Annotated in this window: 100 protein-coding genes, 1 other RNA gene and 2 pseudogenes (2 of these 103 cut by a window edge); 60 read left to right on the plus strand and 43 right to left on the minus strand. The window is 72.2% G+C overall.

Annotated features, from left to right (window positions below; translation table 11 throughout):
• Positions 1–684, plus strand: the 3' portion of a protein-coding gene (locus AB0H37_RS10545; protein ID WP_179837438.1) for an N-acetylmuramic acid 6-phosphate etherase. Its footprint begins 213 nt before the window's first position; the window shows 684 of its 897 coding nt (coding positions 214–897); the start codon falls outside the window, past its left edge; the stop codon is at positions 682–684.
• Between the two features lie 234 nt (positions 685–918).
• On the opposite strand, the gene AB0H37_RS10550 is transcribed toward AB0H37_RS10545, so the two are convergent.
• Positions 919–2,115 (minus strand): acyl-CoA dehydrogenase family protein, encoded by a 1,197-nt coding sequence (locus AB0H37_RS10550; RefSeq protein ID WP_179837437.1) that lies wholly within the window; start codon positions 2,113–2,115, stop codon positions 919–921.
• A gap of 60 nt (positions 2,116–2,175) precedes the next feature.
• Here AB0H37_RS10550 and AB0H37_RS10555 point away from each other — a divergent pair, with 60 nt between their 5' ends.
• The 6 genes from AB0H37_RS10555 to AB0H37_RS10580 all read left to right on the plus strand — a co-directional run bounded on the left by AB0H37_RS10555 (position 2,176) and on the right by AB0H37_RS10580 (position 8,556).
• Positions 2,176–2,811, plus strand: a complete 636-nt coding sequence (locus tag AB0H37_RS10555) for an HAD family phosphatase (protein ID WP_329085827.1) — start codon at positions 2,176–2,178, stop codon at positions 2,809–2,811.
• 25 nt (positions 2,812–2,836) lie between these two features.
• Complete coding sequence (locus AB0H37_RS10560; RefSeq protein WP_329098556.1) at positions 2,837–3,346, plus strand: hypothetical protein; 510 nt, start codon at positions 2,837–2,839, stop codon at positions 3,344–3,346.
• Between the two features lie 66 nt (positions 3,347–3,412).
• Positions 3,413–5,041: an L-glutamate gamma-semialdehyde dehydrogenase gene (gene pruA / locus AB0H37_RS10565; protein WP_360612214.1), complete on the plus strand. Its 1,629-nt coding sequence runs from the start codon at positions 3,413–3,415 to the stop codon at positions 5,039–5,041.
• A gap of 151 nt (positions 5,042–5,192) precedes the next feature.
• On the plus strand, positions 5,193–5,903 hold the full coding sequence (locus AB0H37_RS10570; protein WP_360612215.1) for a haloacid dehalogenase-like hydrolase: 711 nt from the start codon (positions 5,193–5,195) through the stop codon (positions 5,901–5,903).
• A gap of 103 nt (positions 5,904–6,006) precedes the next feature.
• Positions 6,007–6,321, plus strand: coding sequence for a hypothetical protein (locus AB0H37_RS10575; protein WP_329085835.1), 315 nt, complete (start codon positions 6,007–6,009; stop codon positions 6,319–6,321).
• 279 nt (positions 6,322–6,600) lie between these two features.
• A complete protein-coding gene (locus AB0H37_RS10580; RefSeq protein ID WP_360612216.1) occupies positions 6,601–8,556 on the plus strand; it encodes an acetoacetate--CoA ligase in 1,956 nt (651 codons plus the stop codon).
• Here the strand turns inward: AB0H37_RS10580 and AB0H37_RS10585 are convergent.
• Positions 8,546–9,139: a hypothetical protein gene (locus AB0H37_RS10585; RefSeq protein WP_329085839.1), complete on the minus strand. Its 594-nt coding sequence runs from the start codon at positions 9,137–9,139 to the stop codon at positions 8,546–8,548. The genes AB0H37_RS10580 and AB0H37_RS10585 overlap by 11 nt on opposite strands.
• 319 nt (positions 9,140–9,458) lie before the next feature.
• Here AB0H37_RS10585 and AB0H37_RS10590 point away from each other — a divergent pair, with 319 nt between their 5' ends.
• Together AB0H37_RS10590 and AB0H37_RS10595 are read left to right on the plus strand one after the other, a co-directional pair.
• The gene (locus AB0H37_RS10590; protein ID WP_329085842.1) at positions 9,459–11,036 is read left to right on the plus strand and encodes a serine/threonine-protein kinase; all 1,578 of its coding nucleotides are present in this window, start codon (positions 9,459–9,461) and stop codon (positions 11,034–11,036) included.
• 179 nt (positions 11,037–11,215) lie between these two features.
• Positions 11,216–16,048: an NAD-glutamate dehydrogenase gene (locus AB0H37_RS10595; RefSeq protein WP_360612217.1), complete on the plus strand. Its 4,833-nt coding sequence runs from the start codon at positions 11,216–11,218 to the stop codon at positions 16,046–16,048.
• A gap of 785 nt (positions 16,049–16,833) precedes the next feature.
• Here AB0H37_RS10595 and AB0H37_RS10600 read toward each other — a convergent pair.
• Both AB0H37_RS10600 and prfB read right to left on the minus strand, forming a co-directional pair.
• Positions 16,834–17,814: a hypothetical protein gene (locus tag AB0H37_RS10600; protein ID WP_360612218.1), complete on the minus strand. Its 981-nt coding sequence runs from the start codon at positions 17,812–17,814 to the stop codon at positions 16,834–16,836.
• A gap of 126 nt (positions 17,815–17,940) precedes the next feature.
• Positions 17,941–19,050, minus strand: coding sequence for a peptide chain release factor 2 (prfB, locus tag AB0H37_RS10605; RefSeq protein WP_179837427.1), 1,110 nt, complete (start codon positions 19,048–19,050; stop codon positions 17,941–17,943).
• 150 nt (positions 19,051–19,200) lie between these two features.
• On the opposite strand from prfB, the gene AB0H37_RS10610 reads away from it, so the two are divergent.
• Positions 19,201–20,256 (plus strand): hypothetical protein, encoded by a 1,056-nt coding sequence (locus tag AB0H37_RS10610; RefSeq protein WP_360612219.1) that lies wholly within the window; start codon positions 19,201–19,203, stop codon positions 20,254–20,256.
• A 23-nt stretch (positions 20,257–20,279) separates the two neighbouring features.
• Here AB0H37_RS10610 and AB0H37_RS10615 read toward each other — a convergent pair whose 3' ends face one another.
• A complete protein-coding gene (locus tag AB0H37_RS10615; protein WP_089315961.1) occupies positions 20,280–20,465 on the minus strand; it encodes a hypothetical protein in 186 nt (61 codons plus the stop codon).
• 409 nt (positions 20,466–20,874) lie between these two features.
• Here AB0H37_RS10615 and ftsE point away from each other — a divergent pair, with 409 nt between their 5' ends.
• The 6 genes from ftsE to ssrA all read left to right on the plus strand — a co-directional run bounded on the left by ftsE (position 20,875) and on the right by ssrA (position 27,061).
• A complete protein-coding gene (gene ftsE, locus AB0H37_RS10620) occupies positions 20,875–21,564 on the plus strand; it encodes a cell division ATP-binding protein FtsE (RefSeq protein ID WP_067453578.1) in 690 nt (229 codons plus the stop codon).
• Positions 21,565–21,733: 169 nt separating this feature from the next.
• Positions 21,734–22,639, plus strand: a complete 906-nt coding sequence (ftsX, locus tag AB0H37_RS10625; protein ID WP_179837425.1) for a permease-like cell division protein FtsX — start codon at positions 21,734–21,736, stop codon at positions 22,637–22,639.
• Positions 22,640–22,732: 93 nt separating this feature from the next.
• Positions 22,733–23,911 carry a S41 family peptidase gene (locus tag AB0H37_RS10630; protein ID WP_329085857.1) on the plus strand — a complete coding sequence of 393 codons (1,179 nt, stop codon included), beginning with the start codon at positions 22,733–22,735 and terminating at the stop codon, positions 23,909–23,911.
• Between the two features lie 30 nt (positions 23,912–23,941).
• Positions 23,942–24,433 (plus strand): SsrA-binding protein SmpB, encoded by a 492-nt coding sequence (smpB, locus tag AB0H37_RS10635; protein WP_179837424.1) that lies wholly within the window; start codon positions 23,942–23,944, stop codon positions 24,431–24,433.
• A 9-nt stretch (positions 24,434–24,442) separates the two neighbouring features.
• Complete coding sequence (locus AB0H37_RS10640; protein WP_329085860.1) at positions 24,443–26,380, plus strand: penicillin-binding transpeptidase domain-containing protein; 1,938 nt, start codon at positions 24,443–24,445, stop codon at positions 26,378–26,380.
• 308 nt (positions 26,381–26,688) lie between these two features.
• Positions 26,689–27,061, plus strand: a transfer-messenger RNA (tmRNA) gene (gene ssrA, locus AB0H37_RS10645).
• A gap of 560 nt (positions 27,062–27,621) precedes the next feature.
• Here the strand turns inward: ssrA and AB0H37_RS10650 are convergent.
• Both AB0H37_RS10650 and AB0H37_RS10655 read right to left on the minus strand, forming a co-directional pair.
• Positions 27,622–27,891: a hypothetical protein gene (locus tag AB0H37_RS10650; RefSeq protein WP_360612220.1), complete on the minus strand. Its 270-nt coding sequence runs from the start codon at positions 27,889–27,891 to the stop codon at positions 27,622–27,624.
• Positions 27,892–28,396: 505 nt separating this feature from the next.
• The gene (locus AB0H37_RS10655; RefSeq protein WP_360612221.1) at positions 28,397–29,353 is read right to left on the minus strand and encodes a hypothetical protein; all 957 of its coding nucleotides are present in this window, start codon (positions 29,351–29,353) and stop codon (positions 28,397–28,399) included.
• A gap of 109 nt (positions 29,354–29,462) precedes the next feature.
• Between AB0H37_RS10655 and AB0H37_RS10660 the strand changes: the two are divergent.
• The 4 genes and pseudogenes from AB0H37_RS10660 to AB0H37_RS10675 all read left to right on the plus strand — a co-directional run.
• A pseudogene (locus AB0H37_RS10660) lies at positions 29,463–29,711 on the plus strand (transposase); the annotation flags it as partial.
• Between the two features lie 240 nt (positions 29,712–29,951).
• Entirely contained in the window at positions 29,952–30,674 is a 723-nt protein-coding gene (locus AB0H37_RS10665) for a hypothetical protein (protein ID WP_360612222.1), read from the plus strand.
• Between the two features lie 219 nt (positions 30,675–30,893).
• Positions 30,894–31,322 (plus strand): NUDIX hydrolase, encoded by a 429-nt coding sequence (locus tag AB0H37_RS10670; protein ID WP_360612223.1) that lies wholly within the window; start codon positions 30,894–30,896, stop codon positions 31,320–31,322.
• A 54-nt stretch (positions 31,323–31,376) separates the two neighbouring features.
• Positions 31,377–31,556: a hypothetical protein gene (locus AB0H37_RS10675; protein ID WP_360612224.1), complete on the plus strand. Its 180-nt coding sequence runs from the start codon at positions 31,377–31,379 to the stop codon at positions 31,554–31,556.
• Here the strand turns inward: AB0H37_RS10675 and AB0H37_RS10680 are convergent.
• Both AB0H37_RS10680 and AB0H37_RS10685 read right to left on the minus strand, forming a co-directional pair.
• The gene (locus tag AB0H37_RS10680; RefSeq protein WP_360612225.1) at positions 31,553–32,164 is read right to left on the minus strand and encodes a dihydrofolate reductase family protein; all 612 of its coding nucleotides are present in this window, start codon (positions 32,162–32,164) and stop codon (positions 31,553–31,555) included. The two genes, AB0H37_RS10675 and AB0H37_RS10680, sit on opposite strands and share 4 nt — an antisense overlap.
• A 74-nt stretch (positions 32,165–32,238) precedes the next feature.
• Positions 32,239–33,081: a helix-turn-helix domain-containing protein gene (locus tag AB0H37_RS10685; RefSeq protein ID WP_360612226.1), complete on the minus strand. Its 843-nt coding sequence runs from the start codon at positions 33,079–33,081 to the stop codon at positions 32,239–32,241.
• 198 nt (positions 33,082–33,279) lie between these two features.
• On the opposite strand from AB0H37_RS10685, the gene AB0H37_RS10690 reads away from it, so the two are divergent.
• Positions 33,280–34,395: a glycoside hydrolase family 25 protein gene (locus AB0H37_RS10690; protein WP_329085874.1), complete on the plus strand. Its 1,116-nt coding sequence runs from the start codon at positions 33,280–33,282 to the stop codon at positions 34,393–34,395.
• 12 nt (positions 34,396–34,407) lie between these two features.
• On the opposite strand, the gene AB0H37_RS10695 is transcribed toward AB0H37_RS10690, so the two are convergent.
• From AB0H37_RS10695 to AB0H37_RS10715, 5 genes are all read right to left on the minus strand, one after another.
• Entirely contained in the window at positions 34,408–34,968 is a 561-nt protein-coding gene (locus AB0H37_RS10695) for a GNAT family protein (RefSeq protein ID WP_360612290.1), read from the minus strand.
• Positions 34,969–35,073: 105 nt separating this feature from the next.
• Positions 35,074–35,487, minus strand: a complete 414-nt coding sequence (locus AB0H37_RS10700) for a VOC family protein (protein ID WP_179837417.1) — start codon at positions 35,485–35,487, stop codon at positions 35,074–35,076.
• Positions 35,484–35,981, minus strand: coding sequence for an SRPBCC family protein (locus AB0H37_RS10705; RefSeq protein WP_360612227.1), 498 nt, complete (start codon positions 35,979–35,981; stop codon positions 35,484–35,486). Before AB0H37_RS10705 ends, AB0H37_RS10700 begins: the two co-directional genes overlap by 4 nt.
• A complete protein-coding gene (locus AB0H37_RS10710) occupies positions 35,978–36,313 on the minus strand; it encodes a metalloregulator ArsR/SmtB family transcription factor (protein ID WP_360612228.1) in 336 nt (111 codons plus the stop codon). The genes AB0H37_RS10705 and AB0H37_RS10710 overlap by 4 nt, the downstream gene beginning before the upstream one ends.
• 139 nt (positions 36,314–36,452) lie before the next feature.
• Complete coding sequence (locus AB0H37_RS10715) at positions 36,453–38,204, minus strand: phospholipase D-like domain-containing protein (RefSeq protein WP_360612229.1); 1,752 nt, start codon at positions 38,202–38,204, stop codon at positions 36,453–36,455.
• A gap of 194 nt (positions 38,205–38,398) precedes the next feature.
• On the opposite strand from AB0H37_RS10715, the gene AB0H37_RS10720 reads away from it, so the two are divergent.
• The gene (locus AB0H37_RS10720; RefSeq protein WP_360612230.1) at positions 38,399–39,196 is read left to right on the plus strand and encodes a nuclease-related domain-containing protein; all 798 of its coding nucleotides are present in this window, start codon (positions 38,399–38,401) and stop codon (positions 39,194–39,196) included.
• A 15-nt stretch (positions 39,197–39,211) separates the two neighbouring features.
• Here AB0H37_RS10720 and AB0H37_RS10725 read toward each other — a convergent pair whose 3' ends face one another.
• Entirely contained in the window at positions 39,212–39,649 is a 438-nt protein-coding gene (locus AB0H37_RS10725; protein WP_360612231.1) for a nuclear transport factor 2 family protein, read from the minus strand.
• Between the two features lie 23 nt (positions 39,650–39,672).
• A complete protein-coding gene (locus AB0H37_RS10730) occupies positions 39,673–40,542 on the minus strand; it encodes a TIGR03619 family F420-dependent LLM class oxidoreductase (RefSeq protein ID WP_329085891.1) in 870 nt (289 codons plus the stop codon).
• 84 nt (positions 40,543–40,626) lie between these two features.
• Here AB0H37_RS10730 and AB0H37_RS10735 point away from each other — a divergent pair, with 84 nt between their 5' ends.
• The 9 genes and pseudogenes from AB0H37_RS10735 to AB0H37_RS10775 form a co-directional block, all read left to right on the plus strand.
• Positions 40,627–41,496: an SDR family NAD(P)-dependent oxidoreductase gene (locus AB0H37_RS10735; RefSeq protein WP_360612232.1), complete on the plus strand. Its 870-nt coding sequence runs from the start codon at positions 40,627–40,629 to the stop codon at positions 41,494–41,496.
• An 11-nt stretch (positions 41,497–41,507) separates the two neighbouring features.
• Positions 41,508–42,443 carry an EI24 domain-containing protein gene (locus AB0H37_RS10740; protein WP_360612233.1) on the plus strand — a complete coding sequence of 312 codons (936 nt, stop codon included), beginning with the start codon at positions 41,508–41,510 and terminating at the stop codon, positions 42,441–42,443.
• 98 nt (positions 42,444–42,541) lie between these two features.
• Positions 42,542–43,795, plus strand: a complete 1,254-nt coding sequence (locus AB0H37_RS10745) for a hypothetical protein (protein WP_360612234.1) — start codon at positions 42,542–42,544, stop codon at positions 43,793–43,795.
• Positions 43,796–43,876: 81 nt separating this feature from the next.
• Positions 43,877–46,009, plus strand: coding sequence for an acyl-CoA dehydrogenase (locus AB0H37_RS10750; RefSeq protein ID WP_329085898.1), 2,133 nt, complete (start codon positions 43,877–43,879; stop codon positions 46,007–46,009).
• Positions 46,010–46,039: 30 nt separating this feature from the next.
• The gene (locus AB0H37_RS10755) at positions 46,040–47,752 is read left to right on the plus strand and encodes a hypothetical protein (RefSeq protein ID WP_329085900.1); all 1,713 of its coding nucleotides are present in this window, start codon (positions 46,040–46,042) and stop codon (positions 47,750–47,752) included.
• On the plus strand, positions 47,752–47,883 hold the full coding sequence (locus tag AB0H37_RS10760; protein ID WP_258942032.1) for a hypothetical protein: 132 nt from the start codon (positions 47,752–47,754) through the stop codon (positions 47,881–47,883). The genes AB0H37_RS10755 and AB0H37_RS10760 overlap by 1 nt, the downstream gene beginning before the upstream one ends.
• 13 nt (positions 47,884–47,896) lie before the next feature.
• Entirely contained in the window at positions 47,897–48,799 is a 903-nt protein-coding gene (locus AB0H37_RS10765; RefSeq protein ID WP_360612235.1) for a glycosyltransferase, read from the plus strand.
• Positions 48,796–49,980, plus strand: a complete 1,185-nt coding sequence (locus tag AB0H37_RS10770) for a glycosyltransferase family 4 protein (RefSeq protein WP_360612236.1) — start codon at positions 48,796–48,798, stop codon at positions 49,978–49,980. Before AB0H37_RS10765 ends, AB0H37_RS10770 begins: the two co-directional genes overlap by 4 nt.
• 54 nt (positions 49,981–50,034) lie before the next feature.
• Positions 50,035–52,137 (plus strand): annotated as a pseudogene (locus tag AB0H37_RS10775) (alpha-(1->3)-arabinofuranosyltransferase family protein); the annotation flags it as partial.
• 2,107 nt (positions 52,138–54,244) lie between these two features.
• On the opposite strand, the gene AB0H37_RS10780 reads toward AB0H37_RS10775, so the two are convergent.
• Entirely contained in the window at positions 54,245–55,489 is a 1,245-nt protein-coding gene (locus AB0H37_RS10780; protein WP_360612237.1) for an acyltransferase, read from the minus strand.
• Entirely contained in the window at positions 55,486–56,277 is a 792-nt protein-coding gene (locus AB0H37_RS10785) for a methyltransferase domain-containing protein (protein ID WP_360612238.1), read from the minus strand. The genes AB0H37_RS10780 and AB0H37_RS10785 overlap by 4 nt, the downstream gene beginning before the upstream one ends.
• 110 nt (positions 56,278–56,387) lie before the next feature.
• On the opposite strand from AB0H37_RS10785, the gene AB0H37_RS10790 reads away from it, so the two are divergent.
• From AB0H37_RS10790 to AB0H37_RS10800, 3 genes are all read left to right on the plus strand, one after another.
• Positions 56,388–57,623: a DUF3068 domain-containing protein gene (locus tag AB0H37_RS10790; protein ID WP_229809992.1), complete on the plus strand. Its 1,236-nt coding sequence runs from the start codon at positions 56,388–56,390 to the stop codon at positions 57,621–57,623.
• A 328-nt stretch (positions 57,624–57,951) separates the two neighbouring features.
• Positions 57,952–59,061 (plus strand): nitronate monooxygenase, encoded by a 1,110-nt coding sequence (locus tag AB0H37_RS10795; protein WP_179837403.1) that lies wholly within the window; start codon positions 57,952–57,954, stop codon positions 59,059–59,061.
• A 176-nt stretch (positions 59,062–59,237) separates the two neighbouring features.
• Positions 59,238–60,353: a hypothetical protein gene (locus AB0H37_RS10800; RefSeq protein WP_360612239.1), complete on the plus strand. Its 1,116-nt coding sequence runs from the start codon at positions 59,238–59,240 to the stop codon at positions 60,351–60,353.
• Positions 60,354–60,491: 138 nt separating this feature from the next.
• Here AB0H37_RS10800 and AB0H37_RS10805 read toward each other — a convergent pair whose 3' ends face one another.
• On the minus strand, positions 60,492–60,890 hold the full coding sequence (locus AB0H37_RS10805; protein WP_179837401.1) for a hypothetical protein: 399 nt from the start codon (positions 60,888–60,890) through the stop codon (positions 60,492–60,494).
• A gap of 134 nt (positions 60,891–61,024) precedes the next feature.
• Positions 61,025–61,837 (minus strand): crotonase/enoyl-CoA hydratase family protein, encoded by an 813-nt coding sequence (locus tag AB0H37_RS10810; RefSeq protein ID WP_329085921.1) that lies wholly within the window; start codon positions 61,835–61,837, stop codon positions 61,025–61,027.
• Between the two features lie 156 nt (positions 61,838–61,993).
• Here AB0H37_RS10810 and AB0H37_RS10815 point away from each other — a divergent pair, with 156 nt between their 5' ends.
• The 8 genes from AB0H37_RS10815 (at position 61,994) to AB0H37_RS10850 (ending at position 70,657) form a co-directional block, all read left to right on the plus strand.
• Complete coding sequence (locus tag AB0H37_RS10815; RefSeq protein WP_360612240.1) at positions 61,994–63,553, plus strand: acyl-CoA synthetase; 1,560 nt, start codon at positions 61,994–61,996, stop codon at positions 63,551–63,553.
• The gene (locus tag AB0H37_RS10820; RefSeq protein WP_329085925.1) at positions 63,543–64,502 is read left to right on the plus strand and encodes an OB-fold domain-containing protein; all 960 of its coding nucleotides are present in this window, start codon (positions 63,543–63,545) and stop codon (positions 64,500–64,502) included. Before AB0H37_RS10815 ends, AB0H37_RS10820 begins: the two co-directional genes overlap by 11 nt.
• Entirely contained in the window at positions 64,502–65,542 is a 1,041-nt protein-coding gene (locus AB0H37_RS10825) for a thiolase domain-containing protein (protein ID WP_360612241.1), read from the plus strand. Before AB0H37_RS10820 ends, AB0H37_RS10825 begins: the two co-directional genes overlap by 1 nt.
• Positions 65,535–66,692: a thiolase domain-containing protein gene (locus AB0H37_RS10830; protein WP_360612242.1), complete on the plus strand. Its 1,158-nt coding sequence runs from the start codon at positions 65,535–65,537 to the stop codon at positions 66,690–66,692. Before AB0H37_RS10825 ends, AB0H37_RS10830 begins: the two co-directional genes overlap by 8 nt.
• A gap of 18 nt (positions 66,693–66,710) precedes the next feature.
• Positions 66,711–68,279: an acyl-CoA synthetase gene (locus AB0H37_RS10835; RefSeq protein WP_360612243.1), complete on the plus strand. Its 1,569-nt coding sequence runs from the start codon at positions 66,711–66,713 to the stop codon at positions 68,277–68,279.
• Between the two features lie 239 nt (positions 68,280–68,518).
• Positions 68,519–68,989, plus strand: a complete 471-nt coding sequence (locus tag AB0H37_RS10840) for a MarR family transcriptional regulator (protein ID WP_329085933.1) — start codon at positions 68,519–68,521, stop codon at positions 68,987–68,989.
• A gap of 181 nt (positions 68,990–69,170) precedes the next feature.
• Positions 69,171–70,388, plus strand: coding sequence for a hypothetical protein (locus AB0H37_RS10845; RefSeq protein WP_360612244.1), 1,218 nt, complete (start codon positions 69,171–69,173; stop codon positions 70,386–70,388).
• Positions 70,385–70,657, plus strand: a complete 273-nt coding sequence (locus tag AB0H37_RS10850; RefSeq protein WP_179837394.1) for a DUF6406 domain-containing protein — start codon at positions 70,385–70,387, stop codon at positions 70,655–70,657. The genes AB0H37_RS10845 and AB0H37_RS10850 overlap by 4 nt, the downstream gene beginning before the upstream one ends.
• 93 nt (positions 70,658–70,750) lie before the next feature.
• On the opposite strand, the gene AB0H37_RS10855 is transcribed toward AB0H37_RS10850, so the two are convergent.
• The gene (locus AB0H37_RS10855; protein ID WP_329085938.1) at positions 70,751–71,245 is read right to left on the minus strand and encodes a hypothetical protein; all 495 of its coding nucleotides are present in this window, start codon (positions 71,243–71,245) and stop codon (positions 70,751–70,753) included.
• Between the two features lie 373 nt (positions 71,246–71,618).
• Between AB0H37_RS10855 and AB0H37_RS10860 the strand changes: the two genes are divergently transcribed.
• Positions 71,619–72,149 carry a pyridoxamine 5'-phosphate oxidase family protein gene (locus tag AB0H37_RS10860; protein WP_360612245.1) on the plus strand — a complete coding sequence of 177 codons (531 nt, stop codon included), beginning with the start codon at positions 71,619–71,621 and terminating at the stop codon, positions 72,147–72,149.
• Positions 72,150–72,352: 203 nt separating this feature from the next.
• The gene (locus AB0H37_RS10865) at positions 72,353–73,078 is read left to right on the plus strand and encodes an SDR family oxidoreductase (protein ID WP_360612246.1); all 726 of its coding nucleotides are present in this window, start codon (positions 72,353–72,355) and stop codon (positions 73,076–73,078) included.
• Positions 73,079–73,081: 3 nt separating this feature from the next.
• Here the strand turns inward: AB0H37_RS10865 and AB0H37_RS10870 are convergent, their stop codons facing one another.
• Genes AB0H37_RS10870 through AB0H37_RS10880 form a run of 3 tightly spaced genes read right to left on the minus strand, consistent with a single transcriptional unit; the run spans position 73,082 to position 76,429 of the window.
• Positions 73,082–73,657, minus strand: a complete 576-nt coding sequence (locus AB0H37_RS10870) for a TetR/AcrR family transcriptional regulator (protein WP_360612247.1) — start codon at positions 73,655–73,657, stop codon at positions 73,082–73,084.
• A gap of 16 nt (positions 73,658–73,673) precedes the next feature.
• Complete coding sequence (locus tag AB0H37_RS10875) at positions 73,674–75,791, minus strand: YhgE/Pip domain-containing protein (RefSeq protein ID WP_360612248.1); 2,118 nt, start codon at positions 75,789–75,791, stop codon at positions 73,674–73,676.
• Positions 75,792–75,808: 17 nt separating this feature from the next.
• The gene (locus tag AB0H37_RS10880) at positions 75,809–76,429 is read right to left on the minus strand and encodes an ATP-binding cassette domain-containing protein (RefSeq protein ID WP_329085948.1); all 621 of its coding nucleotides are present in this window, start codon (positions 76,427–76,429) and stop codon (positions 75,809–75,811) included.
• 357 nt (positions 76,430–76,786) lie between these two features.
• On the opposite strand from AB0H37_RS10880, the gene AB0H37_RS10885 reads away from it, so the two are divergent.
• Both AB0H37_RS10885 and AB0H37_RS10890 read left to right on the plus strand, forming a co-directional pair.
• Positions 76,787–77,158: a hypothetical protein gene (locus AB0H37_RS10885; RefSeq protein ID WP_329085951.1), complete on the plus strand. Its 372-nt coding sequence runs from the start codon at positions 76,787–76,789 to the stop codon at positions 77,156–77,158.
• A gap of 74 nt (positions 77,159–77,232) precedes the next feature.
• On the plus strand, positions 77,233–78,846 hold the full coding sequence (locus tag AB0H37_RS10890) for a serine/threonine-protein kinase (protein ID WP_360612249.1): 1,614 nt from the start codon (positions 77,233–77,235) through the stop codon (positions 78,844–78,846).
• A 9-nt stretch (positions 78,847–78,855) separates the two neighbouring features.
• Here AB0H37_RS10890 and AB0H37_RS10895 read toward each other — a convergent pair whose 3' ends face one another.
• On the minus strand, positions 78,856–80,046 hold the full coding sequence (locus AB0H37_RS10895) for a lipid-transfer protein (protein WP_329085955.1): 1,191 nt from the start codon (positions 80,044–80,046) through the stop codon (positions 78,856–78,858).
• Positions 80,043–80,492, minus strand: a complete 450-nt coding sequence (locus tag AB0H37_RS10900) for an OB-fold domain-containing protein (protein ID WP_229809989.1) — start codon at positions 80,490–80,492, stop codon at positions 80,043–80,045. The genes AB0H37_RS10895 and AB0H37_RS10900 overlap by 4 nt, the downstream gene beginning before the upstream one ends.
• Positions 80,493–80,718: 226 nt before the next feature.
• Here AB0H37_RS10900 and AB0H37_RS10905 point away from each other — a divergent pair, with 226 nt between their 5' ends.
• From AB0H37_RS10905 to AB0H37_RS10915, 3 genes are all read left to right on the plus strand, one after another.
• Positions 80,719–81,486, plus strand: coding sequence for an SDR family oxidoreductase (locus AB0H37_RS10905; protein WP_179837383.1), 768 nt, complete (start codon positions 80,719–80,721; stop codon positions 81,484–81,486).
• A 37-nt stretch (positions 81,487–81,523) separates the two neighbouring features.
• Positions 81,524–82,483, plus strand: coding sequence for an LLM class F420-dependent oxidoreductase (locus tag AB0H37_RS10910; protein WP_360612250.1), 960 nt, complete (start codon positions 81,524–81,526; stop codon positions 82,481–82,483).
• 94 nt (positions 82,484–82,577) lie between these two features.
• On the plus strand, positions 82,578–82,877 hold the full coding sequence (locus AB0H37_RS10915; RefSeq protein ID WP_089310191.1) for a Fe-S cluster assembly protein HesB: 300 nt from the start codon (positions 82,578–82,580) through the stop codon (positions 82,875–82,877).
• A gap of 62 nt (positions 82,878–82,939) precedes the next feature.
• On the opposite strand, the gene AB0H37_RS10920 is transcribed toward AB0H37_RS10915, so the two are convergent.
• The 3 genes from AB0H37_RS10920 to AB0H37_RS10930 form a co-directional block, all read right to left on the minus strand.
• Positions 82,940–83,140: a hypothetical protein gene (locus tag AB0H37_RS10920; protein WP_329085964.1), complete on the minus strand. Its 201-nt coding sequence runs from the start codon at positions 83,138–83,140 to the stop codon at positions 82,940–82,942.
• A 98-nt stretch (positions 83,141–83,238) separates the two neighbouring features.
• Positions 83,239–84,339, minus strand: coding sequence for a hypothetical protein (locus AB0H37_RS10925; protein WP_329085966.1), 1,101 nt, complete (start codon positions 84,337–84,339; stop codon positions 83,239–83,241).
• The gene (locus AB0H37_RS10930; RefSeq protein ID WP_329085968.1) at positions 84,336–85,403 is read right to left on the minus strand and encodes a phosphotransferase family protein; all 1,068 of its coding nucleotides are present in this window, start codon (positions 85,401–85,403) and stop codon (positions 84,336–84,338) included. The genes AB0H37_RS10925 and AB0H37_RS10930 overlap by 4 nt, the downstream gene beginning before the upstream one ends.
• A 117-nt stretch (positions 85,404–85,520) precedes the next feature.
• Here AB0H37_RS10930 and AB0H37_RS10935 point away from each other — a divergent pair, with 117 nt between their 5' ends.
• The 4 genes from AB0H37_RS10935 to AB0H37_RS10950 all read left to right on the plus strand — a co-directional run bounded on the left by AB0H37_RS10935 (position 85,521) and on the right by AB0H37_RS10950 (position 91,618).
• The gene (locus AB0H37_RS10935) at positions 85,521–86,171 is read left to right on the plus strand and encodes an MBL fold metallo-hydrolase (RefSeq protein ID WP_179837378.1); all 651 of its coding nucleotides are present in this window, start codon (positions 85,521–85,523) and stop codon (positions 86,169–86,171) included.
• Positions 86,168–86,938: an HAD family hydrolase gene (locus AB0H37_RS10940; RefSeq protein ID WP_360612251.1), complete on the plus strand. Its 771-nt coding sequence runs from the start codon at positions 86,168–86,170 to the stop codon at positions 86,936–86,938. Before AB0H37_RS10935 ends, AB0H37_RS10940 begins: the two co-directional genes overlap by 4 nt.
• Before the next feature lie 145 nt (positions 86,939–87,083).
• A complete protein-coding gene (locus tag AB0H37_RS10945; RefSeq protein WP_179837376.1) occupies positions 87,084–87,287 on the plus strand; it encodes a PspC domain-containing protein in 204 nt (67 codons plus the stop codon).
• Between the two features lie 83 nt (positions 87,288–87,370).
• Positions 87,371–91,618, plus strand: coding sequence for a hypothetical protein (locus tag AB0H37_RS10950; RefSeq protein WP_360612252.1), 4,248 nt, complete (start codon positions 87,371–87,373; stop codon positions 91,616–91,618).
• 46 nt (positions 91,619–91,664) lie between these two features.
• Here AB0H37_RS10950 and AB0H37_RS10955 read toward each other — a convergent pair whose 3' ends face one another.
• A complete protein-coding gene (locus AB0H37_RS10955; protein WP_360612253.1) occupies positions 91,665–93,107 on the minus strand; it encodes an alpha/beta fold hydrolase in 1,443 nt (480 codons plus the stop codon).
• Positions 93,108–93,269: 162 nt separating this feature from the next.
• Between AB0H37_RS10955 and AB0H37_RS10960 the strand changes: the two genes are divergently transcribed.
• Together AB0H37_RS10960 and AB0H37_RS10965 are read left to right on the plus strand one after the other, a co-directional pair.
• On the plus strand, positions 93,270–93,650 hold the full coding sequence (locus AB0H37_RS10960) for a hypothetical protein (RefSeq protein WP_360612254.1): 381 nt from the start codon (positions 93,270–93,272) through the stop codon (positions 93,648–93,650).
• 39 nt (positions 93,651–93,689) lie between these two features.
• Positions 93,690–94,175 carry a hypothetical protein gene (locus AB0H37_RS10965; protein WP_360612255.1) on the plus strand — a complete coding sequence of 162 codons (486 nt, stop codon included), beginning with the start codon at positions 93,690–93,692 and terminating at the stop codon, positions 94,173–94,175.
• On the opposite strand, the gene lysX is transcribed toward AB0H37_RS10965, so the two are convergent.
• The gene (gene lysX, locus AB0H37_RS10970; RefSeq protein WP_360612256.1) at positions 94,172–97,471 is read right to left on the minus strand and encodes a bifunctional lysylphosphatidylglycerol synthetase/lysine--tRNA ligase LysX; all 3,300 of its coding nucleotides are present in this window, start codon (positions 97,469–97,471) and stop codon (positions 94,172–94,174) included. The genes AB0H37_RS10965 and lysX overlap by 4 nt on opposite strands.
• 158 nt (positions 97,472–97,629) lie before the next feature.
• Between lysX and AB0H37_RS10975 the strand changes: the two genes are divergently transcribed.
• The 3 genes from AB0H37_RS10975 to AB0H37_RS10985 are packed head-to-tail and all read left to right on the plus strand — an operon-like array spanning position 97,630 to position 102,672.
• Complete coding sequence (locus AB0H37_RS10975; protein ID WP_360612257.1) at positions 97,630–99,471, plus strand: protein kinase; 1,842 nt, start codon at positions 97,630–97,632, stop codon at positions 99,469–99,471.
• Entirely contained in the window at positions 99,471–101,168 is a 1,698-nt protein-coding gene (locus tag AB0H37_RS10980; RefSeq protein ID WP_360612258.1) for a serine/threonine-protein kinase, read from the plus strand. Before AB0H37_RS10975 ends, AB0H37_RS10980 begins: the two co-directional genes overlap by 1 nt.
• A 22-nt stretch (positions 101,169–101,190) precedes the next feature.
• The gene (locus AB0H37_RS10985) at positions 101,191–102,672 is read left to right on the plus strand and encodes a serine/threonine-protein kinase (protein ID WP_360612259.1); all 1,482 of its coding nucleotides are present in this window, start codon (positions 101,191–101,193) and stop codon (positions 102,670–102,672) included.
• On the opposite strand, the gene AB0H37_RS10990 is transcribed toward AB0H37_RS10985, so the two are convergent.
• The 10 genes from AB0H37_RS10990 to AB0H37_RS11035 form a co-directional block, all read right to left on the minus strand.
• Positions 102,585–103,685, minus strand: coding sequence for a DUF6114 domain-containing protein (locus AB0H37_RS10990; protein WP_360612260.1), 1,101 nt, complete (start codon positions 103,683–103,685; stop codon positions 102,585–102,587). The two genes, AB0H37_RS10985 and AB0H37_RS10990, sit on opposite strands and share 88 nt — an antisense overlap.
• A 4-nt stretch (positions 103,686–103,689) precedes the next feature.
• Positions 103,690–104,283: a DUF6230 family protein gene (locus AB0H37_RS10995; protein WP_329085989.1), complete on the minus strand. Its 594-nt coding sequence runs from the start codon at positions 104,281–104,283 to the stop codon at positions 103,690–103,692.
• Positions 104,284–104,547: 264 nt separating this feature from the next.
• Positions 104,548–105,162 carry a response regulator gene (locus tag AB0H37_RS11000; RefSeq protein ID WP_329085990.1) on the minus strand — a complete coding sequence of 205 codons (615 nt, stop codon included), beginning with the start codon at positions 105,160–105,162 and terminating at the stop codon, positions 104,548–104,550.
• 88 nt (positions 105,163–105,250) lie between these two features.
• A complete protein-coding gene (locus AB0H37_RS11005) occupies positions 105,251–105,916 on the minus strand; it encodes a response regulator transcription factor (RefSeq protein WP_179837366.1) in 666 nt (221 codons plus the stop codon).
• Complete coding sequence (locus AB0H37_RS11010; RefSeq protein WP_360612261.1) at positions 105,913–107,196, minus strand: sensor histidine kinase; 1,284 nt, start codon at positions 107,194–107,196, stop codon at positions 105,913–105,915. Before AB0H37_RS11010 ends, AB0H37_RS11005 begins: the two co-directional genes overlap by 4 nt.
• Positions 107,197–107,254: 58 nt before the next feature.
• Positions 107,255–108,307: a hypothetical protein gene (locus AB0H37_RS11015; RefSeq protein WP_360612262.1), complete on the minus strand. Its 1,053-nt coding sequence runs from the start codon at positions 108,305–108,307 to the stop codon at positions 107,255–107,257.
• 10 nt (positions 108,308–108,317) lie between these two features.
• Entirely contained in the window at positions 108,318–109,469 is a 1,152-nt protein-coding gene (locus AB0H37_RS11020) for an alpha/beta hydrolase-fold protein (RefSeq protein WP_360612263.1), read from the minus strand.
• A 31-nt stretch (positions 109,470–109,500) separates the two neighbouring features.
• Positions 109,501–110,373 carry a cytochrome P450 gene (locus AB0H37_RS11025; protein WP_329085999.1) on the minus strand — a complete coding sequence of 291 codons (873 nt, stop codon included), beginning with the start codon at positions 110,371–110,373 and terminating at the stop codon, positions 109,501–109,503.
• Positions 110,374–110,475: 102 nt separating this feature from the next.
• Positions 110,476–111,123, minus strand: a complete 648-nt coding sequence (locus AB0H37_RS11030; protein ID WP_360612264.1) for a response regulator transcription factor — start codon at positions 111,121–111,123, stop codon at positions 110,476–110,478.
• Positions 111,120–111,929 carry a HAMP domain-containing sensor histidine kinase gene (locus AB0H37_RS11035; RefSeq protein ID WP_360612265.1) on the minus strand — a complete coding sequence of 270 codons (810 nt, stop codon included), beginning with the start codon at positions 111,927–111,929 and terminating at the stop codon, positions 111,120–111,122. Before AB0H37_RS11035 ends, AB0H37_RS11030 begins: the two co-directional genes overlap by 4 nt.
• 297 nt (positions 111,930–112,226) lie before the next feature.
• On the opposite strand from AB0H37_RS11035, the gene AB0H37_RS11040 reads away from it, so the two are divergent.
• Together AB0H37_RS11040 and AB0H37_RS11045 are read left to right on the plus strand one after the other, a co-directional pair.
• The gene (locus AB0H37_RS11040) at positions 112,227–113,789 is read left to right on the plus strand and encodes a Rieske 2Fe-2S domain-containing protein (RefSeq protein ID WP_360612266.1); all 1,563 of its coding nucleotides are present in this window, start codon (positions 112,227–112,229) and stop codon (positions 113,787–113,789) included.
• Between the two features lie 132 nt (positions 113,790–113,921).
• Entirely contained in the window at positions 113,922–114,074 is a 153-nt protein-coding gene (locus AB0H37_RS11045) for a hypothetical protein (RefSeq protein ID WP_329086008.1), read from the plus strand.
• Between the two features lie 4 nt (positions 114,075–114,078).
• Here the strand turns inward: AB0H37_RS11045 and AB0H37_RS11050 are convergent, their stop codons facing one another.
• Both AB0H37_RS11050 and AB0H37_RS11055 read right to left on the minus strand, forming a co-directional pair.
• The gene (locus tag AB0H37_RS11050; protein ID WP_329086011.1) at positions 114,079–114,999 is read right to left on the minus strand and encodes a hypothetical protein; all 921 of its coding nucleotides are present in this window, start codon (positions 114,997–114,999) and stop codon (positions 114,079–114,081) included.
• Between the two features lie 26 nt (positions 115,000–115,025).
• On the minus strand, positions 115,026–115,343 hold the 3' portion of the coding sequence (locus AB0H37_RS11055; protein WP_329086012.1) for a sugar transferase. Its footprint extends 432 nt past the window's final position; only the last 318 of its 750 coding nucleotides appear in the window; its start codon lies beyond the right edge, outside the window — the gene reads right to left on this strand; its stop codon occupies positions 115,026–115,028.

Consider the following 115,343-nt stretch of genomic DNA (forward strand, 5'->3'; position numbering starts at 1 on the left):
ACGTCCGGCCGGCTCGCGGTGCTCGACGCGGCCGAGCTTCCCCCCACGTTCGGCATCTGGGGCCGGGTCGTGGCCCACAACGCCGGCGGGCCCGGCGCGCTGTCGCAGGCCATCTCCGGCGTGGAGGACGACGTCGAGCTCGGCCGCCGGGACGCCCTCGACGTCCGGCCGGGCGACGTCGCGGTCGGCATCGCGGCGAGCGGCCGCACCCCGTACGTGGTGGGGGCGCTGCGCGCCGCCGCCGCGGTCGGGGCGCGCACGGCCCTGATCAGCTGCAACCCGCACACGCCGTACGGGGACGAGGTGGAGGTGCACATCGGGCTCGCCACCGGGCCCGAGGTGATCAGCGGTTCCACCCGGATGAAGGCGGGCACCGCGACCAAGCTGGTGCTCAACTCCTTCTCCACCACCCTGATGATCAGGATGGGGCGCACCTACTCCAACCTGATGGTCAGCGTGAACGCGCTGAACTCCAAGCTGCGCGCCCGGCTGGTGCGCATCCTCACCGAGGCGACCGGGATGGATGCCCGCACCTGCGAGAACGCGCTGTCCGAGGCGGGTGGCAACACCCGCGTCGCCCTGGTCTCGCTCCTCGGCGAGGTCCCCGCGGCACGCGCGACGATGGTGCTGGAGGAAACGGACGGCGGCGTCCGCGAGGCGCTGCAACGCCTCAGATCCGCCTAGCACTGCAAGGGAACCGTTGCCCCTCACCTCAGCCCGCGATCCCGACAACACCAGCCACCACAGCAACCCGCAACAACCTGAGTGGCCGCGATCGCGTCCGGAGGCAGATTCGAGCGAAGCAAGAATCTGATCGCGCAGCGAGCCGCCAGGCGAGCCGGAGCGATGCCGGCGATCGCCCGCGTTTATCGACGATGGAGGGCCGCTAGGCCCGAAGGAGGAGAGAAATGCAATAAATCAGTTCTCGTGGCGGCGGAGTTCCTGGCGGGCCACGGTGCGGACGTGGACCTCGTCGGGGCCGTCGAAGATGCGCATCGCGCGGACCCACGAGTACATCGCCGCGAGCGGGGTGTCGTCGGAGACGCCGGCGGCGCCGTGCACCTGGATCGCGCGGTCGAGCACCTCGTGGGCGATGCGCGGCACGACCACCTTGATCGCGGCGATCTCCGTCCGCGCGCCCTTCGCGCCGTGCCGGTCGATCAGCCAGGCGGTCTTGAGGGTCAGCAGCCGTGCCTGCTCGATCGCCATCCGCGACTCGGCGATCTGCTCCCGGACGACCCCCTGCCGGGCCAGCGGCCCGCCGAAGGCCTCGCGGGACAGGGCGCGCCGGCACATCAGCTCCAGCGCCCGCTCCGCCATGCCGAGCGCCCGCATGCAGTGGTGGATGCGGCCGGGCCCGAGCCGCGCCTGCGCGATCATGAACCCGTCGCCCTCGGCCGCGACCAGGTTCGACGCCGGCACCCGGACGTCCTCGAAGAGGATCTCCGAGTGGCCGTGCTGGTCCTGGTAGCCGAACACGGGCAGGTGCCGGACGACCGTCACGCCCGGGGTGTCGCGCGGCACGAGCACCTGCGACTGCTGCCGGTGCGGCGGCGCGCCGGGATCGGTCTTGCCCATCACGATGAAGATCTTGCAGCGCTCGTCGGCGGCGCCGGTGATGAACCACTTGCGGCCGTTGACCACGTACTCGTCGCCGTCCCGGACGATCGAGGTGGTGATGTTGGTGGCGTCGGAGGAGGCGACCTCGGGCTCGGTCATCGCGAACGCGCTGCGGATCTCGCCGTCCAGCAGGGGCCTGAGCCAGCGCTCCTTCTGCTCGTCCGTGCCGAACATGTGCAGGACTTCCATGTTCCCCGTGTCGGGCGCCGCGCAGTTGACCGCCTCCGGGGCGAGGTCGGGCGACCTTCCGGTCAGCTCGGCGAGCGTCGCGTACTCCAGGTTGGACAGCCCGGACACGTCCGGCAGGAACAGGTTCCACAGCCCCCGCTCGCGCGCCTCGGCCTTCAGTTCCCCGACGACCGGCGGCAGCGCGTGCGGGTCGTTCTCCGCCCGCCAGGCGGCGTAGACGGGCTCGGCCGGGTAGACGCGCGCCTCCATGAACTCCTGGAGCCGGTCCCGGTGGTCGCGTGCCTTCGGGCTGAGTTCGAAGTCCATGGCCGCATTCTGGCAGAACGGGATTCGGTCGAATCGCCGGGGATCGCCTACCATCGCCCCGTGAGCGTCAAAGCTGTGATCACCGACTGGGGCGGCGTCCTCACCTCCCCCCTCGCCGAGGCCATCGAGGTCTGGCTCACCGCCGACCGCATCGACGTCGAGCGCTACAAGACCGTCATGCGCGCCTGGGTGAAGCAGGCCTACGACGGGGCCGGGACGAACCCCATCCACGGCCTGGAGGACGGCACCCTGCCCACCTCCGAGTTCGAGCGGCTCCTCGCGGCCGAGCTGCTCACCGTCGACGGCGCCCCCGTGGAGGCCGCCGGGCTCATCGCCCGGATGTTCGGCGCGTTCGCGCCGGTCGAGCCGATGTACGAGGCGCTGCGCGCGGTCCGCGCCGGGGGCGCCCGCACCGCCCTGCTGTCGAACTCCTGGGGCAACGAGTACCCCCACGACCTGTTCGCCGAGCTCTTCGACGCGATCGTCATCTCCTGCGAGGTCGGGATGCGCAAGCCCGACGAGCGGATCTTCCGGCACGCCCTGGACCTGCTCGGCCTGGCCGCCGCCGAGTGCGTCTTCATCGACGACATCGAGCACAACGTCCGCGCCGCGCAGGCCCTCGGAATCCGCGGCATCCTGCACACCGCCCCCGACGCCACGATCGCCGAACTGCGCGGGATGGACCTGCTGCCCTGACCGTCTGGCAGACTTGCTGACCGTCATGCGCGTCTACCTGCCGTCCACGCTCACGCTGCTCGCCGGCGTCCACGCCGCGCGCGAGATCGCTCCCGCGCCGCTCGCCGCCCACGCCGTCACGCCCGCGCTGCGCGAGTGGTACGCGGGCGGCGACCAGGAGGAGCTGGAGTACGCGGCGATGTCCGCCGCCGCCCGCGCCTCGCTGCGCCTGCTCGCCGCCGACCCGTCCGTCCCGCGCCGCCGGGTCGTGCTGGCCGCCGAGGTCCCCGACGACCAGGTCTCCTGGGCGCGCGGCGACATCGCCCTCGGCAACGGCGACCGCGCCCTCGTCCAGATCGCGGCCCCCGTCCCGTGGAAGCGGATCGCCTCCGGCCACGTCGACGACTCCGACGCCGTCCCCGACGTCGCCGCCGCCGCGCAGGCCCTCGCCGCCGCCGACGCCGGAGACGAGGACGCCCGCTTCACCGTGGACGGCGCCGAGGGCCACGAGCTCCTCTGGTACGCCACCCAGGAACTCGTCCACCTCCTCGACTAGCGGCCCGGGCGCGGGGTAGGTCCCTCGGCACGTCGACAATGCCGTCGGATCGCAGGGAGACGTCAGATGGACGCCGTCACCGCCGTGCCGGTTCCAGTGAACGAACCGGCCAGGACGTACGCGCCGGGAAGCGCCGAGCGGGCCGCGCTGGAAGCCAGGATCAAGGAGCTGGGCGGCGCGCAGACCGAGCTGACCATGGCGATCGGGGGCGAGCGGCGCATGGGCGCGGGCACGCCCGTCGACGTCGTGGAGCCGCACGACCACGGGCACGTGCTCGGCCGGATGGGCGAGGCGACCGAGGCGGACGTGACCGAGGCCATCGCCTCGGCGCGGGAGGCGGCGCCCGCCTGGCGGTCCATGTCCTTCGACGACCGCGCCGCGATCTTCCTGCGCGCCGCCGAGCTGCTCGCCGGGCCGTGGCGGTCCACGGTGAACGCCGCCACGATCCTCGGCCAGTCCAAGTCGGTGCAGCAGGCCGAGATCGACGCCGCCTGCGAGCTGATCGACTTCTGGCGGTTCAACGCCCGGTACGCGCAGCAGATCCACGAGCAGCAGCCGCTGTCGCCGCCGGGGGTGTGGAACAGGCTGGAGTACCGGCCGCTGGAGGGCTTCGTCCTCGCCATCACCCCGTTCAACTTCACCGCGATCGCCGGGAACCTGCCGACCTCGCCCGCCCTGATGGGCAACGTCGTGGTGTGGAAGCCGTCCCCGACGCAGCAGCTCGCCGCCCACCACACGATGCGCCTGCTGGAGGCCGCCGGCCTCCCGCCCGGCGTGATCAACATGGTCACCGGCAACGGCCGCGCCGTCTCCGCGGTGGCCCTGCGCCACCCCGAGCTCGCCGGCCTGCACTTCACCGGCTCGGCCGCCACGTTCCAGAACCTCTGGCGGACGATCGGCGAGAACATCTCCGGCTACCGGGGCTACCCGCGCATCGTCGGCGAGACCGGCGGCAAGGACTTCGTCGTCGCCCACCCGTCCGCCGACCCGGCCGTCCTGAAGACGGCGCTCGTCCGCGGGGCCTTCGAGTACCAGGGCCAGAAGTGCTCCGCCGCGTCCCGCGCCTACATCCCGCGCTCTCTCTGGACCGCCATGCGCGACGAGTTCTGCGCCGAAGTGGACGCCCTCACCGTGGGCGACGTCGCCGAGGACCTGTCGGCCTTCATGGGCGCCGTGATCGACGAACGGGCCTTCGCCAAGCACCGCCGAGCCATCGACCGCGCCCGCGGGACCGACGGCGTGCGCATCCTCGCCGGCGGCGAGCTGGACGACTCGCGCGGCTACTTCGTCCGCCCCACGGTCCTGGAGTCGTCCGACCCGACCGACGAGATCTTCACCACCGAGTACTTCGGCCCGATCCTCGGCGTCCACGTCTACGAGGACGCCGACTACGCCGGCGTCCTCACCCAGATGGAGGGCGTCTCGGACTACGGCCTGACCGGCGCGGTCGTCGCCGACGACCGCGCCGCCATCGCCGAGGCCACCGAGCGGCTCCGCTTCGCCGCCGGGAACTTCTACATCAACGACAAGCCGACCGGCTCGATCGTCGGCCAGCAGCCGTTCGGCGGCGCCCGCGCGTCCGGCACCAACGACAAGGCCGGTTCGATCTTCAACCTCACCCGCTGGACGAGCGCCCGCTCCATCAAGGAGACCTTCGTCCCGCCGACCGACCACCGCTACCCGCACATGGGCTGAGGCCCCCGCCGGGTCGTTCCGGGGGCCGACCGCCAGATCCCCGGGCACCCTTCACCATCGGTCGAAGGGGTGGGAGGCTTGACGATAGGCTCGCCTCGCCGTCCGGTGGACGGCGCCCGAGCACACCCCCTGGAGCCGTCATGGGAACGGGATGTCGACGCTGAACCGTCTCGTGCTGTGGAACATCGACCACACCCTGGTCGACGTCGGACGGATCACTCGGGACGCCTATGCCGAGGCGTTCCAGCGGACCATCGGGCGTCCGCTCGTGCGCCTGCCGCCCACCCCCGGCCGCACCGAATCCGAGATCATCTTCGAGACCCTCGCGTTCAACGACGTCGTCACCACCGACGACCACCTCCCCGCCTTCTTCGACGCGCTGGCCGAGGCGTTCGCGAACCGCCGCGCCGACCTGCGCGCGCACGGCCGCGTCCTGGCCGGCGCCGGGGAGGCCGTCGAGGCGCTCGCCCACGTGCCCGGCGTCGTCCAGTCGGTGCTGACGGGATCGCTCCAGCCGAACGCGGTGCTGAAGGTGACCGAGCTCGGTCTCGCCGCCCGCCTGGACCTGGAGGCCGGCGGCTACGAGAACGGCGTCTACAGCAAGGCCGCCCTCCTGGAAGTCGCCCGCGCCCGAGCCGGCGAGCGCCACGGCGCCCGCTACCCCGAGTCCGCGACCGTCTACGTCGCCGACTCGCCCCGCGACGTCCAGGCCGCGCACATCGCCGGCTCGCCGATCATCGCCGTCGCCACGGGGAGCGCCACCGAGGCCGAGCTCCGCTCGGCCGGCGCGGACAGGGTCCTGGCGACGCTCGCGGACACGCACGCCGTGGTGAGCGCGGTCGCCGACCTGACCCGCATGTGAGCCGAGCCCGCATCTGAGACAAGGTTGTCACCTTGGAAAGGCGGCGCCGCCCGCACACTGTCGATAACTTTGAGTAATCACTTGACGTCAAGGAGTGATTACCGTGCCGTGTCGTGCCGTCGCCCTCTCCGCCATCCTCGCCGCGGCCCTCGGCGCCGCGGCGTTCCTCCTCACCACACCCCCGGCCGATCCCGTCCGAGCCTCCGCGGAACGCGCCGGAGAGATGTTCGTGTGCGAGCAGGTGGAGTCGCGATATCCCCAGGTCTTCGGCCGGAACTGCAACCCCGGCCGATGGGGGCCGCTCTCGGACTTCACCGTCATCGACCGCCGCAACGACAACACCTACCACTGCCGGACCGGCTGGGCCGAGGGTTCGCTCTGGGCCAACGGCCAGGACTGCCGGCCCCAGCGGGGCTGATCCTTCCGGCAGGGCGCGTCCTCGGTGCGGCGGCCGACACAACGCCGCGCCTGGCGGTGTGCCCTCGCCACGCTGCCCGTTCTTCCGGAGGTGTGGGGCCGGGGGATGTCCGGGGCCGATTCTGTGTGGGGGCGCGGGGTTGTCCGAGGACGGGTTTTGACCTGCGATAGGACCGGTTTCGGGGCTTGGCGGCGGGCGTGCCGGGCAAGTTGCGCGGTGTGCCGGGCGGGGCCGATGCTGGGATGGCCGCGCGGCGTGGCGCGGCGGGGAGGGAGAGAGATGGCCCGGGAGGTATCCGAGGGTTCGGCGCTGTGGGAGCCGTCGGAGGAGGTGGTCGCGAACGCGCGGGTGACGCGGTTCGCCCACTGGCTGGGGGACCGGGGCGTCCTCAAGGAGTCCTACGACGAACTCTGGCAGTGGTCGGTCACGGAGGTCGACGCGTTCTGGGACGCGATCTGGTCGTACTTCGAGGTCGTCGGCGAGCGCGGTGACGGGCCCGTCCGGACGGGCGGACCCATGCCGGTCGACGGGCTGAAGTGGTTCCCGGGCGCGACCCTCAACTACGCGGCGAACGCGCTGCGCCGGGCACGGGAGACGCCCGAGGAGACGGCGGTCGTCTTCCGGTCGGAGGCGGGCGGGCACCGGCTGCTGTCGTACCGGGAGCTGGCGATGCACGTCGCGGAGGTGCGCGCGGGCCTGGCCGAGCTGGGCGTGGGCAAGGGCGACCGGGTCGCCGCCTACATCCCGAACATCCCCGAGGCGTTGATCTGCTTCCTGGCCACGGCGTCGCTGGGGGCGGTCTGGTCGTCGTGCTCCCCCGACTTCGGGTCCTCCTCGGTGATCGACCGGTTCGCGCAGATCGAGCCGAAGGTCCTGATCGCCGTGGACGGCTACGCCTACAACGGCAAGAGCTTCGACCGCCGCGGGGTCGTCGCGGAGATCGAGGCCGCGCTGCCGACCCTCGCCGCCACCGTGCTCGTCCCGTACCTGGACCCGGCCGCGACGCCGGAGGGCCTGCGCGTCGGCATGCACTACGGCGCGCTGCCCCGCGCGGGCCACGACACCCTGGAGTTCGAGGACGTCCCGTTCGACCATCCGCTGTGGGTCGTGTACTCGTCCGGGACGACCGGGTTGCCGAAGCCGCTCGTCCACGGTCACGGCGGCGTGGTCCTGGAGCACCTCAAGGCGCTGTCCTTCCACCAGGACCTCGGGCCTGAGGACGTGTTCTTCTGGTACACCACCACCGGCTGGATGATGTGGAACTACCTCATCGGCGGTCTGCTGGTGGGGTCCACCATCGTCATGTACGACGGCGCCCCCCTCGACCTGTGGTCGCTCGCCGCCGAGAACGGCGTCACCTACATGGGGGTCGGGGCGCCCTACATCTCCGCCTCGGCGAAGGAGGGGCGCCGCCCCGGCGAGGAGTTCGACCTGTCCGGCCTGCGCGGCATCGGCTCCACCGGCTCGCCGCTCCCGCCCGAGGGCTTCGCCTGGGTGTACGAGGCGGTCGGCCGCGACCTGCTGCTCGGCTCGTTCTCCGGCGGAACCGACCTGTGCACCGGCTTCGTCGGCCCCTCGCCGCTCCTGCCGCTGCGCGCCGGCGTCATCCAGTGCCGCGGCCTCGGCGCCAAGGTGGAGGCGTTCGGCGAGGACGGCAAGCCGGTGATCGACGAGGTCGGGGAGCTGGTCATCACCGAGCCCATGCCGTCCATGCCCGTCTTCTTCTGGAAGGACGAGGGCGGCGGGCGCTACCGCGACTCCTACTTCGACATGTACCCGGGCGTGTGGCGGCACGGTGACTGGATCAAGGTCCTGCCGGACGGCGGGTGCGTGATCTACGGCCGGTCCGACTCCACCCTCAACCGCGGCGGCGTCCGCATGGGCACCTCCGACTTCTACCGCGTCGTCGAGGCGTTCGAGGAGATCAGCGACAGCCTCGTCATCGACACCGGGCGGCTCGGCCAGGAGGGCCGACTGCTCCTGTACGTCCAGCTCGCGGAGGGCGCGTCGCTCACCGACGAGCTGGCTGCGGACCTGCGCAGGCGGATCCGGGCCGCGCTGTCGCCCCGGCACGTCCCGGACGAGATCACCGCCGTGCCCGGCATCCCGCGCACGCTGTCCGGCAAGAAGCTGGAGGTCCCCGTCCGCAAGATCCTCCAGGGCACCCCGGTCGACCAGGCCGCCAACCGCGACTCCATGGCCAATCCCGAGGTGCTCACCCACTTCACCCCCTAGCCGCGGCGTAGGCGAGGACGTCGCGGCGGCGGTACAGCCGCCGCACGCGGCCTCCTCCCAGCGGCTCCACCCGGGCGGGCTCCGGCCAGCCCGCGGGCGGGCGCCTGGCGTAGACGGTGACGCTCGTCTGCGCCAGGCCGAGGATGCGGGCTGCCTCCGCCAGGGTGACCAGATCGTCCGGCCCCTCCTCGGCGGGGCGCTCCTCCAGGGCGCGATACCAGGCCGTCCAGGCGGCCTCGTCCCAGTACAGGGCCTTGCCGGCGCGGTGCGCGACGTCGGGGTGGCCGTTGGACGCGCGGTCCGCCCAGAGCTGCTTGAGGCGGTGGCGGCTGAGGCCGTGGCGTTCCGCCAGCTCGTCGCGGGTGGCGAGGCCGGGCGGGACGCCCCGGCTCCGGCGCGCCGCGTACCAGCGGTCCCACTCGGCGGCGTCCCACGCGAGCTGGGAGCCGACCGTCCCCACCGGCTCGGGGTGGCCGTTGGCGGCGCGCTCGCGGTACCACTTCTCCAGGGTGCTGCGGCCGAGCCCGTGGTCGTCCATGAGTTCGGCGCGCGTGCGAACGCGGCGGCCGTCGAGTGTCGCCATGCGCTCAGTGTTCCGTGTGTGGCAGCGTTCCGCTTGTACGTCCCCGCTCTGGCGACGAGACTGCTTGGCCGGTGCCCCTGTCCACTGGGGAACACCACTTCCGTAGTGACAGCGGGCGCGCCCCCGGCGCTGGGGGAAGTAACGCCATTAGGGTGGTCTACGACCCAAAGCCGGCCCGCGGAGATGATCGTCCATATCGCTCCGAATGGTCGCGGGATCGGGTGAACTTGCCTCCGGTCTCGCGCGTCTCACAGTCGGAGGGGTGATCCGGGTCGGGGCCCGCTCGATTCGCCGATCAAGGAGAGGGACGGTTCCACGCATGGAGGTTGGGGCGCTGCGGTCCGGAGACCCGGACCGGCTGGGGACCTACGCCCTGATCGGCCGGGTGGGCGAGGGCGGCCAGGGCACGGTGTTCCTCGGCGTGGCCGAGGACGGCCGGCAGGTCGCGATCAAGCTGCTGCACGCCGAGCTGGCGTCCGACGACAAGGCGCTCGCCCGCTTCCTGCGCGAGCTGGAGGTCGCCAAGCAGGTGGCGCCGTTCTGCACGGCGCAGGTGATCGACGCCGACGCGACCGGCGACCGGCCCTACATCGTCAGCGAGTACGTGCCGGGCCCGTCGCTGAACCAGCAGGTGCTGGAGGACGGCCCGCTCGCCGGCGCCGCGCTCGACCGGCTCGCCGTCGGCACCGCCACGGCCCTCGCCGCGATCCACCAGGCCGACATCGTGCACCGCGACTTCAAGCCGCACAACGTGCTGATCGGCCCCGACGGCCCGCGCGTCATCGACTTCGGCGTCGCCCGCGCGCTCAGCGGCGGCACCACCCTGACCAGCCGGGTGATCGGCACCCCGTCCTACATGGCGCCCGAGCAGATCAGCGGCGACGAGGTCGGGACGCCCGCGGACGTCTTCTGCTGGGCGGCGACGCTGGCGTTCGCCGCGACCGGGGAGCCGCCCTTCGGGCAGGACACCATCCCCGCCGTGATCAACCGGATCCTGCACGAGGAGCCGGAGCTCGGCGACCTCGACGGGCCGCTGCGCGACCTGGTGCTCGACTGCCTGGAGAAGGACCCGTCCCACCGTCCGGGCGCCCGGCAGGTGCTGATGCGGCTGCTCGGGCACGAGGAGGCCGCGGTGCGCCCGGCCGCCCGCCCGTCCGGCGACACCGACGAGACCGCGATGCTGGCCGCCGGGTCCGTCCTCGCGGCCGAGGGCGGCGACGAGGACGAGGCGTTCGAGCCCGCCGCCGCGTTCGCCGACGACTCCCTCCCCGCCGAGAGCCCGATCTTCGACGACGCCTCCTTCGACGACGCCTCCTTCGCCGCCCCGGCGGAGGCCGCCGCCGTCCCGGACGCGTACGAGGCCGGCCCGCTGGGCACGCCCGGCGCATGGGCCGCCGACGAAACCCTGCCCGGCGCCGGCGGGAAGGGCGGCGGTCTGCGGCGCTCGCTCGCCGGCTCGGGACGCTCCGCCGTGCTCGCCGGGGCCGCCGCCCTGGTCGTCGCGGTCATCGTGGTCTCCTCCGTCCTGCTGCTCGGCTCCGGCGACAGCGGCAAGGCGGGCCGCAAGGTCAGCGACCCGAGCGCGCCGCCCGCCTCGACCGACGTCGTGCCCACCACCGCGGCGCCGACGAGCCGCCGGCCCGTGGAGGAGGAGCCGCCGACGTCCTACGAGCCGACGCCCACCGGCAGCCCCACACCGACCGGTAGCCCCACGCCGACCGGGTCCCCGACCCCGTCCGACTCGCCGACCGGCCCGGTTCCGAGCGACACCCCCACCGGCCCGGGCGAACCGTCCACCGGCCCCAGCGACCCGCCGACCGAGAGCCCCACGCCGACCGACCCTGGAGACGGCGGTACCGGCACCGGGACGGGCACCGGCGGGCAGGCCGCGGGCTGACACCCCGGCAGCACCGATTTTCATGATCACCCCGAGCCGCCCCGGGCGCCCTGGCAGGGTGGGGTAGGCCACGTCGGCCATCCACGCGACCAGGTCGGCTTTGGGGCGATTCCTGGTTACGCTCGTGCAGTGAGCGGCGCCACAACGAGGTGGCGATGGGTCTCTAGGGGAGATAGTCGATGAGCGGCATGCTCGATCAAGCGAAGGACGACCTGCTCCGGCGGGCCGCCGAGACGTGCGCGCGGCGTCCGGACGCGCGCGGGGACGTGGAGGAGGTTCTCGCCTACCTCCGCCTCTACTACCGCCAGGTCGCACGCGAGGACCTGCTGGAGCGGGACCCGGCCGACATCTGCGGGCGCGCGATGGCGCACCGCGCGCTCGGCGAGGAGCGGCCGCAGGGACGCGCGAAGGTGCGCGTCTTCACGCCGACGCTGGAGGAGGACGGCTGGAACCCCGGCTGCACCGTCGTCCAGGTCGTCACGGACGACATGCCGTTCCTGGTCGACTCGGTGACGATGGAGCTGAGCCGGCACCAGCTCGCGACCCAGCTGATCGTCCACCCGCTGCTGGGCGTGGACCGCGACGTCGCGGGCCACCTCAGGGCGTTCCGCGGCAAGCACGACAGCGACATCGACGTCGACGAGTCGTGGATGCACATCGAGGTCGACCGCACCACCGACCAGGCCGTCCTGGACGTGCTGGAGAAGGACCTGATCCGCGTCCTGCACGACGTGCGGGTCGCCGTCGAGGACGAGCCCAAGATGCGCGCCCGCGCCCACGAGATCGCGACCGCGATCCAGGAGATCCCGCCGCCGCTGTCCGACAAGGAGCTCGGCGAAGGCGTCGAGCTGCTCGACTGGCTGGCCGACGGGCACTTCACGTTCCTCGGCTACCGCGACTACACGCTCAACGACGGCGGCACGGCGCTTCGCCCCGAGCCCGGCTCGGGCCTCGGCGTCCTGCGCAACGACAAGCGCGAGTCCGCGGGCTTCGCCGCGCTGCCGCCGGAGGTCCGCGAGAAGGCGACGGAGAAGAGCCTGCTCGTCCTCACCAAGGCGAACTCGCGTTCCACCGTCCACCGCCCCCTGTACCTGGACTACATCGGGGTGAAGAAGTTCGACGAGGCCGGCGAGGTGATCGGGGAGCGCCGCTTCCTCGGCCTGTTCACGCACGTCGCCTACAGCGAGTCGATCCGGCACGTCCCCGTCCTGCGGCCCAAGCTCGACGAGGTGCTGGAGCGCGCCGGCTTCACCCCCGACAGCTACGACGGCCAGGACCTCATCGAGATCCTGGAGAGCTACCCGCGCGACGAGCTGTTCCAGATCTCGGTGGACGACCTGCTGAAGATCTCCCTCGGCGTGCTGCGGCTGCGCGAGCGCCGCCAGCTGAAGCTGTTCCTGCGCAAGGACCTGTACGGCCGCTTCATGTCCTGCATGGTCTACCTGCCGCGCGACCGCTACACCACCAAGGTCCGGCTGCGCATCCAGGACCTGCTCAAGGAGGCGTTCGAGGGCGTCAGCGTCGACTACAGCGCGAACGTGACCGAGTCGAACCTGGCCCGGCTGCACGTCGTGGTCCGCGGCGAGCGCGGCCGCCCGCTGCCGGACGTGAACGTGGCGGCGCTGGAGGAGAGCCTCGCCGACGCCACCCGCTCCTGGGAGGACGACCTCGCCGACGCGATCGTCCAGCAGTGCGGGGAGGAGCGTTCCGGAACGCTCGGCCGCTCGTACGGCGAGGCGTTCCCCGAGGGCTACAAGGCCGACTTCCCGGCCCGCACCGCCGTCGCCGACCTGCGCCGCCTCGACGCGCTCGACGAGGCGGTCGACACCTCGATCGACCTGTACGAGCCGGTCGGCGCCGGGCCCGGCGAGCGGCGGCTGAAGATCTACCGGCTGGGCGAGCCGATCTCGCTGTCGCGGGTGCTGCCGCTGCTGCAGAACATGGGCGTCGAGGTGATCGACGAGCGCCCGTACGAGATCAACACCTCCGACGGCCGCCGGTTCTGGATCTACGACCTCGGGCTGCGGTACGTGCCGCCCGCCGACGTCCCGGAAGACGCCGTCAAGGACCTGTTCCAGGACGCGTTCACGGTGCTGTGGCGCGGCGACATCGAGAACGACGGCTTCAACGCGCTCGTCCTGCACGTCGGCCTGACCTGGTGGCAGGCGATGGTCCTGCGGGCCTACGCCCTGTACCTGCGGCAGGCGGGCGCCGCGTTCTCCAAGCGCTACTTCGAGGAGGTGCTGCTGCGCAACGCCTCCATCACCCGGCTGATCATCCGGCTGTGGGAGAGCAGGCTCGACCCGACGCTGCAGGGCGGCGAGGAGGAGCGCAGCGACGGCATCACCGAGGAGATCCGCGGCAAGCTGGACGACGTCGCGAGCCTCGACGAGGACCGCATCCTGCGCTCCTACCTGGCCCTCGTCCAGGCGACCCTGCGCACGAACCACTACCAGAACAAGCCGTACCTGGCGATGAAGTTCGACCCCGCGGGCATCCCGGACCTGCCCCAGCCCCGCCCCACGTACGAGATCTTCGTGTACTCGCCGAAGGTCGAGGGCGTGCACCTGCGGTTCGGGTCGGTCGCGCGCGGCGGGCTGCGCTGGTCGGACCGGCGCGAGGACTTCCGCACCGAGATCCTCGGCCTGGCCAAGGCGCAGGCGGTGAAGAACACCGTCATCGTCCCGGCGGGCGCCAAGGGCGGCTTCGTCGGCAAGCAGCTGCCCGACCCGTCCGTGGACCGGGAGGCGTGGCAGAAGGCCGGCATCGACTGCTACAAGGACTTCATCTCCGGCCTGCTCGACCTCACCGACAACCTCGTGGACGGCAAGGTCGTCCCGCCGCCGAACGTCGTCCGCCACGACGGCGAGGACACCTACATGGTCGTCGCCGCCGACAAGGGCACCGCGACGTTCTCCGACATCGCCAACGGCGTCGCCGCCGACTACGGGTACTGGCTCGGCGACGCGTTCGCCTCGGGCGGCTCGGTCGGCTACGACCACAAGGGGATGGGCATCACCGCCCGCGGCGCCTGGGAGTCGGTGAAGTACCACTTCCGGGCCCTCGGCAAGGACATCCAGAACGAGGACTTCACCGTCGTCGGCATCGGCGACATGTCCGGGGACGTGTTCGGCAACGGGATGCTGCTGTCGGAGCACATCCGCCTGGTCGCCGCGTTCGACCACCGGCACATCTTCCTCGACCCCGACCCGGACGCCGCCGCCTCGTTCGCCGAGCGCCGGCGCCTGTTCGAGCTGCCGCGCAGCAGCTGGGCCGACTACGACACCTCCCTGATCTCCAAGGGCGGCGGCGTGTTCCCCCGCACCCTCAAGTCGATCCAGATCACCCCGCAGGTGCGGGCGATGCTCGGGCTCGGCGACGGGGTGAAGACCCTTCCCCCCTTCGAGCTGATCCGGGCCATCCTGCGGGCGCCGGTCGACCTCCTGTGGAACGGCGGCATCGGCACCTACGTCAAGTCGTCCGCCGAGAACAACGCCGATGTCGGCGACAAGGCCAACGACCCCGTCCGGGTGGACGGCGCCGAACTGCACTGCAAGGTCGTCGGCGAGGGCGGCAACCTCGGCGTGACCCAGCTCGGCCGCATCGAGTTCGCGCGCGGCGGCGGCCTGATCAACACCGACTTCATCGACAACTCCGCGGGCGTCGACACCTCCGACCACGAGGTCAACATCAAGATCCTGCTCGACCAGGCCGTGCGGGACGGCGAGCTGGCCGGCAAGCAGCGCGACGGCCTGCTCTACGAGATGACCGACGAGGTGGGACGGCTCGTCCTGCGCGACAACTACGCGCAGAACGTGGTGCTCGCCGCGGCCCGCGCGCAGGCGCCCGCGATGCTGCACGTCCACGCCCGGTACATGCGCAAGCTGGAGCGCGACGGCCGCCTGAAGCGGCGCCTGGAGGCGCTGCCGGACGACAAGGCCCTCGCCGAGCGGCGCCAGTCGGGGCACGGGCTGACCAGCCCCGAGTTCTCGGTGCTGCTCGCCTACGCCAAGCTCGCCCTGGACGCCGACCTCGTCGCCTCCGACCTCGCCGACGACCCCTACCTGGAGTCGTGGCTGGTCGACTACTTCCCGACGCCGCTGCGCGAGCGGTTCCGCCCCCACATGGACCGGCACCCGCTGCGCCGCGAGATCATCACGACCGCCGTGGTGAACGACGTGGTCAACGCGAGCGGCTCCACGTTCGTGTTCCGCATGAACGAGGAGACGGGCGCCTCCTCGTCCGACATCGCCCGCGCCTACCTCGTCGCCCGCGACGTGTTCCAGATGCCGCGGTTCTGGCGGTCGGTGGAGAGCCTGTCGCACCACGTCGAGGAGACGACGCAGGTCGCGATGCTGCTGGAGGCCCGCAAGCTCACCGAGCGCGGCGCCCGCTGGCTGCTGCACAACCGGCGGCCCCCGTTCGACATCCAGGAGACGATCGACTTCTTCTGCGGCGGCGCGGCCACCCTGAGCGCGCACCTGTCGAAGCTGCTGGTCGGGCTGGACCTCGCCGCCTTCGAGCAGCGCCGTGACGGCTTCGCCGAACTGGGCGTCCCGGACGAGCTGGCCGAGCAGTGCGCCACGTTCGTCCCCGCCTACTCCACCTTCGACGTGGTCGGCATCGCGCACGACACGGAACGTCCGGTGGAGGAGGTCGCCGAGATCTACTTCGACCTCGCGGACCGGCTCCAGCTGTCCCGCCTGCGCGAGCGCATCATCGCGCTCCCGCGCGACGACAAGTGGCGCTCGATGGCCCGCTCCGCCCTCCGCGACGACCTGTACGCCGCGCACTCCGCCCTCACCCGCGACGTCCTCGTCACCAGCGAGCCGGGCGGCAACCCCGAGGAGCGGATGATCCACTGGGCGGACAAGAACAAGCCGGCCGTCCAGCGCGCCCAGCAGACGCTGAGCGAGATCTGGGAGAGCGACAGCTTCGACCTGGCAACCCTGTCGGTCGCCCTGGGCGCCATCCGCACCCTGGTGACCTCCAGCAGCCTGCCCGCTGAGTAGATTGCTTTTTTCTCCTCCTTCGGGCCTGGCGGCCCTCCATCGTCGATAAAAGCGGGCGATCGCTGGCATCGCTTCGACTCGCCTAGCGGCTCGCTGCGCGATCAGGTTCTCGCTTCGCTTGAACCTGCCTTCGGACGCGATCGCGACCACTGAGGTCGCCGCGTGGTTCACCCGGACCACGCGGCGGCCTCACGCGGTCGAAGTCAGCGAAACCGATTCGCCCCGCACGCGCCCTTTGCCGGAGACAGGTGCTAGCCGATGACAAGCCATTCCCAGGAGAGGTGCAGCGTCTCAGCGGCCTCACCATCACGCTTGGCGTACCCCTCCCGGTCGTAGGCGAGCTGAGGCGGCTTCCCCCGAAAGGTCGGCCAGTGGGCCGCACGCCATTCGGCCTGGGCGCCCGTCCTGACGGAAATCCAGCGCCCCACACCAGGCTGGGCCCCGCGATCGAGGTTCGAGCGAAGCGAGAATCTGATCGCGTAGCGAGCCGCTAGGCGAGCCGGAGCGATGCCAGCAAATCCAGGAACACAGACCCCGGCCACCGCAGAACCACCCAACAAGCTGGGGTCCCGCGATCGCGTCCGAAGGCAGATTCGAGCGAAGCAAGAATCTGATCGCGAAGCGAGCCGCAAGGCGAGCCGGAGCGATGCCAGCGATCGCCCGCTTTTATCGACGATGGAGGGCCGCCAGGCCCGAAGGAGGAGAAAAAAGCAAGAGACCATCGAGTGCCGGCCGGTTCCGCTGCAGCGGTCAGGAGGAGCGGGCCGGCCGGCACCCGACGGGGTTCAGGAGCCCTGGGCGGTGACGGCCTTGCGGTACATGCCGCTGATGGTGGCGCGGCCCTTGGGCGGGACGGTGGCCAGGTACTGCACGAGGACGGTGGTGTCCAGGCGCGTCCGGGCGGTGGTGGACGGGGCGAGTCCGATGAGGTCGCCGCTCACGGCCAGCCTGCCCCGCTGGGCCGACGAGTATGCCTCGTTCTGCTTCAGGACGTACCAGACGACGGCCCCGCGGTCCTTGGTGCGCAGCCCGTAGACCTTGTACTCGGCGGGGGAGAAGCGGGACGAGAGCGTGACGCCGCGCCCGGCGAGGGTCTTCTCGCCCGCCTTGAGCGCTTTGTAGGTCTCGCTGGTCTTCGCCCCGTCCGCCAGGAGGGACGCTCCGGAGGCGCGGGGCCCGTCCGTGAGCAGCGCCGCATGGGCCTTGGGGAGCTTCGCGGGGGCGACCGCGAGGTCCTTGACGTCGGGGGCGACCGGGGTGGCGTACCCCTGCGGGTCGAGCGCGACGCGGCCGAGGGCGAGTTCGGACGGGTACGGGTCGGAGGCCAGCAGCCACGGCGCGTTCTGCCCGGCCTGCGTGAACAGGAGCGCGTGCCGCAGGGCCTGCTTGCCCTTGCCGCTGACGGCGTCGGCCGCGAACCAGTGCGGGTAGCCGGTCAGGCGCGGGATGTAGAAGGTCGTGTGGGTGAAGGACACCTTGGGCGGGCGCTGACGGACGGCGCGGCGGAGCTTGAGCGCGGCGACGTCCATGGTGAGCTGCGGGTCGGTCTCGACCGTGCGCAGCGCCCTGCCGTTGAATCTGAACCCGGCCTGGTTCATGCCGGTGGCGAAGGACGCGAGTACCTGCTGTGCCTGCTCCTTGGTGAGGGCGGGCGCCCCCTGCGGCTTCCCCGGAGCCGCGGAGGAGGTGTTGTCGGAGCAACCGGTGCTCACGGCGGCGGCCATCAGGCCGGATAGAAGGATCGGAACGAGAGTGCGTGCGGCCATGAGGCCCCCCGAATGGCGACGTTGGTCCGGACCACCCGGCATCCTCGCAGAGTGATCATGTGATCACTCTGCGAACACGAAAGTCGGCGGGAAAAGGTGGGGGACCGCTCGGGGCGCGATCTCGGGTCAGGCGCTCTCCTGCTGGCGCAGCCAGCGGATCTCGGCCTCGATGAACTCGTCGATGTCGCCGTCCAGGACCCCGGAGGTGTTGCCGACCTCGACGCCGGTGCGCAGGTCCTTGACGATCTTGAACGGGTGCAGCACGTAGTTGCGGATCTGCGTACCCCAGCTCGTGGTGCCCTCGCCGCGCAGCTCGGAGAGCTCCTCCGCCTCCTCCTTGCGCTTGCGCTCCAGCAGCTTGGCCTGCAGGACGTTCATCGCCGTGGCCTTGTTCTGGAGCTGGCTGCGCTCGTTCTGGCAGGAGACGACGATGCCGCTCGGGATGTGGGTGATCCGCACGGCCGAGTCGGTCGTGTTGACGCCCTGGCCGCCGGGCCCCGACGAGCGGTACACGTCGATCCGCAGTTCGCTCTCGTCGATCTCGACGTGGTCGCTCTGCTCCACCACCGGCACGACGTCCAGGCCCGCGAACGACGTCTGCCGCCGGCCCTGGTTGTCGAACGGGGAGATCCGGATGAGCCGGTGGGTGCCGTGCTCGCCGCGCAGCGTCCCGTAGGCGTAGGGCGCCTTCACGGCGAACGTGGTCGACTTGATCCCGGCCTCTTCGGCGTAGGACGTGTCGTAGATCTCCGTCGGGTAGCCGTGCCGCTCGGCCCAGCGCAGGTACATCCGCTGGAGCTGCTGGGCCCAGTCGGCCGCGTCGACCCCGCCGGCCTGCGCGTTGATGGTGACCAGCGCCTCGCGGGCGTCGTAGGCGCCCGACATGAGGGTGCGCACCTCGAGCTGCTGGACGGCCTTGTGCAGCGCCGCCAGCTCCTCGTCGGCCTCCGTGCGCGTGTCGGCGTCGTCCATCTCCCGGGCCATCTCGTACAGCGTGGCGGCGTCGTCCAGCCGCTGCCGCAGGCCCTCGACCCGGTTCAGCTCGCTCTCCAGGTACGACAGGCGGCGCGTCACCGCCTGGGCGCGTTCCTGGTCGCTCCACAGGTCGGGGTCGGCCGACTGCTCGCGCAGTTCGGCGATGTCGCGGCGCATGGCGTCGAGGTCCAGCACCTGTTCGATGCTGGACAGGGTCGAGCCGAGCTCCTTGAGCTGTTCTTCGGGTTCGATGCCTGCCACGGTCCGAGCTTATCGCCGTCCCGGCACTGCTTATCGCCTCGTGGCGGGCGACCGGAGGTCCGGTCAATACCATGCGGATGGCAGAATCACGGGCCGAGGAGGTCGGCCGAGGGCGGCCGGCCCTGGATTCTGGGTCCGGGGGACGGGTCTTTGCACAGCTTCCTGCGGGTGGTCGCGGCCGGGGCGCTGCTCACCCTGCTCACCGCCGCGGGCTGCGCCGAGGGCAGGACGGAGGCGCGGCCGACCGTCACCATGCCCGAGACGTCCCCGCCCGCGCCGGTGGCGCTCACCCCGCAGGTCGCCGACCGGGCGTTCCGCTCCTACGTCACCGACGAGGACGTGGCCAGGGCCGCCGGCGACGAGCGCCTCGCGCTGACGTGGACGTCCGACGGCCAGTCCCAGCTGACCGCGGCGGAGTTCCGCAAGGCCGCCTACGACGGCGACCCGGTGCGGCGCTTCGTCTACGGCAAGCCCAAGGTGTACGTGCCGAAGCTGAAGGACGCCGCCTACCCGCAGTGGTTCGTGGTGTCGGTCGACCGCTCGGTCGTGGACCAGCCCAAGAGCAGGCGCAGGGCGCTGATGGGCTTCATCCTGCGCGGGCCGTCCGACCACTGGAAGCTCACGCTCGCGACCCTCCTGCAGGAGAAGGCCAAGGAGCCGGAGATCGCGGTCGATGCCGCCGGGTACGCGACCGCCATGAGCGCGGAGGACCCCTCCGTGCTGATCCGTCCCCGCGACGTCGGAGGGATCCAGGCGACGATCGCCGCCGAGGGACCGCGCAGCGTGGCCGCGAAGGTGATGCGGTCCAATCCCGTCACCACCGGCTTCTACCAGGAGGCCAAGCGCGCGAAGAAGAAGGCCAAGAAGAAGGACATCACCTACACCGCCGTCTACACCGCGACGCCGTTCCCCTACTTCGGGCTGCGGACCGAACACGGCGGCGGCCTGGTGATCTACTCGCTGTTCCGCAACACCTCGCTGATCGCCAAGGACCCCGGCACGCCGAAGCCGGAGATCCCGCAGGAGGCCGAGCACCTGCTCGACGGGACGGTGGAGGGCAACGAGGTCGACACCACGGCCACCCTGCACTTCGCCGCGTACGACCCGCCGAAGGGCAAGAAGGGCGCCGCGCGGCCGAAGGCGCACATGGTCGCCGACGACGGCGCCGTGACGAAGGCGGGCACGCCGCCGATCAAGAAGCCGTGACGCCCGTGGGGCGCCGGGCCCCGTCAGCCGTAGACGCGCTGCAGGACGAGCGCCGCGAACAGCAGCGCGACGAGGACCGCCAGGACGACGGCGGGCGGCACGGACGGGCCGTGGTCGTGCAGCTCCGAGCGGGCCTCCCGGCAGGTGGGGCAGCGTCCCTCCACCACCGGGTTCGAGCACCGAGCGCAGATGAGATGTTCGCAGCTCATGTCGTGGGCCCCAATCTTCGGCAACGGCATGTGGTCCGTACGGGAAGCGTCGGCCTGTCTGGTCGTTCGTCCACCTATTAGGTATCTTTCGCCAGCATCCAGCGTAGCCGGACTGTATGGTCGTTCCGGCAAGTCCGGGGGCTAGACGGTATAAAACGGCCGGACGTCGGGAGACGGTTCACATGGCACTGATCGGACGTCACGCACTGATCGGACGCGGTGCCGGCCCCGGACGCCCGTACCACTGCGAGTGGGACGAGGTGGTCGCCTCTCCCCTCTACACTGCTCGAAGGCTCCGCGTCCCACCTGGCCGTGAAGCCGGGCGGCGCAGGCAAGGGGCCACGGACGCTTCCGTGGCCGCGGGCCGGCCCGCTCCCCAACCCCTACAGCGAACCGCCGTGATGCAGCCGTGATCCATTTCGACAACGTCACCAAGGTCTACCCGAGCCAGAACCGGCCCGCCCTGCAGCATGTGAACGTCGCCATCGAGAAGGGCGAGTTCCTGTTCCTGGTGGGGCCGTCCGGCTCCGGTAAGTCGACCTTCCTGCGCCTCGTCCTGAAGGAGGAGCGTCCTTCCCAGGGTCACGTGCACGTGGCGGGCAAGGACCTGAGCAGGCTGAGCAACTGGAAGGTGCCGCACCTGCGCCGCAGGATCGGCTGCGTCTTCCAGGACTTCCGGCTCCTGCCCAACAAGAACGTCTTCGAGAACGTCGCGTTCGCCCTAGAGGTGATCGGCAAGCCGCGGCGCTTCATCGGCAAGGTCGTCCCCGAGGTCATCGACCTGGTCGGCCTGGAGGGCAAGGCCCACCGGATGCCGGACGAGCTGTCCGGCGGCGAGCAGCAGCGCGTCGCCATCGCGCGGGCCTTCGTCAACCGCCCGATGATCCTGCTCGCCGACGAGCCGACGGGGAACATCGACCCCGCGACCTCGATCGGCATCATGAAGGTGCTGGACCGCATCAACCGGACCGGTACGACCGTCGTCATGGCCACCCACGACGCCGCCATCGTCGACGCCTTCCGCAAGCGCGTCGTCGAGCTGGAGGACGGCCGCGTCGTCCGCGACCAGTCGCGCGGCGTGTACGGCCAGGCGTACTGACACGGGCGTACTGACACAGGCGTGCCGACACGGGCGCACTGACATCTGAACCATCGATTCCCGCCGGGTCGTAGGAAACCCAGAGGGGTGCCCGAAAGGAAGCCGCCCACGCCGCATCCCGCGGCCGCCCGGCTCCCGGCCCAGCAACGGCGATCAAGGACAGCGAGGCATGCGCGTACAGTTCGTTCTCCAGGAGATCTGGATCGGTCTCCGCAGGAACATGACGATGACGATCTCCCTCGTCATCACCGTCGCCATCGCCATGGCGCTCTTCGGCACCGGGCTGCTCCTGCGGCAGCAGGTCTCCGCGTCCAAGAGCTACTGGTACGACAAGATCGAGGTCTCGATCTTCCTGTGCGCGAAGACGAGCTCCAACCCCGTCTGCCAGAAGCAGGACGTCACCGACCAGCAGCGGCAGACGCTCAAGTCGCAGCTGGAGAAGATGCCGCAGGTCTCGCAGGTCCAGTACGAGAACAAGCAGCAGGCCTACACCCGCTTCAAGGACCGCTTCGCCGGCTCGCCCGGGTTCGTGGAGAGCACCCGCGAGGGCGACATCCCCGACTCGTTCCGGGTGAAGCTGAAGAACCCGGAGGAGTACAAGGCGGTCGCGCAGGCGATGCTCAACCAGCCCGGCGTCGACTCGGTCATCAACGAGCAGGAGATCCTGAAGCGGTTCTTCCGGATCCTGAACGGCCTGCAGGTCGCCGCGTTGACGATCGCCTTGATCCAGGTGATAGCGGCGGTGATGCTGGTCGGCAACACCGTCCGGCTGTCGGCGTTCAACCGGCGCCGGGAGACAGGGATCATGCGGTTGGTCGGGGCGTCCAACACCTATATCCAGCTGCCGTTCATCCTGGAGGGCGCGATCGCCGGGCTGATCGGCGGGTTGTTCGCGTCGGTGCTGCTGATCTTCAGTAAGAAACTCCTGGTCGACAGACTCGCGGGGGACGTCCAGCTCGTCAGCCAGCTCGGCTGGAGCGTGGTGATCCTCGTCATCATCGTGTCGATCTGCTTCGGCGTCCTGCTGTGCGCCGTCTCCTCGTTCCTGACCCTGCGCAGATACCTGCGAATCTGACGTGACGGCCGGATCCGGCCCAACCGCCGGATCCGGGCCGCGGCGCCGCCCTACACTTGGCCGCATGACCCCCTCCGCGCCTCCGTCGCGCCCGTGTCCCCGCTGAGCAGGCGACCGGGCGGTGTGCTGCGCGGCGCCGCCATCGCGGCGGCGATCGTCTGCGCCTACGGCGCGGGCGTCGTGAGCGGTTCGGGCTCCGAGCGGCACGCGGCCGTCGCCGGGGGCGGCTCCGTCCTGGACGAGGCCGCCACGAAGATCGGCGGCCGGTCCGCGCGGCCCGTCGACCGCGGCGCGCTCGACCGCGCCGCCATCGAGGGCATGCTGCGCGGGCTCGGCGACCGGTGGGCGCACTACTACTCCGCCCGCGAGTACGACGACGTCGAGGGCCGCCTCACCGGCCGCTACAGCGGCGTCGGACTGTGGCTCGGCAGCGAGGACGGCGACTCCCGCGTGCTGGTGGCGAGCGTCCAGCCCGGCACCCCCGCCGCCCGCGCCGGCGTCCAGGCCGGCGACGTCGTCACCCGCGTCGGTGACGCCGCCGTGACCGGCTGGGACATCTCGCGCGTCGCCGAGGCGCTGCGCGGGCGTCCGGACGAGACGGTCGAACTCACCGTGGAGCGCGAGCGTCGAACCAGGAGATTCCACCTCGTCCGCACGAAGGTCTCTGGAGGGGACGTCACCGTGACCGAGCTTTCCGAGCGCGCGCGGATGATCCGGGTCGGCGCCTTCACCCGCGGGACGGGCCGGCAGGTCCGCGCGGCCGTGACCGGGCGCTCGCCCGCGGGCCGTCCCGACGGCGGCGTGCTGCTCGACCTGCGCGGCAACCCCGGCGGGCTGGTGGACGAGGCGGTCGAGACGGCGTCGGCGTTCCTGGCCGGGGGCCCGGTCGTGACCTACGAGCCGCGCGGCAGGCCCGTCCAGCGGCGCACCGTCACCGCCCCCGGCGACGCCCGGACCCCGCTCGTCGTGCTCGTCGACGCGGGCACCGCGAGCGCCGCGGAGATCGTCGCGGGATCCCTGCGCGACCGCGACCGCGCGGTGATCGTAGGATCGCGTACGTACGGGAAGGGCTCGGTGCAGGAACCCCTCCGGCTCGCCGACGGGTCGGTCATCGAGCTGACCGTCGGTCGCTACCGCACCCCGAGCGGCCGTAACCTCGACGGGGTCGGTATCGAACCCGACGTGGAGGTCTCCGCCGACCGCCCCGCCAAGGCGGCCGAGCGGCGCGCCCGGACGGTACTGCGCGGCCTCCACGCGACGATGCCGGGCTGAAGACGACGACGCGGGACGAGGACTGAGGACGTGGCACGGGACACCGGGCGGAAGAACGACACCGGGCGCAAGCTCATCGCCCAGAACAAGCGGGCCCGGTACGACTACCACGTCGACGACACGTGGGAAGCGGGCATGGTGCTCATGGGCACCGAGGTGAAGGCCCTGCGCGCCGGCCGGGCCTCCCTGGCCGACGGCTTCGCGCACGTGCGCGACGGCGAGGTGTGGCTGGAGAACGTCCACATCCCCGAGTACACGCAGGGCACCTGGACCAACCACGCGCCCCGCAGGCGCCGCAAGCTGCTGCTGCACCGCCGCGAGATCCAGAAAATCATCGCGAAGTCGGAGGAGCCGGGCTGGACGCTGATCCCGCTCTCGCTGTACTTCAAGGACGGGAAGGCCAAGGTCGAGATCGGCCTGGCCCGTGGTAAGAAGTCCTACGACAAACGCCAGGCCATCGCCAAGCGGGAAGCCGAGCGGGAGATGCAGAAGGCTGCGGCGGCCCGGTTCAGGAGACGGTGAAGGGTGTCGATGACGAACCGAGGCCGGAGGCGGGCCCGTGCCGGGGCCCGGACGCCGCTTCTCTCGCCCGCGCGGCGCCGGGCGGTCGCGCTGGCGGCCTGCGGCGCCCTGGTCGGGACGATGACGACCGGGTGCTGGGCCGAGCCGTCGGCGATGCCCGCCGTCCGCGACTTCCTCATCGCCTGGCAGGTCGGCAACTACGAGGCCGCGGCCGGCCGGACGGTCGGCGCCGACCGCAAGCAGGTCGAGGACGCGCTCGGCCGCGTCCGGCAGCAGCTGGACGCGGCGTCCCTGCGCCTGTCGCTCGGCACCGAGGTCGAGGGCTCCGGCGTCGACCAGATCGTCAAGAAGGGCGACGAGGCCGACGCCCGCTTCACCGTGAAGATCGACCTGGGTGAGAACGGGCAGCCGTGGGAGTACCCCGGCCTGATGCACCTGCGCCGCGTCGGCGGCATCTGGAAGGTCGTCTGGGACTCGTCCATCATCAACACCAAGCTGAAGCCGGGGCAGCGCCTCGCCGTGGTGACGCAGGTGCCCAAGCGCTCCCCGATCACCGACACCCAGGGCCGCTCCGCGCTGCGCGAGATCGGGGCGTACCAGGTCGGGGTGTTCCCCGGGCAGCTCGCCGACCCGCAGAAGACCATCGACCAGCTCGCCAAGCAGACCAAGATCGACGGCGGCCGGCGGCTGGACTCCGAGCGCCTCCTCGGCCGCGTCCGGTCCGCCCCGCCGCAGACGTACCTGCCGCTGCTGACCCTGCAGGTCCCCACGCACAACGCGCTGATCCAGCGGCTCACCCACATCCCGGGGCTGCGGTTCCAGGGCGTCCGCGCGCCGATCGCGCCCGCGTACGCGCCCGAGCTGATCGGCAACCTCGGCCCCGCCACCGCCGACCGGCTCCAGCAGGTCGGCGCCCCCTACCAGCCGGGCGACACGATCGGCGTCAGCGGCATCCAGCTGCTCCAGCAGCGCCGCCTCGCCGGGACGCCCACCGTCAGCGTCGTCGCGCAGGACGAGACCGGCAAGAGCACCGAGCAGCTGCGCTCCTGGCCCGGCCAGGAACCGCAGCAGGTCCAGACGACCCTCGACCCCGGCTACCAGCGCCACGCCGACGAGGCGCTGGCGGGCCTGCAGTTCCCGGCGTCCATGGTCGCCGTCCGGCCGAGCACCGGCGAGGTGCTCGCCGTCGCCAACCGCGGCACGGGCGGCCAGAACTTCGCCTTCGAGGGCCACTACCCGCCCGGCCTGACCTTCGGGATCGTGTCCGCGGAGGCGCTGTTCTCCCAGGCCGGCATGAAGCAGTCCACCGAGACCACCTGCCCCGGCACCCTCACCGTCGGCGGCAAGGCCTTCACCAACAAGGCCCGCCCCGACAGCAGCTTCGCCAACCACTTCGCCGCGTCCTGCAAGACGACCCTCGCGCAGCTCAGCAGCAAGGTGGACGCGCAGACCCTCCTCCGGGAGGCGTCCCAGCTCGGCCTGGGCAAGAACTGGGGCCTCGGCGTCCCCGCGTTCACCGGCTCCGTCCCGGCCCCCGCGAACGACGGCGAGAAGGCCGCGGCCATGGTCGGCGAAGGCGCCGTCCAGGTCAGCCCCCTGGCGATGGCCATGGTGGCCGCCGCCGCCTACAGCGGCACCTGGCGGCCGCCCTACGTCCTCAAGGACCCGTCCACGACGGCCCAGGCGCCGCAGGCCCAGAGCCTGCCGCCCGAGTCCATCTCCAACCTCAAGAAGGTCCTGAGCCGCACCGCGTCCCGCGGCAACGCCCGCGGCGCCCGCGTCTCCGGTGACGTCGTCGGCGTCGCCGCCCTCACCACCTACAACGAGGGCGGCCGTACCAAGACCGTCTCCTGGTTCGTCGGCTCCAGCGGCGACCGCGCCTTCGCCATCGCCGTCGAGGGCGTCGTCAACACCCCGGCGCTGGCCGCGAAGTTCCTGGGCGGCTAGGTCCTTTGTCGGCTCTTTACGGACGGGACGCAACCAACCCGCCCCCTGCGTGCGTCTTTACGGGTGACTGAGCCACCGCTTGGGGGGTTGCGGACTCAGTCGCCGTGATGAGACCAGAGCCTCGTCTCGGGGGAGGCTCTGCCGTCCGGACCGGCCCGACCCTGCCGGTCGACCCCGGTGGACGCGACACCGATCGCGTCCACCGGGGTTCACGTGTGTCCGGAGGGAATCACGTTGCCCCCGCACGCGTTATCCTTGTAGCGTCATCGTGTGGACGTCCTCGGACGGACGCTTTGACAACTGAACATGGGGGTGACCGGCTTCGACTTCGGTCGTTAGAGCCAGGGGAAGCGGGTCGAGGGTTGCTGTCGTGACCTCGTTAATCCTGTGACAGCAAACCAATAACTGCCAACAAGAAGCAGTCCGAGTTCGCCCTCGCCGCCTGAGCGAGGAGTGAACTCTGTCAGCCCGGGAGCGTCTCCGTCCCGGGGTCTGGCATCGTAAGGAGACTTCACCTGCCGGTCCGGTCGCGGGCCCGGTAGGGACACCCAACAGCGACTGAGCCCGTCGGCGACACGCCTGCGTGAGCGCCGGGACTGAGAAAACGCTAAGCAGGCTGCACCCGGAGAAGCCCTGACCCATCACCGAAGGACGCGGGTTCGATTCCCGCCACCTCCACCAGCTATAACGGCCCGACCGAAACTTGTGTTTCGGTCGGGCCGTTGTGCGTCCAGTTGCTGTGGCGGCCGCTGCCGTCTGCTCGGCCTTGTCGGCGACCACATCCCGCTCAGGCCGGTGCTGAACGGGTACCGGGGTGGAGTCACGGCGGCGTCATCCCACTTGGCCCACGTCGCCTCGGCCAGCCCGGCCATGGCGTCGTCTGGATTGATCGCCAGTGCACGTTCAGCGGCCACGGCCAGATTGATGCATCGGGGAATCTTGTCGTCCGGTCGAACTGAGGCGCGTCAGTAACCGCCATCATGTCCTGTGGCAGCCGACCATGATCGTCGGGCTCGGTGTCTACGATGCGCTCATGCCTGGACTCCGAGCCGTCGTGTCCAGCAGAGCGCCCTCTGACAGTCCCCTCCTCGATTTCGACCTCGTCGACCGTGACGGTCACTTGCTCGTCATCGGTACCGACCAACACCGCGCCTTCTTCTGGGACCCGACGACTGATCAATGGGCCGAGCATCGGCTTGACGTCCCGCCCCGAGAGTTCCCCTTCGTTGAGCTCAGTCAGATCAGCGCAGCCGTCGTCGGTGGTCGGCGGTGGCGGGGAGCACCAGGACTTCGCGCAGTGGGATCTGGAAACCGGTGCGGTGCTGGAGGGAGCGGACGGCGGAGGTGTGAGCTGGGCTCGCGCGGCAACGCTCGGCGGACGAACCCTCTTCGTCATCGGTGGGACCGGTCCGGCTGTGGAGGTCCAGGGTCCGGCATACAAGGAAGACGCCCCCGATGCCGGCGACCTCGACGGGGACGAGCCTGGTGAGTACGTGGACGAAGACGATCACTATCGGCTGGTGACGGAACTGGAATGTGCCGGGGGCGTTGCGGCGGGCACGCTGTGGGGCAGGGCGGTCATCGCGTCCATCGGTGTGGACGGAGGGACGTTGAGGTAGCCGATGGGCGCTTTCCCGACCGAGCCGCCGCGCGCGGTCCCTGCCGAGCAGCCAGGCGGGCGGATACACCCGGAGCACCTCGTGGACGAGGCCCATGGGTGTATAGGGCAGGGCCCGGTCCGGACGACCGCCGGGAGTGTCAATCCCCGCAGACGGCCTCTTCCGGGCCGTGAGGCACGGGCACGGAAGACCGTGCCGACTGTGTTCAGAGCGGCGACGAGAAGCGTCCCGGCGATGACGGCAAAATGCCGGTCGCTGGGACGCGGGGTTCCTCCCGCCGTTCGCGGCGAAGGAGGCGAGAGGACCGCCCAGGCGGACCGCCATGCGACCGGTCCGCCCGAGCAGCGGGTGTTCCACCCCAAGTGGGTGACCACAGGGGTGGAGCTGGGACGAAGGGTCACGCCAATTCGACGACATCCCCTCGTGCCGCCTTCGACCAGACGTCGAATAGGCGACCCGCCGATCCGCCGACCGGCCCGATGCCCTCCCGCAGCGTCTCAGACGCCGGAAGTCGGGCATTGTTCACCGCGGATACCGCGAGCGCGGCATCATCGATGGTGGACGAACAGACCGTGAGCAGATAGTCGGGAACCCTCAGCGCGGGATCGGTGCACCCCACGAGAGGTGTGCCCACGGCGGCGATCAGGGGGAACACCGTTCCCGGAATCCCGATCGTCGCCTCAGCACGTGCCGCGGCAGTCTGCGACGAGACCTGGCTGATCTCATGGCGGGCCCACAACGCGGGGTCCTCCCTCGGGTGCAGACCCACCATGATCCGCTTGCCGGCCGTCCGCAGTTCCTCCGCGGCCGCCAGCAGGAGATCTGTGCCGGGCGCCGCTTCACCTGTCGAGTCGGGGTGGGTGACGCTCGTCAGGACCAGTACCAGCCCCGGCTCGGGCACCCGCTTCGGCAGATCATCGGTCCGCGGGGAACCGACGACGGTTATCGTCCGCCGAGTGCCGAGATGGCCTGCGAACGCAAGGGCCGCCCCCTGCGACGCGGCGGTGATCGCCCGCAGCCGCGGGCGCAGCCGCCCGGCGTCGGCGGCTTCCCGCGGCCCCAGATAGGCGAGCCCGCTGGCGGCCAGGGGTAGCCTCGGAAATCGACCGGCGACCTCCACCGGCCAGTCACCGGCCCCGGCGACCACGAGCAGATCGGCCGGCGGTGCCGTTCGCGGTGTCGCGGTCGGCACCGGATCCCCGGGCTTGATCCGCGACACGTCGGGCACCACCTGAATGAGCTCCCAGCCGCGCCGCGCGGCCTCGTCGAGCAGTGGCTGCACGTGGTAGGTGCCCCAGGGCTCATTCGTCGTTATCAATACCCGAAGCCCGGGAGGCGGGTGGCCCTGATTCATGTTAATCACCCTCTTATTTGCGCGAGAAACCGACACGCTTTTCGTGTCGGACATAAGAGACTGTACAGGGCAAGGGCGAGCTGGACTTCAGCCGAGTGCTTGAGACCTGAAGGGCAGCAAGTTCCACGTCCTGTCCGATGCCGGGGGCCTGCCGCTGGTCGTGGGCGTCTCGGCCGCCAACGTCGCCGATGTCGAGCCGTTCAAGCCGCTGTTCATGGCCATCCCGCCGATCCGCTCCCGCCGCGGTCCACGCCGACGGCGACCGGCCAAGGCCCGGGCCGACAAAGCCTACGATTCCGCCGACCTGCGGCGATGGCTCCGCCGGCGGGGCGTCGTCCCGCGTATCGCACGCCGCGGCGTGCCGTGCAGAACCACTTCGTCTACGCCGCCGTCTGGGCTTCTGCGCGGTCGTTGGAGTCGGTGAGCCGCGCGTCGTCGACTGCGATCGCCTGTCCTGCGGTGCGGGAGCGGACGCCGGATTAGGGCCGGGTCAGACGAGTTCTTGGGCCCCGAGGCCCTAACGTCCCGAATTTTCGCTGGTTAGCGTACTGAACCGTCAACCAGTGAATCCGGGACTGCTCGGAAAGGTGAACGGCAAATGCAGAGGATCGCGAAGATCGTGGTGGCGGGGACCGTCGGATCGGTGGTCGCCGCCGGTGGCGTATACGCCGGTGGCTTGGCCTTGGACGACGGGCCCGCCGTACAGGCGGGCCGGGTCGCCGGCGACTCCGTGGTGACGCCCGCGGGAGGGCCCGAACAGCACGGCGGGTCCGCGGGCGGGACGGGTACGGGCGGGATGGGCGCGGGTCAGGCGGGGGCCGGCCGCAAGGCCGGCCAGCCTTGCGCGGTGACCAGCAGGGTCAAGAAGGGGCAGTACGTCGGCACCCACTACTACAAGCCGAACAAGCACCCGTGGCGGGCCACGGGCGAGGGCCCGGGCAACAAGCTCACGTACTCGGGGGAAGACAAGGTCACGACCAAGGCCACCGCCACACTCGGGGCGACGTACGAGCAGATCTCCTCCGGCGCCGCGTTCGAAGTGGGCCAGGAGAAGTCGGTCCGGATCACCTACGACGTCGCCCTGACCAAGAAGGCCTTCTACACCATCCAGGTGAATCAGGTGTTCAAGGGCTGGAAGTTCCACGTCTGGCAGGACACGGGGGTACTGGGCATGGGGTCGCCTCATTCGGGAACCGGTCTCCGATGCGACATACAGAAGAAGAACGTGTACAAGGGTGAGGCGATCGCCTACGATTTCTGGACCCTCTATTACAAGTGCACCTATCGGGTAAAGGGCAAGCTTCGGAATTGCTCCGCCTGACCGGGGGCCCACCAGAGGCCCTTCGGCCGGGATCGTGAGGGGGCACGGTGTCGACGTGGCGAGGCTGCGGAATGCGCGATCGCGTTCCAAGATCAGCTCGGCGACGCCGCCCGTCCATGAGACCACCGCCTCGGTCACCATGGACTACGCGTGGTCGGCGCTTCCCTCGCCTTCCCGGTGGCCCGTCGTGTTCTCCGTGCGGCCCGGTAGGTTGCTGGCGTGGACGTACGGGTCACCGGCGTGGTCATCGAGGACGACCGGGTTCTGCTGCTGGACCAGGACACCGACACCGGGCGGTCGTGGTCCTTGCCGGGCGGCAAGGTGGAAGAGGCCGAGCCGCTGGCCGAGGCGCTGGTCAGGGAGATGCGGGAGGAGACCGGTATCGACGTCGAGGTCGGCCGGCTGCTGTACGTCTGCGATCACATTCGCGGTGATGTGCACGTCCTGCACATCACCTTCGAGGCGCGTCGGGTAGGCGGCACGGTCGTGGCCGGGGCGGCGGACTCCCGGCCGATCCGCGGGGTCGAGTTCCTGCGCCTCGCCGACCTGGTGTCGCTCGGCTTCGGCGAGCGGTTCGTCGGCCTTGCGAAGGCCGGATTCCCCGGCGCCGGTTCCTACATGGGCGCCAAGAGCAACATCGGCCTGTGAGACCAGGGTTGGGCCGTCCAGGGCCGGCGAGCCGACGCCACGATCGGTGACTGCGTGTACCAGGCCGACGACTCCGACTTCGGGTACGGCGCGAAGCAGGCGGACTGGTACCGGATGCCGTGCGGCCTGCGGCCGGCCAGTGGAACGGCCTACAAGGTCGCCGGCCAGACCGCCGACGATCCCGATGACACCGCGCCGCACGGCGCCCGGACGGGACCGGCGGCCAGAGGCTAGCGGCGCACCCTGTACCTCAGATGCAGGACGCGCTCGCCTTGGATGACCACGTGGGGGTCCTCCAGCAGGTGCTGCCGATCGACGCCGCCGAAGAAGCGTTTGCCCGCCCCGAACACCACCGGCACCACGTCCATCGCCACCTCGTCCACGAGGCCGGCCGCGAGGATCTGGCCGCCCACGTCGCCGGCGTTCACGGCGACGGTGCGCTCCCCGGCGAGTTCCCGGGCCTTGTCGATCGCGGCCGTCACGTCGTCGACGAAGTGGTACGACGCCTCCGGGTGCCAGCCCTCGGGCTTGGGCCGGTGGGACACCACGACCACGTGGTCGCCCGCGGGCGGCCGGCCCTCCCAGCCGTTCACCAGGTCGAACAGGGTGCGGCCCATCACGATCGTGCCGATCGTGTCCCACGTCGACCGGACGTACTCCGCCGATGCCTTCGAGACCTTGATGCCGCTTGCGGTTCCGGAATGGTCGTACTCCTCGTCGCCGCCTCCGACGATCGGGATGTCCCCGTCGAAGTACCAGTCGTGGAGCGTTCCGACCTCGTCGTTCTCGTCGGCGATGAAGCCGTCGACCGACATGACGCTGTGCATGATCACTGTGCCCACAGGTCCCCCTCAGGTCTCCTTGCGTCGTTGCCTCCGATCTTGTCGTCTCCGGGGGCGACGGGGCATGTAAGAAATCAATCGGCGGGCATCGGGCCGCTGTCCGGTGGGAACCCCGGCTCGGAGGGGAACCGGCGCCGCAGGGCCAGGTACTCCGTCGGGGTGTGGCCGGTGAAGTCCTTGAACTCCCGGCTGAAGTGGGCCCGGTCGAAGTAGCCCGCCGTATGGGCGAGGTCCGACCAGTCGACCGGGCGCAGGGCGTCCACGGACAGGATCAGCCGAGCGAAGCGGTAGATCCGCGCCACTCGCTTCGGGGTGACCCCGACATGTGACTTGAACTGCGCGGCCAGGTGATTGCCGCTCACCCCGGCGGCATCGGCCAGCGCGCCGACGGGGACCGCGCCGTGGGAGGACTCCAGGCGCCCGCCGGTGTGCTGGACCAGGCCGAGACCTCGCGAGGGCGCTTCGGCGAGTCGCGATCGCAGCTCCTCCTCCACGACCCGCAGCGCTTCGGTGGCCGAGGCGATCTCGCCGACCTGGTTGCGGATCCGGTCCAATGACCGCCGCCAGACGGCGTCGACAGGCACCCACCGGTCCCGCAGCTCGGTCACCGGCATGTCGACGAACGGCGAAAGCCCCCAAGGCTTGAAGTGCACTCCGACCAGCCGTACCCGCGTGGGGTGCTCGATGAGGAAACGCCGGGTCCATACGCCCATGAACCACCCGTCGGCGAACACCGCCGGGGGCACCGAAGGGTCGGAGTCCCACAGGCGGGCAGGCTCGCCCAGGTTGACGAACAGGTGCGCGGACGGCATCGGCGGCACGTTCACCCGGCGGTGGCGCGGCCTCCCGGACAGGCAGTAGATGTCGTCGATGAAGCGGTCGAGCGGCGGGGCGGGCACCCGGCCGACATATTCCATGGGCTCAGTGTGGCCGAAGGGGGGCAGGGCGCCGAAGGATGTCGGCAGCTGCGGGGCGGCCACGGCAAGGATATTTACGACCTGTTTCGTAACGGTCGCCTAGCGTATCGGAGAGTGTGACCGTATGGTCGCTCACCGTAGCGTCTCCTTAGGGCGTGGTCCCACAGCAACACCACGTGCCCCAGGAGGGAGACGGCCGTGCTCTACGGGGTCGATGTGGCGAGTTATCAGGGCAGGCCGAACTGGCGGCGCGTCCAGGGCTCGGGGGTCCGGTTCGCGTTCTCCAAGGTCAGTGAATCGACCGACTACGTGAATCCGGCCTGGAGCCACAACCGCTCCGGGATGCTCGGGCTCGGCGGCGACTTCGTGCCGGGCGCCTACCACTTCCTGCACGGCGGTGACGGTGCCGCGCAGGCCCGCTACTTCCTGGCCAAGGCCGGTGACGTGTCCCGTCTCGCCGTCGCGCTCGACGTCGAGGCGTCCGGCGCCGACGCGTCCACCGCCAGGGCCTGGGTGGCCGAGCTGAAGAGCCGCACCGGCGGCCATCCCGTCATCGGCTACTTCCCGCGCTGGTACTGGGAGGAGCACGGCCGGCCCGATCTCGGCTTCTTCGACACGCTCTGGCAGTCCCGGTACGTCTCCGGCTCCGGCTCCGCGGCCGATCTCTACCAGAAGGTCCCCGCCTCGTGGTGGACGCCGTACGGCGGGGAGCCGATCTCGATCCTGCAGTACTCGTCCAGCGGTTCGGTTCCGGGCATCACGGGCCACTGCGACGTCAACGCCTTCCGCGGCTCGCTCGCGGAGCTGAAGGCGCTGGCCCTCGGGTCACGCGAGGAGGACGAAGTGCCCATCCGCAGCAGTTACGGCAAGTCCAGGTCCCAGGCTCTGGCATGGGGACGGTTCACCGTCCTCAACTGGGACATCACCCACGCCGACCCTGCCGACTCCCACTCCGAACCGGACAAGGGCCGCCCCGACGGCTATCCCGGTTACGTGGCTCCGCTCTCGACATGGGCGGACATCACCGCCATCGTCGGCGTCGAGGGGATGAGCCTCGGCGACGAGTACCAGATGCGGTTCGAGGTCCACGACTGGGAGGACGGTCGGTCGGCCGGGGTGTGGACCGAAACCCGTGCCGACGCCCTGGCCACCAGTGGCGCCCAGTTCGTCACCGGCGCCATGCCCAAGGGCCTCGGCAAGGGTCAGCACGTGTACGTCGCGATCGCCGTGTTCCCCTCCGGAGGCGACCCCGGAACCCGCCCGGCACCCCGCGCGACGTCCGGCCGCTGGACCATAGCCCAAGACCGCAGCTGACCGGGAGCGGCTCTAGGACGCCTGCCTGGTCGCCCGCCACTCTGGGGCGAGCACTGACCAGACCTCGGTGTCCTGCCGTTCTCCGCGGTAGAGGTAGCTTTCTCGCAGGGTGCCGTCTTTCGTCATCCCCAGCCGCTCGGCGACGGAGATGCTGGGCTGGTTGGCGGTCGAGACCCGCCATTCCACGCGGTGGATGCCGCGCTCCTCGATGGCCCAGTCGATGATGGTGCGCACCGCTCTGGTCACCAGGCCCTTGCCCGCGGCCGACGGTTCCAGCCAGCAGCCGGCCTCGGCGGTGCCCTGCTCGACGTCCATCGTGACGAAGAGCACCCCGCCCACCAGCCGGCCGCCGGCCCAGATGCCGTAGATGCGCCCTCGGTCGGCCGCGGCCTTGTCGGCGTACGCCTGCAGATGCGCGCGGCTGGATCTCAGGTCCGTGACGCGGTCCGGAAGCCCGACGTACTGGCCGATGAAGTCTCGTCCTCGGTCGATGTGGGCCAGGAACTCGTCGGCCTGCCATGGTTCGAGCGGTCGCAGCTCCGCGCCGTCGCCGCCGAGGGACACCGCGTACATCCTCGCCTCCAGGGTCAGTACCAGCACAGACTGCGCTGGATCTTCTCACGGAGGCGGTGCGCCAGGCCTCGGTGCCCGCGAGCCCAGTCGGCCGTCGTCGCGGGGTCAGGGGCGCCAGGGCATGTGCTGGAGGGTCCAGGTGTTCCCGTCCGGGTCGGCGAATCGGGCGTAGAAGACGCCGCCCATGTCCTCCACCGGGTCCACGTCGGCGCCGCGCTTGACGAGGTCGGACCTGGCCTGCTCGATGTCGCTGACGACCAGGTGCAGGCCGCGCTGCGTCCCGACCGGCATGTCCATTCCCGGTAGGCCCTCCGTCAGCGCGATCGAGCAGGCCGAGCCCGGCGGTGTGAGCTGGACGTACCGGACGCCGTCCGCGGGTCGCACGTCGACGTCGGCGTTGAAGCCGAGAGCGGTGTAGAACTCCTTGGCCCGGTCGATGTCGGCGACGGGCACCGGGACGAGTTCGAGCAGGAGCATCCCGGGGCGCACGGGCGTTACCGGGGTTTGCGGCTCGGTCATGGGTGGTGTCCTTTCGAGAGAAGGTCGTCGAGTCGGTCGTAGGACTGGCCCGCGCCGCGCCGCATCGGGCTGCGGAGCACGCTGTCGCGTATCTCGCGGGTGGGGTAGCGAACGGTGATGTTCATGGCGGTGCGGCCGTCCCGCTCGTCGAAGACGGTGGTGACCAGGGCCTCGCCGGCCTCCCAGCCGTCGCGGATCTCGCTCTGCACCAGCCTCGCGGGCGCGTCCACCTCGAGGAAGACGCCGCCGTAGCCCATCTCGGCGCCGCCCGGGCCGTGGGAGACGAAACGCCAGGTGCCGCCGGGACGCAGGTCGATCTCGCAGACGACGAGTGTCCAGCCGCGGGCGCCGTGCCACTGCTTGAGCAGTGCCGGACGGGTGAACGCGTCGAACACCCGCCGGCGGGGCGCGTCGAACGTCCTGCTGAGCAGGATCTCGGTGCCCGACGGCGCGCTGACCACGAGGCCCGCCCCGCGGGGCGGCCACGCCGTCACGAGTCCTCCTGCTCTTCGAGCCTTGCGAGCAGTTCGTCGAGCCGCTGGTAGCTCTCCTCCCAGTACTGGCGGAAGTCCGCGAGCCAGTCCAGCGCCTCCCGGAGGGGACGGGCCTCAAGCCGGCACGGCCGCCGCTGCGCGTCCCGGCCGCGCGAGACCAGGCCGGCACGTTCCAGGACGCGCAGGTGCTTGGACACGGCGGGCTGGCTCATGGCGAAGGGCGCGGACAACTCGCCCACCGAGGCGTCGCCCCGGGTGAGCCGGGTCAGGATCGCGCGCCTGGTCGGGTCGGCCAGGGCGGCGAACGTCGTGTCCAGAGTGCTGGTGTTCACTAGGTCAACCTTCCGGTTCTATAACCAGATGGTTTTGTACCCGTGGACGTCCCGACCTGTCAAGCGAGGGGTGGGACAAGGGCGCGCCCGGCCGGGGACGTCCGCAGTCCGGACGCCCCCGGTACCGGCGCGGCGAGGCTCAGAAGGTCATGCGCGAGTCGGTGTCCTTGCGGTCGTGCTCCTGCGGCGAGTACGGCACGGTCACCGGCATCGGCAGGTGGAAGCCCTTGAGCCCGGGCAGCAGCCTGACGTGGGACGGGAGCGCGCCGCCCCATGTCGGGGACCACAGGGACAGCGAGTCGTGAAGGTCGAGCAGCTCGTCGTAGCCCGGCTGCGTGGCGCCCACCAGCAGCATCTCCGACGGCAGGGTCATCCCGCAGTACTTGGCCCACAGGTCGCGGCGCAGGCGGCGGACGAGGCCGGTGTCCGTGGCGTCCAGGACCGCGACGGACAGTTCGGTGTCGGTGTAGAGGCTGCGCCGCATCGCGTTGGCCGAGCCCACGACGCAGAAGACATCGTCGATGATCGTCACCTTGCAGTGCACGGTCGTGCCGGGCCAGCCGTAGATCTCCACGCCCCGCAGGCCGCTGGGCCCGCCGAAGAGGACCGTGGGCACGTGCGGGATCAGGTGCCCGTTGACCGCCTCCGGCATGTCGCCGCTCGGAGGGTCGGCGGGGTCTCCGCCGTGCAGCAGGATCACCTTGAGATCCGGTTTCGCCAGCATCCGGGCGTTGATCCAGCCCATGATCTCTTCGCTGCTGAACGCCTGGTCCGCGATGAAGATGTACTTCTCGGCCTGGCCGATCGCCTTCTCCAGCGCCACCTTGAACTCGAAGAGACCGTCCTGCGCGAAACTGATGGGTTCCTTTCTGAAGCCGACGCCGGCGGTGATGAGTGCCCGCACCACCGAGCTCTTGTCGTAGAGCCACTCCGGGCCGGACGAGGAGAACCGCATCTGCGGAACGGTCCGCAGCACCTGGACGTGGGCTCCGGTGCCGTCCCCGCGCGGTGGTTCCGGCGGGTCGGGGACCGGCACGGCCGTCTTGAGCCGCGATGCGATCGGGTGGTGGTCGACCAGGAAGTCCTCGGCCGGCAGCTTGAGGTTCTCGGCCCACAGCTGCTGGAAGAAGCGGTGGACCGCCGTGGCAGCGGGCCCGGTGACCCGCACCGCGAGGTCGTGCCAGGTCGGGGCCGTCCGGTCCATGACCGGGTCGATGCCGCCTGTGAAGGCGCGCGTGGACTTGTGGTCGCCGGCCACCACCAGCTTGCAGTGGACCGCGCCCAGCGGGTGCGCGGTCATGTTGACCATCACCTTGCCGGCGTCCTGCTCGCCGAAGCGGCTGCGCATCTCGGCGACGCTGAGCAGCGTCTGCGCGTTGACGATGCGGATCCCGCCGAGATCGGGGACGGCGTACCGGGCGGCGAACGGCGACACCCAGGCGAGGATCCGCACATCGGCGCCGGACTTGTGCAGTTCTTCCAGGCGCCTGGAGAGAAGCGCGCCGCTCGGGAGCGTCAGCGGCGGGTATTCCGCGCCGACCCGCACCGGTCGCGTCAGATCCTTCAGTACCGGGAATTGCTGGACGACGGTGCTGCCGAACTCACCGAAGGCCTGGATCTCGGTGTCGGCGGGCAGTTTGGCCAGGCCGAGCCACCACGCGGTCAAGTACAGGTACCGGCCCTTGGCGTTGGACGCGCACAGGGCCTCGATCTCGCCTTCGAGCGCCTTGAAGTACGCCACTCCGTTGACGAAGTGGTCGACCGTGTTCCCGGACAGGTCGCCAAGGAAGTTCTGTTGCGGCGCGTACTCGCCGTCGCCCCATTTCGTCCGATCGGTCTCGCGTGCCAGGTACTTGCCGATCAGAGTCTGCGGCTTGGTCGAAGGATTCATCCCAACCCCCTTCTCCCCGGTCTCCCGCCGGGGACGAGCCCCGACGATAAGGTCGCGGAACCGCCCGCCAGAATGAACGAAAAGGTGACATCCAACGCCCATAACTGGCCGAAATGGGACAAGATTGTTCTGCAACGGCCGGTGAGTTTCTTCGGAAGTCGGGCCTACTTCGCAGTTCGCAGTATCTTTGGTCAATGCGGATCGAAGTGCTGTCAGACCATCCGGGGGCTCAACTTCAGGAGACCGACGCGGCGCTGGCCCGCCGGCGAGACCACATCGCCGATCATGCCCGGGCCGTGGACGCCCTGCGCCGCCGGCAGCAGGCCGCACGCCGATGGTGGCAGTTGGGCAGGTGGCTCAGGGACGCCCGTGAACTGCAGGCCCTGCAGCGGACCGCGCCGGTGGCCGACCCGACGGTCATGCACCGGCGCGCGCAGCAGCAGGCCGGCGTCGACGCCGAGGATCGGGTGGCGGCCGAACTCGAACGCTCCCTGCGCGGGGACTGGACGCTGTTCCGCGGTTATGCCAACCGGCGCGGCGAGGTCGACCATCTGCTGGTCGGGCCCGGCGGCGTCTGGGCGGTCGAGGTGAAGGGCCGCGGCGTCCGGGTGCACGTCACCGGCGACGACTGGCGGTTCGAGAAGTTCGACCGCTACGGAAACCGGGTGGAGTCGGGCGTGCTGGCCGACCGCCGGGGGCGCAGCTGGGGACGGCAGGTCGGCGAGGTCGCCGGAGCGCTGGAGGAGTTCCTGCGTTCCCGCGGCACGCCCGTCCCGGTGCGTACCGCGGTCGTCGTCATGCACGATCGAGCGGAACTCGGCACGTGCCGGCAGCCGGGGGTCGACGTCGTCAGCATCGGAATCCGGTCCCTGCTGGACCAGGTCTCCCGGACGGCCGGCACCCTCGATCACCAAGCCCAGCACAGGATCGGTGACCTGGTCCGGCGCGACCATCGCTTCCATGCGCAACGACGGTCCGGGGGCCGCCGCTGACCGGTGCCGGCAGGATCACGGCGTGGTGAGGGTGGCCATGGCTCGGTCGGGCTCCCAGTGGGCGCGCAGGGACGTGATCTTGCCGGCGTCGTCCACCGTGTAGATGAGGACGCAGTCGATGGTCATCGTGGCGCCGTCGGGCGTCGTGGTCGTGATCGTCGCGACGTTGGCGCAGCAGGGGCCGTTGGCGAAGGAGTCGGCGATGCGGAAGCGGAAGCCGGCGATCGTGGAGATGAAGGAGCTCCAGAAGTTCTCGATGCCGTCCGGGCCTCGGTGCCCCGCGCCCTCCGGGTCGAGGAAGGACGGGCCGACCGGGTCCTCGATGAGGGCGTCCGGGGCGAACAGGGCCAGCCACTCGTCCTTGCGGCCCTCGGCGACGGCGGTCATGGAGGCGCGGGCGGCGCGGCGGGCCGGGTGGTCGGAGTCGGGCGCGTCCCAGGCGATGGCATCCACTGTAACGTGTTCTCGTTTCGGGGTCAGGAGGCGGTCTTGGCGATGACGGTCTCGGCGAACCGTTCGAGGTGCTCGATCTTCTTGTCCAGCGGCTCGGTGTCGGGACCCTTGGCGTAGGGCGTCCGGAAGCCGACGATCACGTCGGTGACGCCCCTGTCCTCCAGCCGCCGCACGCCGTCGGGCGTGTAGGCGTCCATCGAGATCACGTGCACCTCGAAGGGGTCGCCGGCCTTGCCCTCCGCCTCGCGGATCCGGTCCAGCCGGGCCAGCAGGTCGTCCAGGTCGTCGCCGCCGCCCGCGTGCATCCAGCCGTCCCCGCGCACGACGGCGCGGCGCAGCGCGGCCTCGCTGTGCCCGCCGACCAGGATCGGGAAGGGCCGCGCCGGGCAGATCTTGATCGCCGGGACGTCGAAGTGCTCGCCGTGGTACTCGAAGTACTCGCCGCCGCTCAGCCCCCGGACGATGTCGATGGCCTCGTCCATCCGCCTGCCGCGCCGCTCCCACGGGACGCCCATCACCTCGAAGTCCTCGCGCCAGGGGCTGAGCCCGACGCCGAGGCCGAGCCGCCCGCCGGTCAGGCACGCGATCGACGTCGCCTGCTTCGCCACCAGGACGGGGGGACGCACCGGCAGTTTGAGCACGAACGGCGTGAACCGCAGCCGGGTGGTCACCGCCCCCATGGCCGCGATCAGTGTGAACGTCTCGATGAAGGGCTTGTCCTCCAGGAACTCCCGGTTCCCGTCCGCGGTGTACGGATACACCGAGTCCGACTCCTTCGGGTACACCAGCGAGTCGGCGACCGACATGCTCGTGTACCCGGCCTCCTCGGCGGCCTTGGCCAGCGGGAGGTAGAACGACGGATCCGTCATGGCCTCGGCGTAGGTGAACCTCATGGCGGAATAGTAGAACGTGTTCCACTTCGGTGCCAGGGGCGCCGCGTTGTTGCCCGGGGGTGCGGGGGGTGGTTCGGTGGGGGGATGGAGCGCAGGATCGCGATCGTCACCGGGGGGACGTCCGGGATCGGAAAGGAGATCGCGCGGGGGCTGGCCCGGGCGGGGATGCTGGTGGGGATCGTCTGCCGGAACGAGCTGCGCGCCGCGGCGACCGTGGAGGAGCTGACGGCGGACGTGCCGGGCGCGCGGGTCGAGACGTTCATCGGGGACCTGTCGGTGCAGATGGACGTCCGGCGGGTGGCGGCGTCGCTGGAGGAGCGGTTCGACCGGCTGGACGTGCTGGTCGACAACGCGGGCGTGTACCTGCTGCGGGCCAAGGTCAGCGCGGACGGGTACGACCGCGTGATCGCGACGAACCACCTGGGGCCGTTCCTGCTGACGAATCTGCTGCTGGGGCTGCTGGAGAAGGGCGCGCCGTCGCGGGTGGTCGTCGTGGGGTCGGAGGCGCACCGGTTCTCGGACCGGCTCGACGTCGAGCGGATGGCCGAGCCCGGATCGTACGGCCCGGCCGGGGCGCTGCGCGTGTACGGGCGGTCGAAGCTGCTCAACATCCTGTTCGCGCAGGAACTGGCCAGGCGGATGGAGGGCAGCGGCGTCACGGCGAACGCGGTCTGCCCGGGCTTCGTCGCGACGAGTCTGGGCAGGGACGTCCGCGGGACCGAGCGCGTGATGGCCCTGTTCTCGCACACCCCGGTGATGCGGACCCCGGCGCAGGGGGCGCGGATGGCGTTGCGGCTCGCGCTGGACGAGGAGTTCGAGGGGCGCAGCGGCGGCTACTACACCTCGGCGCCGGGCGCGGGGATGCTGCCGACGGTCGAGGCCTTGAAGGATCCGGAGCTGCGGCGGGCGGTGTGGGACCGTTCTGTCCGCCTTGTGGGGCTGCCTGCCCTATAGGGTCAGGGTGCGTGAGCCAACCGTACGGACCGCCCGACCGGCCGGGTGCCTGGACCGGCCCGCCGCAGCCGGGCCCGCCGCCCAGTCCCCAGCCGGCCCCCCGGCAGCCCAGCCCCGCGCAGCAGTCGGGCCCCGCGCAGCCGGCCCCGCAGCCGCGGCAGCGGCCGTCCGCGTTCAAGGACTTCTTCAACGGCGTGGGCTACCTGCTGCGCGGCATCGGATGGGTGGCGCGGCACCCGGCCCAGTGGCTCTTCGGGCTGATCCCCGCGCTGATCGTCCTGGCGGTGTACGTCGCGGCGCTGGTCTTCCTGGCGTACCGGATCGACGACCTGGCCGGATGGGTGACGGGGTTCGCCGACGGCTGGTCGGACGCGGCGCGGACCTCGGTGCGGGTCGTGGCCGGGATCGCGCTGTACGGGTCGGCCCTGTTCTTCGCGATCATCACGTTCACGGCGATGACGCTGCTGGTGGGCGACCCGTTCTACGAGTCCATCGCGGTCCGGGTGGAGGAGTCGCAGGGCGGCGCGCCGCCGGAGCCGGACGTCCCGCTGCTGGTCCAGATCGGGCGGGCGGTCAAGGACGCGCTGATCCTCGGGGCCGTGGCGCTGGTGTTCGCGATCGTGTTCTTCGCCTGCGGCTTCCTGCCGGTGGTGGGGCAGACGGTCGTGCCGGTGGTCGCGGCGCTGGTGTCGGGCTACTTCCTCGCGGGCGAGCTGACGTCGATCGCGCTGGAGCGGCGCGGGCTGCGGCGCCGGGACCGGTTCGCGCGGCTGAAGGCGCACCGCCCGCTCGCCGTCGGGTTCGGCGCGGCGACCTTTGTGGTGTTTCTCATCCCGCTGGGCGCGGTGCTCGCGATGCCCGGCGCGGTGGCCGGCGGGACGCTGCTGGCACGGGAACGCCTGGCCGACGACCCGTCGGCCGAGGCGGGCCTGACGAGTCCCGGGTGAGGCGGTGGGGACGCCGCCACCGAGGCGATGAGAAGATGTGTCCTGAGCGTGATGACCGGCCGGAACGGCATGAGTGATCTTGGCGTAACGTGTGCCGCATGTCCGATCAGGGGGAGCGCAGTGTGCGCTGGACCGAAATGAGCGAGAGCGAGCCGCGGGACGGCGCGGACGGTGCGACCGGGCCGCAGGCGGCCTTCCCCGAGCCGAAGGTGCCGGAGGTGCCGGTGCCCCCGCCGACGGGCCGCACCGACTTCTCCGCGTCCGGCGAGGGCGCCGGGACGCACGACGTCTGGGGCAAGGTCGAGACCGGGCGCCGGGAGACCGCGGCGGGCGAGGAGCCGGACCCCGAGGACGTCAAGGTGGCGCCTGTGGCCGAGGAGGCGCCCCAGTGGGAGGGGTCGCTCTTCGACGAGGGCGCCGACGACGGTGACGCCGACGACAGGTACGTCCCGGCCGTCCCCACCGGGTCCGGGCAGCCGGCGAAGCCCGGCAAGCCGAGCAGCGGCAACTGGCAGATGCCCGACTGGATGGCCGACGAGGACGCCGCGGACGCCAAGCTCGGCGGCTCGCCGAAGCCGCAGCGCGACGTCCTGGACGAGCGCGGCGGACGCTCCCGGCTCGTGCTGTTCGGCGGGGTCGGCCTGCTGGTGGTCGCGCTCCTCGCGGCCGGCGGCGTCTACTTCATGAAGAGCGGCGACGACGAGCCCGCCGACACCTCCGACACGTCCGGCAACGCCGACCGGCGGGCCGCGGCGGAGCAGTCCGAGGCGGCGCAGGCGGAGATGCCGCCGGACAAGCGCCTCGCGACGTTCGCCGGGAAGCCGAGCCGGATGCTCGGGCGGGTCAACGACGCCCACTCCGGGCTGTCGTATCCGCGGCTGGCCGCCCCCTGGCAGGTGCCCACCAAGAAGAACAAGCTGGGCACGCCGGGATGGTCGGGGCAGCAGATCCTCCTGACCGAGCGGCACGCGGGACGGTTCTGGTACGGGCAGCTCCTCACCGGCACGCTGATCCCGAGCCTGCAGAGCGCCTACCAGGGGCCGGACAGCGTGAAGACCGTGGCCGGCATGGCCGCGAAGGGCTACGAGGCGCAGTACTACGCGTTCCCCCACAAGTCGGCGCCCCTGGCGTCGCAGGCGCTGAACGTGGACGGGCACAAGGGCTGGCTGGTCGCCTCGTACCTCACCTACAAGCGGTCCGGGGTGCGCGCGACGGGTGAGATCGTCGTCATGGCGGTCGTCGACACCGGCCGGAAGGCGCCGGCGGTGGTGTTCGCGTCGATGCCGAACACGCACCGCAAGCAGTGGCCGGACGTCAACCGGTTCCTCGGGCAGCTCAAGATCGCCTCCTGACCGACGGCCTCCCGGCCGACCGCCTCCTGACAACCGAATCCCGTTCTCATACGCTGGGCCACCCCTGAGAAAGGTGTGGCCATGGCCATCGGGCTGACCGAGGAACACGAGGCGCTGGCGGCGTCGGTGCGCGGCTTCGCCGAGCGGGCCGTCACGCGGGAGGCCGTCCGGGACGCGGACGCGGGCTTCTGGCCCGCGCTCGCCGAACAGGGGCTCCTCGGCCTGCACCTGCCCGAGGACGTGGGCGGCGAGGGCTTCGGGATCCTGGAACAGGCCGTTGCACTGGAGGAACTGGGACGGGTGCTCGCTCCCGGCCCGTATGCGCCGACCGTGCTCGCCTCCGCGATCCTGCACGCGGCCGGGGCGGACGTGCGCGGGCTCGTCGCGGGAGCCCGGAAAGCGGCGGTCGGGCTTTCCGGCGGCCTCGCCACGAACGGCTCCAGCGTCTCCGGGACGGTGCAGCCGGTGCTGGGCGCCCCGCTCGCCGACCTCTTCGTCCTCCCGGCCGGTGACCGGTGGGTCGTCCTCGGGCGGGACGATGTCACCGTCGAGCCGTTGGAGTCCCTCGACATCACCCGTCCGGTGGGATCGGTCACGGTCGAGGGCGTGTCCCTTCCGGACGAGTGCTTCGTCAGCGGCGTGGACGTGCACGCTCTCGCGGCCGTCCTCCTCGGGGCCGAGGCATGCGGCGTGGCAGGACGTGCCCTGGACGACGCCGTCGCGTACGCGAAGCTGCGCGAGCAGTTCGGCCGTCCGATCGGCCAGTTCCAAGGCGTCAAGCACAAGTGCGCGCGGATGCTCATCGCCGTTGAGCGCGCCAGGGCGGCGGTGTGGGACGCCGCGCGCGCTCTGGACGAGCCAGAAGACCAGCGCGCCTACGCCGTCGGAGTGACGGCCGTTCTGGCGGCGGACGCCGCCGTCACCTGCGCCGAAGGCAGCATCCAGATCCATGGGGGCGTCGGTTACACCTACGAGCACGATGCCCACCTTCTCTACCGGCGGGCCCTCACCCTTCGCGCGCTCCTGGGACGGGCCGGCACGCACCGCGCGGAGGTCGCCGCGCTCGCGGTCAGGGGCGTCCGGCGCCCGATGAGCATCGAACTGGCCGAGGAGGCCGCGCCGGTCCGCGAGGACATCCGCGCCCGCGTCGCCGAACTGGCAGCGATGGAACCGCTCGAACAGCGCGCCGCGATGGCCGAGGGCGGCTGGGTGACGCCGCACCTGCCGGAGCCCTGGGGACGGGACGCCGGTCCCCTCGAACAGATCGTGATCCAGCAGGAGCTCGGCGCGGCGAAGGTGCGGCCGGTGCCGCTGATGATCGCGGCATGGGTCGTGCCCTCGCTGGTCCAGTACGGGACGGCCGGGCAGCAGGGGCGGTTCCTGCCGCCGACGCTGCGCGGCGAGATCATCTGGTGTCAGCTGTTCTCCGAGCCGGGCGCGGGCTCCGACCTCGCCGGGCTGCGGACCCGCGCCGAGCGCGCCGAGGGCGGCTGGACGATCACCGGGCAGAAGATCTGGACGTCGCTGGCCCGCGAGGCGCAGTGGGGGATCTGCGTCGCGCGCACCGATCCGGACCGTCCCAAGCACGAGGGGATCACCTACTTCCTCGTCGACATGGCCTCGCCCGGCATCGAGGTCCGCCCGCTGCGCGAGTGCACGGGCGACGCCGTGTTCAACGAGGTCTTCCTCGACGGGGTGTTCGTGCCGGACGACCTCGTCGTCGGCCCGGTCAACGAGGGCTGGCGCGTGGCCCGCACGACGCTGGCGAACGAGCGGGTCGGCCTGACGAGCAGCTTCCAGCTCGGCGGCGACCTGCCCAAGCTGCTCGACCTCGCGGCCGAACTCGGCCTGGACGGGGACCCCGTCGTCCGCGACGGGATCGGGCGCCTCGCCTGCGACGAGCACGCGTTCAACCTGCTCGGGCTGCGCGCCACGCTCAAGCGGCTGTCGGGCACCGACCCGGGCGCGACGGCGAACGTCCGCAAGCTGGTGGCGATGGAGCACGGTCAGCAGGCCACCGAGTTCGGGTTCACGCTGCTCGGCGAGGAGGGCGCCCTGACCGGCGGGCGCCGCGATCCCCTGCGCGCCCGCTGGACCCGCTACCTGCTCGCCTCCCGGGCGATGACGATCGGCGGCGGCACCACCGAGGTCAACCTGAACGTGATCGGCGAGCGGATCCTCGGCCTGCCCCGCGACCCCGAGCCGGTCGGGTAGCGTCCAGGCTCACATGCGGGAGCGGACTGCTTGACCGACCGGACGCGGCACCTGGTGGCCGTCCTCACCGGCCTCGGGCTCGGGCTCGCGGCACTGGGGCCGGGGCTCGCGCCCGGCTTCGTGCTGTCCTACGACATGGTGTTCGTGCCCGACCCTGCGTTCACACGCCTGACGTTCGGGCTGACCGGGGTCGTGCCCCGGCACGTGCCGAGCGACGCGTTCGTCACCGCGCTCGCCGCGGTCGTCCCGGCGGACGCGGTGCAGAAGCTCGTCCTGCTGGCGGTCTTCGTGATGGCGTGCACGTCGGCGGCGTCGCTGGTCCCGTCGCCCCGGCTGCTGCCGCGCCTGGCCGCCGGCGTCTGCTACGCCTGGAACCCGTTCGTCGCCGAACGCCTGCTGCTCGGGCAGTGGGCGCTCCTCCTCGGCTACGCGGCCCTGCCCTGGGTGGTGGCCGCGGCCGCGCGGACGGACGGGCCCGGCGGAGGGCGCCGTCTCGTCCGCGCCCTCCTCCCCGCCGCGATCGGCGGTTTCGCGGCCCTGGCGGTCTCCGCCATGACGGCCCTCGCCGTCGCCCTCGTGACCCCGCCGGGGGCCGAGCGTCTCCGCGCCGGCCTGCGGGTCGTGGCCGCCGCGGGCGTGCTCAGCCTGCCCTGGCTGATCCCCGGGGCCCTGCGCCCGGCGGGCCTGCCGGGGGACGGGACGGCCGTCGACCTGTTCGCGGCCAGGGCGGACACTCCGTTCGGAACGCTCGGCAGCCTGCTCCTGCTCGGCGGGGTGTGGAACGGCGAGACGGTGCCGAGGGGCTACGGGGCACCGGTCATCGCGACGATCTGGCTGGTCGTGGTGGTGGTCGCACTGGCCGCCTACTGGGGATGGTGCCGGGAGCCCGGCTGGCGGCGGGGCGCGGCCGTCGCGGCGGCGGCCGGGTTCGTCGTGGCGGCGCTGGGAGCGGTGGCGGCGCCCGTCCTCGAAGGCGTCATCGACCTCTGGCCCGGGTTCGCCGTCCTCCGGGACGGGCAGCAGTTCGCGGCCCCGCTCTCCGTCGTGGTCGCCGTGGGGCTGGGGGTGGCCGCCGACCGGGCGGCCCAGGCCCGGTGGCCGGGAGTGGCCGTCGCCGCGGTGGCGGTCCCGGTCCTCCTGCTGCCGACGCTGGCGTGGGGTGCGGCGGGCGATTTGCGGTCCGTCCGATACCCGGACGACTGGGCGCGCGCACGGCGGATCATCGACGGCGACCCCGCCCCCGGGGACGTGCTGGTCCTGCCCTGGGCGTCCTACCGGAGCTTCCCCTGGAACCACGGGCGCCGGGTGCTCGACCCGATGCCCCGCTACCTGCACCGCCGCGTCATCGTGGACGACGCCGTCACCGTGGGCGGAACGACGGTCGCGCCCGAGGACCCGAGGGCGGTCGCGCTCGCGCCCTCGGCGCGGACCGGAACACCGCCCGCGGCGACGCTGCGTGACGAGGGCGTACGGTACGTCGTCGTGGACGCGGAGCCGGGGGCCAACCGTCCCTCTGGCGCGGCCATGGAGGTACTGCGCGGCCCTGACCTGGTCGTATACCGGATCGAGGGAGCCGCGGGCGGAGCCCGGGACGCGGTGCCGGTCGCGCCCGTGGTGGCCGCGTGGGTGCTGACGAGTCTCGCCGTTTTCTGGTCAATCACGGCCTCAAGGACTACTCTGAGCTTCCCGTTACTCGGCGGTATCACGCCCCGCAGACCCCGCCCCCGACGAAGGACCCCCTGATGCGCATCGCCATCGCCGCAATCGTCGGCGTCCTGCTGGCCTCCGGAGCCTCGTTCGGCGCGGTCCAGCTCGCAAGCGCCTCCCAGAAGGACCCCGTCATCAAGCCGCTGTACAACTACGGCTCCCGGTGACGTGTAGGCCCTGATGGGGATCAGGCGTGACCGGCCCGCACTTCTGGAGATCGTCGTTCCCGCCTTCAACGAGGCCGACCGGCTTCCGGCGGGACTGGATCTGCTGTGCGACAAGCTCGCGGGCCTTGCGGCGCGGGCCGAGGTCATCGTCGTCGACAACGCCAGCACCGACGGGACGGCCCGCATCGTCGAGTCCTGGGACGGGCCGGTCCCCGTCCGGCTGGTGCGCTGCGAGCGCCGGGGAAAGGGAGCGGCGGTCCGCGCCGGACTGCTCGCGACACGGGCCCCTTACGTGGGCTTCATGGACGCCGATATGGCAACAGACCTCGCCGCGCTGGACGAAGCCATCGTCCTGCTGCGCGAGGGCCGCCCGGTCGTGGTCGGGTCAAGGCGCCACGGTCGGTCGGTCGTCCAGGGGTACGCGCTGCCCGTCAGGCGCCTCGGCGCCATCATCTTCAACCGGATCGTCCGCGACCTCGTGGGCGGCATCCCCGACACCCAGTGCGGGTTCAAGTTCTTCTACGGCCCGCTGGGACGGGCCGCGGCGGCGGACCTGCGCACGTCGGGCTTCTCGTTCGACGTCGAACTCCTCGCCCACTGCGTGCGGCGCGGAGCGTCCGTGACGGACATCCCGGTGATCTGGCGTGACCGTCCGGGATCGACGTTCTCGGTCCGGCGGCATTCGTTGCGGTGCCTGCTCGACCTGGCCCGGATCCGCGCGCGCGCCGGAGTCAGGTTGCCCGTCATTCCGGTGAGGCCGAACATCCCGGTCGTGCCGCTGCGGGCGGTGTTCGGTGAGCCGGGTCCGGTGCAGGTCGCCCTGTCGGAGCCCATCGCCCTGTCGAATCCGGTCGCCCTGTCGAACGCGGTCGCACTGGCAGAGAACGTTCCCACGTCGCGCGCGAAGACGGGATGAGCGAGAACCTGCGGCTGGCGGTCGTCAACTGGCGGGATCCATGGCATCCCTCTGCGGGCGGCGCCGAACGCTACGCCTGGGAACTGGCGCGCCGGTTCGCCGGTGAAGGAGCCCGCGTCCATTACGTGACGAGCAGGGCGCCGGGCCAGAAACGCCGGGAACGGATCGAGGACGTGGAGTTCGTGCGTCTCGGCGGCCGTTTCACCGTCTACCCGCTCGTCCTGCTGTGGATGCTGGGTTTCCGCCTCGGGCGGCGGCGCTTCGACGCGGTCGTCGACTGCCAGAACGGCATCCCCTTCTTCACGCCATGGGTCGTGCCGCGCCGTGTCCCGGTGTTCTGCGTCATCCACCATGTGCACGACGCTCAGTTCGGCCTGTACTTCCCCGGATGGCTCGCATGGGTCGGCCAAGTCCTGGAGGGGCCGGTGAGCCGCTGGACGTACCGGCGCCATGCGCTCGTGGTCGTCTCGCCGTCCACGGAGCGCGCCGTGAGGGAGCGACTGGGCTGGACTGGGCCGACCCACGTCGTCCCCAACGGAACGGTGGTCGCCGATCCCGACGGCGCGGTCTCGGAGCCGGCCGGGGACCCCGATCTGGTCTGCGTGACCCGGCTCGTCCCGCACAAGCGACTCCCTCTGCTCCTCGATCTCGCGGGGGCCCTTCGCGAGACGCATCCCGGACTGAGGCTCCACATCGTCGGGGACGGCCCCGAGGCGGGCGCTCTCACGGCCGGGATCAGAGCCCGCGGCTTGGAGAAGGTCGTCATCGCGCACGGCTACGTCCCCGAGAACGTGAAGGCGGCCCTGGTCGCCCGTGCCGATCTGCACCTCAGCACATCCCAGGGCGAGGGCTGGGGCCTCAGCGTCATCGAGGCCGCGGCGCTCGGCGTCCCGACCGTCGCGCACGACGTCGACGGCCTGCGCGACGCCGTCCGCGACGGGGCCACCGGATGGCTCGTCCGCGAGGGCGACGACCAGGCCGACGTCGTCCGACGCGCCCTCGAGGACCTGGGCGATCGCACGGAACGCGATCGTGTCGCCACGGAATGTCAGAGGTGGGCGGCAGAGTTCGACTGGGCGCGCACCACCGCCCGGATGCGGGGCCTCATCACCTCCGCCGTCCGGGCCGATCCGGCCGGCGCGCGGGGCGACCGAAGGTACGGTGACGGACACCCTGGCTGACGCCCGGGGGAGCACAGAGACCCGGGGAAGGGCAGAGAGGGGCAGGGGGCGAGCATGGCCGTGGGAGAGGCGAATCCGCCTCGCGCCGGCGCGTCCCGCCGACCCGTGCCGGACGGCCCGGACGTCGCGGGCCGGGTGCGGGAGCGGCTGCGCGTCCTCGCGTGCTGCCTCGCGCTGACCGCGCTCGCGTTCGGCACCCGGCCCGGCGCGATCCTGGCCGACACCAAGATCGACATGGCGGTGAACCCGCTCGGGTTCCTCGGCCGCGCCCTGCACCTGTGGGACCCCGAGCAGTTCGGCCAGCTCCAGAACCAGGCCGTCGGCTACCTGTTCCCGATGGGTCCGTTCTTCGCGCTCGGCGACGTCGTCGGGATGCCGGCGTGGATCACCCAGCGGTTCTGGCTGGCGCTGCTGATGTGCCTGGCGTTCGTCGGCACCTGGCGGCTCGCGGGGCGTCTCGGCTTCGGCGCCGGCGAAGGCGCCGGCGGGGACGGGCAGGGCGCCCGCCTGTTCGCGGCGATGGCCTATGCGCTGGCCCCGAACGGGCTGGCCACGCTCGGGCAGATCTCCTCGGAGTACCTGCCGGTCGCGATGCTTCCCTGGATCGTCCTGCCGCTGGTCGGCGCCGCGTCCGGGGAGACCGGGCGGCTCAAGGCGGCGGCGAGGTCGGGCCTGGCGATCGCCTGCTGCGGCGGCATCAACGCGACCGCGACCGTCGCCGTGCTGGTCGTCCCCGTCGTGTACGTGGTGACGCGGCCGCGCGGGTCGTTCCGGGCGCGGATGCTCGCGTGGTGGTCGGTGGCGGCGGGCGCGGCGGTCGCCTGGTGGCTGGCCCCCCTCCTGCTCACCGGGACGTACGGGTTCTCCTGGCTGACCTACACCGAGAAGGCGCGGACGACGGCCGGGCCGACCGGCCTGATCAACGTGCTGCGCGGCGCGGAGCGCTGGGTCAACTACCTCATCGTGGACGGGCAGGTCTGGTGGCCGGTCGGGCACGGCCTCTCGCTCGGCCCGGTGGCGATCGTCTGCACGGGCCTCGCCGCCGCGCTCGGGCTCGCCGGGCTGCTGAGCCGGCTGCTGCCCGAACGGACGTTCCTGCTGCTCACGCTGCTCGCCGGGCTGGCGATCCTGTCGATGGGGCACCTCGGCGACCTGCCGGGCCCGTTCGCCGGGCAGCTCCGCGACCTGCTGGACGGCCCGCTCGCCCCGCTGCGCAACCTGCACAAGTTCGACGCGGTCGTCCGGCTGCCGCTCGCGCTCGGCCTCGCCCACGCGCTCGTCGCGGCCGCCCGCCGATCGGCGGGCGGTGCGCGGAGCCTGCGCCGCGGGGCCGAGCCGGCGTTCGGCAGGACGCTGAAGTCGCTGCTCGGCCTGCCGGTGGCCGCCGCCGTCGCGCTCGGCGGCATCGGCGTCACGGCCGCCTCGCACGGCCTGTCCGGGCCGGGCGAGTTCACGGAGGTGCCCCGGTACTGGCGGGACGCCGCGGCGTGGATCAACGCGCGGGCCGGGCGGCAGGGGGTGCTGGCCGTCCCGGGGGCGCCGTTCGGCGAGTACCTGTGGGGCCGCCCGATGGACGACGTCGTGCAGCCGCTGCTGCTGGCGCGGTGGGGGGTCCGGCAGCTCGTCCCGGCCGGGTCGCCCGGGTACACGCGCGCGCTGGACGCGATCGACCAGCAGGTCCGGTCCGGGCAGGGGTCGCCGGGCCTGAGCGCCTTTCTCGGCCGGATGGGCGTCCGGTACGTTCTGGTGCGCAACGACCTGCGGCGCGAGACGCTGCGCGGAGCCTGGCCCGCCCGCCTCCACCAGGCGCTCGGCGACTCGCCCGGCATGCGGAGGGTCGCCGCGTTCGGCGCGCCCGTCGGGGGAGACGCCGACGACGCGGTCACCGCCGTCGACCAGAAGTACCCGGCGCTGGAGGTCTACGAGGTCGGCGGAGCCGCCGGCGTCGCGAACCTCGCCGACGCCGCGAACCCCGTCCGCGTCTACGGAGGACCGGAGTCGCTGCTCGCCATGGCCGACGGCGGCACGCTGCCGGACGGGCCCGTCCTGCTGGACGACGACGCCGCCGACCTCAGGGGCGCCCCGGTCGTGACCGACTCGCCCCGCCTGCTGCGCCGCAACTTCGGCGAGCTGCACCAGACGTCCCCCACGCTGACCGCCGGCCGCGAGGGCGAGGCCGCCGACGTCCTGGACACGGGCTGGAGGCGCTACGCGACCCACGTGACGTACGGCGGCGGCGTCCGCGACGTCACGGCGTCCACGTCGGCGGCGGGCGACGACGCCGTCCCGCAGGCGCGCGAGCCCGAGGCGACCCCGTTCGCGGCGCTCGACGGCGACCAGTTCACCGCCTGGAAGACGGGCGGCTGGAACGGGCCGGTCGGGCAGTGGCTCCGCGTCGACTTCGACCGGCCCCGTGAGGTCCAGAGCCTCACCGCCGCGTTCCTCCAGGACGGGTCCCTCGGCCCGAGCATCTCGCGCGTCGCCGTCGAGACCGAGAACGGGACGGTGCGGCAGGACGTCCAGAAGATCGTGACCGGGCAGCCCCTCCGCGCACCCGGCGGCCCGACCCGCTGGGTGCGGCTGCGGATCCTCGGGCTGGCCTCCGAGCCGCTCGTTCCGGGCTTCGCCCGCGCGGGCGTCGCGGAGCTGTCGATCGGCGGAGTGCGGCCCGCCCGCACCTTCACGATGCCCGCGCCCGCCGGTGTCGACGGGCCCGCGACGTACGTGATGAGCCGGGCCCAGGGCGCCGCGGGCGAGTGCGTGAAGGGCAGCCGCCGCTGGGTGTGCTCGCCGTCCCTCGGGTCCGGCGACGAGGAGGAGGCGGGATTCGACCGGACGTTCACCGCCGCCGCCCCGGGCAAGGCCGCCGTCACCGGGACGGCCGTGCTCACCGACCGGCGGCTCGTCGAACGGTTCACCGCCGTCCGCGGGCAGCCGGCCGTCGCCGCGAGCTCGGTTCTGGCCGATCACCCCGCCGACCAGCCGAGGTCGGGTTTCGACGGCGACCCGCAGACGGCCTGGATCGCGGGGGAGCGGGACGAGGCGCCCACGTACACCGTCCGCTGGAAGGGCCGCAAACGGCTGGCGGCCGTCACCGTCACCCGTCCGCCCACCGCGTCGGGGCCGATGCGCGTCCGGGTCGAGGGGGAGAACGGCCAGACCCGGGAAGGGCTGTCCGACGCCCAGGGCAGGCTGGCGTTCGCCCCGATGACGACCGACCGGGTCACGTTCACCTTCTTCCGGGAGCGCCAGGCCCAGCCCATCCAGGTGACCGACCTCGTCATTCCCGGCGTCAAGCCGATCCCCGACGTCCGCGCCTTCCCGCTGCGGCTGCAGTGCGGGTACGGCCCGAAGCTCCGGATCGGCGGCGCCGCCGTCCAGACCAGGGCGACCGGCACGCTCGGCGACCTGCTCGCGGGCCGGCCGCTGCGGTTCGGCGCGTGCACGCCGGCCGCGCTCCAGGCGGGCCGGAACCGGCTGGCGTCCACGCCGTTCGACCCCTACCGCCTCGACACGGTGACGGTCGGCGCGAAGCCGGGCGAGGCCGCGGCGGCCCGGCCGCCGCAGCAGGTCAAGGTGCTCAGCTGGGGGTCCGGCACGCGCAGGCTGGAGGTGGACGCCGCCGCCTCCTCCTTCCTCACGGTGAACGAGAACTTCAACGCCGGCTGGCGCGCGACCGTGGGCGGCACCGAGCTGCGGGCCGTCCGCCTCGACGGCTGGAAGCAGGGCTGGGCCGTCCCGAAGGGCACCAGCGGCGTCGTCGAGCTGGCCTACACCCCCGACCGTGCGCAGCGGATCGCCGTCGTCGCGGGCCTCAGCCTGCTGCTCGTCCTGCTGCTGGTCGCCGTCTGGCCGGGCGGGCGCGGCGACCGGCGCCGCCAGGAGCCCCGCGCCCTCGTCGCCGGGACGGGCTGGCCGGCGTGGGCGGCGATCGGCCTCGCCGCCGCGCTCGGCGGCTGGATCGCCGGGGTGCCCGGCCTCGCCGTCACGGTCGCCGTGGCGGCCGTCTGCGGCTGGGCCCGCACCCGCCGCTCCGCCGTGCCCCGCGCCCTCGCCTCGCCGTGGCCGGTCGCGCTCGCCATGCTCGCCGGGGCGGGCTGCCTCGCCGCCGGCGTCCGGCTCGACCTGCTCGACAACCCGGCGGCCCCGTCCGGCCCGCTCGGCGACCTCGCCCCGCAGCTGCTCGGGCTCGTGATCGTCGGGCGGCTCGCGGTCGAGCTGTGGCGCCCGAAGCCGCCCGGCGGCTCCGGCGGCCGGATCTCGCTCAGCTGGACGGCGCCCGGTCAGGGTCCGCCGGGCGGGACGGGGCCCGGCGCCGGGTCAGCCGCTGCACCGGCCACTCCACCAGATAGTGGGTCAGGGCCCCCGCTGCGATGGTCGCCGCAGCCATCAGCGGCAGATCCGTCACGACGTTCCCCCGGAAACCGCGGCCGGTCGCGTCGTACCAGGCGACGATGATCAGGAGCTGCCACAGGAACACGCCGTAGGAGATCCTGCCGAGGAACCGCATCACCGGGTTCCCCAGGATCGCGCCGAGCGCCGGGTGGTCCGCCGGAGCCAGCGCCACCGGCGCCACGAGCGCCGCCGCGCACAGCCCGAACACGACCACGTGCAGCAGGGACGTCCAGAAGGCGTCCGGCGTCTGGAGGCTGAGCGGCCCGGCGGCGGGCGTCGCCGCCACCACGTACAGCATCGCCGCCGCGACCCAGCACGCCGCCCACGAGTCCGACACGGCGCGGCACACCGCGGCCACGGGACGGCGCTCGTCCAGCCGCGCCCACACCGTCACCACCGCGAGCGCCATCCCGATCGCGAACCAGGCGAAGTACCGCGGCAGCCAGACCCCCATCCCGGTGTGCCGCTCCGGGACGAACATGAGGGCGGTCCACGGCAACGACAGCGCCGCGTACACGCCGATCCCGACGAGGAGCCGCCGGGCGCGGACGCCGGCGTCGTGGCTGCGCGTCCGGCGCGCGTACCAGGAGAGGGCGGCCGCGGTGAACGGGAGCAGGACGTACCAGCCGGCCTCGACGACGAGGCTCCACATCTGCCCGAGCTGCGCGGGCCCGAGGTCGCCGTTCCACCACGGGTCGGGCAGGTAGGTCTGCGTCAGGGTGAGCAGCGAAGCCCAGGTCAGCGGGTCGCCGATGTGGTCGCGCCCGGCGGTGACCATGAAGACCGCGACCACGGCCCAGTACGCGGGCAGGATGCGGAACACGCGCCGGCGCAGGTACTCGCCCGCCCGTGGGGCGGGCCGCCCGTCCAGGACGGCCGCCGCCCACGGGCGGTAGAGCAGCAGCCCCGAGAGCGCGAAGAAGATGGGCACGCCGACCTGGCCGCCATTGAACAGCCACCGGGCGCCGTTCGGGTTGGTGATCGAACCGGCCGCGCTCGCGACGTGGAAGACCAGGACGACGAGAGCCGCCACGGCCCGGAGGCCGTCCAGGGTGTCCTGGTGCCCCGATATGGGCGGCGCCGCAGGCCGGGCCGCCTGCGCGGCGGGTCTCACGGGCCGTGCCCCCCGGGCACGCCGTGCTTCCTGAGCACCAGGACGAGGTTCCAGGTGGCGACCTCGCGCAGGCCCGGGACGCGTACGACGGCCTCCGCCCAGCGCGGGTGGTAGCGGGGCAGCGCGTCCAGGACGGTCACCTGGTCGTTCCCGCGGGCCCATCTGAGCGCCGACGCCACCGACACCGGATGCAGGCCCAGGCCGAACCGGTTCTTCGGCGGGAACCCGTTCCGGCGCTCGTACCGCCGTGCGGCCCGGTCGCCGCCGAGATAGTGCCAGGGGGACGTCTCGTGGCCGCCCCAAGGGGACAGCCAGTTGGTGAACGACAGGAAGACCGTCCCGCCGGGCCTGGTGACCCGGACCATCTCGTCGGCCATGCGCCAGGGCGCGGGGACGTGCTCCAGGACGTTCGACGAGAAGCACACGTCGACCGACCCCGTCCGGAACGGGAGGGCCAGCGCGCTCCCCACGAGCGTGTTGGGCACATCGACGGCGTGCGCGGTCAGTTCGGAGAGGTCGTGGTCGATGCCCGTGCAGCGTGCTCCCGCCGCCGTCAGCGCGCGGGCGAAGAACCCGGAGCCCGTCCCCACGTCGACGACGGTCGCCCCCGCCAGGTCGGCGTACCCGCCGAGCTGGGCGACGGTGTCGCGCGCCATCAGGTCGTAGAAGTACTCCGGTTCGCTCTGCTCGCGCCGGAAGGCGCTCAGCAGCCGGACCGAACGCGCCAGCGTGGCCCGGTGCCCGTGCTCGGGACGCGCTCCGTCCCGCCTGGGGGGCGCCGCCGCCATCGCCACCTCACCGTCCGTGTCGTCCAGCCCGGTCGTCCCGCCGATCGGGCGCCCGCAAGGTAACGGGGAGCTTACCGACCAGTACGGCGGTCCGGTAGGGTGACCCGGACATGCTGGAGGTGGGGCCCGACGGCTCGGCGAGGCCCCCGCCCGCCGTGCGAGCGACGGCAGCCCCGGAGGTGTTCATGCGGCGACCGGTCGGCCTGGTCCTGATCGGCCTTGGCGCGTTCTTCCTCACGCTCGCGCCCCTCGTCCGTTTCTACGTGGCCGACCAGGTGGTCGTCGCGCCCCTGAACCGCTACCAGGTGACGAGCCTGGAGTCGAAGGGCTCCACGTACTTCGACGAGGCCGACCTCAAGCTCAAGACCGGCGTCACCCTGCTGGCCAAGAACACCGTCCGCGGGGACGTCCGCGCCAACGAGGGCAACGACGACATCGCCGTCTGGGACTCCACCACCAACATCTACAACCAGGAGAAGCCGGACAAGCCCGTCCAGATTCAGGGCTACCGCATCGCCTTCGACCGCCGGACGGGCGTCCTGACCAACTGCTGCGGGGCCAACGTCGACGGAGACAACGGCGTCCGGATGTCCGGATACGGGCTGCTGTTCCCCCTCGCGAACGTCCAGAAGAAGGACTACCCCTTCTACGACATGACGACCCGGCAGACGGCGCCGATGCAGTTCAACGCCGTCGAGAAGGTCCACGGGCTGACGACGTACCGGTTCACCCAGACGATCCCGCTGACCAAGACGGCCGCGCTGGACGCCAAGCTGCCCGCGAAGATGCTCGGCCTGCCCGAGGACGCGGGCGCCCAGAAGGTCGACCGGTACACCGAGGCCTACAACACCGTCTGGGTCGACCCGCGCACGGGCATTCCGGTCAAGCACCGCGAGAACATCCGCAGCACCGTCCGCACGTCCGACGGCAGGGGCTCGATGATCGTCGCGCAGGCCGACCTCATCACCGTCGACAAGGACCAGAGGGGCCTGGTCGACATGGCGAACAGCACCGCCCTGCAGATCGACATGGTGCGCAGCTACATCCCCGCCACCGGCGTCCTGCTCGGACTGATCATGCTGTTCGTCGGCGGCTACCTCGGCATGGGCCGCCGCGAGGCCCCGCCCCTGGAGGCCCCGCGCCGACCCGACGGCAAGTTCGGCGACATGACCCCGCCCGGCCCGCCCAGGCCGTCCGGTCCGCCCGGACCGTCCAAGCCGTCCGGCGCGCCCACCGAATCCGCGGCGCCCGTCGTGCCCTCCGCCGGAGGGCAGGAGTCCCGCCGTCCGGCGCCCCGCAGCCAGCGCCAGCAGCGCAAGGCCGCGGGCCCCGCGAAACGCCGCTGACCTCGGAGGCGGCCCGTCCCGTCGGCTCCGAGCCCGAGCCGTGTGGAGGGCCCGCGGCCGGCCGCGGGCGTCCAGCCGCCTTCGTGCCGCCTCCGCCCCCTTCCGCTGCGAATCTTTCTGGCGCGGTGAGCGCGGCCCCCTGACAGGCGCCTTCCGGGCCCCAAGCCGCCTCCGGCCCGCGCCCGCGGCGTGGCGCCGTGCGTCGGCTCGCCCCGCGCGGAGTTCCTTATTGATACGTGTTCTAGAAGCTGTGCGCGCATGCTTCCGGGATGAGATTGCTAACTAGAACCTGTTGCAGTTTTACGGGTCCGCGCCTAGGGTCGAGGCTGTGCGGACACGAGTCACCGAACTATTCGGCATCGAGTACCCGATCTTCGCGTTCAGTCATTGCCGCGACGTGGTCGCGGCGGTGAGCCGCGCCGGCGGCATGGGCGTCCTCGGCGCCCTGCATTTCACCCCCGAGGAGCTCGAACTCGAGCTGAAGTGGATCGACGAGCACGTCGGGGGCAAGCCCTACGGCGTGGACGTCGTGATGCCCGCCAAGTACGAGGGCGCCGACGCCGGCGACGCCGAGGAGTTGCTCGGCAAGCTGCAGGGCATGATCCCGGCGCAGCACCGGGAGTTCCTGGAGAACCTGCTGGCCGAGCACGGCGTGGAGCCGCGCGGCGAGCAGGCCGGCAAGGCGCTGCTCGGCTGGACGGACGTGACCGCGCGGCCGCAGGTCGAGGTGGCGCTCAAGCATCCGATCGCGCTGCTGGCCAACGCGCTCGGGCCGCCCCCGGCGGACGTCGTCGAGCAGGCGCACGAGCACGGCGTGAAGGTCGCCGGGCTGGCCTCCAACGCCCGGCACGCCCGCAAGCAGGTCGAGGTCGGCGTGGACATCATCGTCGCGCAGGGCACCGAGGCCGGCGGGCACACCGGCGACGTCGCCACGATGGTCCTCATCCCCGAGGTCGTGGACGCCGTCGGCGAGGACACCATCGTGCTCGCGGCGGGCGGCATCGGCCGGGGCCGCCAGATGGCCGCCGGCATGGCGCTCGGCGCGGACGGCGTCTGGACGGGCTCGATCTGGCTGACGGTCGACGAGGCCGACACCCCGGAGCGCGCCCTGCCGAAGCTCCTCAACGCCACGTCCCGCGACACCGTCCGGTCCCGGGCCTGGACGGGCAAGCCCGCGCGCTTCCTCAAGACCGCGTGGACCGAGGCTTGGGAGAGCGAGAACTCACCGGGCTACCTCCCGATGCCCATGCAGTTCATGCTGATCGCCGACGCCCTGCCCCGGATCCAGCGGTCCGGCGACGGCGAGCTGGTCACCTTCCCGGTGGGCCAGATCGTCGGCTCGATGAACCAGGTGAAGCCCGCCGCCCAGGTGGTCTACGACCTGATCGAGGAGTACGTCGAGGCGATCGAGCGCCTCAACGCCATCACCGAGGGCTGACCGCCCCCGAAGGCCCCGGCCGGCGCTGTTCCTCCCAGCCCCGGCCGGGGCCGCGCGCGTTCCCGGCCGCGGATCCGCGGAACGGTCGCGCGAAGATCATTAAAGCCCGGATGCCGACGGCGGCCGACTGTTACGGTGTGCCGCTATCAAGATCATTTCGACTGAAAAGGTATCGGGTGAAGAGAAGTAGCAGGCTCGCCGTGTTCGCGGGGACCACCCTCGCCCTGGGCGCGATCGCCGCCGCCGGGATCACCGCGGCGAGCCCTGGCGAGCACCGCGCGTCGTCCGTTGGAGCCGCCGATGGGACGACGTGGCCCATCGTCCAGAGCAGCCCCACGGCCGACACCGGCACCAGCCTCAGTGGTCTCGCCGCGGCACCCGACGGCACCATGTGGGCCGCCGGAGGCCGGCAGGCGAGCGGCGTCTACAAGCCGATCCTCCAGCGCCTGACCGGCAGCACGTGGAGCAACGTGACACTGCCGGCGGCCGCCGCCCCGTACCGCTTCAACGCCGCCGCGGCCACGTCGGCGTCGAACCTGTGGCTGGCCGCCCAGCTCAACACCTCGGGCGACTCCCACGCCGTGCTGCAATGGAACGGCACGGCCTGGAAGACGTTCAAGGTCCCGCTGAGCTTCCAGCCCAGCGACATCGCCACCGCCGGCCCCGGCAGCACATGGGTGGTCAGCAGTTCGGCGGCCAAGCACTGGAACGGCACGGCCTGGGCCGACACCCCGATCGGGATCAAGCCCCGCGCGATCACGGCCGTCTCGCCCACCAGCGCGTGGGCGGTCGGCTGGGCCGAGGGGCAGCCCGCCACGGCCCACTGGAACGGCACCTCGTGGACCAACGTTCCGTTCCCCCGGATCGACGGCGTGGACGTCAAGAGTGAGATCGCGTCCACCCTGAGCGACGTGTACGCCGCCTCTGCGAACGACGTCTGGGCGGTCGGGTCGGTGCGGGTGATCGACGAATCGGGTCAGAAGGTCTCGCGTTCGCTGCTGGCGCACTGGAACGGCACCGCGTGGAGTAACGTCCTCGGTTCTCCCGGCACCTACCTGACCAAGGTCGCCTCGGACGGCGCGGGCGGTATCTGGGTCTCCGCCGGCGCCAACATGCGTCACCGCACCGCGGCGGGCGTCTGGTCCGACGAGAGCCTGGCCCAGCCCACCGGGACGAAGGCCATCCCCTCGGAGCTGGCCCTCCGCCCGGGCACCACGACCATGTGGGCGGTCGGCTGGACGAGCACCGACGCGACCCGGTGGGCCGACCTGGCGCACTGGCGCAGCAACTGACGGTGATCCAACCGGACCGGCGCCCGCCCGCGGAAGACTCGTCTCCGGGGGCGGGCGCCGGTCCGTTCGCGTCCGGGGCGGCGGCTCCTCCCGCGCCTCCGGCCAGGACCTTCGGCCCGCGGGCGGGCCGAAGGCGGGTCAGAAGCGGGTCATCCAGGACAGCGCGCGGGCCAGGACGTAGTAGACGGCGCCGGCGAGGGCCCAGTTGATGTAGAGCTGCTCGTCGGGGTCGCTGCGCGTGAAGACGTCGTGGAACGGCGTGGCAAGCCAGCGTCCCGCGTCGAGTGTGGCGTCCACCAGGGTGTTCGCCGGATTCGCGTCGCCCCACGTCAGCAGCATGCCGAGGGCGAGGACGGCGACCGCCGCCCAGCCCGCCGCCATGATCATCGCGCTGACCGGGTTCGGCCTGCTGCGCCGCCACCGCGGCGGCTTGCGCTGGACGGCTGTGCCGTCCGTCCGCCGCCAGAGCGTCCGCCGGGGCGGACGGGGGGACGTCTCCTCCGGCGTCTCGTGCTTGCGTCCCAGATGCAGGGCCATGGCAGGTCCTTCCGTGCTCGCCTTCGCCCCAGGCGATGCCACGCGAGGGCTCCCGCAAACCCGGCCCCTATTTACGGACAGTCCGTTATCGGATCATCGGTCAGAGCCGGGCCAGACCCGGCCGGGGCGGACGGTCACTTGCCGTGGTAGACGGGCGGGCGCTTCTCCTTGAAGGCGCGCGAGCCCTCCTTGGCGTCCTCGGAGCCGATGACCGGCCAGCCGATCTCGTCGGAGATCTTGAGGGCGTCCTCCTCGGACAGGTGCTGGGTCTCGCGGTAGGTGCGCAGGATGCCCTGGACGGCCAGGGGGCCGCAGGCGGCGATCTGGTCGGCCAGTTCGCGGGCGGCGGCGAGCGCCTGCCCGTCCGGGACGATCTTGTTGATCAGGCCCATGGCGAGGGCCTCCTGCGGGGTGACCGAGCGGGCGGTCAGCAGGATGTCCATCGCGTTGGCGTAACCGATCTGGCGGGGGAGGCGGATCGCGGAGCCGCCCATGGGGAACAGGCCGCGCTTCGCCTCGTACAGGCCGAGGGTGGCGCCCTCGGCGACCACGCGCAGGTCGGTGCCGACGAGCAGCTCCGTGCCGCCGGCCACGGCGTAGCCCTCGATGGCGCAGATCAGCGGCTTGGTCGGCTGGCCCTCGCGCAGCAGGCCCTTCCAGTGGAAGTCGGGGATCTGCGCCATCCGCTCCTGGACGCGGGGGTCGGACGGCTGCTGCCCCATCGCCTTCAGGTCGGCACCGGCGCAGAACGTGCCCTCGGCCCCGGTGAGGATGGCGACGCGGACCTCGGGGGTGTCGGAGATGTAGGCCCAGGCGTCGGCGAGGCCCACCAGCATGGACGAGCTGAGCGCGTTGCGCGCCTCCGGGCGGTTCATCGTGACGATGACGACGTGGCCGTCGCGCTCGACGATGCAGTGCTCGGTGCTGATCGGCAGCCGTTCCGTCATGGTTCCTCCAGCTCAGATGTCAAACGAGAACAGATTCTAGTTAAGCCGCTGCCCTACCGGTAGGGGTTGAACTGCAAAACGAGAACGTGATCTACTTTGGACGCCGGGCGCCCGCAGCGGGTGCCGGTGCTCACTGTGCTCACGTAGGGAGATCCGATGGGGTCATTGGGCTTTTGGCGGCTGGCGCAGGCCGATCCCGAGTGGGTCGCCGCCGTCGATCCGGACGGGACGCCGCACGCCGCGGGCGACCTGCTGGCACGCGCGAACCGGCTCGTCCACGGCCTGCGCGCGCTGGGCCTGGAGAAGGGCGACGGCATCTGCGGCCTCGTCCCGAACGGAGCGGACGGGGTCGTCCTCTACCTGGCGGCGCTCCAGGCGGGCTGGTACTACACGCCGATCAACTGGCATCTGACCGGCCCGGAGATCGGCTACATCGTCGCCGACAGCGAGGCCAAGGCGTTCTTCGTGCACGAGCGGTACGCCGCCGAGGGCACGCGCGCGGGCGAGGAGATCGAGGCGCACCGGCGGTTCGCGTTCGGGGAGGTCGAGGGCTTCCGGCCGGTCGCGGAGCTGGTGGACGGGCAGCCCGACACACTGCCGGACGACCGCACCAACGGTGCCACGATGCACTACACGTCCGGGACGACGGGACGGCCGAAGGGCGTCAAGCGAGCGCTGGCCGGGCTCGACCCCGACGACAGCGCCGAGCTGATGACCTTCCTGCTCGGCATGTTCGGCATTCCTCCGGGCCGCCCCGCCGGGGGCGAGCACCAGGCGCATCTCGTCACCTCCCCGAACTACCACACGGCCGTCACCCAGTTCGGCGGGACGGCCCTGCAGATGGGCCACACGCTCGTCTACATGGACAAGTGGGACGCCGAGGAGACCCTGCGGCTGATCCAGGAGCACCGCGTCAGCAACACCCACATGGTGCCGACGCACTTCAAGCGGCTGCTGTCGCTGCCGGAGGACGTCCGGTCCCGGTACGACGTGTCGAGCATGAAGTGGGCGATCCACGCGGCGGCGCCGTGCCCGGTGCCGCTCAAGCAGCAGATGCTCGAATGGTGGGGCGACTGCATCTGGGAGTACTACGCGGCGACGGAGGGCGGCGGGACGATCGCCAGCCCGGCCGACTGGCGCGCCCACCCCGGCACGGTCGGCAACGCGTGGCCGATCAGCGAGCTGCTGGTCGTGGACGACGACGGCGAGCCCGTCCCGACCGGGGCGCACGGCACGATCTACATGAAGATGGCCGGCGTCGAGTTCGAGTACAAGGGCGACAGGGAGAAGACGGAGAAGAACCGGCTGAAGGACTTCTTCACCGTCGGGGACATCGGGTACCTGACCGAGGACGGGTTCCTGTTCCTGTCCGACCGCAAGGCCGACATGATCATTTCGGGCGGCGCGAACATCTACCCGGCCGAGATCGAGAACGAGATCATCCTGCATCCCAAGGTCGGGGACGTGGCCGTGTTCGGCATCCCGGACGAGGAGTGGGGCGAGCAGATCAAGGCCGTCGTGGAGCCCGCCGAGGGCGTCCGGCCCGGCCCGGCGCTCGCGGAGGAGATCCTCGCGTCGCTGGAGGGGCGGCTGGCCAAGATGAAGTGGCCGAGGTCGGTCGACTTCATCGAGACGATGCCGCGCGAGCCCAACGGCAAGCTCCTCAAGCGCAAGCTCAGGGACCCGTACTGGAAGGACCGCGACAGTGCCATCTGACACGGCGCCCGCAGACACCGGGCAGCCCGAGCCGAACCACGTCCTGGAGTTCCCCGGCGGCTACACGCGTTCGGTCGGCCCGGTGATCGGCCGCTTCTTCAGCGAGCTGCGGGACGGCCGGCTGGTGGGCGTCCGGACGGCGGACGGCAGGGTCCTCGTCCCGCCGTCGGAGTACGACCCGGAGACCGGCGAGGACGTCACGGAGGAGTTCGTCGAGGTCGGCCCGGTCGGGACGGTCACGACCTGGTCGTGGGTGGCGCGCCCGGCGAAGGAGCACCCGCTCGACCGCCCGTTCGCCTGGGCGCTGGTCCGTCCGGACGGCGCCGACACCGCGCTCCTGCACGCCCTCGACCTCGGGATCTTTGAGGAGGGCGCGAAGCCGCCGAAGTTCCTCAGGACCGGGATGCGCGTCCGCCCCCGGTGGCGGGCCGAGCGCACCGGCGGGATCGGCGACATCGAGTGCTTCCAGCCCGAGGTCACCATGATCAACGCACCGACGCGGCTGGAGTACAGGCTCAAGGGCGGGCAGGCCCTGCAGCGCTTCCTGGAGGGCGTCTCCGAGGGCCGCATCCTCGGCCACAGGTGCCCGGTGTGCGAGTCGGTGATCGTCCCGATGAAGGGGCTGTGCCCGCGCGACGGCGTCCCCACGACGGAGGAGGTGGAACTGCCCGACACCGGCACCGTCACCACCTTCGCGGTCAACAACATCCCCGACCCGCGCGCGCCCGAGGTGCCGTTCGTGTCCGCCTACGTCCTGCTGGACGGCGCGGGCCTGACGATGCTGACGCTCGTGGCGGGCATCCCGGCCGACCAGGTCCGGATGGGCATGCGGGTGAAGGCGGCGTGGCGGCCCCGCGAGGAGTGGGAGCGGTCGATGGGCAACATCAAGTGGTTCGAGCCCATCGACGAGCCCGACGTCCCCTTCGAAGAGATCAAGGACTTCATGTGATGCCTCGTCCCGTGGCCGTGGTCGCGTTCGCGCAGACCGAGCACAGCGGTGAGGACCGGGGAATGGCCGAGATCGAGCTCCTGGCCCCCGTCATCACCGAGATCAAGGAGCGGACGGGCCAGAAGCAGTTCGGCTTCACCTGCTCCGGATCCTGCGACTACCTCGCCGGCGCCCCGTTCGCGTTCGTGTCGGCGCTGGACGCCCTCGGCGCGTGGCCGCCGATCTCCGAGAGCCACGTCGAGATGGACGCCGCCTGGGCACTGTACGAGGCGTGGGTGAAGCTCCAGCACGGCGACATCGACACCGCGCTCGTGTACGGGTTCGGGAAGTCGACGCAGGGCGACCTGCGCGCCGTCCTCACCCAGCAGCTCGATCCCTACCACCTGGCGCCGCTCGGCATCGACGCGGTGTCCCTGGCCGCGCTCCAGGCCCGCGCCTACATGGAGCGGTCGGGCGCCAAGGAGGACGACCTGCGGGCCGTCGCCGCGCGGTCCCGCGAGGCCGGGCACGGCAACCCGTTCGCGCTGCACCTGCCCGAGCCCGAGGGCGACGACTACGACGTCGCGCCGCTGCACCCCTACGACGTCGCGCCCATCACCGACGGCGCCGCCGCGATCGTCCTCGCGGCGGGCGACCGGGCCCGCGAGCTGTGCGAGCGTCCCGCGTGGATCACCGGGATCGACCACCGCACCGAGCCGCACGCGCCGGGCGTCCGCGACCTGAGCCGCTCGGAGTCGGCGCGCGTCGCGGGTGAGAAGGCCGGCGCGACCGGGATCGAGGTCGCCGAGCTGCACGCGCAGTACACCCACGAGGAGCTGATGCTGCGGGAGGCGCTCGGCCTGGGCGAGGACGCGGCGGTCAACCCGTCCGGCGGGCCGCTGTCGGCGAACCCGATGATGGCCGCCGGCCTCATCCGGATCGGCGAGGCCGCGTCCCGCATCCACGACGGGTCGGCGTCCCGCACGCTGGGACACGCCTCGTCCGGCCCCTGCCTCCAGCAGAACCTCGTCTGCGTCCTGTCGGGAGAGAACCATGGCTAACCGTTGCGCGATCATCGGCGTCGGGCAGACGGCGTACAGGACCAAGCGGCTGGACGTCTCGATGGCCGGGCTGCTGCGCGAGGCGGCCCGCCGGGCGCTGGAGGACGCGCAGCTGACCTGGAAGGACATCGACGCGGTCGTCGTCGGCAAGGCCCCCGACCTGTTCGAGGGCGTCATGATGCCGGAGACCTTCCTCGCCGAGGCGCTCGGCGCCGCCGGCAAGCCGATCATGCGGGTGCACACCGCCGGGTCGGTCGGCGGCTCCACGGCGATCGTCGCGGCGGGCCTCATCCAGGGCGGCGTCCACGACCGCGTCCTCACGATCGCGTGGGAGAAGCAGTCGGAGTCGAACGCGACATGGGCGCTGACGGTGAACTCGCCGTTCACGACGTCGCTGGTCGTGGGCGCGGGCGGCTACTTCGCGCCGCACATCCGCGCCTACATGCGCCGGTCGGGCGCCCCCGACCACGTCGGGACGCTCGTCGCGGTCAAGGACCGGCAGAACGCCCTGAAGAACCCGTACGCGCACCTGAAGATCCCCGGCATCTCCCGCGAGATGGTCGAGTTGACGCCCATGCTCTGGGAGCCGATCCGCTACCTGGAGACGTGCCCGTCGTCGGACGGCGCGTGCGCGATGGTGCTGGCCTCGGAGGACGCGGCGAAGAAGGCCCCGGCCCCGCCCGCGTGGGTGCACGGCACGGCGATGCGGTCGGAGCCGATGCAGTTCGCCGGACGCGACACCGTGAGCCCGCAGGGCGGCAAGGACGCGGCGGCGGACGTCTACCGGCAGGCCGGCATCGCGGACCCGCGTCGCGAGCTGGACTGCGCCGAGGTCTACGTCCCGTTCTCCTGGTACGAGCCGATGTGGCTGGAGAACCTCGGGTTCTGCGGCGAGAGCGAGGGCTGGAAGCTCACCGAGGCGGGCGCGACGGCCCTGGACGGCGACATCCCGTGGAACCCGTCCGGCGGCGTCCTGTCGTCCAACCCGATCGGGGCGTCCGGGATGATCCGGTTCGCCGAGGCGGCACTGCAGGTGCGCGGCCAGGCGGGGGAGCACCAGGTGGACGGCGCGCGCCGCGCGCTCGGCCACGCCTACGGAGGCGGAGCCCAGTTCTTCGCCATGTGGATCGTCGGCAGCGACAAACCCTGATTCCCGGAGGCCCGTCCGATGGAGTTCAACCACGCTGACCTGTTCGAGGGTGTCGCGGACGCGATCGGGGACCGTCTCGCGCTGGTGTGCGGCGACCGGCGGCTCACCTACGCCGAGCTGGACGAGCACGCCAACCGCCTCGCGCACCATCTGGCGGACGCGGGCGTCGGACCCGGCCAGCACGTCGCCGTGCAGCTCTACAACGGCGTCGAGTACGCCGCCGCGCTGCTGGCCGCGCTGAAGATCCGGGCCGTGCCCATCAACGTCAACTACCGGTACGTGGAGAGCGAGCTGCTCTACGTGTACCGGGACTCCGACAGCGTCGCGCTGCTGTACGACGTGGAGTTCGAGGACCGCGTCGCGGCGACCGTCCCGGAGGCGCCCGAGCTGCGGCACCTCGTCGCGGTGGGCGGCGAGCCGTCCATCCCGGGGGCGGTCGCCTACGAGGACGCCCTGAAGGACGCCTCGGGCGCACGTGACTTCCCGGCGCGTTCCAGGGACGACCTCTACATCATCTACACCGGCGGGACGACCGGGATGCCGAAGGGCGTCATGTGGTCGACCGAGCAGATGCTGCTCGCGTTCTGGAACCCCACGTATCCCCGTCCGACCAAGCCGGAGGACATCGTCGAGAACGCCCGCAACGGCGGCCCGATGACCATGATGCCGGTCGCGCCCCTGATGCACGGCGCCGCGCAGATGGCCACCTGGATCGCCTGGTTCATGGGCGCGACGCTCGTCTACACGCGCAAGTTCGACGCGGCCGACGTGTGGCGGACGATCGAGCGGGAGAAGGTCAACTCGCTGACGATCACCGGGGACGCCATGGCGATCCCGATGGCGGAGGAGCTGGCGCGCGGGGACTACGACACCTCGTCCCTGCTGGCCTACGTCTCCACCGGCGCGATCTTCACCGGGACGGTCCGCGACCGCATCCAGCGGCTGCTGCCGAACACGATGATCCTGGACCGCTTCGGCTCCACCGAGTCGGGCTCGACGGCCGAGGCGGTCGCCGGCTCCACCCCGGAGAAGGGGCTGCGGTTCGCGCCGGACGTGGAGAACGTCACCGTCCTGGACGACGCGTTCCAGCCCGTCAAACCGGGATCCGGCGTGATCGGCCAGGTCGCCCGCACCGGCTACATCGCGCAGGGCTACTACAACGACCCGGAGAAGACCGCCAGGACGTTCCCCCTGGTGGACGGCAGGCGCTGGCTGCTCACCGGCGACATCGCGACCGTGGAGGAGGACGGCTCGATCGCCGTGTACGGCCGCGGCTCGCAGGCGATCAACACCGGCGGCGAGAAGGTGTTCCCGGAAGAGGTCGAGGCCGTCCTCAAGGGCCACCCGTCCGTCTACGACGCGGTCGTGACGGGCATTCCGGACGAACGCTGGGGCAACCGCGTCGCTGCGGTGATCCAGCCCTCCGGCGCGGAGCCGTCCTTCGAGGAGCTGAACGAGCACTGCCGCAGGAAGCTGTCGGGCTACAAGGTGCCGCGCGTCTACGCGTTCGTCGCGGAGATGAAGCGCTCCCCGGCCGGCAAGGCGGACTACCGCTGGGCGAAGCAGGTGGCGGAGGGGGCCAGATAGGGGTCGGCCCCGAACCTTCGTGGGATTCGGGGCCAGGCGCGGACCTCTGTTAGTGGTCCTGACAACGCCAGGTTAGGTGCAGCCCCGCAGTGGTGCGATCATTGAACGGTGTCGGCTGCGCCACACGCCGCCGGCGTCCCGCCTGGTCCCGCCGGGGTCGGGTCGATAGAATCTCCCTCAAAGAGTCGCTCTTGAAATGAGTGTCTCTACATGAGAGACAAAGGGAGAGAGGTCAAGGCGTGTCGACCCCGGAGCGCGAGCGGATGGCGGGCGAGCTGCAGATGGCGATGCAGCGCAGCACGATGTTCACGGTGCTGCTGCACCATGCCACCGCGAGCAAGGCGGGCATGAACGTCACCGACGCGCAGTGCGTCAACGCGCTGTCGCTGGACGGCCCGCAGACGCCCGGCCAGCTCGCCGAGCTCATGGGCATCACGACCGGCGGCGCCATCACCGCCGTGATCGACCGCCTGGAGCGAGCCGGCTACGTCCGCCGCACCCGCGACCCCGACGACCGCCGCCGCGTGATCGTCGAACTCGTCGAGGAGAACGTCGCCCAGTTCGGCCGCTACTTCGAACCGATAGGCCGCGCCTTCCGCGACCGCCTCGACACCTACACCGACGACCAGATGGCCCTCCTCCTCGACTGGATCCGCCACAACAACGAGACGATGCCGTCCGTCATCGAGGAAATCCGCAAACTCCCCTGACAACGCCCACCGCCCGGCCGCCGGAAACCTCACGCGGACGCGACGACCTCACTCATCCGCCAGGCCCGAATGTGGACGCTTGACGGCCCGCTGCGCTTACATGAAGTCGGCGTGGCCTGGCGGGCCCCCACGGCCATGCCCGGCGAACCGTCTCGGCCTCCCCGGCGGAAGGGCTGCACGCGTGGGCATCGAGCACACCCCCAAGGAAGCGGTCGACAATTCGTCGGTACAGCCCCGGAAGCCGGGTTTGCGCCCCGACAATCCCGGCTCCCCGGACCAGCCGTCCCGCCTGCAAAGCCTCGCCCGTGCTCGCGAGCCCGCCCAGTCGCAGAACGCCGACGAAGAACAGGCCGGGGCCGTCTCCAAGGACAGGCCTGCGGAGCAGGGCCTCCTTGCCGGGGGAGCGGAGAACGATGATCTGTCCGCCTGGATCGCCGCGGCCGAGCAGCACCTCGGAAAGCCAGAGCCCACAGCCGCCGACGGCGAGGACTCCACGAACGACACCGAGGAGAGGATCGAGGTAGCGGCGGATCGCCTCGACATCCCTGACGACCTCAGCGCCGTAGTCGAGTATGGGCGTCCACACAGAACGGATGAAGGCGGCGAGAAGCAGGCGCTCCCGCTCTTTGACGGAATTCCCAAAAGGGAGGATGCGCGGCAGGGAGCGCTTGGCGACTGTGGCGTTATCGCCGCGATGGGAGCCGTGGCCGGAACAGTGCCGGACAAGATTCAGAGCTCAGTGCGGGACAACGAAGACGGCACGGTGACCGTCTCCTTGCATGAGACGGAGTTCAAAGATGGCGACGTTGTGACCCCCACTGGCCGCATCCTTGACATAACGGTCACGAAAGACGTTCCAGTGCTCGCCGAAAAGCCGGGCGAAGCCGCGTTCGCGCGGTGCACGAACGCCGGTGTGACTTGGCCTGGATACATAGAAAAAGCCCTGGGAGCCGTGGATGAAACCTGGCCCCCCGAACGTGGCCAGAATCCGTTGCTCGGCAATCCGGTCGAACGTGGCTATGCTCGTCTCGACAAGGGGACCGGAGCATGGACGCAGGCCGAGATCCTCGCACAGTTGACCGGTCGACCGGCGTGCGTCGACCGGTTGAACACAGACCCCGGAGCCGCTGCTGACAACGAAGCGGTCCTCACTGCCTTGGTCGAGTCCGGGCGGCCAACCGTGGTCTCGACCGTGCCAGATTTCATGCAACGTGCTGATCCCAAAGTGTACAAACTGAGATGCCAGCATGCTTACGAGTTGATCGGTGTTGAGGACGGCAAGGCCCTACTGCGCAATCCCTACGGCCACAAGCATCCCGATCCGGTACCGATCGCAGAATTTACGAAACATTTCAATAGCTACTACGCTGCACTTGAAGGTGAAACCGGAGGTGGATGAAGATGGAAGGCGTTACCGGACATCGGATCAAGCCAAATCGGTTCTACACGATAGGTAAAGCCGGTTTCGACGTGGCGACGGTGAAGCGACTGGACCCTCCAGAGGTGCTTCTTGGTGTGTCCATGGAGGAGACCGGAGAGGAGTTCGAGTACACACTCCGCCCTGGTGACACCTTCCCGGTGGATGACCAGACGTGGCAGGTCGCGGAGGTTGTATTCCCCGACAACGCCGACTGGGAGTGGGAAGTAGTAGTCCGCCGAACCAGTTGATCAGGAATGCCACCTGGGCAATTCCTCAGGGCCTCCCTCATGACTTCTACCTCGTTCTTGCGAGGCTGTTGAGGGAGGCGCCGGGACTGGGTGCTACTGGGTCTCGGTGATGCGGGTCGCGGTCTGGCCGGAGAAGCGGACGGTGGCGTTGTGCGGGGAGGCCTTCACCCACTGGTCGAGTCCGTCGACGGAGCATTTGCTGACGTCGGGCGGGGTGGGGGTGCCGTTGGGGCAGGTGCCTCCGGCGACGTACAGGACGGTGTCGGTGGCGGTGAAGAAGACGACGTTGCCGACGGTGTACTTGCCCGGCGCCAGGTAGCGCAGCGGCCCCCACTTGGTGGTGATCTGCTGGCCGCCCTGCTGCGCGAGCGGAGTGTGCCGGCCTCCCGGGGCACCCGAACCGCCCGAGCCCTGCGGGGTGGAGGGAGCGCCCGGCGAGGACCCGCCGTCCGGCGTCGACGACTCGCTCGGCGCGGAGCTCGCGGGCGAGGAGGGCGCCGCCGCGGAGTTGCCGTCGCCGTTACCGCCGCAGGCCGTCAGGCCAAGCGCCAGTGCCGCCGCCATTCCGGTGATCACGATCTTCCGCATGGGTCCTCGCTCTCGCTCTCGGTGCGCGACCTCCCGTGGCCGCGCTTCTGCCGGATGAGATGAGGTGGTGCCCGGAGGAAGTTGGCGCGCCGGGACGTGATCAATCCGACCGGCCGATCCCCGAACCCGCGCGCAACTGCGGCCGTCTGGATGTTCTACCGGTACAGAAAAGTTCGTCCAGGGCACCGAAACTTTTCCTCGGCCCCATTCATGGCTGATGCGTGGGAGCACGACAGATCGTGACTCGTCGGCCAGGGGGTGAGGGCGAGGCGAAAACCTGACGGTAGGTGTCAGGGTTCGGGGTGAGTATGGGGTCACCGGCCAGCACCGGGGGATTGAGATGTGGACCGGACCCTTCGTACTAGGACTTGCCATGCGTGAAACCAGAGAAGAACTCGCCGAGCTCCAGGCCCTCCTGGACGACTCGCTTTCCCGTTCCACCGCGCATCTGCGCTCGATCATCAACGTGGAGAGGACGTTGACCGCGCGGCAGCTCTGCCAGGTGCTCACCGGCATGTGCACCCTGGCCCTGTCCACGGTGACCGCCAAGGGGGAGCCGCGGATCAGCGGTGTGGACGGGCACTTCCTGCACGGGAAGTGGTACTTCGGCACGGCGCGCGACGCGGCCAAGGCCCGCCATCTGGCCGCACGGCCCGCCGTCAGCGCGGCGCACCTGCGCGGGGAGGACCTGGGGGTGTTCACGCACGGCACGGTGGAGATCCTCAACCCGCCGGACGGGGAGCCGGCCGCGGACTGGCCGGACCTGCTCGCCTACTTCAAGGGCTTCTACGGTGAGGACGCCTTCGACTGGGACAGCGAGATCGTCTACTACCGGTTGCGTCCGCACTGGATGGCCGCCTACGCGCCCGACATCGCCAAGCTCACGGTGGAGTCAGGGGCCTGACCCGGCCGGATCGGCTGGTGGGGCGGCCTCGGAGGAGGGCCGTCGTTCAGGGCTCCACGAGCCGGCCCAAGGGTCCCTAAAGCCTGGACGGCGGGCGTTTCGGGCTCCATCCGGCGGGCGATGGTGTGGCCATACGCGTCCCGGCTTCGCTGTCGTTGGCCCGGGTACTTGCCGGTGGTGCGTGGCACCCGTCGGGGGGTTTCATGGCTGTGCAGTTGGAGGGGCAGACGGTCGTCCTTGTCGGCGGCAGCGCGGGCATCGGGCTGGAGACCGCGCGGCTCGCCCGGTCCGAGGGGGCCGAGGTCGTCCTCACCGGTCGCAATCCGGAACGGCTGGAGCGGGCCGCGTCGGACGTGGGCGCGCGGGACACGGCGGTCTTCGACGCCAACGACGAGGCCGCGGTGGCGGGCTTCTTCCAAGGGCTCGCGTCTCCGATCGACCATGTGCTGATCACGGCCGGCGGGCCGCGCTACAAGCCGCTGCTGGAGATGGACGCCGACGAGGTGCGCGAGGAGGTCGGCGGGCACATGGTGGTGGCGCTCCAGATCGCGCGCAGCGCGGCCCCCAGGATGCGCCCCGGGGGCACGCTCCTGCTCATGGGCGGCACCGGCGGTCGCCGCATCCACCGCGGACTCGGGCTCATCTCCGCCGCCACCGCGGCGCTGCCCCCGTTCACCGCGACCCTCGCGCTCGAACTCGCGCCCGTCCGGGTCAACCTCATCGCCGCGGGCTTCGTCGACACGCCGCTGTCGGCTTCGCTTCTCGGGGACCGGCTCGACGAGCGCAGGAACGAGCTGCGGTCGACGCTCCCGATCGGCCGGGTCGTGGGTCCGGCCGACGTCGCCGCGCTGGCCGTCCACATCATGGCCAACACGGCGCTCACCGGCGCCACCTACGACATCGACGGCGGCCAGCAGTTCGTCCAGTGAGGGTCAGGTGGCGAGGCGGCCTCGGAGGAGGGCCAGCAGGGTCGCTCGGACGTCGTCCAGGGAGCGGCCGGGCTGGAGGGCGCGCCAGTCCAGGGCGACGGTGAGGACCATGCCGAAGACGGCGGAGGCGGCCGTGCCGGTGTCCAGGTCGGAGCGGAGGTCGCCCGTGGTGACGGCTTCGCGCAGGACGTCGGCCACGACGCCGATGGCCCGCTCGCGGATCAGGCGGGCGGCGTGCTGCCAGTCGCCGCCGGCCCGCCACGTCTCGGCGATCAGGAGCCGGGCGAAGGACTCGTGCTCACCGATGAACACCAGCTCGGCGGTGACGACGGCCTCCAGCGCCTCCAGCGGGGGACGGCCGGACGCGGCCTCGCGCAGCGCGGTGGCGAGGCGGTCGACGCCGTACTCCAGCAGCGCCGCGAACAGCGCGGCCTTGCTGTCGAAGTTGTAGTAGACGGTGCCCTTGGCGACGCCGGCGCGCTCGGCGATCTGGTCGACGGTCGTCGCGGCGAGCCCGCTCTCGGCGATCAGCTCGATCGCCGCGGTGAAGAGCTTCTCCCGGGTCGCGATGCGGGCCACGTCCCCCTGCCTCCGATCAGAGCCTCAGTGCCGGGTGCAGGCGCTTCATCGTCCAGACCCGGTTGTGCCGGACGGCCAGGGCGGTGAGCGCGAGCCCGCCGGCCAGGAATGCGGCCAGCACCGCACAACCCTGCCATACGGAGGTCAGGTCGCCGCCGCTGATCAGGTGCCGGACGGCGTCCACGACCCACGGCATCGGGAGATAGGGGCGGACGGCCTGGAAGAACGCCGGGCTCGTCTCGATCGGGTACGTGCCGGCGGCCGAGGTGAGCTGGAGCATCAGGAGCGCCAGCGCGATGATCCGGCCGATCGGCCCGAAGCGGGCGTTCACCCACTGGATCACCGCGAGGAACGCGGCGGACGCGAGCGCGAGGAACGCGACGAGGCCCGGCCAGTGCTCGGCGCGCAGGCCGAGCGCGAAGTGCAGGACGGCGAGGACGACGCAGGCCTGCGCCGCGCCGATCGCCGCGGCGGGCAGCCAGCCGGCGAGCGCGACGCGGCGTCCGGGCGCGGTGCCCGCGAGCGCGCGGGGGTTCAGCGGGCGCAGCAGCATGTAGATGATCATGCCGCCGACCCACAGGGAGAGGGGGACGAAGAACGGCGCGAACCCGGTCCCGTAGTTCGGTACGGCGTTCTCGGTGGCGCTGGCCAGCCGCACCGGGTTGCTCATCATGTCGTCGCGTGCGGCGCGTTCCTTCTTGCCGTAGTCCGGGATCTGGGAGACGCCTTCGTCCAGGCCGTTCGCCAGTTGCTCGTTGCCGGTGGAGAGCTGCGCGAGGGCCGTCTCCAGCGTCACCGCGCCGCCGGACAGCCGCCCCAGGCCGCCCCGTAGTTCGCCCGCGCCGCCCGAGAGGACGCCGAGGCCGGAGGTGAGCTCGGACGATCCGGAGAGCAGGCGGCCGGCGCCCGCGTTGACCCGCTGGGTTCCGGCGTTGAGGCGGTCCACGTCGCGGCGCGCCTGCTCGACCTTGGCGGCCAGGGAGGGCGCGTCCTCGGCGATCTTGCGGGCGGCCCGCTCGACCGTCCGGGCGTCGGCGGCGACCTTGCGCAGGTCGCCGGTGTGGCCGCTGACGTAGCCGTCCACCTGCTTCGCGACGGTGACGACCTGCGCGGCCGCCCGGGTGAGGTCGTTGCGCACGTCCGGCGGCACTTCCGGGTGCGCGGCGAGGTAGGTGCCCAGTTCGGCCTGCGCCTTCTCCGCCCGTTGGACGGCGGCGCCGGTCTGGGCGGGGAGCCGTCCGGCGCCGTCGGCGAGGGCGTCGGCCCCTCGGGCGACGGCGAGCGCGGCCTGGCGGATCTCGGGGGCGTTCTCCCCCAGCAGCGGGACGAGGGTGTCGCCCGCGCGGTCGACGGTCGTGGTCAGCCGCTGCATCCCGGCGGCGACCCGGCCCGTTCCGGTGCGGAGTTCCTCCAGGCCGGAGGTCAGCTTGCCGCTGCCGGAGCGGGCCTCTTCGATGCCGCCCTTCAGCTTGCCCGCGCCTGCCTCGGCCTTGCCCGCGCCTTCGGCGAGCCTGCCCGCGCCGTCGTGCGCCTGGCCGGAACCTTCCGCGAGCTTGTCCGCGCCCTGGGCCGCCTTGCCGAGTTCGCCGTGCAGCTTGCCGAAGGAGAGGAAGATCTGGTCGAGGTAGCCGCGCACGGCCTCGCTCCCGGCGGCGGCGCTGATCTCCTTGAACGCGGCCTGGGCGAGCGTCCCGACCACGTAGTTGTTCGCGTCGTTCATCTGGAGCCGCAACCCCGCCGGTGCGGGCGTCCCGTCCCCGGACGGCGACGCGATCCTCGCGCTGAAGTCCGCGGGGATCGTCAGCGACATGTAGTACCTCCCCGATCGGACGCCCTCCTCGGCGTTCGCCGCCGAGACGGTGCGCCAGTCGAAGACCTTGCGCTTCTTCAACTCCTCCGCCAGGTCGGCCCCCGCGTGGACGGTCTTGCCGCCGGCCTTGGCGGGCTCGTCCTGGACGACCAGCGCGACCGGAACGTGCTGGAGCCGCGCGTACGGGTCCCAGAACGACCAGAGGTAGAGGCCGGCGTACAGCAGCGGAAGCAGCACGAGCCCGGCCATCGCGACGCGGGTCAGCCGGTTGCGCTGGAAGCGGCGCAGCTCAAGGCCGCCCGAGGTCAACGCGGGAAGTCTCATCGGGGGGATCTCCTCGGTCAGAGCGAGAGTGCGTGGGTGGCGTGGCCCTCGGCGGGCGCGGCGTCGTGGCAGGACGCGATCACGGTGACGCCGGTGGCGGCGATCCCGGCCAGCCGCCGCCACAGGTCGCGCTGCCGGTCGGCGGGCAGCCCCTCGTCGACGTCGTCGAGCAGGAGCAGCCCGGGATCTCCGGCGAGCGCCAGGGCGGCGCCCAGGAGCCGCGCCTCGTCGGGCGCGAGTGCCTGGGCGAGCGTTCCGGGGCGGACGTCCAGGCCGACCCGTTCGAGGGTCCGGCGCCTGCGGGCCTCGCGCCCGCGGAACCGGCCGAAGACGCCTTCGCGCAGGGCGAGCGCCTCGTCGACGTGCTCCCGGACGGTCAGCGCCGGGTCGAGTTCGGTCACCCCCGGCACGATCCCGAGGGCCGCGACCCGCTGGATCCGCCTGAGACCGGTGACCCCGCCCACCGCGACCGTGCCCTCGGCGGGCCGCATGCGCCCGGCGAGCGTGAGCAGCAGCGCTGTGCGCCCGGTTCCCGCGATGCCGCCGACGGCGACCAGCGCGCCGGCCGGGACGTCCAGTTCGACGTTTCGGAAGACCCAGCCGCGCGCGCCCTTCGCCCCGAGGCCCCGCGCCCGCACGGGCATTCCGCGTGCGGGCGCGGGGCCGGCTCCGGGGCGGCCCCCGCCAGCCCCCGAGCCGATCGGGCGGGGTCCAGGGACGGGCGCCGCGGTCCCCCCGGCCATGGCGGCCGTCCCTGGAGTCTGGTGCTCGGACGTCATCGCGGCCTTCCGAAGAATTTGTACTGACCGGTCAGTACAAACCTAGCTCCGTAATGAACCGCGCGAATCCGCCCGAAGCGGTGACATCAGACACGTGACCCCCACGACTCGGGTCACACAGAACAGAGCCGTGATTTGGGTCACACGCGGCACGTCCGACCAGGGAGGCGGCGTGATCGCTATTGGACGGGCCGTCTGATCTGACAGACTCCGGGGATGACCGAGTCGTCACACGCGCACCGCAGGCTGGCCGCGCTCATGGCCGGGATGGGCACCCTCCACATGATCGCTCCGAAGCCGTTCGACGCGCTCGTCCCCGAGCGGCTCCCCGGGGGCCCGCGGACCTGGACCTACCTCAGCGGCGTCGCCGAGCTGGCCTGCGCCGCGGCCGTCGCCCACCCCCGCACCCGCAAGGCGGGCGCGCTCGCCACGGCGGGCCTGATGGCGGCGGTCTTCCCCGCCAACGTCAAGATGGCCCGCGACTGGCGCCACCGCCCGCTGCCCCTGCGCGCGGCCGCCTACGGCCGTCTCCCGTTCCAGGCCCCGCTCATAGCCTGGGCGCTCCACGTGGCCCGCAAAGCCGACTGACGACCCGTCCGCGCGGCTCCTCTCGGAATGGCATCATTTGGCAGCGGTGCGTGTTGACGAGGGGTCGGTGACAAGTGGAAGCACTCCGTGCGGAGGATCCTGCCGAGATCGGCGGCTATCCGCTGCTGGGCCGTCTGGGCGCGGGGGGCATGGGGCAGGTCTACCTGGGGTTGACCGGTAGCGGGCGGCATGTCGCGCTCAAGGTGATCCGGGAGGACTTCGAGGGGCCGACGGCGCTCGCCCGGTTCCGCCGCGAGGTCGCGACCGTCGAGCGGGTGCGCAGCAGGTTCGCCGCCGCGATGGTCGGCGCCGGCCTGGACGCGCCGCCGTACTGGCTGGCGACGGAGTACGTCCCCGGGCCGACGCTCCGGCAGGCGGTGGCCGCGCACGGGCCGCTGCCCCCCGAGACGTGCCTGCGGCTGCTCGCCGAGCTGGCCCAGGGGCTGCTGGAGATCCACCGGCACGGCGTCCAGCATCGCGACCTCAAGCCGGGCAACGTGATCCTCGCCCCGGACGGGCCGCGGCTGATCGACTTCGGCATCGCGCGCGGCGAGGGGCAGACGCAGATCACCCAGACCGGCGCGTGGAACGGCACCCCCGGCTTCGTCGCCCCCGAGGTCGTCCGCGAGCAGCAGCCCCTCCCCGCGTCGGACGTGTTCTCGCTCGCCGGGACGGTCGCCTACGCCGCCACGGGACGTCCCCCGTTCGGCGGCGGCCGCATCGAGGCGATCATCCACCGCACGCTCAGCGGTGAGATCGACCTGGAGGGCGTCGACCCGCGCGTCGCCGGCCTGGTCCGGCAGTGCGCCGAGAAGGAGCCCGGGGCCAGGATCGCGCTGGAGCGTCTGCTGCGGCAGGCGCCCGCGCCGGGTCCCCTCGCCGCCGATCCCGCCTACCGGCGGATCGTGGGCGTCCCGAGGCCGATGCCCGCCAGCGTCACGGACGCGGTCGCGTCGGGTCTCGTCCCGGCCGACCGCACGAGGACGGTCCCGGGCGTCTCGCGCGGACGGTCGCGCGCCGCCGTCATCGCGGCGGGCGCCGGGGTGGCCGCCGTCGTCCTGGTGGGCGCCCTCCTCGCGCGGTTCGCCCTCGACGGGGACGGCGGCGACAAGAACCCGAACAAGCCGCAGGCAGGGCAGGGAACGCACGGCGGGACCGCGACCGGTGACCCCGCGGGCTCGACTCCAGGCGGCAGGACCCCGGGCGCGGCCCAGGGCGCAGACGGCGCCCCGCCGGACCGGATCCTGGTCAAGCAGCCCGGTGACATCGCGGAACTCCGCTGGAGCAAGGCGAGCTCGACGTGCCAGCCGGCCGCCCGTCCGGAGGACTTCGACCTCACCAGGGACACCCAGACGTCGGCGCCTCGCGAGCCGTACACCAAGAAGACCGTCGAGTTCGGCCTGCGCTTCAAGTACTCGGAGCCGCCCAAGTACTACGTGGCCGTCCAGGTCCGCCCGCCGGCGGAGCAGCAGGGGAACGGCGTCACCGGCGTGGTGCAGAGCAAGCCGCACCTGTACCCCGGCAACGCCGCATGGCTGAACATCCGCTACCCGTCGGAGTTCGAGTGGGAGGGCGCCGGGAACGGCACCTATCCGCTGATGAAGGGCGACTGGACGATCATCTGGTTGCACGTCCACCCGAACGGCGACGCCTACTACCTGACCTGCGACGGCTTCACCGTCGCCTAGCCGCTTCGGTCAGCGGACGGTGATGACGGCGGAGCCGTGGCCGAAGAGGCCCTGGTTCACGGCGATGCCGGCCCGCGCGTTCTCGACCTGGCGGCCGTCGGCCCGGCCGCGCAGCTGCCAGGTCAGCTCGCAGACCTGCGCGATCGCCTGCGCCGGGATGGCCTCGCCGAAGGAGGCGAGCCCGCCGCTCGGGTTGACCGGGACGCGGCCGCCGAGCGTCGTGGCGCCCGACCGGAGCAGTTCCTCGGCGCCGCCCCTCTCGCACAGGCCGATGTCCTCGTACCAGTCGAGTTCGAGGGCCGTGGACAGGTCGTAGACCTCGGCGAGCGAGAGGTCCTCGGGGCCGAGGCCCGCCTCCTCGTAGGCGGCGTGCGCGATCGCGGACCGGAACGGCCGGTCGGGCTCCGGGACGGTCATCGCCGAGTCCGTCGCGAAGTCGGGCAGGTCCAGGACGGTCTTCGGGAACGTGGGGGTCGCCGTCGACAGCGCCGGGATGCGCACCGGGTCGGCGATCCCGTGCCTGCGCGCGAACTCCATGGACGTCAGGACGAGCGCCGCGCCCCCGTCGCTGGTGGCGCAGATGTCCAGCAGCCGCAGCGGGTCGGCGACCACGGCGGACTCGCGTACGTCCTCCACGGTCACCTCCTTGCGGTACCGGGCGTTCGGGTTCGACAGCCCGTGCCGGGCGTTCTTCACCTTGACGGCGGCGAAATCGTCCAGCGTCGCGCCGTACACGGCCATCCGCCGCCGCGCGTACAGGGCGAAGTAGATGGGGTTGGTCGCGCCCAGGAGGCGGAAGCGGAGCCAGTCGGGGTCGTCAGGGCGGTCCCCGCCGACGGGCTTGAAGAAGCCCTTCGGCGCGGCGTCGGCGCCCACGACCAGTGCGACGTCGCAGAGACCCGCGAGGATCTGCGCGCGCGCGTTGTTGATGGCCTGCGCCCCGGACGCGCACGCGGCGTAGCAACTGGACACGCGCGCACCCGACCAGCCGAGCGCCTGCGCGAACGTCGCGCCCGCGATGAACCCCGGGTAGCCGTTGCGGATGGTGTCGGCGCCCGCCACGTACTGGACGTCCGTCCACGCGAGCCCGGCGTCGGCGAGCGCGGCCCGCGCCGCCGCGAGCCCGTACTCGACGAAGTTGCGGCCCCATTTGCCCCACGGATGCATGCCCGCGCCGAGCACGGCGATGTCGCGCGTCATCTGACGGGCCTCCACATCCAGACGGTGTACTCGGCTTCGTCGTCCTCGTAGAGGACGCCCTCGGTCAGCTCGACCTCCATGCCGACCGCGAGGTCGTCGACGGTGTGGCCGGGGGCGACCTGGCCCAGGACGACCATGCGCTCGGCTTCGAGTTCGACGGCCGCGACGGTGTACGGGACGAACGGGTCGGGGGAGACGTACGGGGGCGGCGGCTTGTACCGGGAGTCGGCGTACGACCAGATGCGCCCGCGTCCCGACAGCGCGTACGGCTCCAGCTCGGAACCGTCCTTCGGGCCGGCGCAGCCCGGGTTGCGGCAGGCCAGCTCGTTGCGCGGGAAGTACGGCGTTCCGCAGGCGCCGCAGCGGGTACCCAGCAGGCGGACGTCGCCGTCCCCGGTGGTGAACCAGCCCTCGATCGCCGGACGGCGTTCCTTGGTGGTGGTCACGCGGTCCTCCTCGTCTCCGACCGGGCGCAGCGTAACAACCGAGCAAGCGCTCGGAACGGGACGTGTCCGGTGAGCGGGACGGCCCGGTCGCGGACCCGTGCGAACCCACCTAACTGACTCGTCAGTCACTTCGGTACAGTGAACCACCGAGTCGGATTCTGGTGATGCCGCCCGCAGGGTGCGAACAGGCAGGCCCTCAGGGTGCGGACAGGTAGGGAGCGTGCGGATGCGGACTGGTCTAGAGGGCAAGACGGCGCTGGTCACCGGGGCGTCCCGGGGGATCGGGAAGGCGATCGCCACCGCGCTCGCCGCCGAGGGGGCGAACATCGTCCTCTCCTCCCGCAAGCAGGAGGCGCTGGACGAGGTCGCCAAGGAGATCGGCGCGGCGCACCCGGGTGCGGGCGTCCTGGCCAAGGCGGCGCACGTCGGCGACGCAGAGCAGGCCGCCGCGTGCATGGACGCGGCCGTCGCCGAGTTCGGCGGCCTCGACATCCTCGTCAACAACGCCGGAACGAACCCCTACTTCGGCCCGATGGCCGACATCGAGCCCGCCGCCGCGGCCAAGACCGTCCAGGTCAACCAGTTCGCGATCGTGCAGTGGACGCAGCTCGCGCTGCGCGCCTCGCTCGCCGAGCGCGGCGGCGCGATCATCAACATCGCCTCGGTCGGCGGCATGGTCACCGAGCACGGCATCGGCTACTACAACGCCACCAAGGCCGCCGTGATCCACCTCAGCCGGCAGTTCGCGATGGAGCTGGCCCCGAAGGTGCGCGTGAACTGCATCGCGCCCGGCCTGGTCAAGACGCACCTCGCCCGCGCCCTGTGGGAGAACAACGAGGCCGAGATCAGCAAGTACATGCCGCTCGGCCGCCTCGGCGAGCCCGAGGACATCGCCAACGCCGCGGTGTTCCTCGCGGGCGACGCCTCGTCCTGGATGACCGGGCAGACGCTCGTCGTGGACGGCGGCGCCACCATCCGGCCCTCGATCGCCTGACCGACCGGGAACACCGCCCAGAAACAGGGAGAAGCGCATGTCACGCTGGGGACTGACCATTCCGCTGACCGGCCTCCCGCTGGCCGAGCACCGCGAGATCGTTTCCGGGTTGTCCGGGCTCGGCTACACCGACGCCTGGTCGGCCGAGACCAACGGCGCCGACGCCTTCACCCCCTTGGCGCTCGCCTCGCAGTGGGACCCCGGGCTGCGCCTCGGTCCGGCGATCGTCCCGGTCTACACGCGCGGGCCCGCCCTGCTGGCCCAGCAGGCCGCCACCCTCGCCGACCTCGCGCCGGGACGGTTCGTCCTGGGCATCGGCACCTCGTCCGACACGATCGTGCAGCGCTGGAACGGCATCCCGTTCGACGAGCCCTACAAGCGCACCCGCGACACGCTGCGCTTCCTCCGCAAGGCGCTCGCGGGGGAGAAGGTGAAGGAGGAGTACGAGACCTTCGCCGTGAGGGGCTTCAAGCTGGACAGCGCACCGGCGACGCCGCCGCCGATCGTCCTCGCGGCGCTGCGCCCCGGCATGCTGCGGCTCGCCGCCCGCGAGGCCGACGGCGCGATCACCAACTGGCTCGCGCCGAAGGACGTCCGGACGGTCCGCGGCGCGCTCGGCGACGAGCCGGAGCTGATCGCGCGGCTGTTCGTCTGCCCCACCGACGACGCCGCGGAGGCCCGCGCGATCGGCCGCTGGATGATCGCCGCGTACATGACGGTCCCCGTCTACCGGGCGTTCCACGAGTGGCTCGGACGCGGCGAGGCGCTGCGCGCGATGAACGAGGCGTGGGCGGCCGGCGACCGGAAGAAGGCGCTGGAGGTCATCCCGGACGAGGTGGTGGACGACCTGATCGTGCACGGCTCCCCGGAGCGGTGCCGCGCCCGCGTCCGCGAGTACGTCGACCACGGTCTCACCACGCCCGTGCTCGCGATCGTTCCAGGTGGGGGCCTCACCACGGCGGAGGCGGTGCGGGCGCTCGCCCCGAGTGCGGACTGAGACCGTCCGATCACGTCCCGATGTTTACGGCCGGGAGGAGCGGGGAGGGTGGGGCAAATCCCTACAGCGAACGAAGAGACGTGAGGAGCTGATCGTGCTCACGCTGACCAGCGGTGCCGTCCAGGTCATCCGTACGGTGACCGCCAACCCGGAGCTTCCGCCCGAGACCGGCATCCGCATCGAGTCCGGGCTCGACGGCTCGGACGCGCTGCGGCTCTCGGTGGCCCCGGCCCCCGAGGCCGGCGACCAGGTCGTGGAGGAAGAGGGCGCCAAGGTGTACCTGGAACCCACGGTCGCCGAGATGCTCGACGACAAGACCCTCGACGCCCAGGTCGACCCGCAGGGCGACGTGGCCTTCACCATCGCGGAGGGGTCGGAGGGAACTCCCACTTGACGTAGGAGGACGGGACCGGGGCGCGCCCACCGGGCCGCCCCGGTCTCGTGTTCTCCGACGTGTCAGCGCATCGCCGCGACCACGGCGACCACGGCGAACACGAACGCCGCCGCGGTGAGGACCGCGAACGCCGCGATCACCGCGCAGGCCAGGCCGCGCGGCTGGTCGCGCCAGGTGGGGGAGCGGTCGCGCGCCTGCCGGTCCGGTTTTCGCCGGATCGACCGTCCCGCGTCCAGGGGGTCGGGCGAAGGCGGGGTCGTCACGAGCGCCAGTGTTGCAGATAGGTCGCTCCACCCGCCGCCCGCCCGGGACGCGACATCGCGGGGCGGACGCCCACGTCCCGGCGGCCGTCAGGCACCGGTCAGCCCGGGAACGACGGATGCGGGCCGAGGGCCCAGTACTCGAAGAGGCCGTAGCCGGTGGCGGCGCCGGTGGGCTGCGCGCCGTCCAGGTACTCGTACCGGCCGACCGCGTCGACCATGCCCCACATGCGGGCCGCGTCGTCCGGCTTGCGGGTGTCGTAGGCGACGCCCTCCACTTTCAGGTCGGGCCCCTGGTACATGCCGTGCTTCCAGTCGGGCTCCAGCCCGTAGCCGGTGCCGACCATGAGGTGGACGGGCAGGATCGGCGTCGCCCTCATCTCGAACGGCTCCCCGCCGGGCGGCGCGAACCGGAGCGTCGCCGTGACCACGTCGCGGGTGCCCTCCGCGTACTCCGGACGGTATTCGGGACGTCCCAGGTACTCGGCCTCGCGGTCCGGCCAGACGCGGGTGGCCTCCTCCAGGAGGCGGCGGCCCTTCTCGTCCTCCTGCACGATGCAGAGGACGGCGTGGTCCTCGAACTGCATCGGCGCGTAGAGCCAGTAGAACGTCCCCGCGTTCTTCGCCTGGATGCCGGGCGGCTCCGACTCGCCCACGGGCCGGATGCCCCAGGAGCGGTCCCGCGAGCCCCACCAGTGGTCGGGCGTGACCTCGATGGTCTCGCCGTCGACCGTGATGGTCCCCGTCCAGCGGCCGGTCTGCGCGAGGCGGCGGGAGTCGAAGATGACGCGCTCCTGCCAGCGCAGGTAGTGCGGCTGCTCCAGCGTGGCCGGGACGGACCCCTCCCACGTGAGGTCGAACGACAGGCCGTGCTCCGTCTCGTCCAGGACGACCCGGAGCCGCTTCAGCCCCTCGATCACCTCGACGCGGAACGGCCCGACCGTGGTGTCCATCCGGTCGTTCCCCAGCTCGCGGGACGCCCGGACGACCTTGTGCACCGGCCCGCGCCGCACGACCGCGAACGCGTCCATGACGCCGAGGTTCGGGTACTGCCCGATCCCGATGATCATCATGAGCTCGTCCGAGCACGGGTGGACGTTGAAGTAGTACCGGTCGTAGAAGTTGCGGTCGGAGGTGGTGACGTGCCGCATCACCTCCGGCGCCTGGTGGATCGGGTAGTCGTCGAGCGGTGAGAGCGTCACCGGTCCCCTCCCAGGATGCGGGCGAGCAGCTGCGTGCAGTTGTTGTCGTGGGGGAAGTCGGCCGTCTCCTCGATCCAGCCGAAGTCGATCATCGCCTGCCCGATCCGCGCCATGATCACCGAGAACTTGAAGCCGGACAGGATCTCGTAGTACGGCATGTGGCGCATCGGGCGCCCGAGCAGCTCCTCGTAGCGGGCGACGGTCTCGGCGTAGGAGGGGAAGCCCTCCAGCCGGGCCGCGCCGACGCCTTCGGAGTGGTGCCGGTCCAGGAACATGAACCAGGCGAGGTCCTCTTCGGGGGCGCCGAGCACGGCGCCCTCCCAGTCCAGCACCGCAGCGGGCGCGCCGTCCTGGAAGATCACGTTGCCGATGCGGGCGTCGCCCCACAGCGCGACGGGGGCGTCCGGCTCGTCGGGGCGGTTCGCCTTCAGCCACTCCAGGGCCCTGAGCGCCGTCTCCTGCGGCCCCTGGTAGGCCCAGCTCAGGTAGTGCTCGTAGTAGTTGAGCCGCTGGTCGAGGCCGGGCGCCCCCCAGGCCGGCTGGTCGAGGAAGCCGAGGTCCAGTTCGAGGACGTCCAGCCGGTGCAGCCGCGCCATGATCTCCAGGGTGGACCACCACATCCGGGCCCGCTCGCCGGGCGGCACCCCGGTCACCCAGCCGTCCATGTGGTACGGCGGCATGTCGGTCGGGACGCGGCCGTCGACGCGGCCCATCACGAAGAACGGGGCGCCGAGCACGTCGCGGGACGGCTCGTACCAGCGGATCGGCGGCACCGGGATGGAGGTGCGCTCGTCCAGGATCCGCATCAGCCGGTACTGCTCCTCGAACCGGGGCTCGGGGAAGATCTGGTACTTCTCGGGGGCGACCCGCGCGACGAGCGGCTCGCGTCTCGGCGCGCCGTCGCCGCCGTTCCACTCGGCCTCGAACAGCAGGGTCTCGTTGGAGAAACCGCTGGTCTGGGGCGTCTCCACGTGCGGGATGCGGGCGCCGGGCAGACGGCCGTCCAGCCACCGCGCGAGGGTCCGCCTGGTGGTCTCGGGATCGCGCTGGTCGGGAACGGGCATCGCACCGCCTCCTTGCCGTGCCTACTGGCCGGGGTTCGCGCCCGAATTAGAACGTGTTCTATCAACGGGCCGGGGGGTGGTCAATGGGCGGGGACGACCGCGTGAAAAAATCGCCGGATGCGCCTCACCAAGCTCGGACACGCGTGCGTGCAGCTCACCGAGGACGACCGCACGATCGTCATCGACCCCGGCTCGTTCAGCGCGGCCGCGGACGCGCTGGCCGCCGCCGACGCCGTACTGATCACCCATGAGCACTTCGACCACTTCGACGCCGACGCGCTGCGGGCCGCGATGGCCGAGCGCCCCGCCCTGGAGGCGTGGACGTCCCGCGCCGTGGCGGAGAACCTCGCCGACCTCGGCGGACGCGTCCACCAGGTCGGCCACGGCGACGCCGTCACGATCGCCGGCTTCGACGTCCACGTCTACGGCGAGGACCACGAGCTCATGCACCCGGACCTGCCGCCCGTCCCGAACGTCGGATTCCTGGTCGACGGCGAGGTCTTCCATCCGGGGGACGCGCTGACCGTCCCGTCCGAGCCCGTCCCGACGCTGTGCCTGCCCGGCAACGCGCCCTGGATGCGCGCGCTCGACCTGTACGAGTACACGCGGGCGGTCCGCCCGGGGCGCGCCTTCGCCGTCCACGACGGGCTGCTCAACGACATCGGCCTCCAGGTGATGGAACGCGTCCTCACCAGTGCCGGCGACGAACTCGGCAAGGAGTTCGTGCGCCTCGCCCCCGGCACGTCCGTGGACCTGGCCGCCACATGAACGCCTCCCCCCGCATCCCCGCGGCCGCCGAGCCGCCGGCCGGCGAGCGCGCCGGCTCCGCCGAGCACGGAGCGGGCCTCGCCGAGCCCCGCTCCGTCCAGGCCGTGTTCTTCGACATCGGCGAGACCCTCATCAACGAGGGCGAGATCTACGGGCGCTGGGCCGACTGGCTCGGCGTCCCCCGGCACACCTTCCTCACCAAGCTCGGCGCGCTGCTCGCGACCGGCGGCGACCACGGGGACCTGTTCGAGTACTTCCGGCCGGGGTTCGACCTGGAGGAGGAGCAGCGGCGCCGCGAGGAGGCGGGCGTCCCGAACGGGTTCGGGCCGGACGACCTGTACCCGGACGCGCGGGCCTGCCTGTCGGGCCTGCGCGACCAGGGCCTGTTCGTCGGGATCGCGGGCAACCAGCCGGTCCAGGCGGCCGAGCAGATGGCGGAGCTGGCCCTGGACGCGGACGTCGTCGGCATCTCGGACGTGTGGGGCGTCAGCAAGCCGTCCCACGAGTTCTTCGAGCGCTGCGCCCAGCTCGCCGATGTTCTGCCCGACCGCGTCCTGTACGTGGGGGACCGTGTCGACAACGACGTCCGGCCCGCCCTCGAGTTCGGGATGCGGGCGGCGTTCCTGCGCCGTGGCCCGTGGGGGAACATCCAGCGGGACGACGAAGCGCTCGGCGAGTGCCTGTTCGTGCTCGACGACCTGGCCGGCCTGCCGAGCCTCGTCGCCGAGCACAACGCCGGCCGCGCTCTGGGGCCGGCCGCCCCCTAGGGGACGTCCCGTACTCCTGAGGTAGCAGCGGGGAACAGGCCGCGAGAGCGATGTGAGGCCGCCCGTCCGGTTCGTAGCGTGAAAGACATGGCCGCACGAAACGCGGCCGTGTTCATCGCTCGACGAATCGGGGAGACAAGAACCCATGAACGGCCTCTATCGTTCGCGTCACGACCGCGTCATCGCGGGTGTCTGCGCCGGTCTCGCACGCCGGTTCGGCATGACCCCCTGGACCGTCCGGATCCTGTTCCTGCTCTCGTGCCTGCTGCCCGGGCCGCAGTTCGTCGTCTACCTGGTCCTCTGGGTCATGATGCCGAACGAGGACCGCCACATGGCCGGCGCCCGCTAACTCAAGATCAACGATTGCGCTCGACCGGGGCCGCCCGGGGGTGTTAGATCGGGGCACCACCATTCCCGTGGGGAGGAGCCGCGGTGCCTGACGAGGCTCCGGGTCCCGGCCGTCCGGGCCGGGCCCTGGACGAAGCCGCCGCGCGGGAGGCAGACCACGCGGCGCGACTGCTCGGGTACCTGCGCGACCTGGCGCGGGCCCGGCGGCGCCCCTCGCGCGACCTCGCCGACCACGACCACGTCCACTGGCTGGCCGGACTGCCCGGCGACGTCTACGTGGAGGCCGACGCCGGGCCCGGCGAGGTGCTGTTCAGCGTCCCGGTCATCCCGCTGACGCCGCCGGTCGTGCTGGAGGAGTTCGACGGCTGGCTCGCCCTCCGCAACTGGTACCGCATCCTGCGCGACCTGTCCGGCGAGGAGGCCGTCCTCGCGACGGGCCTGCTGTCGTGGCGGCCCGCCGTCCACGACCATCTGCTGAGCACGCCCGTCCGGATCGTCCTGGACGAGCGCACCGAGCGCGTCGACGTCGTCCTCGCCGGGCACACGACCCTGCGCGACCGGGAACTGCTGTCCGGGCACCCCGGCTTCCGGCCCGCGGACTGGATCGCCGACGCCGTGCAGACCGGGCAGGGCTTCGGGCTCAACGCCTCCGTCGGGGACGTCCTGCGCAAGTGGTGCCAGGTCGCGCTGACGAGCCCCGCCGACTACCGCGAGGACTGGACGCCCGACGCCGACGCCGCCTCGCCCGTCCCCCGCCTGCGCCTCGCGCCCGCCCTCGTCGTCCGCCCGGCGGGCCGCGAGGCCGTCGGCGACCACCACGCCAAGCTGCTGAGCCTGCTGCCGCGCGGCGTCCCCGAGGGGGTCGCGCGGTTCGTCTCGTCCGAGCTGAAACCGCAGGTCATGCACATACCGGAGCGGGCGCCGGAGACCGTCCCGGACCTGCTGGCCGGGCTGCTGGCGCGGGGCCGCCGGGTGCTCGTCGCCACGTCCGGCCCGGCCGCGTCCGCCGCGCTGCGCAGTGCGCTCCCGCCCGGCCTCGCCGCCCTCACCGCCACCGACGCGTCCATGGCTGCCCGCGTGGCGGACGCGATCCGCGCCTCGGGCGACCCCGGCGTCGACGCCCTCGCCGAGCGGGAGGAGGCCGCCGCCCTGCGGGTCGCCGAGATCACCGAGCGCCTGCGCGGCGGCGAGCCGGCGGAGCCCCCGCCCGACCTGCGCGGCGAGGAGCCCGAGCTGTCGTGGATGCCGGTCCGGCCCGACCTGCCGCCGGGCCCGCCGATCTCCCGGTCCGAGGCCGCCGAGCTGGTCGTCCTCCTCGCGGAGGAGACCGCCGAACGCAAGGCCCGCACCGAGCAGCGCGACGTCGACCCGGGCGCGCTGCCGAGCGCCGCCTACGTCCGCACGCTGATCGAGGCGGAGACCGCCGCCGCCGAGCGCGCCGAGCGGTCCCGGACCGAGCTGTCGCAACTCCTGCGCGACGGCGACGTCACCCTCCTCGCCCGCCTCGACGGGGACGCCTCCGTCGTCGGCGCCGCGCTCCGCGACCTCGGCCTGGAGGGCCATCCGGGCGGCTGGAACCCCTCCGACCTCGCCGTCCGCGCCCTCGGCGACGCCCTCGCCGAGCGGCGCCCCCTCATCTGGGCCCGCGTCGTGGAGATGACGTCCCGCGCGCAGTGGGCCGAGCACGCCCTCGGCGAGCTGCGCGGCCACCGCGTCGAGCTGCCTTCCGACGCCGACCTGCGCGGCCTCGCCGCCGCCGCCCAGGACCTGCGCGCGTACCTGGCCGACGGCGGCGCGCTCAAGCGCGGCCCCCTGCGGTCCGGGGCCCAGCGCCAGGCCGAGCCCCTCCTCGCCACGGTGAAGGTGGACGGGGCGGCGCCGACCACGCCGGAGCTGCTCGACATCGTCCACACCGACCTCATGGTGCGGATCACCTGCCGAGAGCTGCAGTACGTGTGGGAGGCCGCGGGCATCTCCTTCCCGGCCGACCTGCCGCCCGACGAGCGCGTCGCCCGCTTCGTCCGCGCGCACGCGCGGCTCGCCCGCGTCCGCGACGCGATGACCGCCCTGGACTCGACGCGGCGGCTTCTCGAACGTTCCGGCTTCCGCGTGCCGCTCGTCCATCCGATCCAGTGGCACGACTACGCCGCGGCCCTGCGCAACGCCCTCGAAGGGCTCGGCGTCGGCCGCGCCACCGCCGACCTGGACGCCCTGCGCGACTCGATCGGCCCCGCCGACGGCGACGACCCGCCCGAGCTGCGCGCCGCGCTCACCGCCGTCGACGCCCGCGACGCCGCCGCCTACGGCCGCGCCCTCGGCGCCCTCGCCGAGGCCCGGCACGAGCGCTCCCGGCAGATCCGCTGCGAGGAACTGGTCGCCCGCGTCCGCGCCGTCCACCCCGACCTCGCCAACCTCATGGTCGCCACCGACGGGGACGAGGTCTGGCACGTCCGCACCCGCCGCTGGGACGACGCCTGGACATGGGCCCGCCGCCGCGCCGCCTCCACCGGCCCCGCCGCCGCGGACCGCCTCCGCGACGCCCTCGCCGAGGCCGAGGACGCCCTGCGCAAGGCCCGCGCCGCCCTCACCGCCGCCCGTGCCGCCGCGTCCGCCCTCGCCCGCTCCGGGCCCGACATCGTGCCCGCGTGGATCCTGCCGCTGTGGCGCGTCCCGGACGTCCTCCCGCCCGCCCCCGACGGCTTCGACGTCGTCATCGTGGACGGCGAGCACGAGGCCGGCGCCGAGGCCCTGTTCGTCCTCTGGCACGCGCCCCGGACCATCCTCGTCGGCCCGTCCGGCCCCGACCTCCCGCCTCCGGAGGGCCCGCCGCCGAGCCCCCGCCTCCCGTCCGACCTGCACGAAGTGATCACCCCCACCACCCCGCTCTTCACCGCCCTCACCACTCCCCGAACCCCGCCGTCTCCCGCTGCGCGCCCGCTGTCCGAGCGCCCGGACGCGACCCAGCGGGACATACCGATCCAGCCCCCGAGCCCCGTCTCGGATCCGCCTGCGCACAAGGAAGCCGACCCGCGTGCTCGCGATCCCCGCGCGGGGGAGCGGCCGGATGTGACGCAGCAGGACCTCCGCCCCCGGCCGCCCGCGGCTGCGCGAGAGGGAGCCGAAACGAGACCCCGCGATCCGCGCCCGTTGGAACGGCCGAAAGAGCCGCGCCAGGACGCGCGCGGTCGGACACCTGCGCGTCCGCAGGGCACGGCCTCCGGTCCCGGGGAGCGCCCGGATGTGACGCAGCAGGACGTGCGGGCCCGGCCGCCCGCGCGTCCCGGCGCGGGTCCGTCCGGGCAGGGCGTCCCGCCTCGGCGCCTGGACGCGGCGCGGCGGGAGCCGCAGGGCACGGAGCAGCAGGGGCAGGGCGAGGCGCCGCCCCGGCCGGGCGGGCGAGGCGGCAGCCTCCCGCCCCGGCGGCTGGACGCCATGAGGCGGGACGAGCCCGCCCAGGAGTCGGGTGTCCAGGCCACGGGCCCCAACCCGCGCGTCCCGGAGCCCGAGCACGCTCCGCCCCCCGGCCGATCGGACATCCCGGCGATCTGGGGCAAGCCCGGCCCGCTCCCGGACCCCCCGCCGCGACCCAAACCAACCCAGCAGGCACAACCCCCACAACAGCCGCAGCCTCGCCCACAACCGAAGGCCCCGGCGCGAACAGAACCCCCGCACCAGCAGCCCCCGCAGCAGGCGCCGCCTCGCCCGCAACCGGAGGCCCCGGCGCGGACGGAACCCTCACAGCAGCAGCCCCCGCAGCAGGGGCAGCCTCGCCCGCAGTCGGAGCCTCCGGCGCGAACGGAGCCCCCGCGCCAGCAGCCCCCGCAGCAGGCGCAGCCTCGTCCGCAGCAGGAAGCCTCGGCGCGGGCGGAATCCCCGCGCCAGCAACCTCCGCAACAAGGGCGGCCTCGTCCGCAGTCGGAGGCCCCGGCGCGGGCGGAACCTTCACAGCAGCAGCCCCCGCAGCAGGGGCAGCCTCGTCCGCAGCAGGAAGCCTCGGCGCGGGCGGAATCCCCGCGCCAGCAACCTCCGCAACAAGGGCGGCCTCGTCCGCAGTCGGAGCCTCCGGCGCGAGCGGAGGGTCCGCCGGAGCGGCGGGCGGGTGGGGGCTCGGGTGGGCAGGCGAAGGTCCGGCGTGGGCGGTCGATCGCGTCCTACAAGCGGCCCGAGCTGGTCGAGATCGTCGGGCACGTCGCCGAGCTTGAGCCGGATCTCACCGACGACCAGATCGTCGAGCTGGTCACGCGGCTCCTCGGATGCCCGGAGGACGAGGCTCTGCTCGTCGGGGCCCGCCTCCGGTACGCGGTGGAGGCGTACCGGGAGGGCACCCGATAGCGCTCACCGGTCCGACCGGCGGCGCGCATCGCGGGCGGGCGGCGGTTCAGGTGATCGGCATGGTGACCGCGAGCGGCCAGGCCAGCAGGACGCCGCCGACGAGCGCGGTCACCCACGCCGGGGCGCGGACGGCGCGCAGCGCCGCCGCCTGGGCGCCCTGCCAGACCAGGAGACCGGCGATCAGCGGCGACACCAGCAGCACGAAGGACGAGACGGCCCCGACGAGTGCGGCCGCGAGGAGGGCGGCCAGCGCGGCCGACGCCGCCCAGGCGTGCACGCCGATCGCGGTCAGCCGCTCATGGCCGGCGCACAGCGCCTCGACGCCGAGGCAGTACAGGGCGGTGCCCACGGTGATCGGGACGAGCGCCCACACCCGCGCGCCCACCGGCACCGCGTGCGCCCACCCCAGCTGGGCCGGGACGGCGAACGACACCGCGGTCAAGGCGACGAGGACGGCCGCCGCCGCCACGGTCCGCGCCCGGGGCCGTCCGCCGAGGACACCGGCGTCCCTCGCGCAGACGAGCGCCACCACGCCGGCGACGCCGAAGAACCCGGCGAGCGGACCGGCCACCGCGAGCGGCAACCGGAAGACCCGCATCACGGGCACCGCCGCTCCGACCGCGAACGCCGCCGCGACCAGCGCGAAACGCACCGAGACGCGACGGCGCGCCGCGCGGTCGTCCGCGGGGCGACCGAGCAGCGCCGCGGCGATCGCCCCGAAGGTCAGCACGGCCGCCAGATGCAGCAGCAGCGCCGACCCCGCCCGCTGGACGGCGCGCACGTCCGGGACCGGAGCCGAGCGCCGCCCGAACGCCGCGTCGAGCCAGGCGCCGGTCTCGCGATGGGTGCGCGGACTGAACAGCACGCCGACGTGCTCGACGCCGCCGACGATGACGGCGCGCCGTGCCGTCCCGCCCCGCGGATCGCCGTACGTCGCCCCCGTCCGCCCCTCCGGGTAGACATCGTGCAGCGCCTGGACGGCGCCGTCCCGATACGCGGGGAACTCCAGGCCACCGGCGATCAGCAGCACGTTCCGGTCGGACGCCGGCACCGCCATCGCCCCCTGCGAGATCGCGACGGTCGCCCCGACGGACGGATGCGCCGCGCCGTACCGGATGACCGCGGCGGCCCCCAGCGAGTGCCCGACGAGCCCGATGCGCTCGCCGTCCACCCACGGCGTGGCCCGCAGACGGGTGACGGCGACGTCCAGATCACGGTCGAGCCGCGCGTCCGCGGCCGGGCCGACCCCGTTCCCAGGGAGTCGCCGCCTGCTGGCCCCGTGCCCCGCGAGATCGACCAGGGCCACCGCGTACCCGCGCCGCGCCAGCGTGTCCGCGAACCCCCGCATCAGGCGGCCGCCGGCCCCGAGCCCGTGCGCCACCACGACACCCGGGACCCGCCCGGATGCCCCGGCCTCCCGCACGATCTCGACAGGCACCCCGTCCACCACCACGCCCCGCCGCTGGAGACCGGCATCCGCGGCCAGCACCCCCACACCCCCGACGAGAGCGCAAACCACCCCCACCACCACCGCCACGATCTGTGGTTTTGTCACCGTTCACCGTCCAGCGCCAGGGTGCCAGAGTGTCAGGAACAGGGACGGTGCGTAATCGGAGTGCGATTATCGGGGGAGACCGGCACAATCGCGCCCATGATCACCGAGGAACTGGTCCAGGTTTGGCGGGATGTCATTCAGGGCGACGAGAAGTCGTGGGTGCTGTTCGAGAACGGCACGTGCGTCATTGTGATGGAGCCCGGAGTCGACCTGAGCGCGCAGGCGGTGGAGCTGCTGCGCGAGTACGGGCCCGTCCACGGGGGCACTCCGGCCGGTGACTTCGGGACGATCGATCTCGACCAGGCGCCGGGCTGGGCCGTGTACGGGCATCACAACGACATCCTCACCTATGTCGCACCCGAGGAGGCCGGGACCGACGCGACCGATCTGACGGTGGGCCTTCTCGGACGTTCCAAGCGTGGTCAGGACGGGCTCGAACTCACGGTCGTGCACGTGGAGGACAAGCGCGGCCGGTGAATGGAGCGTTTGTCGGAGGATGTCTGTACAAATGTGTGCGTGACGGAATGGGGCGAGGAGGCGTTGGCGCGGTTGCGGGCGGCCGCGCACCGGGGGTTCGGGGACGCCGGCCTGCTCCGGGGGCGTCCGCTGACTCCCGTGCTCCAGTACGCCGGGGACGTGCTCGTCGCCGCCCTGGCGCAGGGGCGTGACGTGCGGCCCCTCGCCCTCGCGTGCCTGGACGAGCTGAACGAGCGCGGTCTGCCCGGCGACGCCGAGCTGGCGGACGAACTGGCCGCCGCCCTCGGGGTGCGGGCGCCGACCGGGCTGGCTCCGCTTCCCGTCGATCTGGGGGCGGTGGCCGCGGCGATGGAGGACGGGTTCCAGGTGCTCGATCCCGAGCGCGGGGACGTGCTCCCGGCGGACGAGGCGGAGGGGCTGCCCGTCCCGCCGGGCGACCTGCCCGAAGGGGAGGACGCCCGGCGGGGGGCGGCGCGGGCGTGGCTCGCGGGGGAGGGGTTCCGGCCCGCGCCGCGGAGCCTCTAGGAGCCGGGGCGCACCAGCGGGAACGGGATCGTCTCGCGGATGCTGCGGCCCGTCAGCGTGATCAGCAGCCGGTCGATCCCCATGCCCATGCCGCCGGCGGGCGGCATCGCGTACTCCAGGGCGCGCAGGAAGTCCTCGTCCAGCTCCATGGCCTCCGGGTCGCCGCCCGCGGCCTGCAGCGACTGCTCGGTCAGCCGCTGCCGCTGGAGGATGGGGTCGATCAGCTCGGAGTAGGCGGTGCCGAGTTCGAGGCCGAAGATGATGAGGTCCCACTTCTCGGCCAGGCGCGGGTCGTCGCGGTGGGGCCGGGTCAGCGGCGACGTCTCGGCGGGGTAGTCGCGGACGAACGTCGGCGCCGCCAGCTTCTCCTCCACGAGCGCCTCGAACAGCTCCTGGACGACCTTGCCCTGCCCCCACTGCGGGTCGACGTTCAGTCCCGTCCGCTCGGCGAACGACTGGACGCGTTCCGGCGCGGTCCCGGGGGTGATCTCCTCGCCGAGCGCCTTGGACACCGACTCGTAGACGGTGATCACATCCCACGGCTCGGCGAGGTCGTACTCGGCGCCGTCCCGGACGACGACCGTGGTGCCGAGGGCGGCGCGGGCCGCGTCCACGACGAGGGAGCGGGTCAGCTCGGCCATGGTGTCGTAGTCGCCGTAGGGCTCGTAGGCCTCCAGCATCGTGAACTCGGGGTTGTGCCGCGGCGAGACGCCCTCGTTGCGGAAGCTGCGGTTCAGCTCGAAGACGCGGCCGGCGCCGCCGACGAGGAGCCGCTTGAGGTACAGCTCGGGCGCGATGCGCAGGTAGAGCTGCATGTTGTAGGCGTTGATGCGGGTGGTGAACGGGCGGGCGGTGGCGCCGCCGTGCACCGGCTGGAGCATCGGCGTCTCGACCTCCAGGTAGCCGCGGGCGCGCAGGCCGTCCCGGACGGCGGCGACGGCGTCGCCGCGCATCCGCAGCATCCGGCGGGACTCGTCGTTGACGATGAAGTCCACGTACCGGTGCCGGACGCGGGCCTCCGGGTCCGACAGCCCGGACCTCTTGTTCGGCAGGGGGCGCAGGCATTTGGCGGCGAGCGTCCACGAGGACGCGAGCACCGAGAGCTCCCCGCGCCGGGACGTGACGACCTCACCCCGCACGCCGACCTGGTCGCCGAGGTCGATGAGCGACTTCCAGCGGCGCAGCGAGTCCTCGCCGAGCGCGTCGGCGGTCAGCATGACCTGGAGGTCGCCGGTCTCGTCCCGGAGCGTGACGAAGATCAGGCGGCCGTGCTCGCGGGCGAGGACGACGCGCCCCGCGATCGCGACGGCGTCGCCGGTGCGGGAGTCGGGGGCGAGGCCGGGGTGCCGCTCCCGGATGCCGGAGGCGACGTCGGTGCGCTCGCAGCCGAGCGCGTACGGCTCCATCCCGGCGGCGCGGATCTGGTCGAGCTTGGCGTGCCGGACCCGCTCCTGCTCCGACAGCCGGCGCTGCGGGGCGCGGGCCGCCTCCGCGGCCTCCTCGATCTCCTTGATCTTGTCGACGAGGTCGCCGGACGGGACCATCGCGGCGGCCCGGTCCAGCTTGGGGCGGTTCAGACTCGGCAGGAACCCTTCGGCGCGGGCGTAGGCGAGGCCCAGCCGGACGAGGTGCCGCCCGTGCTCGTAGCAGATGAAGCGGGGACGCCAGTCGGGCATGTACTTGGCGTTCGACAGGTACAGCGACTCCAGCTGCCAGAACTTCGACGCGAACGACAGGAACCGGTAGTAGAGCCGGGCGACGGGGCCCGCCCCGATCTGGGAGCCGCGCTCGAACGCCGAGCGCAGCATGGCGAAGTTCAGCGACAGCTGCTGCGCGCCGACCGCGGCGGCCTTCTCGGCGAGCTTGGCGACCATGTACTCGTTGAGGCCGTTCTCGGCGAGCCGGTCGCGGCGCATCAGGTCGAGCGACAGCCCGGCCCGCCCCCAGGGGACGAAGCTGAGCAGGCCGCGCAGCTCCCCGTGCGCGTCGAACGCCTCGACCATGACGCAGCGCCCGTCGGTGGGGTCGCCGAGCCGGCCGAGCGCCATGGAGAAGCCGCGCTCGGTCTCCTCGCCGCGCCAGGCGTCGGCGCTGCGGATGAGCTTGGCCATCTCCCAGCCGGGGATCTGCGAGTGGCGGCGGATCCGCACGGTGTACCCGGCCCGCTCGACGCGCCGGACGGCCTGGCGGACCTGCCGCATCTCCCGTCCGTCCAGGTTGAAGTCGGTGAGGTCGACGATGGCCTCGTCGCCGAGCTCCAGCGCGTCGAAGCCGTGCCGCTTGTAGATGCGGGCGGCGCGCTCGCCGACGCTGACCGCGCCGGGGATCCAGGCGTGCGCGCGGCACTCGCCGAGCCACGCCTCGATCGCCTGGTCCCACGACTCGGGGTCGCCGAGCGGGTCGCCGCTGGCCAGCGAGACCGAACCCTCGACCCGGTAGGCGATGGCCGCCTTACCGTTCGGCGCGACGATGACGTCCTTGTCGCGGCGCAGCGCGAAGTAGCCGAGGGAGTCCTGGTCGCCGTACTCGGCGAGCAGAGCGCGCGCCGCCAGCTCCTCCTGAGGGCTGAGGACGGGGTCGCGCCGCCCCGGCCTGAACAGCGCCCAGAAGGTGGCGATCATCAGTCCGGTGCCGAGCACCCACAGGATCACGTCCACCCAGAACGGCACCGACACGTCGATCGGCTTGCCGGTGACGCGCGGCCCGAGGACGGTCTGGGAGATCGCGTAGAGCGGATGCGTCCAGAAGTCGCCGCGGGAGTTGCGGTCGGTCAGGGTGACCAGGAACGTCCCGATCCCGCAGGTCACGATCAGGAGGCTGGTGAACACGACGGTGGCCAGGCGCCGGTTGGCCCGGTCGGGCAGGGTGGTGAACTGGCCGCGCGCGGAGATCAGCAGGCCGAGCACCGCCAGGTACACGGCGGCGGTGACGATCAGGCCGACGGGGGTGGGCTTGTCCGGGTTGAACAGCGTCGTCAGGACGGCGGTGACGCCGAGCGCGGTGGGCAGGCAGAAGATCAGGACGAGGATCCGCCACGCGGCCTTCTTGCGCCGCCGGACGCCCATCGACAACAGGATCCAGAGCAGGCCGATCGGGACGCTCGGGAACCAGCCGAGATAACCGATCCATCGCAACGCCCAGATATCGGCTATCTCAAGGATGAGACCATAGGAGACCCATGCGAGCAGCGACAGGATCCCGGAGAGTCGGGTGTACCAGAAGAAGATCGTCGGAGCGGCCTGGATCAGCCGCCCCCACTCGCCCCGCAGGCCGCGCTGCTGGCCCAGCTCGGTCATGGTCCCCTTCCTACCGGGTCGCACGTCGATCACGTCTCCGCACCCGCGCGCCCGGTCGGCGGCGAACCGCGTGGTGATCTCGGACGTCGTACGGGTAGGGGGATGTGGCTTGCACTCTCAGTCCAAGGTTGTCAGCAAAAGTCGATATGGTCGCGGATATGCCAAATGAACCCACCGGTGAGCGGTTGCTCGCCCGCCGATACCGCCTGGTGACCCAGGTCGGCCGAGGCGGCATGGGGACGGTCTGGCAGGCGCACGATGAGGTCCTCGGTCGTGACGTTGCGGTGAAGGAGGTCATCCTCCCGCATGGTCTCACCGATGAGGAACGCGCCGTGCACCACAAGCGCACGTTCCGTGAGGCCCGCACCGCGGCCAGGCTCAGCCACCCCGGCGTCGTCGCCGTCTACGACGTCGTCGAGGAGGACGACCGCCCCTGGATCATCATGGAGCTCATCAGGGCCCGCTCCCTGGACCAGGTGATCAAGCAGGACGGGCCGATGGAGCCCCGCCGCGCCGCGGAGATCGCCCGGCAGATGCTCGCCGCGCTGCACGCCGCGCACGAGGCCGGGGTGCTGCACCGCGACGTCAAGCCGAGCAACGTGCTGATCACCGGCACGGGGCGGATGGGCGAGCGCGCCGTGCTCACCGACTTCGGCATCGCGACCGCCTCGGGCGACGCCACCCTCACCCAGACCGGGCTCGTCATGGGCTCGCCCGCCTACATCGCGCCGGAGCGCGCCCGCGGCCGCGTCGCCGGGCCGGCCTCCGACCTGTGGTCGCTGGGCGTCACCCTGTACGCGATGCTGCACGGCAAGTCGCCGTTCGAGCGTCCCGAGCCGATGGCCGCGCTGGTCGCGGTGATCTCCGACGAGCCCGACCCGCCGGAGAAGGGCGGCCGGCTCGTCCCGGTCATCGAGGGCCTGCTGCGCAAGAACCCCGATCAGCGGATGGACGCGATCGAGGCCGGCCGGATGCTGGACGAGATCGTCCGGCAGGAGACCGTCGACACCCAGCGGACGATGGCCGTGGAGTACCCGGTCGAGGAGGCGCCGGGCACGCAGACGACCATGCCGGAGGCGCCCGGCGAGGCGCTCCGCCCGGCGGACGCCGGCGCCCGCCCCGACCAGCTCACCAGCTTCGACCTGCCGAGGGAGGCGCGGAGCGCGCCCGAGTCCGCGAACCCCGCCGAGACCGCGCCCGACCCCGACCGGGTCCGCTCGTGGCGGCCGGGCCCCCGCACCCAGCCCGCCGGGCGGGTGACGGTCCCGGGCGACAGGCCCGAGCCCGGGCCGGACACCCATTTCCCGCCCACCACCCACCACCCGTCCACCGGGCGCCCCGCGCTCGCGTCCAACCGCAACGTGCTGATCATCGCGGGTGTGGTGCTGCTCGTCATCCTGGTCGTCGCGGGGATCGCGCTGGCCAGCAGCGGCGGCGACGACGACGCGAAGGGGCAGAAGAAGAGCGCGTCGACGCCGCCCGCCACGGGGAAGGCCTCCTCGTCCTCCCCGGTCAAGTCCAAGGACCCGAGCCCGGCCCTCCCTGCCGGGTTCAGGACGCACAAGGATCGCAGCGGCTACTCCGTTCCCGTCCCGGATGACTGGAAGGGACCCGAGCGCAAGAACGGCGGCGACTTCTTCTACGCCCCCGGCCGCAAGACCTACATCCAGATCGACCAGACCGACGACCCGGGCGCCAGCGCGATCGACGACTGGCGGCGCCAGGAGCGGGGCGGCTCCGGCTGGCCCGGCTACCGGAAGCTCAGGATCGCGGCGACCGGGGACCACCCGCCGGTGCCCGACACCGGGAACGGCGACAAGTCGGCGGACTGGGAGTTCACCTACGACGGCGACGGAGGCCGGGTGCACATCCTCAACCGCGGGTTCGTGACGAAGGGGCACGGCTACGCGATCCTGCTCCGGGCCCCCGCCGGCGACTGGGACGAGGTGTACTCCGAACTCCAACCGGTCTACCGGTTCTTCAAGCCCGCGGAGGCCTGATGGAAGGGCGGCTGCTGGCCGGTCGGTACCGGCTCGCATCGGTCGTCGGACGCGGCGGCATGGGCACCGTGTGGCGCGCCACCGACGAGACCCTCGACCGCGAGGTCGCGGTCAAGGAGGTCGTGCTGCCCGCGGGGCTGAGCGACGAGGAGCGCGAGAACCGGCACCGCCGGACGCTGCGCGAGGCCCGCGCCTCGGCCAGGCTGAACCACCCGGGCGTCGTGACCGTACACGACGTCGTGGACGAGGACGGCCGGCCGTGGATCGTCATGGAGCTGGTGCGGGCCCGCTCCCTCCAGGAGGTCGTGGAGGAGGACGGCCCGCTGCCGCCCGGACGGGTCGCGACGATCGGCGCGCAGATCGCGGGCGCGCTGCGGGCGGCGCACGCGATCGGCGTCCTGCACCGTGACGTCAAGCCGGCGAACGTGCTGGTCACCGGCGACGACCGGGCCGTGCTCACCGACTTCGGCATCGCGCAGGTGGCGGGCGACGCCACCCTCACCGGCACCGGGCTGATCATGGGGTCGCCCGCGTACATGTCGCCGGAGCGGGTGAACGGCGACCCGGCGATCCCCGCGTCCGACCTGTGGGCGCTCGGCGCCACCCTGTACGCGGCGACGGAGGGCAGGGCGCCGCACCACCGCAGCGACGCCATGGCGGTCCTCGCCGCCGTGATGACGCAGGACGTCCCGCCGCCGAGGAACGCGGGGCCGCTGGCTCCCGTCCTCACCGGGCTGCTGGAACGCGACCCGGTGCGGCGGATGACCGGGGACCGGGCCGAGGAGGCGCTCAAGGCGGTCGCCTCCGGGCACGCCGCGGACGCGGCCGCCGCGCAGATCGCCGCGAACGAGGCGACGGCCGCGGCCGCCGGCGCCACCTGGACCGCGTCGTTCCCGCCCGGCCGGTCGCCCGCGTCGGAGTCGTCCACGCACGCGCAGGCGTCCATTCCGGTGCCCGTCCCGCCCGAGACGACGGACCACTACCCGCCGGGAACGGGCACGCAGTGGACGCAGGGGCACCCGTCCGCACCGGCGCGCAGGAAGTCCCCGGCCCTGCCGGTCCTCGCCGGCGTCGTCGTGGCGGCGGCGGTCCTGGCGGTCGCCGGGTTCGCCTTCTGGCCGAAGGGCTCCTCGGCCGGCGGACCGGGCGTGTCGCACCCGCCGCAGGCCGGCGGGCAGACGACGCCGGCCACGCAGACCACCCCGACCACGCCGTCGGACGACCCCGCGCCCACGTCGAGTTCGAGCGCGCCGCGGCTGCCCGACGGGCTCGTCCGCGCGAGCGGGCCCGGCTACACGATCGCGGTTCCGCGCGGGTGGCGGCGCTCGGTGCAGGGCAACAGCGTCGTCTGGACCGACCCCGCGTCCAGCGCCTACGTGCAGGTCGACCGGACGGTCTGGTCCGGCGACCCCTACGAGCACTGGGTCACCTGGGAGCGGGAGGCGATCGCCGACGGCAAGCTCCAGGGCTTCCAGCGGATCGGAGAGATCACCCGCACGACCGTCGCCGGGCGGCCCGCGGCCGACATCGAGTTCACCTGGTCCCGCTCGGGCGGCACGCGCGCGAAGGACCGCGGCGTGATGGTGGACGGCCGGCCCTTCGCCGTGGTGGTGGCGGTACCCACCTCCCAGTGGAACGAGAACGAGACACTCGTGAACAATGTGCTCGACACGTTCCAGCCCTCCGGGGTGGGATGACCAGTGGGGGGACCTTCTAGAGATGGCACAGGCACGTCTGCTCGGTAACCGCTACCGGCTCGACTCGGTGGTCGGCCGCGGCGGCATGGGCACCGTGTGGCGCGCCTTCGACACCATGCTGGACCGCGAGGTCGCGGTGAAGGAGGTCGTGCTCCCGCCCGGGCTGAGCGACGCGGAGCGCGCCGTCCTGTACGAGCGGACGTTCCGCGAGGCCCGCGCGTCGGCGCGGCTGAACCACTCCGGGGTGGTGACCGTCCACGACGTCGTCGAGGAGTCGGACCGTCCCTGGATCGTGATGGAGCTGGTCCTCGCGCCGTCGCTGCAGGACATCATCGAGCGCGGCCCGATGGAGCACCGCCGGGTCGCCGACATCGGGCTGCAGATGCTCGGGGCGCTCCAGCACGCCCACCAGAAGGGCATCCTGCACCGCGACGTCAAGCCCAGCAACGTGCTGGTCACCGACACGGGGCGGGCCGTGCTCACCGACTTCGGCATCGCGCAGATGGAGGGCGACTCGACGCTCACCCAGACGGGCCTGGTCATGGGATCGCCCGCCTACATCGCGCCGGAGCGGGTGCAGGGCGAGCGCGCGGTCCCCGCCTCCGACCTGTGGGCGCTCGGCGCGACGCTGTACGCGGCCGTGGAGGGCCGCTCCCCCTACGAGCGGTCCGACGCGATGTCGTCGCTGCAGGCCGCGCTGACCGAGCCCGTGCCGCCCGCGCGGAACGCGGGGCCGCTCGGCCGGGTGCTGGAGGGGCTGCTCGCGCGCGAGCCGTTCGGCCGGATGACGGCGGCGCAGGCGCTGCCGATGCTCACCCAGGTCGCGGCCATGCCGCAGCCGTCCCCGCCGCGGCCGCCGGTGGCGAACGAGACGATGACGGACGAGCCGTCCGCCCGCTACCTGCCCGGCGGCCGGCCCGATGACGCCTCGGAGACCGTCCTCGACCCCGAGGACCTCGACCCGGTCACGCGCCGCGACGCGGGGAAGGGCGGCGAGCCCGACCCGGTGACCCGCCGCGACCCGGGCCGGTTCCAGGACCGCGGCGCCCCGCACCGCCCGCCGCCGTCCCCTCCCCGGCCGGATCCGGAGCCGCGGACGCTGGTGGGGACGGAGTGGGCGCCGCCCCCGTCCCAGCACCCGTCCGTGCAGCAACCGTCCGTGCACCCGTCCGTGCGGCAGCCGCATCCGAGCCTCCCGCCGCAGACGCCTCCGCCGTGGGAGCAGCCGCAGCAGTACGCGAACTGGCAGCAGCCTCCGCCGCCGCCCGTCCACGACCGGCCCCGCGGCGGCGGGGAGCGCCGCAAGACGGTGCTGGTCGTCACGGTCGCGGTCGTCCTTGTCGTGGCGGCGGTGCTGCTGGGCGCGTTCATCCTGCGCGGCAGGCTGGGCACCGGCGCACTGGGCGGCGCGCCCGATCACCCGGTGGCGGCGAGGCCGCTGATCTGCGCCCCGCCGGCGGTGACGGCGGGCTGCTCGGAGACGACGTCCGTCATCACCATGTAGGGCAGCGTCAGCGGCGGCGGAGCCGCCGGGGTGAAGGTCACCGGGATGCCCAGCAGCTTGGACGACATCTTCGTCGTGTACATGACGACGCCGCCGGTCAGCGTGAGGCTGCCGGTCCGGGTCCGCGCGGCGGCGCCGCCGTGCGCGACCGTCTGGTCGACGTTCTTCAGGACGGCCTTGGTCATGCTGAACTTCAGCGCCTGCACCGTCCCGCCCGCCGAGGGGAGGGAGGCGACGCCGTCGTAGCTGAGCCCCGACATCGTCAGCGAGTCGGCGCGCAGCGTCCCGGCGTCGGCGTAGAGGCGCGGTCCGGTTCCCGCGTCCTTGGCCGGAGCCGGGGTGGTGGTGGGAGAGGGCGTTGCGGTTGGAGAGGGCGTGGCGGTGGGCGCGGGGGGCGCGCTCGTGGGGGGCTGCTGCGACGGTGCCCGGCTCGCGGGCGGTGTCGCCGAGGGGGACGGCGTCGCCGAGGACGGTGCCGCCGAGGAGGACGGCGACGGGGACGGGGACGGCGACGGGGCGAGCAGGTGCATCCCCAGGACGGCCGGGATCGCCAGGGCCGTCAGCCGCCCGCCGCGCGGCGCCGCGTGCGCCCCGTGCGTCCCGTGACGGGCGTCCCGCGGCGCCGCGCCCGGCCGGTGCCCGTCCGGGGCGGGCGACCAGGCGAAGCCGAGGGCACCGCCGAGCACGCCCAGCAGCATCCCGACGAGGAACCCGCCGAAGTTGGACGTGAGGAACGACGCCAGTGACAGCAGGACCGCGAGGATGCCGTAGAAGCTGCGCTGGGCGGGCTGGAACCACAACAGCGCGCCCGCGGTGACGAGCAGCGCTCCGATGAGCCAGCTGGCCACGCCGGCCATGCCCTGGTGGACGACGAGCGGCATCGGGGCCAGCGGGATCGCGACCAGCTCGACGCCGCCGAGGACGGCGAACACGCCTCCCCAGAAGGGGCGTGTCCGCCGCCAGCGGCGGAATCCGTGCGGCGCGCGGGGAGCCGGCGGGGTGGGGAAGGTCATGGCCTCAGAAGCACTCGGCGCCGAGCTTCATGCTGAGGTCGTTCAGCTTGAAGGTCCCGGCGGTGGTCGCCCACGCGACCTGCTTGACGTTGCGGAGCTCGATCGTGGACGCCTGCTGCCCGAACATGCCCGCCGGGCCCTGCGCGCCGTCCGGGCCCTTGCCGAGCGTGCTCGCGTCCCGGCCGATCTCCATGTCGGAGAACGTGGCGTCGGCGTTCAGCTGCTCCACGTCCAGGACGAGGTCGCTCGCCTCGACGGGCTTGGCGCCGGTGCCGGCGGTCAGCCGCAGGGTGAACGGGCCGACCTTCACCGACTGGCACATGTTGCGGATCTGCGCGGACCTGATGCCGGAGATCTGCACCGGGTGCTTGGCGCCGTCCTTGCCCGCGTCGACCCCGCCGTACTGGACGAACCCCTGCCCGTTCAGCGAGTCGGCGCTGACCTTGAAGCTGCCGCCGGAGACGGCGAAGGAGGAGGCGATCGCGCCCTGCGCGGTCATCAGGACCAGGGCGCCCGCGCCGATCGCGGCGGGGGCGGCGATCGCGGCGAACCGCTTCCAGCGGACGCGGCCGAGCGCGGCGTCGGACGAGGGGGTCATGGGGGCCTCCGGGGGGTCGTGGTCCGGTGGGGACCGCGGTGACGCGGGTCACTGGTGTGACGCAGAGTGCAAGTTACCCCCAAGTACTTACTTGCGACAAACCGGACAAGCGTCACCAAAGGTAAAAGATTCCAGTCGGCTGACCTGCAAGATCATGTTCTTGGGGCGCCGCCGGGTCCGGTGGGCGCGGCGTCGAGAGCGGCTACGGCACGTAGTCGCTGATGGGCGCGCGGGAACCCCGCACCCGCAAGGGAGGGGAGAGGTTCAGCCGCCCGCGGCCAGGGCGTCCAGCGCCGTCCGCAGATCGGCGACGTGGGCGTCGAGTTCGTCGGCCGGCTCGCCGGACCGCAACCGGGCGACATCGGCCTCGATGCGGGCGACCCGCTGGTCCAGGGCCGCCAGGAGCCGGTCGCATCCCGCCGGGGAGCCCTCGCCCTCGCCCTCGCCGTCCAGCGTCTGGCGCAGCAGCCGGGCCTGCTGCTGGAGCTGCTGGTTCCGCCGGTGCAGCTCCACGAACACCGACACCTTCGCGCGCAGCAGCCACGGGTCGAACGGCTTGGTGAGGTAGTCGACGGCGCCCGCCGCGTACCCGCGGAACGCCTGCTCGCCGGTGCCGCCGCCCGCGGTGAGGAAGATGATCGGGACGTCCCGGGTGCGCGGCCGGGCCTTGATGTGCTCGGCCGTCTCGAACCCGTCCATCTCCGGCATCACGACATCGAGCAGGATCAGCGCGAAGTCGTCGTTCAGCAGCTCTTTCAGGGCGGCCTGGCCGGAGGTGACCGGCACGACCTCGACCGGCAGCGCGTCGAGCACCGCCGCGAGGGCGGTGAGGTTCTCCTCGCGGTCGTCGACGGCCAGAATCCTCGCGTCGTGCGGCACCGGACTCCTCACGTCGGTGACGGCGTGTGCCGTCCACCCTGTCATGGTCCTGCGAGCGACAACAATGAATCGCCGCAGAGTAAAATTTCTAGGGCAGCCAGCCCGGTTTGACCAGTCCCGACTCGTAGGCGAACACCACGAGCTGCGCCCGGTCCCGCGCCCCGAGCTTCACCATCGTACGGCTGACATGCGTTTTCGCCGTGGCGGGGCTCACCACGAGCCGGGCGGCGATCTCCTCGTTCGACAGCCCCTCGCCGACCAGCGCCATGACCTCGCGCTCCCGGTCGGTGAGCGCGTTCAGCCGCGGCGAGGGCGCGGGCTCCTTGGCCCGCGCGGCGAACTCGGCGATCAGTCGCCGGGTGACGCTGGGTGACAGCAGCGCGTCCCCGTCCGCGACGGCCCGGACGGCGTGGATCAGCTCCACCGGCTCGGTGTCCTTGACCAGGAATCCGCTCGCCCCGCCGCGCAGCGCCTCGAACACGTACTCGTCCAGCTCGAACGTGGTGAGGATCACGATGTGGACGCCGTCCAGCCGTTCGTCGGAGGCGATCCGCCGGGTCGCCTCCAGGCCGTCCAGGCCGGGCATGCGGATGTCCATCAGGATGACGTCGGGACGCAGCCGGCGGGCCAGCGCCACGGCCTCCTCGCCGTCGCCCGCCTCACCGGCGACCTCGATGTCGGGCTGCGCGTCCAGCAGCGCCCGGAACCCGGCCCGCACCAGCACCTGGTCGTCGGCCAGCAGCACCTTGATCATCGAGCATCTCCCTCGGGCCCGGCCGCCCCGGCGTCCGGACCGGCGTCCAGCGGCAGCCGCGCCCGCACGCCGAACCCGCCGCCGGTCCGCGGGCCGGCGGCGAACGCGCCGCCGAGCGCGGCGGCCCGCTCGCGCATGCCGCGGATCCCGCTGCCGCCCGGCCGGTCGTCCAGCGGCGACACGCCCCGGCCGTCGTCCTCGACCTCCACCACGATCTCGTGCTCACCGTAGGCGATGCGGACCCTCGCCGTCACCGGGCCGGGACCGGCATGGCGGGTCACGTTGGTCAGCGACTCCTGGACGATCCGGAACGCCGCCAGGTCGGCGCCGGCGGGCAGCGGCCGCCGCTCCCCGGTGAACTCGGCCTCGACGTCCAGCCCCGCGGACCGCGCGCGGGCCAGCAGGTCGTCCAGCCCGCCGAGCCCGGCGGTCGGGGCGCGTGGCGCGGTCTCGCCCTGCGCCCGCAGCGCGCCGATGACCCCGCGCATCTCGGTGAGGGCCTCCTTGCTGGCGTCCTTGATGGCGGCGAGCGCCGTTCGTGCCTGCTCGGGGTTCTCGTCCAGCAGGTGCAGCGCCACGCCCGCCTGCACGTTGATCATCGAGATGTTGTGCGCGAGCACGTCGTGCAGCTCGCGGGCCATCAGCAGCCGCTCCTCGCTGGCCTGGCGGCGCTCCTCCTCGGCGCGCGTGCGGGCGGTCTCGGCGGCGCGCTGCCCGCGCATCCGGATCAGCTCCGCGGTGACCAGCACCACCAGCGCCCAGCCGACCACGAAGCTCGACCCGCCGAGCGTCGGCTCCTCCACCGGGAACGGGCCGTCCTGACCGCGCTCGGCGGCCGGGACGCCGATCAACGCGGTGAGGCCGAAGAACGCGGCGAGGCCGATGCCCGTCCCCGCCCAGACCAGCAGCCGGCGCCCGGCGACGACGGCGGCCAACATCGCGACGGCCAGGGCCAGCGGCGCCGGGCCGTAGGTGTAGGCGCGCAGGAAGTACAGGGCGGTCACCGCCGCGGTGGAGCACACCGTGAACACCGGGTACCGGCGCCGCAACAGCAGCAGGGCGGGTCCGGCGAGGAGCAGCGCGAAGCCGAGCGCGTCCAGGTCGGTGTGCCCGAGGGACTCGCTCCCGTGCTCCCAGGGCGGGCCGCCGCCCCTTCCCCCGGACGACCGGTCGCCCTGCGCGCCCAGCGACCCGCCCACCTGGAGGAACGCGACCAGCAGCGGGACGACCCACACCGGCCACGCGGCGGGCCGCGGCCAGCGCGGCGGCGAAGTGCTCATCCCTGCACGTTAAGTCATGGGCCCCCGGGGCCACGTCGGCCCCGGGGAGTCAGCGTCCCTACTCCTCGGGAGGTATCCGGAGCCGTGCTCCCAGCCACGTCAGGACGGCCACGACCTCGGAGGGGGACGCGGGGGAGCCGTCCACCGGGGACGTCTCGACGCGCATCGGCGGGCGTGCGAGCGCGGCGAACCTCCGGGCCTGCTCGTCGCTCCTCCCGGCCGCGACCAGGATCGACACCGGGGGCGGCGGGACGTTCTGGAGCCGCCACAGCAGGTCGTTGCCGAGCCGGTAGCGCTCACTGCCGCCGTAGAGGTCGCCGTCCGGCGCGCCGAACCGGCCGCCCAGGCTCGCGGCGGCGGCGAACCGGTCGGAGCGCAGCATCGCCAGCCGCGCCGCGCACCACCCGCCCTCGCCCGTCCCCGCCACGCCCCATCCCTCGCGGGACTCCGCCACCCGGTACTGCGAGGCCAGGGCCTCGGGGAGGTCCTGCGTGAGGTAGGTCTCGCCGAGCGTGGGGCGCCGCCCTGGCACGTCCATGCAGTCGGCGGCGCCGGTGAGCCGCACCATCGCGTACACCATGGGCTGCGTCCCTCCGGCGGCGCGGGGCGGGCCGGCGTCCCGCAGCCGGTCCGCGGGCGCCCCGTCCCCCAGGAGGACGACCACGGGCAGCCGCTCGGTCTGCTGGAAGTACCGCGGCGGGAGGTAGACGTACGCCTCGGCGTCCACGCCGCTGCGCGCGCCGTGGATGGTCAGGCGGTCGACCCGTCCGTCCTCGGCGGGGTCCGGCCTGTGGCCCGCCCGCTTCGGGCCGAGGCCCGTGGTGGTGCGCTCCACGGGGCGTCCCGCCGCGCGCTGCGGCTGGACGTGCTGGACCCGGAGGTGCGCGGGATCGTGGCCGAGCAGGTCGTTCCACGTCGCGTAGAACACGAAGTACCGGTTGGCCAGCAACACGATCGACGCGGTGAGCGCCGCCTGCGTGGCCAGCAGGAGCCCGGAGCGCGCCAGCACGGCCCGGACGCCCGCCCCCGCGAGCCGCCGCCACAGGACGACGGCCGCGACCGCGCAGCCCAGCGCCAGCAGGCATACGGGGCCGATGAGGGTCGCGCTCACCGGTTCCATGTCAGCGCACCGGTTCCATGTCACTCGCCCGCAGCCGCGCGCTCAGCCACCGGACGGACGGCGGGATGTACTTGCGGAACGTCTTGAAGTTGTGGCCGCCGCTGCGCAGCAGCACCTTGTCCACGACCAGCGGAGGACGCGCGGCCCGCATGAACCTCTGCGCCGACGGGAACGTCTTCTCGCCGGCGTCCGCCGACGCCACCAGGATCGACACCGGCGGCGCCGGAAGGTTCCGCAGCCGCCAGACGAGGTCATCGCTCCTCCGCACGGCCCTGCTCCCGCCGTACAGGTCGCGGGTCGTCGGGTCCATCAGCGCGTCGAAGTGCCCGGCCATGCTGACGGCCGCGGAGAACCGGTCGGAGTGGAGCATCGCCAGCTTCGCGGCGCAGAACCCGCCGGTGGAGTACCCGGCGAGCGCCCATCCGCTCCGGTCCCGCGGCACGCGGTAGGTCCCGGCGACCGCCTCGGGGACGTCCTGGGCGAAGAACGTCTCGACCTGGGGTCCGCCGGGCACGTCGGCGCACTCGGTGTCCCAGCCCCGCACCACGGTCGGCCGCATCATCACGTAGATCATCGGCTGGATCCGCCCCCGTGCCTGCGCCCGCGCGGCGTCCTCGGGCACGTGACCCTGACGGATCCACACGAGCCGGTCCGCCGCCGGGTACCCGGCCAGCAGGATCACGACCGGAAAGCGGCGGGCGGCGGAGGCGCGCTGGAAGTACTGCGGCGGCAGGTACACGTACGCCTGCGAGGCCAGGCCCGTCCGGACGCCGCGGATGTCGAGGCGCTCGACCTGGCCGTCCTTCGCCGGGACGTGCTCGGCGCGCGGTCCCGGGTCGAGGCCGGCCTGCACCGTCCGCACGACCCGCGTCGCGGCGGCCGCGTTCCCTCCGGCCGGGCGGTGCGCCTGGGCGCCTCCGCCGGCGGCGCTCAGCAGGTCCGTCCACGACCCGTAGAACAGGTAGTGCGCGTTCAGGGCCGCCACCAGCGTGAGCAGGACGGACGACTGGCAGCCCACCAGCATCAGCGCGCGGGCTCCCACGGCCCGGTGCCCGGGCGCCGCGGCACGCGGCCATGCCCGCACGGTCGCGGCCATGCAGCCGACGGCCAGCAGGATGAGCAGGCTCAGCGTCCCCGGGCTCGTGAGTCCCACGCACCTACTACGCCCGAGGGGCGGAGAAGGTTCAGCGGACCCAGCGGACAGGCAGGTGCGCGAACCCGTGCCGGGCGCTCGACCGCAGCATCACCGGCTCGCCCGCCGACCGCGGCAGGCCGGGACGTTCGAGCAGGGCGACGAGCAGCGCGCGCAGATGCACCCGCGCGAGCTGCGCGCCCAGGCAGGCGCGGTGACCGAACCCGAAGCACAGATGGGGCGGGGCGTCCCCGAGGAACCGGTCGGGGACGAAGCGCCCCGGCTCGGGGAACACCCCGTCGTCGTGGTTCGCGGAGACCAGCCACAGCATGACCTCCTCGCCCGCGAGCAGCGGCACATCGCCCATGACCGTGCCGCGCCGCACGGTGCGCCGGACGTGCAGCACCGGCGTCCACCAGCGCAGCATCTCCTCGACCGCGCTGTCGATGAGCGCCTCGTCGCGCTGCCCCTCGCGGAGCCGGACGTACTCGGCGGGGTGGCGCAGCAGCGCGTGCAGGCCGCCGGCGAGGGTGTTGCGCAGCGTCTCGGGAAGGTCGCGGGCGACCTCGCGGACGAAGTCGACCTTCTCCCGCGACGGAATCCGCGCGAGCATCGCCTCCGCCGGCGGATCCATGTCGATCAGCGCGGCCTCGCCCGGCGGCTCGTCCCCGCTCAGCGGCCCGTGCACGACGCCGTCCACCTGCGGCGAGAACAACTCGGGGTGCGCGAGCGCATGCCGGACGTCGCGGTGGCGCAGCACGGCCCAGGCGCCCGGCCGTCCCGCCGTGCGCCCGTCCAGCCACACCACCGGCGTCCGCGTCCGGAGCCTTTCGAGCCTGTCGTAGGGGACCCCGCGCACGTAGGCGTCCGGGCAGTCGAGGACCCCCGCGTCGGAGATGGGCGGCGTGCCTCGCCGTTGAGGCATGGGAACCTCCTCTACCAGGCAGACGCTAACGCGTTACGGTCGCACCCTGAAGGGCCAGATTCGGCCGTCCCCGCCGGGGATCCCGCCGAAACCGCGCGCCGGCTATCCCGCGAGCCACTCTCCGGTCTCCACGCTGACCAGGCCGTGCCGGGCGGCCTCGATCACCGCCTCCCGCTGCGAGTGCACCCCCAGCTTGCTCAGCACGCTCTGGACGTGGCTGCGCGCCGTGCTGCGCGTCACCCCCATCGCCTTGGCGAGCATCTGGGTGGACTCGCCGCGTGCCAGCCGCGTCAGCACCTCGCGTTCCCGGGGCGTGAGGAACCGTGCGAACTTCCGCGCCTGGTCGCGCCGCCGGCCGTCGCCCCGGCGGATCTCCTGGTCGACGACGATCTCGTCGTCCGCGACGCGGCGCAGCACGGCGAGGATGTCGCCGGCCTGCTGCCCCTTGTGCGCGAACCCGCGGACGCCGGCCGCGAGGCCCGCCTCCAGCACCGGCCGCTCCAGGAATCCGGTCAGCACGACGAACCTCGTCCGCGGGGACGAGCCGCGCAACCGCGGCATCCATTCGAGCGCGGTGCCGGACGGGAACTGCAGGTCGATGAGGCAGAGGTCGGGCCGCCTGGCCCGGAGCACGGGCAGCGCCTCGGCGGGGGAGTAGGTGACCTCCACGACGCTGTGCCCGGCGTTCGCCAGCACCAGGGACAGTGATTCGGCGAAGACCGCGTGGTCGTCGCAGATGACCATCCTCATGGGTACGGCCGCCAGTCGTCGGAGTGCGCGTCGGAGTGCGCGTCGGGACGCGTGTCGGGGTAGGCGTCGGCGAGGGCCCCCGCCGCGCGGTCCTCGGGGGGCGGCGCCGCCGGCAGCAGCATGCGGACGCGCGCCCCGCCCATCTCGCAGGTGCGGATCTCCAGGGTGCCGCCGTACCCGGAGATGAGGTCGTGGACGATGCCGAGTCCCAGCGACGCCAGGCCGGGCCGGGCCGGGCGCCGCCCCTCCGGTGTCCCCCAGCCCGCGCCGAACCCCGGGCCATCGTCGTCGACCTGGATGACGAGCCGGCCCTGCGCGACCTCGACGTGCACGTCCACGCGGCCCTCCGCGACGCGGCACGCGTTCTCGAGGACGTTCCGGACCGCGCGCCACAACGCGACCGGGTCCATGTGCGCCCACGCCTCGCCGGTGGTGAGGCGTATCTCGTGCGGGGTGACGAGCCGCAGCCCGGTGACGACCTCGGCGGTGAGGTCGTCCACCCGGATCCGCTCCGGGGCGGGCGTCGGATGGTCGTCGTCCTCGTCGAGCTGGCGCAGCAGGTGGTCGAGCCACCGGGTCTCGCCGAGCAGCTGGTCGATGCGGGCCCGGCTGGTGTCGCCGACGTCCTCCGCGACGGCGACGGCCGAGGCCAGCATGATGATCGTGCCGAGTTCGTGCCGGATGTCGTGCCGCAGCCGCCGCCGCCACAGCGCCTGCCCGCCGCGGTCGGACGTCCCCGTCCGGTCACGGCGGTCGTGGTGTCTGCCCTCCCGGACGCCCGTCCCCGCGAGCGTCCTCGCGCCCACGGGAGTGTCCGCTCGGGAAAACCGAGGCCCCCCGTTGTTCATGACGACCACCGTTCGCTATTCCTGCACCCGTGTCGACCATCGCCCGGCCGCCCCGCGGATGTCCAGCAGACCGGTAGCGATATATCCCTTATGTCCGGAAGTGGTCATTCTGTAGGGAGTGTAAACTCGATCTTTTTTTGGGGCGTCTTGCTGGACATATCCAGACTGTGCGCATATCCCTTTCATGCCGAGGGCGTAGTCGCTTTACGCACTCCGGCGGGTGTGCCGGCGGGGCCGGGGAGCGACAGTCTGGACATGCCGACTGTCACATTTATCGGACATGCGGGGGTGTCGGTGGACGCGGCCGCGTTCCATCTGCTCGCGGACCCGTGGTTCGCTCCGACCGGGGCCTTTCTCGGCGCCTGGCACCAGTACCCGAGAAACGATCACCTGGATCTCGCTCCGTTGCTCGACGCCGACTGGGTGGCGGTCTCGCACGAGCATCTCGACCATTTCGACCCGTGGGTCATCGAGCGACTTCCCGCGCGAACCCGGATCCTCATTCCGTGTTACCCCGGACCCGCCTTCCGGGAACGTATGGCGGCCGCCGCGGGCGGGCGCCAGGTCATCGAAATCCAGCCGTGGGAGAAATTCGCGCTGGACAATCGTGGCTCTTGGATCACCGTCATTCCCGAACTGTCGCCCATGTGCCACGACGCCGCTTTTCTGATCGTGGCGGACGGTCGCGGGATCCTGCACTGCAACGACGCCCGGCTCACCGCCGCGCAGGCCCGCCGGGCCAAGCACATGGCGGGCGGCCGGCTCGACCTGATGGCGCTGCAGACGTCCGGGGCGTCCTGGCACCCGATCTGCTACGAGTACTCCACCGCCGAGATGGCCGAGGTCTCGATGGCCAAGCGCGTCTCCAAGCTGCGCGCGACGCAGCGGCTCGTCCGGCAGACCGAGCCCGTGCTGGCGGCCCCGTTCGCCGGGCCGCCGTGCTTCCTGGACGCCGAGGTCGACCATCTCAACAGGGTGCTCGACCAGGCGGACGGCGCGTTCTGCGACCCGGAGGCGGCCACCGCCTGGCTGCGCGAGCATCTGCCGCGGCAGCGCTGGGAGTGCTTCAAGCCGGGCGACGCCGTCGACCTGGACACCGGGGAGATCGCCCGCGACCCGGTCTCGGCGGAGTTCTCCTTCGCCGACGCCGGCCGGGGCGACTACCTCAGGCGGTACGCCGCCGACCGGGCCGACGCCATCGCCGCCGTGCTGGCGGGCCACCCGGAGCCCGGCCCGGACCTGTTCGACCGGTTCACCGCCCACTTCGCGCACCTCGGCGGGCTCAGCGACTACTTCCTCCGGCGGATCGCGATGATCGTCCGGTTCGAGGTCACCGGTCCGAACGGCGGCGTCTGGGACGTCGACTTCTCACCGGACGGCCTCACGGTGGCGCAGGCGTCCCCGGACGTCCGCCCGCACTACCGGATCAGCACCGCGGCCCGCTGGCTGGACGGAGTGCTCACCGGCCGGATGGCATGGGAGGACCTGCTCATCTCGTTCCGGCTCAGCCTCTACCGCGACCCCGACGTCTACAACGACCACCTGGTCGGACTGCTCAAGCACGCGAACGCGCCGGCGCTGAACGCCGTCGAGGCGTACGAGACCGGACGGGACGAGAGCGAGCGCATCATCGTCGCGGACGCCGGCGCCCGCTACGACATTCCGCGCTACTGCCCGCACGCCGGGGAGGACCTGGCGGTCGGCGCGGTCGTCCGGGACGGGCAGATCCACTGCCTGGCCCACAACTTCGCCTTCGACCTCGCCACCGGCGAGTGCCTCAACGCCCGCGCCGCCAACCTCACCAGCCGACCGCTCTGACGGCGGCGCAGGCTGCACAGGATCACAAAGGCGTTACAAAGGGTGAGAAACAGGCGAATCCGGAACGGGTTTTAGATCATGGCGTGTTAAGTTTTTTGCCTGCTTGTCCGGGGGTTTAAAAGGGGTGCGCGGTTGAACCGCAGGAAGCTCGGCCTGATGGCCGTCGCGTTGATTCTGGCCGTCGGTGTGATGGAGGTCCTGGCCCTGAGGCTCGGGTCGCTGGAGTTCCAGGTCCCGTCGAAGTCGCGGCATCCGGCCGTGGCCGACCAGCCCGGCGGACGCTGACCTCTCAGCGCGCCGTGTTGCGGGCCCTCATGAGGCTCTGCAGGTCGGGGTGGGCGCCGCCGGAGGCGTCCGCGAGGGTGGGGCAGGCCCACTCCTCCTGGCGTCCCCAGGAGTAGGAGATCTCCAGCGGCGGCCGCGGCGCGAGCCGGTCCCAGCGCGCGAGGATTGCGCGGAACTGGGCCCGCGTCGGCATCCAGTACTGCTTGTCGCCCTTGGTGCAGCTCTGCCCGAACGTCTGCAGGACGGGCGCGACCTTGGCGCGCGGGATGCCGGCGGCGTCGGCCATCCGGACCATCCGGTCGATCGCCCCGATGTCGCAGTGCTCCCGGGTCTCCGGCGAACCCTTGCAGGGGTAGGGGTCCAGGCCGACCAGGTCGACGCCGACGCGCCGCGGCGTGAGCGCCCTCATCGGCCAGTCCGTCAGCGAGATGAACGAGACCTGCCCGGGTGCGTTCCGCTCGATGTGCCGGGCGCGGCGGCGGATCTCGCCGGCGACCTCCGGGCAGTCGCCGGTGTTCGGCTCGTCCGACAGGTACCAGCCGTACACCTTCGGGTCGCGCCCGAACCGCTGGACGGCCCGCTCGAACGCGTCCCAGCCGAGCTCGAAGTCGCCGCAGGTGAAGTTGCCGACCCAGAGCAGCGCCTGCATGCCGGCGGGGACCCCGGCGACGAGCGCCGGGTCCGCCTTGACGTCCACCAGGTCGTAGCCGAGCGCCCGGAGCCGCGGATAGTCGGACGGCCCGGTGTTCAAGGCGATCCGGCGGGTCTTCCCGGGCTCGGTGGCGGGCGTCCCCGGCGTGGCGGCCGGCCCCCGGTACGGCCGCTGGGCGGACGTCCGATCCTGCAGGAGGAGAAGGAATCCGGCCGCGAGCACGACCGCCGCGGCGGTCGCCGCGATCTTGAACCGGGCGTCCTGGACGTCCATCCCGCGTCACTCCCCGAAGGCGATGGTCAGGCGGCGGAGCCGGGCTCCTCGGCGGCGCGCACCGGCTGCTCCCGCGCCCCCTCGACGGTGGTCTGGTGGACGGCCCCGGCGGCGTCCACCCGGAGGGGCGGGATCGTGAAGCCGAGGATGTGCCGGACGGTGTCCCAGAGCGCGCCGAGCGTGGCCCGCATCGACGGGTCCCGCAGGTAGACGGCGTCGACCGCGACCCGCGCCGGGACGATCCGGTCGATGTAGCCGGCGAGGTCGACCTCCTCGCCGGGGCCGAGCACGTCGAAGTCGCGGAACCGGACCTCGGACACGCCCGTCAGGCCGGGCCGGTGGTC

Origin of the sequence: Actinomadura sp. NPDC023710 (assembly GCF_040639875.1) — a bacterium.
Lineage (GTDB): Bacteria > Actinomycetota > Actinomycetes > Streptosporangiales > Streptosporangiaceae > Spirillospora > Spirillospora citrea.

Coding starts and splice junctions, on each gene's coding strand:
- AB0H37_RS10835 (WP_360612243.1), top strand. CDS start 66,711: ATGGAGTTCAACCACGCTGACCTGTTCGAGGGTGTCGCGGACGCGATC.
- AB0H37_RS10770 (WP_360612236.1), top strand. CDS start 48,796: ATGAGCGAGAACCTGCGGCTGGCGGTCGTCAACTGGCGGGATCCATGG.
- AB0H37_RS10895 (WP_329085955.1), bottom strand. CDS start 80,046: ATGACGCGCGACATCGCCGTGCTCGGCGCGGGCATGCATCCGTGGGGC.
- AB0H37_RS10805 (WP_179837401.1), bottom strand. CDS start 60,890: ATGGCCCTGCATCTGGGACGCAAGCACGAGACGCCGGAGGAGACGTCC.
- AB0H37_RS10935 (WP_179837378.1), top strand. CDS start 85,521: ATGCGCCTCACCAAGCTCGGACACGCGTGCGTGCAGCTCACCGAGGAC.
- AB0H37_RS10825 (WP_360612241.1), top strand. CDS start 64,502: ATGCCTCGTCCCGTGGCCGTGGTCGCGTTCGCGCAGACCGAGCACAGC.
- AB0H37_RS10985 (WP_360612259.1), top strand. CDS start 101,191: ATGGCACAGGCACGTCTGCTCGGTAACCGCTACCGGCTCGACTCGGTG.
- AB0H37_RS10980 (WP_360612258.1), top strand. CDS start 99,471: ATGGAAGGGCGGCTGCTGGCCGGTCGGTACCGGCTCGCATCGGTCGTC.
- AB0H37_RS10720 (WP_360612230.1), top strand. CDS start 38,399: ATGCGGATCGAAGTGCTGTCAGACCATCCGGGGGCTCAACTTCAGGAG.
- AB0H37_RS10750 (WP_329085898.1), top strand. CDS start 43,877: ATGGCCATCGGGCTGACCGAGGAACACGAGGCGCTGGCGGCGTCGGTG.
- AB0H37_RS10600 (WP_360612218.1), bottom strand. CDS start 17,814: ATGGCCGCACGCACTCTCGTTCCGATCCTTCTATCCGGCCTGATGGCC.
- ftsX (WP_179837425.1), top strand. CDS start 21,734: ATGCGCGTACAGTTCGTTCTCCAGGAGATCTGGATCGGTCTCCGCAGG.
- AB0H37_RS10945 (WP_179837376.1), top strand. CDS start 87,084: ATGAACGGCCTCTATCGTTCGCGTCACGACCGCGTCATCGCGGGTGTC.
- AB0H37_RS10960 (WP_360612254.1), top strand. CDS start 93,270: ATGATCACCGAGGAACTGGTCCAGGTTTGGCGGGATGTCATTCAGGGC.
- AB0H37_RS10640 (WP_329085860.1), top strand. CDS start 24,443: ATGACGAACCGAGGCCGGAGGCGGGCCCGTGCCGGGGCCCGGACGCCG.
- AB0H37_RS10570 (WP_360612215.1), top strand. CDS start 5,193: ATGTCGACGCTGAACCGTCTCGTGCTGTGGAACATCGACCACACCCTG.
- AB0H37_RS10550 (WP_179837437.1), bottom strand. CDS start 2,115: ATGGACTTCGAACTCAGCCCGAAGGCACGCGACCACCGGGACCGGCTC.
- AB0H37_RS10700 (WP_179837417.1), bottom strand. CDS start 35,487: ATGACCGAGCCGCAAACCCCGGTAACGCCCGTGCGCCCCGGGATGCTC.
- AB0H37_RS10905 (WP_179837383.1), top strand. CDS start 80,719: ATGCGGACTGGTCTAGAGGGCAAGACGGCGCTGGTCACCGGGGCGTCC.
- AB0H37_RS10990 (WP_360612260.1), bottom strand. CDS start 103,685: ATGACCTTCCCCACCCCGCCGGCTCCCCGCGCGCCGCACGGATTCCGC.
- AB0H37_RS10715 (WP_360612229.1), bottom strand. CDS start 38,204: ATGAATCCTTCGACCAAGCCGCAGACTCTGATCGGCAAGTACCTGGCA.
- AB0H37_RS11050 (WP_329086011.1), bottom strand. CDS start 114,999: ATGGACGTCCAGGACGCCCGGTTCAAGATCGCGGCGACCGCCGCGGCG.
- AB0H37_RS10665 (WP_360612222.1), top strand. CDS start 29,952: ATGCAGAGGATCGCGAAGATCGTGGTGGCGGGGACCGTCGGATCGGTG.
- AB0H37_RS10860 (WP_360612245.1), top strand. CDS start 71,619: ATGCGTGAAACCAGAGAAGAACTCGCCGAGCTCCAGGCCCTCCTGGAC.
- AB0H37_RS10615 (WP_089315961.1), bottom strand. CDS start 20,465: ATGAGCTGCGAACATCTCATCTGCGCTCGGTGCTCGAACCCGGTGGTG.
- AB0H37_RS10760 (WP_258942032.1), top strand. CDS start 47,752: ATGCGCATCGCCATCGCCGCAATCGTCGGCGTCCTGCTGGCCTCCGGA.
- pruA (WP_360612214.1), top strand. CDS start 3,413: ATGGACGCCGTCACCGCCGTGCCGGTTCCAGTGAACGAACCGGCCAGG.
- AB0H37_RS10885 (WP_329085951.1), top strand. CDS start 76,787: ATGACCGAGTCGTCACACGCGCACCGCAGGCTGGCCGCGCTCATGGCC.
- AB0H37_RS10595 (WP_360612217.1), top strand. CDS start 11,216: ATGAGCGGCATGCTCGATCAAGCGAAGGACGACCTGCTCCGGCGGGCC.
- AB0H37_RS10735 (WP_360612232.1), top strand. CDS start 40,627: ATGGAGCGCAGGATCGCGATCGTCACCGGGGGGACGTCCGGGATCGGA.
- AB0H37_RS11005 (WP_179837366.1), bottom strand. CDS start 105,916: ATGATCAAGGTGCTGCTGGCCGACGACCAGGTGCTGGTGCGGGCCGGG.
- AB0H37_RS10580 (WP_360612216.1), top strand. CDS start 6,601: ATGGCCCGGGAGGTATCCGAGGGTTCGGCGCTGTGGGAGCCGTCGGAG.
- AB0H37_RS10930 (WP_329085968.1), bottom strand. CDS start 85,403: ATGCCCGTTCCCGACCAGCGCGATCCCGAGACCACCAGGCGGACCCTC.
- AB0H37_RS11025 (WP_329085999.1), bottom strand. CDS start 110,373: ATGCCTCAACGGCGAGGCACGCCGCCCATCTCCGACGCGGGGGTCCTC.
- AB0H37_RS10815 (WP_360612240.1), top strand. CDS start 61,994: ATGGGGTCATTGGGCTTTTGGCGGCTGGCGCAGGCCGATCCCGAGTGG.
- AB0H37_RS10590 (WP_329085842.1), top strand. CDS start 9,459: ATGGAGGTTGGGGCGCTGCGGTCCGGAGACCCGGACCGGCTGGGGACC.
- AB0H37_RS10975 (WP_360612257.1), top strand. CDS start 97,630: ATGCCAAATGAACCCACCGGTGAGCGGTTGCTCGCCCGCCGATACCGC.
- AB0H37_RS10685 (WP_360612226.1), bottom strand. CDS start 33,081: ATGGAATATGTCGGCCGGGTGCCCGCCCCGCCGCTCGACCGCTTCATC.
- AB0H37_RS11030 (WP_360612264.1), bottom strand. CDS start 111,123: ATGAGGATGGTCATCTGCGACGACCACGCGGTCTTCGCCGAATCACTG.
- AB0H37_RS10910 (WP_360612250.1), top strand. CDS start 81,524: ATGTCACGCTGGGGACTGACCATTCCGCTGACCGGCCTCCCGCTGGCC.
- AB0H37_RS10585 (WP_329085839.1), bottom strand. CDS start 9,139: ATGGCGACACTCGACGGCCGCCGCGTTCGCACGCGCGCCGAACTCATG.
- AB0H37_RS10940 (WP_360612251.1), top strand. CDS start 86,168: ATGAACGCCTCCCCCCGCATCCCCGCGGCCGCCGAGCCGCCGGCCGGC.
- AB0H37_RS10855 (WP_329085938.1), bottom strand. CDS start 71,245: ATGCGGAAGATCGTGATCACCGGAATGGCGGCGGCACTGGCGCTTGGC.
- AB0H37_RS10790 (WP_229809992.1), top strand. CDS start 56,388: ATGCTGGAGGTGGGGCCCGACGGCTCGGCGAGGCCCCCGCCCGCCGTG.
- AB0H37_RS10995 (WP_329085989.1), bottom strand. CDS start 104,283: ATGACCCCCTCGTCCGACGCCGCGCTCGGCCGCGTCCGCTGGAAGCGG.
- AB0H37_RS10785 (WP_360612238.1), bottom strand. CDS start 56,277: ATGGCGGCGGCGCCCCCCAGGCGGGACGGAGCGCGTCCCGAGCACGGG.
- AB0H37_RS10865 (WP_360612246.1), top strand. CDS start 72,353: ATGGCTGTGCAGTTGGAGGGGCAGACGGTCGTCCTTGTCGGCGGCAGC.
- AB0H37_RS10655 (WP_360612221.1), bottom strand. CDS start 29,353: ATGAATCAGGGCCACCCGCCTCCCGGGCTTCGGGTATTGATAACGACG.
- lysX (WP_360612256.1), bottom strand. CDS start 97,471: ATGACCGAGCTGGGCCAGCAGCGCGGCCTGCGGGGCGAGTGGGGGCGG.
- AB0H37_RS10875 (WP_360612248.1), bottom strand. CDS start 75,791: ATGAGACTTCCCGCGTTGACCTCGGGCGGCCTTGAGCTGCGCCGCTTC.
- AB0H37_RS10850 (WP_179837394.1), top strand. CDS start 70,385: ATGAAGATGGAAGGCGTTACCGGACATCGGATCAAGCCAAATCGGTTC.
- AB0H37_RS10730 (WP_329085891.1), bottom strand. CDS start 40,542: ATGAGGTTCACCTACGCCGAGGCCATGACGGATCCGTCGTTCTACCTC.
- AB0H37_RS10765 (WP_360612235.1), top strand. CDS start 47,897: ATGGGGATCAGGCGTGACCGGCCCGCACTTCTGGAGATCGTCGTTCCC.
- AB0H37_RS10830 (WP_360612242.1), top strand. CDS start 65,535: ATGGCTAACCGTTGCGCGATCATCGGCGTCGGGCAGACGGCGTACAGG.
- AB0H37_RS10810 (WP_329085921.1), bottom strand. CDS start 61,837: ATGACGGAACGGCTGCCGATCAGCACCGAGCACTGCATCGTCGAGCGC.
- AB0H37_RS10560 (WP_329098556.1), top strand. CDS start 2,837: ATGCGCGTCTACCTGCCGTCCACGCTCACGCTGCTCGCCGGCGTCCAC.
- AB0H37_RS10745 (WP_360612234.1), top strand. CDS start 42,542: ATGTCCGATCAGGGGGAGCGCAGTGTGCGCTGGACCGAAATGAGCGAG.
- AB0H37_RS11010 (WP_360612261.1), bottom strand. CDS start 107,196: ATGAGCACTTCGCCGCCGCGCTGGCCGCGGCCCGCCGCGTGGCCGGTG.
- AB0H37_RS10695 (WP_360612290.1), bottom strand. CDS start 34,968: ATGTACGCGGTGTCCCTCGGCGGCGACGGCGCGGAGCTGCGACCGCTC.
- AB0H37_RS11040 (WP_360612266.1), top strand. CDS start 112,227: ATGCCGACTGTCACATTTATCGGACATGCGGGGGTGTCGGTGGACGCG.